90 protein-coding genes (1 of these 90 running past the window's edge) are annotated in these 115,343 nt (G+C 35.2%); 51 read left to right on the forward strand and 39 right to left on the reverse strand.

Annotation, left to right across the window (positions count from 1 at the left end):
• Positions 1 to 61: 61 nt before the first annotated feature.
• From ACEN2H_RS05760 to ACEN2H_RS05795, 8 genes are all read right to left on the reverse strand, one after another.
• Positions 62 to 736 carry a DMT family transporter gene (locus ACEN2H_RS05760; RefSeq protein ID WP_441731285.1) on the reverse strand — a complete coding sequence of 225 codons (675 nt, stop codon included), beginning with the start codon at positions 734 to 736 and terminating at the stop codon, positions 62 to 64.
• A gap of 10 nt (positions 737 to 746) precedes the next feature.
• Positions 747 to 1,328 carry a GDP-mannose pyrophosphatase NudK gene (gene nudK / locus ACEN2H_RS05765; protein ID WP_441731287.1) on the reverse strand — a complete coding sequence of 194 codons (582 nt, stop codon included), beginning with the start codon at positions 1,326 to 1,328 and terminating at the stop codon, positions 747 to 749.
• A gap of 31 nt (positions 1,329 to 1,359) precedes the next feature.
• Positions 1,360 to 2,388 (reverse strand): cellulase family glycosylhydrolase, encoded by a 1,029-nt coding sequence (locus ACEN2H_RS05770; protein WP_441731289.1) that lies wholly within the window; start codon positions 2,386 to 2,388, stop codon positions 1,360 to 1,362.
• A gap of 93 nt (positions 2,389 to 2,481) precedes the next feature.
• Positions 2,482 to 3,753: an adenylosuccinate synthase gene (locus ACEN2H_RS05775; protein ID WP_441731291.1), complete on the reverse strand. Its 1,272-nt coding sequence runs from the start codon at positions 3,751 to 3,753 to the stop codon at positions 2,482 to 2,484.
• A 67-nt stretch (positions 3,754 to 3,820) separates the two neighbouring features.
• Positions 3,821 to 4,294: a Fur family transcriptional regulator gene (locus ACEN2H_RS05780; protein ID WP_441731293.1), complete on the reverse strand. Its 474-nt coding sequence runs from the start codon at positions 4,292 to 4,294 to the stop codon at positions 3,821 to 3,823.
• A gap of 125 nt (positions 4,295 to 4,419) precedes the next feature.
• The gene (locus ACEN2H_RS05785; RefSeq protein WP_441731296.1) at positions 4,420 to 6,639 is read right to left on the reverse strand and encodes a RelA/SpoT family protein; all 2,220 of its coding nucleotides are present in this window, start codon (positions 6,637 to 6,639) and stop codon (positions 4,420 to 4,422) included.
• Positions 6,640 to 6,747: 108 nt separating this feature from the next.
• The gene (locus tag ACEN2H_RS05790) at positions 6,748 to 8,301 is read right to left on the reverse strand and encodes a serine hydrolase (RefSeq protein WP_441731297.1); all 1,554 of its coding nucleotides are present in this window, start codon (positions 8,299 to 8,301) and stop codon (positions 6,748 to 6,750) included.
• Positions 8,302 to 8,424: 123 nt separating this feature from the next.
• Positions 8,425 to 9,210 carry a TrmH family RNA methyltransferase gene (locus ACEN2H_RS05795; protein WP_441731299.1) on the reverse strand — a complete coding sequence of 262 codons (786 nt, stop codon included), beginning with the start codon at positions 9,208 to 9,210 and terminating at the stop codon, positions 8,425 to 8,427.
• Positions 9,211 to 9,421: 211 nt separating this feature from the next.
• Between ACEN2H_RS05795 and ACEN2H_RS05800 the strand changes: the two genes are divergently transcribed.
• Genes ACEN2H_RS05800 through ACEN2H_RS05815 form a run of 4 tightly spaced genes read left to right on the forward strand, consistent with a single transcriptional unit; the run spans position 9,422 to position 13,400 of the window.
• Complete coding sequence (locus ACEN2H_RS05800) at positions 9,422 to 10,024, forward strand: trimeric intracellular cation channel family protein (protein ID WP_441731302.1); 603 nt, start codon at positions 9,422 to 9,424, stop codon at positions 10,022 to 10,024.
• 34 nt (positions 10,025 to 10,058) lie between these two features.
• A complete protein-coding gene (locus ACEN2H_RS05805; protein ID WP_441731304.1) occupies positions 10,059 to 11,009 on the forward strand; it encodes a FemAB family protein in 951 nt (316 codons plus the stop codon).
• Positions 11,006 to 12,124, forward strand: a complete 1,119-nt coding sequence (locus ACEN2H_RS05810; protein WP_441731307.1) for a DegT/DnrJ/EryC1/StrS family aminotransferase — start codon at positions 11,006 to 11,008, stop codon at positions 12,122 to 12,124. Before ACEN2H_RS05805 ends, ACEN2H_RS05810 begins: the two co-directional genes overlap by 4 nt.
• Before the next feature lie 10 nt (positions 12,125 to 12,134).
• A complete protein-coding gene (locus ACEN2H_RS05815) occupies positions 12,135 to 13,400 on the forward strand; it encodes an O-antigen translocase (RefSeq protein ID WP_441731309.1) in 1,266 nt (421 codons plus the stop codon).
• Here ACEN2H_RS05815 and ACEN2H_RS05820 read toward each other — a convergent pair.
• Complete coding sequence (locus ACEN2H_RS05820; protein ID WP_441731311.1) at positions 13,397 to 14,533, reverse strand: glycosyltransferase; 1,137 nt, start codon at positions 14,531 to 14,533, stop codon at positions 13,397 to 13,399. The two genes, ACEN2H_RS05815 and ACEN2H_RS05820, sit on opposite strands and share 4 nt — an antisense overlap.
• Positions 14,534 to 14,574: 41 nt before the next feature.
• Between ACEN2H_RS05820 and ACEN2H_RS05825 the strand changes: the two genes are divergently transcribed.
• Both ACEN2H_RS05825 and ACEN2H_RS05830 read left to right on the forward strand, forming a co-directional pair.
• Positions 14,575 to 15,657 (forward strand): glycosyltransferase, encoded by a 1,083-nt coding sequence (locus ACEN2H_RS05825; RefSeq protein ID WP_441731313.1) that lies wholly within the window; start codon positions 14,575 to 14,577, stop codon positions 15,655 to 15,657.
• A 4-nt stretch (positions 15,658 to 15,661) separates the two neighbouring features.
• Positions 15,662 to 16,069 carry a sugar 3,4-ketoisomerase gene (locus ACEN2H_RS05830; protein ID WP_441731315.1) on the forward strand — a complete coding sequence of 136 codons (408 nt, stop codon included), beginning with the start codon at positions 15,662 to 15,664 and terminating at the stop codon, positions 16,067 to 16,069.
• On the opposite strand, the gene ACEN2H_RS05835 is transcribed toward ACEN2H_RS05830, so the two are convergent.
• Entirely contained in the window at positions 16,052 to 16,978 is a 927-nt protein-coding gene (locus ACEN2H_RS05835) for a glycosyltransferase family 2 protein (RefSeq protein WP_441731317.1), read from the reverse strand. The genes ACEN2H_RS05830 and ACEN2H_RS05835 overlap by 18 nt on opposite strands.
• 50 nt (positions 16,979 to 17,028) lie before the next feature.
• On the opposite strand from ACEN2H_RS05835, the gene ACEN2H_RS05840 reads away from it, so the two are divergent.
• On the forward strand, positions 17,029 to 18,174 hold the full coding sequence (locus tag ACEN2H_RS05840; RefSeq protein ID WP_441731318.1) for a hypothetical protein: 1,146 nt from the start codon (positions 17,029 to 17,031) through the stop codon (positions 18,172 to 18,174).
• Positions 18,152 to 18,964 carry a 2OG-Fe(II) oxygenase gene (locus tag ACEN2H_RS05845; RefSeq protein WP_441731320.1) on the forward strand — a complete coding sequence of 271 codons (813 nt, stop codon included), beginning with the start codon at positions 18,152 to 18,154 and terminating at the stop codon, positions 18,962 to 18,964. Before ACEN2H_RS05840 ends, ACEN2H_RS05845 begins: the two co-directional genes overlap by 23 nt.
• A gap of 6 nt (positions 18,965 to 18,970) precedes the next feature.
• Here ACEN2H_RS05845 and ACEN2H_RS05850 read toward each other — a convergent pair whose 3' ends face one another.
• The gene (locus ACEN2H_RS05850) at positions 18,971 to 19,654 is read right to left on the reverse strand and encodes a cell division ATP-binding protein FtsE (RefSeq protein ID WP_441731322.1); all 684 of its coding nucleotides are present in this window, start codon (positions 19,652 to 19,654) and stop codon (positions 18,971 to 18,973) included.
• A gap of 167 nt (positions 19,655 to 19,821) precedes the next feature.
• Here ACEN2H_RS05850 and ACEN2H_RS05855 point away from each other — a divergent pair, with 167 nt between their 5' ends.
• From ACEN2H_RS05855 to ACEN2H_RS05865, 3 genes are all read left to right on the forward strand, one after another.
• Complete coding sequence (locus ACEN2H_RS05855; protein WP_441731324.1) at positions 19,822 to 22,836, forward strand: tetratricopeptide repeat protein; 3,015 nt, start codon at positions 19,822 to 19,824, stop codon at positions 22,834 to 22,836.
• A 68-nt stretch (positions 22,837 to 22,904) separates the two neighbouring features.
• Entirely contained in the window at positions 22,905 to 23,768 is an 864-nt protein-coding gene (locus tag ACEN2H_RS05860; protein WP_441731326.1) for a PhzF family phenazine biosynthesis protein, read from the forward strand.
• A gap of 120 nt (positions 23,769 to 23,888) precedes the next feature.
• Positions 23,889 to 25,649 (forward strand): TonB-dependent receptor, encoded by a 1,761-nt coding sequence (locus tag ACEN2H_RS05865; RefSeq protein WP_441731328.1) that lies wholly within the window; start codon positions 23,889 to 23,891, stop codon positions 25,647 to 25,649.
• 103 nt (positions 25,650 to 25,752) lie between these two features.
• Here ACEN2H_RS05865 and ACEN2H_RS05870 read toward each other — a convergent pair whose 3' ends face one another.
• Positions 25,753 to 26,295, reverse strand: coding sequence for a DUF2911 domain-containing protein (locus ACEN2H_RS05870; protein ID WP_441731330.1), 543 nt, complete (start codon positions 26,293 to 26,295; stop codon positions 25,753 to 25,755).
• A 220-nt stretch (positions 26,296 to 26,515) separates the two neighbouring features.
• On the opposite strand from ACEN2H_RS05870, the gene ACEN2H_RS05875 reads away from it, so the two are divergent.
• From ACEN2H_RS05875 to ACEN2H_RS05920, 10 genes are all read left to right on the forward strand, one after another.
• The gene (locus ACEN2H_RS05875; protein ID WP_441731332.1) at positions 26,516 to 26,965 is read left to right on the forward strand and encodes a hypothetical protein; all 450 of its coding nucleotides are present in this window, start codon (positions 26,516 to 26,518) and stop codon (positions 26,963 to 26,965) included.
• A 384-nt stretch (positions 26,966 to 27,349) separates the two neighbouring features.
• On the forward strand, positions 27,350 to 27,586 hold the full coding sequence (locus ACEN2H_RS05880; protein ID WP_441731334.1) for a CHASE3 domain-containing protein: 237 nt from the start codon (positions 27,350 to 27,352) through the stop codon (positions 27,584 to 27,586).
• 6 nt (positions 27,587 to 27,592) lie between these two features.
• Positions 27,593 to 29,863: a PAS domain S-box protein gene (locus ACEN2H_RS05885; RefSeq protein ID WP_441731336.1), complete on the forward strand. Its 2,271-nt coding sequence runs from the start codon at positions 27,593 to 27,595 to the stop codon at positions 29,861 to 29,863.
• A gap of 18 nt (positions 29,864 to 29,881) precedes the next feature.
• Positions 29,882 to 30,283 (forward strand): response regulator, encoded by a 402-nt coding sequence (locus ACEN2H_RS05890; RefSeq protein WP_441731338.1) that lies wholly within the window; start codon positions 29,882 to 29,884, stop codon positions 30,281 to 30,283.
• Between the two features lie 175 nt (positions 30,284 to 30,458).
• Complete coding sequence (gene asnB / locus ACEN2H_RS05895; RefSeq protein WP_441731340.1) at positions 30,459 to 32,135, forward strand: asparagine synthase B; 1,677 nt, start codon at positions 30,459 to 30,461, stop codon at positions 32,133 to 32,135.
• Positions 32,136 to 32,319: 184 nt separating this feature from the next.
• Positions 32,320 to 33,945, forward strand: coding sequence for an amidohydrolase (locus ACEN2H_RS05900; protein ID WP_441731342.1), 1,626 nt, complete (start codon positions 32,320 to 32,322; stop codon positions 33,943 to 33,945).
• A 532-nt stretch (positions 33,946 to 34,477) separates the two neighbouring features.
• A complete protein-coding gene (gene gyrB / locus ACEN2H_RS05905) occupies positions 34,478 to 36,421 on the forward strand; it encodes a DNA topoisomerase (ATP-hydrolyzing) subunit B (protein ID WP_441731344.1) in 1,944 nt (647 codons plus the stop codon).
• Between the two features lie 51 nt (positions 36,422 to 36,472).
• Positions 36,473 to 37,408 (forward strand): malate dehydrogenase, encoded by a 936-nt coding sequence (mdh, locus tag ACEN2H_RS05910; RefSeq protein WP_441731346.1) that lies wholly within the window; start codon positions 36,473 to 36,475, stop codon positions 37,406 to 37,408.
• A 221-nt stretch (positions 37,409 to 37,629) separates the two neighbouring features.
• Complete coding sequence (gene secDF / locus ACEN2H_RS05915) at positions 37,630 to 40,599, forward strand: protein translocase subunit SecDF (RefSeq protein WP_441731348.1); 2,970 nt, start codon at positions 37,630 to 37,632, stop codon at positions 40,597 to 40,599.
• A 697-nt stretch (positions 40,600 to 41,296) separates the two neighbouring features.
• Positions 41,297 to 43,546 (forward strand): T9SS type B sorting domain-containing protein, encoded by a 2,250-nt coding sequence (locus tag ACEN2H_RS05920; protein ID WP_441731350.1) that lies wholly within the window; start codon positions 41,297 to 41,299, stop codon positions 43,544 to 43,546.
• A 54-nt stretch (positions 43,547 to 43,600) separates the two neighbouring features.
• Here ACEN2H_RS05920 and lgt read toward each other — a convergent pair whose 3' ends face one another.
• The 5 genes from lgt to ACEN2H_RS05945 all read right to left on the reverse strand — a co-directional run bounded on the left by lgt (position 43,601) and on the right by ACEN2H_RS05945 (position 48,723).
• A complete protein-coding gene (lgt, locus tag ACEN2H_RS05925) occupies positions 43,601 to 44,554 on the reverse strand; it encodes a prolipoprotein diacylglyceryl transferase (RefSeq protein ID WP_441731352.1) in 954 nt (317 codons plus the stop codon).
• 119 nt (positions 44,555 to 44,673) lie between these two features.
• A complete protein-coding gene (gene yidD, locus ACEN2H_RS05930; protein ID WP_441731354.1) occupies positions 44,674 to 44,916 on the reverse strand; it encodes a membrane protein insertion efficiency factor YidD in 243 nt (80 codons plus the stop codon).
• An 84-nt stretch (positions 44,917 to 45,000) separates the two neighbouring features.
• The gene (gene cysS / locus ACEN2H_RS05935) at positions 45,001 to 46,479 is read right to left on the reverse strand and encodes a cysteine--tRNA ligase (RefSeq protein WP_441731356.1); all 1,479 of its coding nucleotides are present in this window, start codon (positions 46,477 to 46,479) and stop codon (positions 45,001 to 45,003) included.
• Positions 46,480 to 46,602: 123 nt separating this feature from the next.
• The gene (folE, locus tag ACEN2H_RS05940) at positions 46,603 to 47,274 is read right to left on the reverse strand and encodes a GTP cyclohydrolase I FolE (protein ID WP_441731358.1); all 672 of its coding nucleotides are present in this window, start codon (positions 47,272 to 47,274) and stop codon (positions 46,603 to 46,605) included.
• A 255-nt stretch (positions 47,275 to 47,529) separates the two neighbouring features.
• A complete protein-coding gene (locus ACEN2H_RS05945; RefSeq protein ID WP_441731360.1) occupies positions 47,530 to 48,723 on the reverse strand; it encodes a pyridoxal phosphate-dependent aminotransferase in 1,194 nt (397 codons plus the stop codon).
• Between the two features lie 128 nt (positions 48,724 to 48,851).
• On the opposite strand from ACEN2H_RS05945, the gene ACEN2H_RS05950 reads away from it, so the two are divergent.
• A complete protein-coding gene (locus ACEN2H_RS05950) occupies positions 48,852 to 50,180 on the forward strand; it encodes an aspartyl protease family protein (RefSeq protein ID WP_441731362.1) in 1,329 nt (442 codons plus the stop codon).
• A 49-nt stretch (positions 50,181 to 50,229) separates the two neighbouring features.
• Here the strand turns inward: ACEN2H_RS05950 and ACEN2H_RS05955 are convergent, their stop codons facing one another.
• The gene (locus ACEN2H_RS05955) at positions 50,230 to 50,619 is read right to left on the reverse strand and encodes a DUF1573 domain-containing protein (RefSeq protein ID WP_441731364.1); all 390 of its coding nucleotides are present in this window, start codon (positions 50,617 to 50,619) and stop codon (positions 50,230 to 50,232) included.
• A 219-nt stretch (positions 50,620 to 50,838) separates the two neighbouring features.
• Between ACEN2H_RS05955 and ACEN2H_RS05960 the strand changes: the two genes are divergently transcribed.
• On the forward strand, positions 50,839 to 53,472 hold the full coding sequence (locus ACEN2H_RS05960; protein ID WP_441731366.1) for a valine--tRNA ligase: 2,634 nt from the start codon (positions 50,839 to 50,841) through the stop codon (positions 53,470 to 53,472).
• Positions 53,473 to 53,596: 124 nt separating this feature from the next.
• Here the strand turns inward: ACEN2H_RS05960 and ACEN2H_RS05965 are convergent, their stop codons facing one another.
• From ACEN2H_RS05965 to ACEN2H_RS05980, 4 genes are all read right to left on the reverse strand, one after another.
• The gene (locus tag ACEN2H_RS05965; RefSeq protein WP_441731368.1) at positions 53,597 to 54,091 is read right to left on the reverse strand and encodes a DUF6265 family protein; all 495 of its coding nucleotides are present in this window, start codon (positions 54,089 to 54,091) and stop codon (positions 53,597 to 53,599) included.
• A gap of 257 nt (positions 54,092 to 54,348) precedes the next feature.
• On the reverse strand, positions 54,349 to 56,661 hold the full coding sequence (locus tag ACEN2H_RS05970) for a DNA topoisomerase 3 (protein ID WP_441731370.1): 2,313 nt from the start codon (positions 56,659 to 56,661) through the stop codon (positions 54,349 to 54,351).
• A gap of 378 nt (positions 56,662 to 57,039) precedes the next feature.
• A complete protein-coding gene (locus ACEN2H_RS05975; protein ID WP_441731372.1) occupies positions 57,040 to 58,455 on the reverse strand; it encodes a carbon starvation CstA family protein in 1,416 nt (471 codons plus the stop codon).
• Positions 58,456 to 59,252: 797 nt separating this feature from the next.
• Positions 59,253 to 59,837 (reverse strand): fasciclin domain-containing protein, encoded by a 585-nt coding sequence (locus ACEN2H_RS05980; RefSeq protein WP_441731374.1) that lies wholly within the window; start codon positions 59,835 to 59,837, stop codon positions 59,253 to 59,255.
• Positions 59,838 to 60,547: 710 nt separating this feature from the next.
• On the opposite strand from ACEN2H_RS05980, the gene prfA reads away from it, so the two are divergent.
• The 3 genes from prfA (at position 60,548) to ACEN2H_RS05995 (ending at position 63,682) form a co-directional block, all read left to right on the forward strand.
• Positions 60,548 to 61,624, forward strand: coding sequence for a peptide chain release factor 1 (prfA, locus tag ACEN2H_RS05985; protein ID WP_441731376.1), 1,077 nt, complete (start codon positions 60,548 to 60,550; stop codon positions 61,622 to 61,624).
• Between the two features lie 212 nt (positions 61,625 to 61,836).
• Positions 61,837 to 62,664: an orotidine-5'-phosphate decarboxylase gene (pyrF, locus tag ACEN2H_RS05990; RefSeq protein ID WP_441731377.1), complete on the forward strand. Its 828-nt coding sequence runs from the start codon at positions 61,837 to 61,839 to the stop codon at positions 62,662 to 62,664.
• A 217-nt stretch (positions 62,665 to 62,881) separates the two neighbouring features.
• Positions 62,882 to 63,682, forward strand: coding sequence for an ABC transporter substrate-binding protein (locus tag ACEN2H_RS05995; protein ID WP_441731379.1), 801 nt, complete (start codon positions 62,882 to 62,884; stop codon positions 63,680 to 63,682).
• Here ACEN2H_RS05995 and ACEN2H_RS06000 read toward each other — a convergent pair.
• Entirely contained in the window at positions 63,677 to 63,823 is a 147-nt protein-coding gene (locus tag ACEN2H_RS06000; protein ID WP_441731381.1) for a hypothetical protein, read from the reverse strand. The two genes, ACEN2H_RS05995 and ACEN2H_RS06000, sit on opposite strands and share 6 nt — an antisense overlap.
• 104 nt (positions 63,824 to 63,927) lie before the next feature.
• On the opposite strand from ACEN2H_RS06000, the gene ACEN2H_RS06005 reads away from it, so the two are divergent.
• The gene (locus ACEN2H_RS06005; RefSeq protein WP_441731383.1) at positions 63,928 to 64,713 is read left to right on the forward strand and encodes an alpha/beta fold hydrolase; all 786 of its coding nucleotides are present in this window, start codon (positions 63,928 to 63,930) and stop codon (positions 64,711 to 64,713) included.
• Positions 64,714 to 65,031: 318 nt separating this feature from the next.
• Here ACEN2H_RS06005 and purU read toward each other — a convergent pair whose 3' ends face one another.
• A complete protein-coding gene (gene purU / locus ACEN2H_RS06010) occupies positions 65,032 to 65,886 on the reverse strand; it encodes a formyltetrahydrofolate deformylase (protein ID WP_441731384.1) in 855 nt (284 codons plus the stop codon).
• A 283-nt stretch (positions 65,887 to 66,169) separates the two neighbouring features.
• The gene (locus ACEN2H_RS06015; protein ID WP_441731386.1) at positions 66,170 to 66,880 is read right to left on the reverse strand and encodes a DUF4197 domain-containing protein; all 711 of its coding nucleotides are present in this window, start codon (positions 66,878 to 66,880) and stop codon (positions 66,170 to 66,172) included.
• 289 nt (positions 66,881 to 67,169) lie between these two features.
• Between ACEN2H_RS06015 and ACEN2H_RS06020 the strand changes: the two genes are divergently transcribed.
• Positions 67,170 to 70,610, forward strand: coding sequence for a methylmalonyl-CoA mutase family protein (locus tag ACEN2H_RS06020; protein ID WP_441731388.1), 3,441 nt, complete (start codon positions 67,170 to 67,172; stop codon positions 70,608 to 70,610).
• 691 nt (positions 70,611 to 71,301) lie between these two features.
• The gene (locus tag ACEN2H_RS06025; RefSeq protein WP_441731390.1) at positions 71,302 to 75,819 is read left to right on the forward strand and encodes a T9SS type A sorting domain-containing protein; all 4,518 of its coding nucleotides are present in this window, start codon (positions 71,302 to 71,304) and stop codon (positions 75,817 to 75,819) included.
• Positions 75,820 to 75,890: 71 nt separating this feature from the next.
• Here ACEN2H_RS06025 and ACEN2H_RS06030 read toward each other — a convergent pair whose 3' ends face one another.
• A complete protein-coding gene (locus ACEN2H_RS06030) occupies positions 75,891 to 76,436 on the reverse strand; it encodes a type 1 glutamine amidotransferase domain-containing protein (RefSeq protein ID WP_441731392.1) in 546 nt (181 codons plus the stop codon).
• A 134-nt stretch (positions 76,437 to 76,570) separates the two neighbouring features.
• The gene (locus tag ACEN2H_RS06035; RefSeq protein WP_441731394.1) at positions 76,571 to 77,131 is read right to left on the reverse strand and encodes a DUF1543 domain-containing protein; all 561 of its coding nucleotides are present in this window, start codon (positions 77,129 to 77,131) and stop codon (positions 76,571 to 76,573) included.
• A 98-nt stretch (positions 77,132 to 77,229) separates the two neighbouring features.
• Here ACEN2H_RS06035 and ACEN2H_RS06040 point away from each other — a divergent pair, with 98 nt between their 5' ends.
• Positions 77,230 to 77,727, forward strand: coding sequence for a hypothetical protein (locus ACEN2H_RS06040; protein ID WP_441731396.1), 498 nt, complete (start codon positions 77,230 to 77,232; stop codon positions 77,725 to 77,727).
• A gap of 150 nt (positions 77,728 to 77,877) precedes the next feature.
• Positions 77,878 to 78,393 carry a hypothetical protein gene (locus ACEN2H_RS06045; RefSeq protein ID WP_441731398.1) on the forward strand — a complete coding sequence of 172 codons (516 nt, stop codon included), beginning with the start codon at positions 77,878 to 77,880 and terminating at the stop codon, positions 78,391 to 78,393.
• A gap of 79 nt (positions 78,394 to 78,472) precedes the next feature.
• Here the strand turns inward: ACEN2H_RS06045 and ACEN2H_RS06050 are convergent, their stop codons facing one another.
• Together ACEN2H_RS06050 and ACEN2H_RS06055 are read right to left on the reverse strand one after the other, a co-directional pair.
• Complete coding sequence (locus ACEN2H_RS06050; protein ID WP_441731399.1) at positions 78,473 to 79,432, reverse strand: TerC family protein; 960 nt, start codon at positions 79,430 to 79,432, stop codon at positions 78,473 to 78,475.
• Between the two features lie 144 nt (positions 79,433 to 79,576).
• A complete protein-coding gene (locus ACEN2H_RS06055; RefSeq protein ID WP_441731401.1) occupies positions 79,577 to 80,590 on the reverse strand; it encodes a glutamine synthetase beta-grasp domain-containing protein in 1,014 nt (337 codons plus the stop codon).
• Between the two features lie 232 nt (positions 80,591 to 80,822).
• Between ACEN2H_RS06055 and ACEN2H_RS06060 the strand changes: the two genes are divergently transcribed.
• The 12 genes from ACEN2H_RS06060 to ACEN2H_RS06115 all read left to right on the forward strand — a co-directional run bounded on the left by ACEN2H_RS06060 (position 80,823) and on the right by ACEN2H_RS06115 (position 92,960).
• Entirely contained in the window at positions 80,823 to 83,012 is a 2,190-nt protein-coding gene (locus ACEN2H_RS06060) for a glutamine synthetase III family protein (protein ID WP_441731403.1), read from the forward strand.
• 800 nt (positions 83,013 to 83,812) lie between these two features.
• Positions 83,813 to 84,625 carry a hypothetical protein gene (locus ACEN2H_RS06065; protein WP_441731405.1) on the forward strand — a complete coding sequence of 271 codons (813 nt, stop codon included), beginning with the start codon at positions 83,813 to 83,815 and terminating at the stop codon, positions 84,623 to 84,625.
• A 128-nt stretch (positions 84,626 to 84,753) separates the two neighbouring features.
• On the forward strand, positions 84,754 to 85,737 hold the full coding sequence (locus tag ACEN2H_RS06070; protein ID WP_441731407.1) for a hypothetical protein: 984 nt from the start codon (positions 84,754 to 84,756) through the stop codon (positions 85,735 to 85,737).
• Between the two features lie 72 nt (positions 85,738 to 85,809).
• Positions 85,810 to 86,334, forward strand: a complete 525-nt coding sequence (locus ACEN2H_RS06075; RefSeq protein ID WP_441731409.1) for a hypothetical protein — start codon at positions 85,810 to 85,812, stop codon at positions 86,332 to 86,334.
• Between the two features lie 109 nt (positions 86,335 to 86,443).
• A complete protein-coding gene (csgH, locus tag ACEN2H_RS06080) occupies positions 86,444 to 86,773 on the forward strand; it encodes a curli-like amyloid fiber formation chaperone CsgH (RefSeq protein ID WP_441731411.1) in 330 nt (109 codons plus the stop codon).
• Positions 86,770 to 87,069, forward strand: a complete 300-nt coding sequence (locus tag ACEN2H_RS06085; protein ID WP_441731413.1) for a CsgE family curli-type amyloid fiber assembly protein — start codon at positions 86,770 to 86,772, stop codon at positions 87,067 to 87,069. Before csgH ends, ACEN2H_RS06085 begins: the two co-directional genes overlap by 4 nt.
• 16 nt (positions 87,070 to 87,085) lie before the next feature.
• Entirely contained in the window at positions 87,086 to 87,490 is a 405-nt protein-coding gene (locus ACEN2H_RS06090; RefSeq protein ID WP_441731415.1) for a curli production assembly/transport component CsgF, read from the forward strand.
• 1 nt (position 87,491) lies between these two features.
• Positions 87,492 to 88,865, forward strand: coding sequence for a CsgG/HfaB family protein (locus ACEN2H_RS06095; protein WP_441731417.1), 1,374 nt, complete (start codon positions 87,492 to 87,494; stop codon positions 88,863 to 88,865).
• A 62-nt stretch (positions 88,866 to 88,927) separates the two neighbouring features.
• Positions 88,928 to 90,421 (forward strand): carboxypeptidase regulatory-like domain-containing protein, encoded by a 1,494-nt coding sequence (locus tag ACEN2H_RS06100; RefSeq protein WP_441731419.1) that lies wholly within the window; start codon positions 88,928 to 88,930, stop codon positions 90,419 to 90,421.
• 187 nt (positions 90,422 to 90,608) lie between these two features.
• Complete coding sequence (locus tag ACEN2H_RS06105; protein WP_441731421.1) at positions 90,609 to 91,787, forward strand: AIR synthase related protein; 1,179 nt, start codon at positions 90,609 to 90,611, stop codon at positions 91,785 to 91,787.
• Between the two features lie 107 nt (positions 91,788 to 91,894).
• The gene (locus ACEN2H_RS06110; RefSeq protein ID WP_441731423.1) at positions 91,895 to 92,254 is read left to right on the forward strand and encodes a hypothetical protein; all 360 of its coding nucleotides are present in this window, start codon (positions 91,895 to 91,897) and stop codon (positions 92,252 to 92,254) included.
• Positions 92,255 to 92,378: 124 nt separating this feature from the next.
• Positions 92,379 to 92,960 (forward strand): GNAT family N-acetyltransferase, encoded by a 582-nt coding sequence (locus tag ACEN2H_RS06115; protein WP_441731425.1) that lies wholly within the window; start codon positions 92,379 to 92,381, stop codon positions 92,958 to 92,960.
• A gap of 9 nt (positions 92,961 to 92,969) precedes the next feature.
• Here ACEN2H_RS06115 and ACEN2H_RS06120 read toward each other — a convergent pair whose 3' ends face one another.
• Together ACEN2H_RS06120 and ACEN2H_RS06125 are read right to left on the reverse strand one after the other, a co-directional pair.
• Positions 92,970 to 95,153, reverse strand: a complete 2,184-nt coding sequence (locus ACEN2H_RS06120; protein WP_441731427.1) for a PAS domain S-box protein — start codon at positions 95,151 to 95,153, stop codon at positions 92,970 to 92,972.
• A gap of 219 nt (positions 95,154 to 95,372) precedes the next feature.
• A complete protein-coding gene (locus tag ACEN2H_RS06125) occupies positions 95,373 to 97,271 on the reverse strand; it encodes a heavy metal translocating P-type ATPase (protein ID WP_441731428.1) in 1,899 nt (632 codons plus the stop codon).
• A 332-nt stretch (positions 97,272 to 97,603) separates the two neighbouring features.
• On the opposite strand from ACEN2H_RS06125, the gene ACEN2H_RS06130 reads away from it, so the two are divergent.
• The gene (locus tag ACEN2H_RS06130) at positions 97,604 to 98,044 is read left to right on the forward strand and encodes a hypothetical protein (RefSeq protein ID WP_441731430.1); all 441 of its coding nucleotides are present in this window, start codon (positions 97,604 to 97,606) and stop codon (positions 98,042 to 98,044) included.
• 121 nt (positions 98,045 to 98,165) lie between these two features.
• Here the strand turns inward: ACEN2H_RS06130 and ACEN2H_RS06135 are convergent, their stop codons facing one another.
• The 6 genes from ACEN2H_RS06135 to ACEN2H_RS06160 form a co-directional block, all read right to left on the reverse strand.
• Entirely contained in the window at positions 98,166 to 99,347 is a 1,182-nt protein-coding gene (locus ACEN2H_RS06135) for a peptidylprolyl isomerase (protein ID WP_441731432.1), read from the reverse strand.
• Positions 99,348 to 99,374: 27 nt separating this feature from the next.
• A complete protein-coding gene (locus ACEN2H_RS06140; protein WP_441731434.1) occupies positions 99,375 to 100,499 on the reverse strand; it encodes a peptidylprolyl isomerase in 1,125 nt (374 codons plus the stop codon).
• Between the two features lie 20 nt (positions 100,500 to 100,519).
• A complete protein-coding gene (gldI, locus tag ACEN2H_RS06145) occupies positions 100,520 to 101,209 on the reverse strand; it encodes a gliding motility-associated peptidyl-prolyl isomerase GldI (RefSeq protein ID WP_441731436.1) in 690 nt (229 codons plus the stop codon).
• A gap of 6 nt (positions 101,210 to 101,215) precedes the next feature.
• Positions 101,216 to 102,223, reverse strand: a complete 1,008-nt coding sequence (locus ACEN2H_RS06150) for a DHH family phosphoesterase (protein WP_441731438.1) — start codon at positions 102,221 to 102,223, stop codon at positions 101,216 to 101,218.
• Positions 102,224 to 102,290: 67 nt separating this feature from the next.
• On the reverse strand, positions 102,291 to 103,544 hold the full coding sequence (locus tag ACEN2H_RS06155; protein ID WP_441731440.1) for a chloride channel protein: 1,254 nt from the start codon (positions 103,542 to 103,544) through the stop codon (positions 102,291 to 102,293).
• Between the two features lie 44 nt (positions 103,545 to 103,588).
• Positions 103,589 to 103,999 (reverse strand): RidA family protein, encoded by a 411-nt coding sequence (locus tag ACEN2H_RS06160; protein ID WP_441731442.1) that lies wholly within the window; start codon positions 103,997 to 103,999, stop codon positions 103,589 to 103,591.
• A 188-nt stretch (positions 104,000 to 104,187) separates the two neighbouring features.
• Here ACEN2H_RS06160 and ACEN2H_RS06165 point away from each other — a divergent pair, with 188 nt between their 5' ends.
• Positions 104,188 to 104,868, forward strand: coding sequence for a hypothetical protein (locus ACEN2H_RS06165; RefSeq protein ID WP_441731443.1), 681 nt, complete (start codon positions 104,188 to 104,190; stop codon positions 104,866 to 104,868).
• Between the two features lie 28 nt (positions 104,869 to 104,896).
• On the opposite strand, the gene ACEN2H_RS06170 is transcribed toward ACEN2H_RS06165, so the two are convergent.
• Positions 104,897 to 105,421 carry a hypothetical protein gene (locus tag ACEN2H_RS06170; protein WP_441731445.1) on the reverse strand — a complete coding sequence of 175 codons (525 nt, stop codon included), beginning with the start codon at positions 105,419 to 105,421 and terminating at the stop codon, positions 104,897 to 104,899.
• Positions 105,422 to 105,620: 199 nt separating this feature from the next.
• On the opposite strand from ACEN2H_RS06170, the gene guaA reads away from it, so the two are divergent.
• From guaA to yidC, 5 genes are all read left to right on the forward strand, one after another.
• Positions 105,621 to 107,150, forward strand: coding sequence for a glutamine-hydrolyzing GMP synthase (gene guaA, locus ACEN2H_RS06175; protein ID WP_441731447.1), 1,530 nt, complete (start codon positions 105,621 to 105,623; stop codon positions 107,148 to 107,150).
• A 170-nt stretch (positions 107,151 to 107,320) separates the two neighbouring features.
• Positions 107,321 to 109,216 (forward strand): LysM peptidoglycan-binding domain-containing protein, encoded by a 1,896-nt coding sequence (locus ACEN2H_RS06180; protein WP_441731449.1) that lies wholly within the window; start codon positions 107,321 to 107,323, stop codon positions 109,214 to 109,216.
• Positions 109,217 to 109,487: 271 nt separating this feature from the next.
• A complete protein-coding gene (locus ACEN2H_RS06185; protein ID WP_007138003.1) occupies positions 109,488 to 109,721 on the forward strand; it encodes a DUF3820 family protein in 234 nt (77 codons plus the stop codon).
• Positions 109,722 to 109,872: 151 nt separating this feature from the next.
• Positions 109,873 to 111,486, forward strand: a complete 1,614-nt coding sequence (locus tag ACEN2H_RS06190; RefSeq protein ID WP_441731451.1) for a CTP synthase — start codon at positions 109,873 to 109,875, stop codon at positions 111,484 to 111,486.
• A gap of 120 nt (positions 111,487 to 111,606) precedes the next feature.
• Complete coding sequence (yidC, locus tag ACEN2H_RS06195; RefSeq protein WP_441731453.1) at positions 111,607 to 113,505, forward strand: membrane protein insertase YidC; 1,899 nt, start codon at positions 111,607 to 111,609, stop codon at positions 113,503 to 113,505.
• A 65-nt stretch (positions 113,506 to 113,570) separates the two neighbouring features.
• On the opposite strand, the gene ACEN2H_RS06200 is transcribed toward yidC, so the two are convergent.
• Positions 113,571 to 114,512: a fasciclin domain-containing protein gene (locus ACEN2H_RS06200; RefSeq protein WP_441731455.1), complete on the reverse strand. Its 942-nt coding sequence runs from the start codon at positions 114,510 to 114,512 to the stop codon at positions 113,571 to 113,573.
• A 439-nt stretch (positions 114,513 to 114,951) separates the two neighbouring features.
• Between ACEN2H_RS06200 and ACEN2H_RS06205 the strand changes: the two genes are divergently transcribed.
• Positions 114,952 to 115,343, forward strand: the 5' portion of a protein-coding gene (locus tag ACEN2H_RS06205; protein ID WP_441731457.1) for a toxin-antitoxin system YwqK family antitoxin. The gene runs 325 nt beyond the window's last position; the window shows 392 of its 717 coding nt (coding positions 1-392); it begins with the start codon at positions 114,952 to 114,954; its stop codon lies off the right edge, out of view.

The following is a 115,343-nucleotide window of genomic DNA, read 5'->3' on the forward strand; positions in this document are numbered from 1 at the left end:
AAAGCAAAGATATTTACTTATTTTGTATGTTTGTAAAACTTAAAATGTTAAAGTCCGATTATTAGGGGGTTAGACCATAAATGGTGGTGGAGTCAAATGTAACTTGATTATAATATAAATGTTCCCAAATATAAAAAGGTAGTAGTAGAATAGTTCCTATAATAAAGATGGTAAATAAAAACACCTTTGATGGAATTTCTTTTGGTTTTAGTCGGACCAAAATGGTATAGCAAGCAAAAAAAAAGCAGGCTAAAAGCATTAATAAATCTCCAATAGTAAAATTTATTTCGAGCAAGGATTGTATAGAACCTTTAGTAATTAGTACCAGAACACCAGTTATAATGGTGGCGATCCCTACCATTTTGATAGCAGAAACTTTTTCTTTAAATACAATCCGAGATATAGCAACAATAAATATGGGGATTGAAATCGCTATCAAAGATAAATTGACCGCTGAAGTTGTTTTACCAGCAAAGTAAATTAAGGTGTTAAAGATGGTGACTCCTAAAATTGCCGTTATTATCAAATACCCTTTGTTTTGGAGTAAAATCGTTTTGTTTTTTAGAGTACTTCGCAAGGCAAAAGCTGCGAGAGCTGTGGAAGCAATGGTCCATCTCCAGAATGCCAAACCAACTGGAGGGATATGGCCTTTTATTCCGCTAGCAATTACCATATTCACGGACCACAGCAAGGTAGCGGTCAATGCAAAAAGAACTCCTTTTGTTTGATTATTCATGTGATTTTTATCAAACAAGATTATTTATTTTGGCATATTGCAAAAGTATAATCGTTTTAGCATCTTTTATTTCTCCAGACGCAATCATCGCATAAGCTTGGTCATAAGACATTTCCATGACATCAATGTTTTCCTCTTCATGTGCTACTCCGCCGCCTTCATTTACTTTCAACGATTCGTCATATTCTCCAACAAAAAGATGTAGAATTTCAGTTACGGCACCAGGAGACATATAGCTTTCCATAACTTTATGAACTTTAGTTAGACGATATCCAGTTTCTTCTTCTGTTTCTCTGATGATGCATTGTTTGGGATTGTCTTGGTCTAGCATGCCCGCACAAACTTCAATCATCATTCCTGATTTGTTTCCGTTCAGGTAGGTTGGTAAACGAAACTGGCGTGTTAGTATGACTGTTTTTTGTTTTGTATTGTAAAGTAGTATCGCAGATCCATTTCCTCTGTCATAAACTTCTCTTTTTTGGGTAATCCAAGAATTGTCATTTTTTTGATAGTCGAAAGTTACTTTGTTTAGTACGTACCAATTGTCAGATAGTAAATCGGTTTTTTTGATTTTTATTTCGGGGTTTTGCATTCGTTTTATTTGGAATTATTAAAAGGTAAATTTAAGGATTTCTGGGCATTGAACTGAGATTTTTAAAGCTAGTTCCCCACAAATTATTGTTATTGTCGTTTGGTAGACCAGAACTAGTAAGTAATGCGTCTGGATCATTCTCGTCTTTTTTCCACACCCATGCGCAAACCGAAAGTCCGCGGGTAGAAAGTAGGTCCAGAAACGGTTTGGGATTCATCAGAACACTTGCATTAAGTGGCGCAGTTTCTCCAAAAATAAGGGGTAATTTTTTGTTTTGTAATTGAGAGAGTCGATTATCAATGGAACTCGGACTGTCCAATAGCCATTTTTCATACGCATGAATGTCAAATAAAATATTAGATTTATTCTTTAAGAATTCAGTTCCTTTATTTAATAATACACTTTCGTCTTGACCTTGCTCAGCGCAAGGAATTAAGATAATATTGGTATTTGCTGTACTTCGAATTATTGTAGTCAGTTCATTCATGTCGTCCATCCAGATGCTGTCCGTATAGCCATCGGCTCTATCGTATCTATAAGGTTCATTCCAAACTTCTATCCAAACGTCAGCTTGATTTTTGAATTGAATGGCCCATTGTGCTAACTTTAGTTTATAATCACTCCACCAGAATGATTGTGTGGGGTTTTTTCCTGTAAATTCAGTCGCATTGTTTCCGTCCCAACCAAAGGCGCAAAGTATTGTGACACGGTTGTGCATCCGGTTGTCATCGACGATACTTTGCAAGGAATATAAATAAGAACCGTTTGAGGACTGAATTGGACCTCCAGTAATTGGAGTTTCTTTGGCATTGCCCACGAATTCTCTTGTGATGTCCAAGTTCCAACTTTTCATATCTTCACTTCCAACACTAAAAACATGAAAGGCATTTGCTCCAATAAGTTGTATGGGCTGATTGTTATGTGTAATTACAGAACCTGAAATTTCATATTCTAGTACGTTCTCGTTCGCCACTGTTAAATCGTCTTTTTTACAGGAAAATAAAAACACTAAGAACAGAAAGGGAAGTAGTAAATGAATATTTTTTTTAGGATGAATCATTAAATTATAGTTTTACAAATTTAAATTCTGAATTGTAAAAATACATTTTTTTATAAAAAAAAAACGTCCCGAGATATCGGGACGTTAATTACTTTATTTAAGTATCGTTTGCTTTCTGTCGGGTCCTACAGAAACTATTTTTATAGGAACTTCAACTTCTTGTTCTATATATTCGATATACTCTTTTAGTTCGATCGGCAATTCCTCGTATGTTGTCATACCGGTTAAATCTGCTTTCCAACCTTTAAATTCTTTATAAACTGGAGTTACATTCTCTGGTTCAATGTTGTAAGGGAAATGAGCAATCTTTTCTCCTTTATAATTGTAGTCAGTACATACTTTCAACGTTTCAAATCCAGAAAGAACATCGCCCTTCATCATCATTAATTGCGTTACTCCGTTTACTTGAATAGCATATTTTAATGCTACTAAGTCTAACCATCCACAACGTCTTTGTCTTCCTGTTACCGAGCCAAATTCATTTCCTACGCGTGCCATTGTGGTACCGTCTTCATCAAAAAGTTCAGTAGGGAATGGTCCGCTACCTACACGAGTTACATATGCTTTGAAGATTCCGTATACTTCTTTTATTTTATTAGGAGCAATTCCTAACCCTGTGCAAGCACCTGCAGCAGTTGTATTTGATGAAGTTACAAATGGATACGTTCCAAAATCAACATCAAGTAATGAACCTTGCGCTCCCTCACATAAAATTGATTTATCGGCTTTTTGAGCTTGGTGTAAGTATTCTTCACTATCAATAAAATCTAATTTTTTTAATTCTTCGATAGATTCAAAAAATTCTTTTTCAAGTTCTTCTAAGTTGTATTGAATGTTTACATCATAAAAAGCAATCATCGATTCATGTTTGTCAGCAAGTGCTCTATATCTTTCTTTGAAATCTTCTAGTTCTATATCTCCTACACGAATCCCGTTTCTACCGGTTTTGTCCATGTAAGTTGGTCCAATACCTTTAAGGGTAGAACCAATTTTTGCCTTACCTTTTGATGCTTCAGAAGCAGCATCTAATAAACGGTGTGTTGGTAAAATTAAATGCGCTTTCCTTGAAATGATTAATTTGCTTTTAATATCTAAATTAAATTTAGCAAGACCTTCAATTTCTTTTTGGAACACTACAGGGTCTATAACTACCCCGTTTCCGATTACGTTTACAGCTGTTTTGTGAAAAATTCCTGAAGGAATGGTTCTAAGTACATGTTTTATTCCATCAAATTCTAAAGTGTGTCCAGCGTTTGGTCCCCCTTGAAAACGAGCAATAATATCATAATTTGAAGTAAGAACATCAACGATCTTTCCTTTTCCTTCATCTCCCCATTGTAATCCTAGTAATAAATCTACGGCCATTCTATTTATTGTTTGTAGTTAATTTTTTTTTTTTGATGAACAGCTTGAAAGCTGTTTCTATTATTTCCTAAATATCAGAATCTGATTGCGGAACCTTTTTTACCCCATAAAAGTATAAGGCATGATTGGTTATTTCAATATCAAAGATTTCTTCAATTGTACTTTTGATTGTTTGTATTCTTGGATCGCAAAATTCGATTACTTCGCCAGTATCGGTCATGATAATATGATCGTGTTGTTTGTCGAAATAGCACTTTTCGTAATGCGCCTGATTTTGACCAAACTGATGTTTACGGACCAAAGCACAGTCTAGTAACAGTTCTATAGTATTGTATAATGTAGCCCTACTGACGCGGTAGTTTTTGTTTTTCATTTTGATATAGAGATTTTCTATGTCAAAATGTTCTTCGCTTTCATAAATTTCCTGAAGGATAGAGTAACGTTCAGGAGTTTTCCTATGCCCTTTTTTTTCAAGATACATTGTAAAAACATTTTTTACAATTTCTTGGTTTTTGTTGTTATCTGTGGAAATGAGTGTCATATTTGGCAAATATAATGAATTTTTTCAGCCTCTTGACTCCCTAAGAGGGAATAAAGGCGGATTAAATACTTTTATGATTAAATAATTTTTTTTAACATCTACTATGGACCTTTGACAGTCAATGACTAATTTTTATAAATTCTTGTCACCTTATCAACTCCATCAATTTTTTTGATATTATCTATCAATTTTTTCAAGATAGTGATGTTCTTGACAATTACTATAACTTGACCCTTAAAGAGTCCGGCTTCGCCGTTTAATGATATACTCTGTATATTAACATGCATATTATTCGATATAACCTTAGTCAGCTGATTTGTAAGTCCTAAAGTGTCCATTCCCGTGATATTAAGAATCGCTTTAAACTCTTGTTGAGACGAATCAATCCATTTTGCTTGCATAATGCGATACGCGTAATTGGATTGCATGGCGATAGCATTCGGGCAATCTTTTTTATGAACCTTAATTCCTTCGTTGATAGTTACAAATCCAAAAACAGGATCTCCGGGAATAGGATTGCAACAAGCAGACAGTTTATAATCTAATTTATCTTGTTCTTTTCCAAAAACGAGCATGTCGTAATTGCTATTCAATACTTGTTTGTGGATGTCCACATCTGCTGTTTGTCCGGTCCGTTTGATTTTGCTTTTAAAGAAATTCATTAAAATATTACTTCTCTGTGCAGCAAAATCTTTAAGTTGTTGATTTTCAATTGAACCCACGCCAACTCTGTAAAACAAATCCAAACTGGTTTTTAATTTAAAAAAGTTAACCAAGTCATTAATAACAGATTCGTTTATAGTGACTTTAAGATGTTTAAGTTTACGAGTTAACAGCTCTTTCCCATCTTCGGCAATTTTTTTGGTATTTTCGTTCAGTACATTCCTGATTTTATTTTTTGCTCGGGAGGTCGTAACATAATCAAGCCAGTTGATAGTTGGCTTTTGATTCGCAGAGGTAATGATTTCGACCTGGTCACCATTTTTTAGCTCGTAATTAAGTGGTACCAACTTTCCGTTTACTCTGGTCCCCCTTGTTTTAATGCCTATTTCAGAATGGATACTAAATGCAAAATCGAGTGAGGTTGCTCCCTTTGGTAAAGACTTGATGTCGCCTTTAGGAGTAAAAACATAGATTTCTTTGGAGTATAGATTCATTTTGAAATCTTCGACAAAGTCGACTGCGCTGGTTTCTGAATTTTCTAGGGCTTCTTTTAGTAAATTCAACCAATTGTCTAGGCTACCTTCTTCAGAGTTTCCATTTTTGTATTTATAATGCGCTGCATAGCCTTTCTCTGCAATTTCATCCATACGTTCGCTTCGCACCTGAACTTCGACCCATCGTCCCTTTGGTCCCATAACAGTTATATGTAGGGCTTCATAACCAGTAGACTTTGGTGATGAAATCCAATCACGCAAACGACTGGGGCTCGGCCTGTAGTGATCAGTTACTATAGAGTATATTTTCCATGCCAGAAATTTTTCTTCATGCGGGGTGGACTTGTAAACAATTCGTAGGGCAAACTTATCGTAAACTTCATCAAAGCTTACGTTTTGTGCTTCCATTTTCCTCCGAATCGAATAGATGGACTTTGGGCGTCCTTTTATAACATAGTCTATTGCTTCATTATCTAATGAAGTTTTAAGGATATCCGAAATATCCTTAATATACCCATCTTGCTGTTCTTTGGTTTCTTTTATTTTACTTACAATTTCATTGTAAACTGCAGGTTCAGTGTATTTTAAACCTAAGTCTTCCAACTTTGACTTAATATTGTATAAACCCAAACGATGTGCTAAAGGAGCATAAATATAGAGTGTTTCTGAAGCAATTTTAACTTGTTTATAGTCGTCCATTGACTCCATAGTTTGCATGTTATGCAATCTATCTGCAATTTTTATAAGTATTACGCGTACATCATCATTAAGTGTCAATAGCATTTTGCGAAAATTCTCGGCTTGCATAGACACATTCATGTCCTTTTGGACAAGTGCTATTTTAGTTAGGCCCTCGACAAGTTGCGCTACTTTTGGATTAAATATTCGCTCTATATCTTTTACGGTAGTGGGAGTGTCTTCAACCACATCATGTAATAATGCTGCGGCAATAGATGTTGCTCCCAATCCAATTTCGGAAGCGACAATTTTCGCCACGGCAATTGGATGGAAAATATAGGCCTCGCCCGATTTTCTTCGCTGGTCTTTATGGGCTTCTACAGAAACATCAAAAGCTTTACGTATCAGTTTTTTTTCTTCTGGAGATAAGGTTTGGTAACTAATTCGAAGTAATTCTTTGTATTCCTGAGCAATCGCTTTATTTTCTTTTTCTATATCAATTTCTGTCATAGCGGCATGGTTCATTTTCTAAAAATAACTATAAGTTTACATATATGCAATAGATAAATCAATACTCAAAATTAAAATATTAAATTCAATTTTTAAGCTGTTTTAGTGCTAATTAGTGTCTGTTTTTGTAAAATCCAAATCCTGAAAATCGTAACTAAAATCGGTTAAATCAGAAATAGGGTTCATTTTTAATGAGGTCGCTTTTCCAAGTTCATTAAATTTAAAAAAAAGATGAGCATCTGCATGCAGATAAGCATTATCCCATTTTACAACATAGTTGCCTTCTTTGTAGTAAAAAACTTCTCCTTTAAGCTGTGAAGAGCGATCAGATTCAAAGAAAATTTTTCCTTTTTTCTCTTTGATTGTAATATCTCCAAACCAACTGTCTGTATAAGTTCCTGCAATAGTTTTGTAGTCAGGCGTAACTTTGTTCTTCATGTTTTTTGCAACTGCAGCCCAAACTTCATCGGTGACTTTATCAGCGGAATCTTCATTCGCTTTTATACGGTTGCTGTAAAGAGCTACATAATCTTCCGATTTTATGCCAAGATAACTGTCTTTTATGGTATTGGTGATTGCGTTAAATGCAGCGCCAGATTGTTGATTGGTCAATACTATAATCCCCAATTTCAATTCAGGAAAATAGGTAGTTTGTGTTACAATACCCTCTAGTCCGCCAGTATGTGTTACTTCTTTGTATCCTTTTACATCGCTCAAAAACCATCCTAATCCATAAGCTCTAAAATGAGAATTATATGGGGCTGTTGTCTTAATAGGTATGATAGTTTGCGGTGTCCACATTTCAGCATGTTCCTTTTCAGAGAATAATTGTTTGTTATCAGGTCCATATTGTCCATTATTCATTTGCATAATAGCCCATTTGCTCAAATCGTTTACGCTAGAGTAAATTCCGGCTGCAGCATCAAAAAGTTGGTTTTGGTAGCGTTTTATTACTTTTAATTTTCCGTCAATAGGCACATGGGGAGCTATTATATTGGTGGTGTCCTTTAATCGAACAAATGAAGCCACGCTATTATTCATTTCTAATGGTTTCATGATGCGCTCTTCGACAAAGTCGCACCAGCTTTCCCCGCTAACCACATGTATTACTTCTCCGGCAACTATATATAATAAATTATCATAATCATATTTTGTTCTGAAGGCAGAAACAGGCTTCAAGTACTGTAAATTGTGAATGATATCTTGTACGTCAAAATTACTTCCGTCAGGCCAGATCATTAAGTCTCCCGCGCCCAGACCAAGACCACTTCTATGAGTCAATAAATCCCGTATCGTAAATTCTTGGGTTACATAATCATTATACATTTTAAAATCAGGAAGGTATTTGATGACTTTGTCATCCCATTTTATTTTTCCTTCATCAACTAGCATAGCTAGAGCTGCACTAGTGAACGCTTTGCTATTTGAAGCAATACCAAAAAGGGTATTTGCATCTACCTTTTCTTTTGTCTCAATCGATTTTACACCATAACCTTCTGCCAAAATAACTTTCCCGTCTTTCACAATTGCGACCGCGATTCCGGGCACATTAAAAGTTTCAATGGTACGACTAACCAATTCACCGACTTGGACTGAACTTATTTGCGCAAAAGAAATAGTGGTTGCAATTAATGCAAATATTAGAAATAATTTATTTTTCATAATTTTAATTTAAGAAATTTATTTTTTTTCAGGATGCTACTCCTTCCACCTTCGCAAATTCAGATAACGAAAATCATTGATAAGTGGTTTAGGTCAACATTATTTTAATCATTAATCTACGATCTAAAAGCCACGTTGTCTTTTGGCTTCAAATATTAATATAGCCGCAGCAACAGAAACGTTCATGCTGTCAATTTCTCCTTGCATCGGAATGATTATATTTTGGGTAGCGGCTTCACGCCATTCTTGCGTTAAACCAGTTGCCTCTGTTCCCACAACCAAAGCAGTTGGAGCCGTGTAGTCCTGAGTATGGTATGATGTCGAATTTTGTAAAGTAGCGCAATAAAAGTTGATTTTTCGTTCTTTCAAAAAAGTAATGATTTCGTCAGTTGTCCCAGTCGCAATTTGGTTGGTAAACAGACAACCCACACTAGAGCGTACAATGTTAGGGTTATATAAATCACTTTTGGGATTTGCTATGATAACGGCATCCAGATTTGCAGCATCAGCAGTTCGCAATAAAGCTCCTATATTCCCGGGTTTTTCTGGCGCTTCAGCCACTAAAATTAGTGGGTTATCGGACAAAACTAAATCAGATAACTGTAGTGATTTTGTTTTGGCTACAGCCAAGACACCTTCGGTCGTATCGCGATACGCCAGTTTTTGAAATACATCTTTGTTGATTTCTATGAGGTCAGCAGTTTTTGCGATTTTTTTTGCTTCAGTTTCAGAACAAATCTCTGGATAAAATAAGACCGTTTCCAACTCATAACCACCTTTTATTGCGATTTCAATTTCTCTTTTGCCCTCAATTATGAAAGTACCCGTTTGCTTGCGGTTTTTTGCCTTTTCTTGTAATAATACCAATGATTTTATGAATGGATTTTGAACTGAAGTGATTTGTTTCAAGATATTCTAAAATTTAATTATTATTTTAAACAAAGATACGTAGAGAACATGCAGTTTTAGGAGTTTAGAATAGAATATTTATGAATCTAGAATGAGATTGCACAGATAAGTTTATCAGAAGACTTTTACACAACTATTTTTCTTTAATTTTGGCGCAATTGTCATTTTAGGACAATAAAACTCAGGATCTCAATTTAAACCAAAAAAACGCATGTTTCATTTATTAGATATCATTGGAACAATTGCTTTTGCCATGTCAGGGGCATTGACCGCTATGAGCAAAAAAATGGATGGTTTTGGCATATTTATAATTGCTTTCGTGACTGCCGTTGGAGGTGGAACCTTGCGCGATGTCATGATTGGGACAACGCCCGTGGGATGGATGCTTGATCTCGAGTATGTTTATGCAATCTGTATTGCTAGTTTTTTAGCAGTGTTATTCAGAAAAAAATTCGATAAATTACGAACTTCACTCTTGCTGTTTGATACAATTGGATTGGGAGTTTTTACTTTAGTCGGTCTTGAAAAAGGTATTAATGTTGGTTTACATCCCTTAGTATGTATCGCGTTGGGAACGATGACAGCCTGTTTTGGAGGAGTAATCCGAGATATGTTATGTGCCGAAATTCCCGTTATATTTAGAAAGGAAATATATGCAACCATTTGCATAGTTGGAGGTGTCGTATTTTTTATCTTAAAAAAATTCAATCTTGAAGATAGTTTTTTATACATAACAACCTCGTTAGTAATTATATTCTTTCGTTTGATGGCTGTTAAGTTTAAATGGTATTTACCTACTTTCGAAAACAAATAAAAAAGCTTAATTTCACGAGGTCTAAAACTAAAGAGTGAAAAATTATTCCGTTCGACAATATCAGGAAAGTGATTATACTAAGTGGAATACCTTTATTGGTCAAGCCAAAAATGCTACGTTTCTGTTCCATCGTGATTTTATGGATTATCATAAAGATCGATTTGAGGATTATTCCTTGATTATTTTGGATGAAGACAAATGGGTTGGTGTTCTGCCGGCAAATAAAGTTGGGAGTGAAGTTTTTTCGCATCAGGGGCTGACATACGGGGGATTAGTTTATTCCTTTAAAACAAAGGGAGAAAAAGTAGAGCAACTTTTAGATTGTCTTTTATCTTTTTTCAATGATAGTGGTATACAGTTTTTTTATGTAAAGCAAATGCCCGCCTTTTATACTTCAGGAGGCAATGCTGAAATAGATTTTTTCTTACTTAAAAAAGGAGCTTTTCTGGAAAGAAAAGAAATGAATTTAGCTGTAAATTTAACGGTGCCGCTGACAATATCAAAAAGTAAATTAATGCATTTTAGAAAAACGGAACGGTTCCATTTACAACTTTTAGAAGAAACGGACTTAGACTCTTTTTGGGAGTTGGTCTTAGAGCCGAGATTATTGGAAAAATATAACGGAAAACCAGTTCATACGCTCAAAGAAATAGCAAAGTTAAGTAGAATGTTTCCGCAAAATATTAAGCAATTTTCAGTTTATTATGAAGGTATGATAGTTGCTGGAGTGACATTATTTGAAACTGAAACCGTTGTGAAATCACAATACGGAGCCACCACTAAAAAAGGAGAGGAGCTGCGAGCATTGGATTTTGCATTTATTACCTTAATAGAAAAGTATGAGAGAGAAGGGAAGATGTTTTTTGATATGGGTATTGTTAATGATGACAATGAAAAAGGATATCATGCCGGTCTTTTGAAACAGAAAGAAGAACTAGGGTGCACTATTTACTCTCAGGATTTTTATAAAATGAGTATAACATGATACAATTTCTTGATTTAAAAAAGATTAATGCACCATATGAGTCCACTTTTCAAGAGCAATTGAAAACAGTTTTAGATAGTGGTTGGTATATTCTTGGGAATGAAGTCAAGGAATTTGAAACTCGTTTTGCTAGTTATTGTGGGACAGAGTATTGCATAGGAACGGGAAACGGTTTTGATGCCTTAGTTTTGATTTTTAAAGCCTACATCGCGCTAGGAAAATTGAAAAAAGGTGATGAAGTTATTGTTCCTGCGAACACTTACATTGCCACGATACTGGCTGTTTTACAAGCTGATTTAGTTCCTGTTTTGGTCGAACCAAAGTTAAAAACCTACAACATTGACCCCCTTTTGATTTCAGAAAAAATCACAGTAAAAACCAAAGCGATATTGGCTGTTCATTTGTATGGACAAGTGGCTGAAATGGATGCCATTAATACAATTGCTATGGCGAATAATTTACTGGTAATTGAAGATGCGGCGCAGGCGCACGGAGCAGAAATAGACTTTGAAATGCATAATTCAGATAAGATAAAAGCAGGGAACTTATCACATGCTGCCGCTTTTAGTTTTTACCCAGGAAAAAATTTAGGTGCTCTGGGAGATGGAGGAGCAGTTGTTACGAATGATGAAGAACTCAGTAAGATGATTCAGTCTATGCGGAATTATGGGTCGGAGGTTAAATACCATAATGATTATAAGGGAATTAATTCAAGACTGGATGAGTTGCAAGCTTCTTTTTTGAATCTTAAAATAAGTAATTTGGATGCGGATAATGAGTTGAGAAGAACAATTGCCAGCAGGTACTTGGCTGAAATAAACAATGAGAAAATAGTCTTACCGCATTGGGATTTATCTGATAATCATGTCTTTCATTTGTTTGTTATTCGAACAAAAAACAGAACGGAATTACAACAATATTTGATTCAGAAAGGAATACAAACTTTAATTCATTATCCTATTCCGCCTCATAAACAAAAGGCCTTGTCTGAATGGAACAATTTGTCTTTTCCAATTACTGAAAAAATTCATGCTGAGGTTTTAAGTTTGCCTATGAGTCCTGTTTTGACTGCGGATGAAGTAGATTTTATCATTACAGTTTTAAATAAATATTGATTTGGAAATTTTGAAAAAAATATACAAATCACAATTGTTTAAAATCAGCTCTTTAAACAGTTTGAGTATTATCCTAAAAATCGGAATAGGTTTAGTGACTTCTAAATTACTAGCCGTTTTTGTCGGGCCTAGTGGAATGGCATTGGTTGGGAATCTGAGAAACTTTATGTCCTCGTTAGAAACGGTATCAACCTTGGGATTTCAAAACGGAATCGTGAAATATGTGGCCGAAATCCAAAAAGACAAACTGCAGCTGCAGAAATTTATTTTTACGGTTTTTATAAGTTTGTTGATTGTCGCTTTACTTTTAAGCGGGATGTTGTATTTTTTTGCTGTTTTTTGGAACCAAAAAATATTTGGACATGATTTTGAATATAATTTTATTTTCAAAGCACTTTCTCTGGCTTTGCCTTGGTATACAGTTTCCATTTTTCTTGTTTCCGTGCTCAATGGCTTAGGGTGTTTTAAAAAAGTAATTTGGATCAATAGTATCGGGAATACTATAGGATTGCTTGTTTCAATTGCTTTGATTTCGGAGTATAGAACCTTTGGGGCTTTGTTGTCAATCGTTATCTCACCGGCTTTATTGTTCTTTGTCGCATGCTATTTTGTCAACAGGGAAATACCCGTTTTTAAAATAATAAAGAGCACCTCTTTTGATTTTAGTTTTATCAGAAAACTGTCGTCTTATTCGCTGATGGCATTGGTTTCATCCGTTCTAGGGCCATTAGTTTTTTTAATGGTGCGGAATAATATCATTCAAACGCTCGACATCAATCAGGCTGGTTTTTGGGAAACGATGACTAGAATTTCCGCTTATTATATGTTGTTTGTAAGTACTATTTTGACGGTTTATTTTTTGCCAAAACTTTCTGTTTCGAAGGATAATCAAGAAACAAAAACTATTTTCTGGAGTTATTATAAAGGAATTTTACCTGTTTTTGTTTTTGGCGTAACAATAATTTATTTTGCCCGATTTTTCATAATCAAATTACTGTTTACCAAATCGTTTTTGCAAGTTGAAACTCTGTTTTTTTGGCAGTTACTAGGCGATGTTTTAAAAGTCGCTTCTCTTATTTTGGGATATCAGTTTTTTGCAAAAAGACTTACCGTAGCTTTTATTATATCAGAATTAGCGTCGCTTGCACTGTTCTATTTCTTAAGTGATTATTTAATGGGACTATACGGGATTCAGGGGATAGTTATGGCTCAAGCTTTTGATAATTTTGTTTATTTACTTATTTTAGCCATCTACTTCAGAAAAAGTTTGTTTTAGCATCGGTTCCAGATTTCTATGTATTTAGTGGCTATTTTGACATAATCGTGCTCTCGTTCTATAAATGCTCTGGCACGCATTCCCATGGCTATTATTTCGTGGGGGTTTTCAATCAGATGGGATAATTCATTCACTAAATAGTCAACATCTGGCAACGCATTCACGGCCACTCGTTCCAATAAATTATACTCTTCATAAAATGCTTTTTCCGCGCCTGTAAATACAACTTTTCCTTTGGCCATGGCTTCAAGTGCATTGTAACCTTGGTCGTTTGCGTAGGCTTGATCGAGTAAAATATGCGCCTTATTATAGGAGTTGATATAAACTGCGTATGGAACATTCCTACTTGTAATTATTTCTACTTTGGCCCCATATTTTTTTTCGATGTGACCTAATGCTTTTTCAAAATAATCGTTTCCCTTTTTGTAGTAATTGGCTTCGTTAATTCCATGAAAAATAACAATCTTGTCCGAAATTGGCATAGGGTGAAATTCAATTTTGGACTTATTTATTGGATTTGGAATCAGTCCCAGATATTTGGGATTTTTAAGTAACGGGATATGGTAATCCAAATCAGTAGCAATAATTCCCTTTATATTTGAATAAATAAAATGATGTAGTTTTTTAAATGATTTCTTTTTGTATTTCAAGATGTTCTCAAAGCTTGTGGAACTGATGCGTCCTGCTAAATAGGCTTGCATGACGGATTTGAAAGCGGGATTGTCAAAACAGTACTTCACATTCAAAAAATCATACCCTGAAGATAACAGGAATACTTTTTCGTTATTTTTAAACAGAAATTGAAGTATCTTTTTTTCGTAATAATATTGGCAGTAAAAACTATTTTCATTAATGATTTGAACTACATCAAAGTCGGTAAAATGAGCCTTGTTTTTCTTAAATTGGCGATAAGTAAAATAAGAGCTGAAGTCAAAGCCAAAAAGCGAATAAACTACTACTTTCAGTTTTTTTAAAAAACCGTTATCCCATTTTTTTTCAATGGGGAAGTCAATTGGATAATTTTTAAAACCATCCTGATGGCCTACAATGTAAACTTCATGGCCCAATTCCTGTAAGCCCTCTTTGAGCGAGTTATGTAAACGGCTGAATTCGCCAACAAGTAAAACTTTCATTTTTGTGTATATTTGGTAAATATATTTACTTTTAAACAAGAATGATAAAAAACAGATACAAAGTAGCGATAATTTCGACCTCTTTAGGACGTGGTGGAGCCGAAAGGTTTGCTTCGATGTTGAGTTTTATTCTTGAAAATTGTGGTGCTGAAATTCATAATGTAATTGTTAACGACATTGTGGACTATGATTATGCCGGGGCATTGCTCAATTTGGGAAACGATAGTTTAAGCTCTTATTCGCTTCGCAAAAAAATTAAGAAAGGGTTTTTATTATACCGCTATTTAAAGGAAAAGGAAATAGATTTAATCATTGATAACAGACCTCGGAATAATTTTACACGAGAATTATTGACGCATTTGATCTATGGAAATAGACGATTGTGGTTTGTGGTTCATAGTTCTAAATTGAATAATTATTTTCCGAAATTTACCTTTTGGTCTAAGTTCCTATATTGCAAAGCGGATAAAATAATTTGTGTTTCCAAGGCTATTGAGACGGAATTAAAGCGAAAATTTGAGTTCGTAAATACGTTAACAATTTATAATCCATTTGATTTTTCGAAAATTGAAATGAAAAACGAAGAGGTCTTTGATGATAAATATATATTGTATTTTGGTCGGTTTGATGAAAAAGTGAAGAACTTTAGTTTATTGCTGGAAGCATTTTATATTTCTAAAATTTTCCTACAAGGCTACAAATTATACCTGATGGGTGACGGACCTGATTTAAGTTTTATTCAACATAAGATTAAAGAATTTCAATTGGATTCTTTTGTTGTGCTATTGCCTTTCAACAGTAATCCATTTCCTTGTATTCAGCAATCGAAGTTTACGATATTAACGAGTCGCTATGAGGGGTTTCCTTTATCCATCGTCGAGTCACTAGCTTTGGGAATACCAGTAGTTGCTGTCGACTGTAATTCAGGACCTAGAGAAATAATTAAAAACGAGTATAATGGTTTGTTGGTGGAGAATAACAGTCCAAAAAGTTTGGCATTTGCGATGAATCGGTTCGTTAGTGATACTCATTTGTATAATTTATGTAAGGATAATGCTAGCAAAAGTGTAGCGCATTTAGCGTTAGAAATTATTTCAAAACAATGGGAAACCATTTTATTCTAAGAAGATGATAAATAATAAAGAAGTTCGGTTAATTGAAATACCAAAAATTCATGATAGAAGGGGTAATCTTTCTGTAATAGAAGGAGGAACGATACCTTTTGTGTCTAAAAGAGTGTATTATTTATATGATGTGCCCAGCGGAAGCACAAGGGGAGGGCATGCGCATAAAGAGCAAAAAGAGTTTTTGATTGCCTTAAGTGGAAGCTTTGATGTGATTGTGAAAAATGGGGATTTCGAAGAAATAATCACGCTTAATAAACCTAATTACGGACTGTTAATCGAAAAAGAGATCTGGAGGGAACTGGAGAATTTTTCTTCTGGATCTGTTTGTTTAGTGCTGGCTTCGGATGAGTTTGATGAAACAGATTATATCCGTGATTATTCTGACTTTAAGTCACTTAAAGACCGATGAGCCAAAGCCAGATTCGGCTAAAACAGTTTTAAATTGGATTAATTGCTTCAGCACAGTAGCGGGGAGCAAAAGCAGCGTCCTTTTTTTAATGCCTAAATTTTTTAAATCAATGTCTTCGTAAAAGTTGTCAAAAGCTTTTTTGTTTCCCGAAAGTTTATGTTTTATGGCCAGTGAAAAGCGGTTCAAGTCCAGGAATTTTTTCAAAAGTGGATTTGTTTTCTCTAATTCTTTAAATTTGTTAAAATCCACTTTTGTGTTTAGATAGTTTTTGTTTTTCGAAAGGCTGTTTTCATCATAAACATATCTTGCCAATATTTTCCATGAAAATAAGACAGGGTAAACCAGTCCAATTCGAATCCAAAGGTCAGTGTCTTGTCCACTTTTTATTTCAACGTCAAAATTGCCTATTTGCTCAAAAACATTTTTGTTAAAAACGGCGCAAGAAGTACAGATGACAGTTTCCTTGGAACTAGCTGAAAAATAATTTACGATTTCAGAATCGTTTGTTTTGGAAATTGAATACTGGGCAGGGAACACTTTATTCGCAGTCGCAATTTCTATAGCCGCCGAGAACACTTTTTGTTCTGGGTGTTTTTTAATGTTCTCAAACATTTCTTGCAAAAAACCCGGGTACCAATAGTCATCTGCATCTATGAAGCTAATGTGATCAGCTTGTGCTTTTTCTATTCCATAATTCCTCGCTGTTGAAGCACCTTCGTTCTTTTTTAAAAAATATTGAATTTTTGTGTCATTAAATTCGTGTACTTTTTTTGCGCTACTATCTGTTGAACCATCATCTATGATTAGGATTTCATAGTCCGTAAAAGATTGAGACAACACGCTATTTAAGGTGTTCTCGATATAGTTTTCCTTGTTATATAATGGAATGACTACAGAGAAAAAAGGCATAAGTATCTTTTGTTTTTCAAATATAGCTAAAATGCATTATTTTTGTTAACATGGATTTAAATAAAAGTATTCAAATCATCAGTTTTGACAACCCTTTTCCGCCAAAATACGGTGGCATAATCGATGTCTTTTACAAAGCAAAGGCATTACATGATTTAGGTTACAAAGTGTACTTGCATTGTTTCGTTTCAGAAATTGCAGCTTGTTCCCCTGAGTTAAAATTAATTACTGAAAAAGTCTTTTTTTACCCTTCATCCAAAAATAAATGGTTCTTTTTTTCTAAAATTCCTTATTCTGTAATCTCGAGAACAAACAAAGATTTATTGACCAATATAGAAAGAATTGATGCTCCAATTTTGTTTGAAGGATTGAAAACGACCTATTTGGTGCACTCTGGAAAACTAGTTAATCATTTCAAAATTTTGAGAATGCATAATGTTGAACAGGATTATTTTAAAGGCATCTCTAACAGCGAGAAATCGCTTGTTAGAAAAATACTTTATTATTTTGAAAGTTGGAAATTCAAATACTACGAGAGTGTTTTAAGCAAGTTTGACAAAGTTTTGACTATTTCTCATTCTGAAGAGGAATATGTAAAATACAAATTCAATAATTCCATCTATGTACCTGTTTTTCATGGAAATGATTTTGTGAGTCATATAGAAGGAAAAGGAGATTTCGTTCTCTACCATGGAGATTTGAATACGTCGGATAATAGGAAAGTAGTCGAATTTTTAGTTTCGGTTTTTAAAGAATTACCGGATTATAAATTAAGAATTGCTTCTGGTACGGGAGAAAAATTCGTGAATAATCTAATTAAAAAACAGAAGAATATGTTTTTTGATACATTAGAAGATTTTGATGACTTAAAACTTTTACTAAGTCAAGCACATATTAATGTAACTTGGTCGTTTCAAAAGTCTGGCACTAAATTAAAGATTATAAATTCATTGTTCAACAGTCGTTTTTCTGTAATAAATGACAATATTATAGATGATGTTTTAATTGCTGATTTATGTTGTAAAGTGGGTAGTAAAGAAGAATTAATTAATGCTATTCACGACTTGGAGAGGAAACCCTTTACAGATTCGTACAGAAGGGCTGAGGTGTTAGAGTCGAAGTTGAATGATAAAACGAATGTTAAACTAATTGATGAAATAATTACCAGAAATAATGAAAAGAGCGGTACTGTCTGATTTAATTTATCATAAAATTGATTCCCAAAAAAAGAGAGTTGTAAAACAGTTTTCTGATTCAAGTGATGCTATTGGGTATTTTTTTATTGATGAACTGTTGCCATTAGAAATGGTTTCAAAAATACATGCTGTTTTTCCAAAACCAGAAGAAATGGTTTTGAAAAAAAGCATTCGGCAGGATAAATATGTCGCAGCTCAAATGAATTTGTATAATCCCATATTGGAAGAGATTATTTATGCTTTTCAAGACAATAAAATTGTCGAATTGATAGGTGAAATTTGCCAAATAAAAGAGCCGATAGCGGATGAATATCTTTATGCCGGTGGTCTATCAATGATGGGGCATAAACAGTTCTTGAATCCACATTTGGATAATTCACACGATAAAGACCGAGACCGTTGGCGTGTTTTGAATTTGTTGTACTATGTCACTCCAGATTGGAATGAGGAATATGGAGGTAATCTCGAACTGTGGCCGGATGGTTTAAAAAAAGATCAAATTACAGTGCATAGTAAATTCAATAGATTGGTAGTCATGGTAACCCATAATAAATCCTTACACTCCGTCTCGCCCATATTGCATAATGGATTTAGGTGCTGTATTTCAAATTATTATTTTTCGAAAAAACCAGTTTTTGCCGAAGATGAGTTCCGTGTCACTTCTTTTCGAGGAAGACCCGAAAACAAATTTACAGATGCGATTTTGAAAATGGATACTTTCTTACGAATGAATTTGAGAAAGATCTTTAAAAAAGGAATTAAAGAGAATCCTCACGTTTATAAAAAATAAAATAAATTAGACTGTTCTCTGAACGACTTCAAAGATTTTAGTATCTTCGCATTTCAATGTTTTTGAAGGAAATTTCATCAATAAAGCATAATCGTGTGTTGCCATTATTATCGTTTTTCCATTAGCATTGATAGTTCTCAAAACTTCAAGAACTTCGGCACTGGTTTGTGGATCTAGATTTCCGGTTGGCTCATCTGCAAGTATCAGTTCGGGGTCATTTAGTAGAGCCCTGGCGATAGCGACACGTTGCTGTTCACCACCTGAGATTTGATGTGGCATTTTATTTGAATATTCTTTCATGCCCACTTTATCCAAAACTTCGTCAATTTTATGATTCATTTGGTCCTTGTCAACCCAGCCAGTTGCTTTTAGTACAAATAACATATTATCTTTTATGGTACGATCCGGAAGTAATTTAAAATCTTGAAATACAATACCAATTTTTCTTCTTAGGAAAGGAATGTCTGACTCTTTTAAAGTGACTAAATTAAAATCCACAATTTCTCCCTCGCCTTCTGTTAAAGGCAAATCAGCATAAAGTGTTTTCATTAAGCTGCTTTTCCCTGATCCAGTTTTGCCGATGATGTATAAAAACTCACCATGATTTACTTCCAAATTAATGTTTGATAAGATGACTTTATCTTCTTGATAAATGCTTGCGTTTTTTAAAGACAGTACAGCTTGTGACATAATTGCGGTTTGTTTATTTTGTAAAAGTAATTATCAATTGTCAATTTCCAATTATCAATTAGGACTTTTTTTATTTTTTGTTTAAACATTTGTTTATAATAAAACCGAATTGTAAACCGTTATAACCGTTAGTTATGATACATTTGAATATTAAAAAAAAAATCAAAATGCGTATACTTTCCTGGCTCTTTTTTTTGTTTATTTTTGTTAGCTCTTTTTCGGTTTCAGCTCAAAAATCAACAATATATACTCATGATTTAGCGGATTTTAATAAAGCACTTTCGTTGTTTAACGATATGCAGTATGCGTCTGCCAAAATTATCTTTGAAAAAGTAAAACTGGAAACTACTGACGAAGAATTGAAGTCAGATTGTACTTATTATGATGCTAATTGCGCTATTCGTCTTAATCGAGCTAACGCTGATGTATTGATGGAGAATTTCGTTTCAGATTACCCTACGAGTGCGAAGAGCAATCAAGCATTTATACAAGTGGCTCATTATTACTTTGAACAAGGGAATTATTCGCAAGCGCTGCAGTGGTTTGAAAAAGTTGATGAAAGTCAATTGAGTACTAGCGATAAGGATAAGTTTAATTTCCAAAAAGGGTACTCTTTTTTTAGTTCCAAGAATAAAAATGAAGCTACTACTTATTTTAACAAAGTGGTAAATTCAGCGGAATATGGTTCGCAAGCCAAGTATTATTTAGGCTTTATAGCATATGAAGGAGATGATTACAAGGAGGCGACAAAATATTTTGATGAAGTTTCTGGAGAAGAAAAATACAAGGAGAAACTGTCGTACTATCAGGCTGATATGAATTTTAAGCTTGGTAATTTTCAAAAAGCAATCGAGTTAGGCCAAAAAGCAATGGACAATTCAAATGCTATTGAAAAGGCGGAATTAAGTAAAATTATTGGCGAAAGCTATTTTAATTTAAAGCAATATGACAAAGCGGTTCCTTATTTAGCTGCTTACAAAGGGAAAAAAGGAAAGTGGAATAACACTGATTTTTACCAATTAGGATACGCATATTACAAACAAAATAATTTTGAAAGTGCTATTTCGCAGTTCAACAAAATCATAAACGGAAAAGATTTCGTTGCTCAAAATGCCTATTATCATTTAGGAGAAAGCTATTTGAAATTAGACCAGAAACAGCAAGCTTTAAATGCGTTCAAGAACGCTTCCGAAATGGCGTTTGACGAATCAATACAAGAAGATGCAGCTTTAAATTATGCGAAATTAAGTTATGAAATTGGAAATTCATACCAAAGTGTTCCCGCAGTTTTATTAGGTTTTATAAAAGAATATCCTAGTAATTCCAGCCGTTCCGTAATTGAAAAATTATTAATTGACTCTTATATATCTTCTAAAAACTATAAGGAGGCATTGGCTCTATTGGATAAAAATAAAAGCCCAGAAAACAAACTAGCGTACCAAAAAGTCACGTTTTATAGAGGATTGGAGTTATATGCTGATAGAAACTATCAAGGGGCGGCGGCTATGTTCAGGAAATCCATCGATGGGCAGATAGATGCTAGTTTCACTGCAAGAGCTACATTTTGGAAAGGAGAAACAGAATATGTTTTGGATGATTTTAAAAATGCTTTACTCAGTTATAAGCAATTTGCGGGATTAACTGTTGGTCGTACTACTCCGGAATTTAAAAACATCAATTATAATATAGCCTATGCTTATTTCAAATTGAAGGAATATGATCAAGCTGGAGATTATTTTGAAAAGCAGATCGAAACTGTAAAAAACGATAAAGTAAGATTAAATGATAGTAATCTAAGATTAGGAGATTGCCGCTTTGTGACTTCAAAGTATTGGCCAGCCATGGAAGCCTATAATAAAGTAATCGAATCTAAGGGCGTTGATGCTGATTATGCTTATTATCAAAAGGCCATGTGTTATGGTTTTATAGCTAAAAATGATAAGAAGATTGAAGAGTTAAATTTATTTTTACAATTGTATCCAAAATCAAGTTATCATGACGATGCGATGTATGAATTGGCTAACACCTATGTAGCCAATAAACAACAGGATATTGCTTTGAAAACTTTTGATCGATTGATCGGTGAATATAAAAATGGTTCATACACGGCAAAATCAATTTTAAGACAAGGTTTGATATATTACAACTCAGATAGAAGTACTGAGGCTTTAAACAAATTTAAAAAAGTAGCAGCTGATTTTCCTAAAACTCCAGAAGCTCTGGAAGCCGTCTCAACAGCAAGGTTGATATATGTTGACGGAGGTAGAGTAAATGAATATGCGACTTGGGTAAGAACTCTAGATTTTGTTACAGTTACAGATGTAGAGCTGGATAATGATTCCTACGAATCAGCAGTAAAACAATTCGAACAAAACAATAGCAAGCAGGCCATCTCGGGATTCAACGCTTATATATCCAGTTTCCCAACAGGAATCCATTCATTGCAGGCTAACTTTTATTTGGCGCAAGCCTACTATTCTGAAGGACAAAAAGACAAGTCCATTATGAATTACCAATATGTTATTGACCAACCAAGAAGCGAGTTCACTGAACAATCTCTGGCGAGGTTGTCCCAAGTGTTATTGGATAACAACGAAAAAGAGGAAGCGATTCCGGTACTAATTCGTTTAGAGAATGAAGCTGATTTTCCCCAAAATAAAGTGTTTGCACAGTCTAATTTGATGAAATGTTATTACGACAAAAAAGACTATTCTAATTCGGTTATCTATGCAGAAAAAGTTTTGAATAATACCAAAACGGATGATAATGTAAAAAGTGATGCTCAAATTATCATTGCTCGTTCCGCAATTCAAACTGGGGACGAAGCGAAAGCTAGATCGGGCTATGCTAAACTTCTTGTAATTGCTAAGGGTGAATTAGCTGCCGAAGCATTGTATTATGACGCTTATTTTAAAAATAAAGATGAAAAATTTGAATCTTCAAATGTGTCGGTTCAAAAACTCGCTAAAAACTATTCTAGTTACCGCTATTTTGGAGCGAAGGGACTGATTCTTATGGCAAAAAATTTCTATGGACTTCAAGATAGTTTTCAAGCGACTTATATTTTAGATAATGTCATTCAAAACTTCACTGATTTTCCAGATATCGTTCTAGAAGCGCAAACAGAATTGGACGCGATTAAGATGGAAGAATCCAAAACAAATTCATCGATTACAAAGTAAAGAAGTCAAAGAACAAGAAAAACAGGTTTCATATTATTAATATAATTGGCGCCTAAAAATATACGTTAATGAATATACCTTTTTACATTGTTGATGTTTTTGCAGAGGAAAAATATGCAGGTAATCAATTGGCTGTTTTCTTAGGAGCGGATATCATGAGTGATGGTGAAATGCAAAAAATTGCTCGTGAAATTAATTTTGCAGAAAGCACTTTTGTTACTAAGCTCGACACAGAAAATGCCGTTGCAGAAATTAGAATTTTTACTCCAGAGCATGAAATGAAGTTTGCTGGGCATCCAATCATAGGGACATCATGGGTTTTGATGAATAAAGTATTTAAAAATCAACCTACAGAGATTACTTTATCGGTTCCTATTGGGGAAATTTCTATTCATCAAAAGGGAGATTTAATTTGGCTACAGGCAGCTCAGCCAGAGTTCTTAGATGCTTTTTTAGTTGAGGATTTTGTGTCGTTTAGCAATTTAAAAAGCGCTGATTTTGATGAAAATTTCCCCATTCAAGAAGTTAGTACTGGAAGTGCTTTCGTAATTATCCCGATCAGCAATAAAAGAGCGATAGAGAATTTAGTGCTCGATCTGGTTAAAATGAATGAATGGCTGCATGGGCATTGTAAAACGAGTCATAGAGCGTTGTATTTTTATTATTTAGAAGATAAAGTACTCATTAGTAGGATGTTTTGTGTAGAAAACAATCAGCTTATAGAAGATGCAGCGACAGGAAGCGCTAGTACTTGTTTGCAAGCTTTTCTTTTAAAGTATTACTCTGCAGAAATTCAGATTATTAATCATCAGGGTGATTTTATTAATAGATCGTCTCAAATTTATTTTGATGGAAAACTAACCAACAATCACTTTGATATAAAGATTGGTGGGAAAACGCAATTCATCGCAAAAGGTGAATGGGAAGTTTAAATAACAAGACAAAGAATAAATAAGAAGTAAAAAGATCAAGAAAAAAAATAGGGGAAGGATAGGGATTAGACAATTTTGAAAAGTCTTGCTGCTTTCTTCTTTAAAAAAAATAGATAAAATATGAAATTCAATTTCCAAAATAAAACTGCAATTGTACTGATGTTAGTAGCCTTCCAGTTTTCATTTGCTCAAAAAAAGGAAGATAACATTGGTTCTGAGGTGGTTAATGTAGTTAAGCCTTATACGCCGACACTATCTGACGCGTTCAAGGTACAGGAAACGCCTACTCTTGACGACGAAGGAAATGCCAAAAAAGAAACAATTAATTATTCTATTTTTTCTTTTCCAGTTGCTTCCACTTTCACGCCTTCTAAAGGAAAAGCAGAGGGAGTAGATAAGACGAAACAAGCCCATTTATATGATAATTATGCGACCTTGGGATTCGGAAACTATAGAACTTTAAACGCCGAGTTGTTCGTAAATCAAGATTTGGGTAATAACGATTATGTGGGGGGAATGTTTCGGCACCTTTCTTCGCTAGGAGGAATAAAAGGTGTTGAACTGGATGATCGCTTTTATGATACATCTATAGATTTAACGTACGGAGCAAACACGAACGCTATGTCTTGGAACCTTGATTTAGGTTATAAAAACCAGATTTATAATTGGTACGGTTTGCCATCAGAGTTTGGGAACAGCTTATCTACAACCGACCGCGCTTTTTTAGTGGAAGGGATAAATGCCCAACATTTGTATAATACCTACTCCATTGGAGGTAAAATTGACTTTAATGAGGGACTGCTTAACGATGCTAACCTTAAGTTTAGTCACTTTACGGATAGTTTTGGTTCGGCTGAAAACAGGTTTTATATAAAGCCTTCTTTGCAATTTGACGTCATGGATGAATCTATTAAAACTAATATAATCGTAGATTACGTGGGTGGGTCTTTTGAAAAAAATTACGCAAATACAAATACAGAACCATTAAAATATGGTTTTACTAATTTTGGAATCTCACCTACTTTTGTGATGCAAGAGGACGATTGGACTTTGAATATTGGTGCTGCAGTTTTTTATAGTTTAGAGAACGAAAACAGCAACAATAAATTTTTCATTTATCCGCAAGTTAATGCCAGCTACAAAGTGGTCGGGGATTTAATGATTTTTTATGCTGGTGCCGAAGGGAATTTAGAACAAAACTCTTATCTAGATTTTGCCAATGAAAACGCGTTTTTATCACCAACTTTAAATATTGCTCCTACTGACAAACAATATGATGTTTTTGCCGGTTTGAAAGGGAAATTGATAAATAACGTGAGTTATAATATTCGCGGGTCTTACATTAATGAAAGAAATAAAGCTTTGTTTACAAGTAATGATTACAATGAGAGCGCGGCGAATGAAGATTACGCTTTTGGGAATTCGATGCAGGTTGTTTACGATGACATGAGAACATTGAGTTTCTCGGGAGATTTAAAAGCTAATTTTTCGGATAATGTGACTTTTGGAGTAAGTGGAACATTTAATAGCTACACGAATGATTTTCAGCAGGAAGCTTGGAATTTGCCAGAAATAAAATTGAATTCGAATATTGATTTTAATATCACACCAAAATGGTTTGCCGGTGCTACTGTCTTTTATGTAGGAGAACGCAAGGATACACAAGGAAATATGGATATTGTTAATATAGTTGCCCCGAGTCCGATAATTTTGAGCAGTTACTTTGATGTAAATGCACATGTGGGGTATAAACACAATGATCGTTTGACCGGTTTTATAAGAGCCAACAACATTACGAACCAAGCCTATGAAAAATGGTTAAACTATCAGGTTCAGGGTTTCCAGATTGTTGCGGGAGCAAATTATAAATTTGATTTTTAATTTATTTCAATTAATTAATATGTTTCAGGTTTGGCTTAGAAATACCACTTAAAAAAAATGGCCTCCATGTTTTGGAAGCCATTTTTTTATGTTCATAAAAGAGTTACTCAGTAAAAGGAACAGCCAATCTCATCTTGTCCCAGCCCATATTTAGCACAATACCGTTGTCAGCTTTGGTGAAAACCATCGAAAAGGCTTCTAGTGATTCGGTTGCTTCAGTTACGGGAACGCTTAGCCTGGCGACATCATTTTCTTGTTTGTAAAAATAGGCTCCCCAAACATTAAGGTCTTTGTTGATAATTACCGTGTATGAATCTTTTTCAGGAATGGTATATAAAGTATAAGTACCTGCCTTAATTTTTGTTTGTCCTAAATTCATATCGGTATATAAAGTAATTTCGGTCGCTTCATTTGCTCCAGTTCTCCATACTTTTCCAACTGGAGCTAGCTCATCAATATTACGACCTTTTAGCATAGGTCTGCTGTAAGTTACTTTTGCAATTTTAGCGGCATCTTTATAATCAGTTGGGAAAGAAGCCATATCCATTGCGCTTTTATCAAGGTCAGGGAATTTTTGGGCATGCAGATTAGCGGATAAAAGAATCGTAAAGGTTAATGCAATTGTTGTAATAATAGATTTTTTCATAGTCTGTTTTAAAATGTTAGAAGGTTAAAATTATTAATTATGTCTGTATAAAGCTAAAAAAATCGTGTTAAAATTGGTTGTAGACTCTAAACAGGGCCTAAATAAAATAAGAGTCTCCAAAATAATAGCATAACTTTGGGCTCATTTATGAGTGGTGAGACAGTTCTAATTTTATTGTTAGCTTATCATTTAACCGTGATTTATATTTAAAAACAAAAACATGACTTTCAAGCAAAAGATATATCAATATTACTTACAACTCGTTCAAGACAAAATTGATGTTTTCAGGGACATGATAGGAGCTCTTACTGAAGATTCAAAAAATGACGCCAAAGGTTCCGCAGGAGATAAACATGAAACGGCTTTGTCGATGATGCATATCGAACAAGAGAAACTCAATACTAAATTGAGAGAGGTGGTAAATCAAAAAGTAATTTTGGACAAAATTGACCCTAGCAAAATAGCTCAAACAATTATCGTGGGGAGCCTGGTAAAAGCTAACGGAATCTATTTGTACATGAGTTTGGCCCTGCCAAAAATCAATATTGAGGGAGTTAATGTTATCGCTTTGTCACCGCAGTCGCCCCTTGGAAATAAGCTAATGGGAAATGTAGTAGGATTTACATTTGAGATTAACGGGACGACCTATTTAGTGGAGAATATCGATTGATTTTATTGGTTCCTGTTAATTCTACAATAACTGCTGTTTTATTCTATTTGATTTGCTGACTTTTTCTTGCTGTAATTACTTCTTTTAATTTTTGCAAACAGAGTTGTTTGTCTCAAACCTTCAAATAATTTATATCAAGAATCTGTAGATATAATTCTGTTATTATTTTGATTGCGATCAGCTATATATCAGTCTTTTTGATTGGTTTAAATAGCTATTATGACCTAACTTTTTTTATAATCGGTTGTAAGTTATAAGTCGTATTCTTGTTTATGATATGACTATTTTTTATGTTGTTTACAACTTGTTTATTAATTTATAGTTTTTTTTTAAAATTTATAAGATTTTTTTTATCATATCTTTAAACCGCCTATTAATCCAACTATGAAATTTTCTTCTGATAATAAAATAATCCTGCTTTTCACCATCGTCATTATTGGGCTTGTTGCTTCGGTAATAATAACTGAAAACAACAAATATGAAATGCAAGAAAGCAATAAATGGGTAGAACATACGCACCAAGTATTTGATAAGTCGAGTCATATAGAATCAAGTATTCAGTACAATCTAATTGCTAATCGTGGCTATAGAATAAGTGGTTACAAGGTTTTTTTAGAGTAGACGCAAATGTCATATAATGAGGTAAAGAAGCAATTAAAAGAACTTGGCCCTTTAGTAAATGACAACAAAAAACAGGTATTGCGTGTCAAATATTTAGAAAAACTGATCGACAATCGAATCACTTTTTTATACAAAGACAATCAACGGGCAGTAGGAAAAGGATTTGATCTTAAGTACAACCTGGATTTTTTGAGGAAGAAGAAAACGTACTTAGATAAAGTAAAAGGAGTTATTGCCGCGATTCAGACAGAGGAAGCTAGTTTGCTCAAGATGCGCCAGGATGTATATTTTAAAAGTAGAGTGGCCTTTTATCGTTCGTTTTATTTAGTGTTGGGCTTTGTGCTAGCATTGATTATTTTGATGTTTTTTATTTTGAGGCGTAATCTGAAGGAGAAGAGAAAAATTAAAGATGCTTTGCTTGCAAAGAATGTTTGGTATAACCAGTTAATGAGTAGTTTGGGTTGGGGAGTTATTTCTGTAGATGTCAATGGTGTTATAACGTTTATTAACCGTGTAGCACAAGAAGTATCGCGATGTGAGGAGGGAAAAAGTTTAGGTAGAGTTATGGAAAATCTATTCGAAATTCACAATGAAGAGACTCAAGCGAAAGTAATGAAACCATTGATAGATGTAATGCGGACAAATGAAATAATTTGGCTTGGCAGTAATACTGTCATAAAACGTAAAGATGGGAGCAAAATATATATTGATGGTAGCGGAGCGCCTATTTATGATGATGATAAAACGATAATTGGTGGTGTGTTTTTCTTCAGGGATATTTCAGAAAACAGGAAAGTACAATTGTCGTTGCTGAATAGCTTAAAAGAGACTAAGGATTATAAATATGCCTTAGACGAATCAGCCATGGTTGCCATTACAGACAATAAGGGAAGTATTACGTATGTCAATGATAATTTTTGTGCCATATCTCAATATAGTCGAGCCGAATTGATGGGACAAGACCATCGGATCGTAAATTCGGGTTATCATCGTAAAGAATTTATGGAAGAAATGTGGGAGACGATTAGTAGCGGAAAAATTTGGAAAGGAGAAGTCAAAAATAGAAAGAAAGACGGTGCTTTATACTGGGTAGATACTACGATAGTTCCATTTCTGAGTGATGAAGGCAAACCCTACCAATATGTTGCTATTCGTTCAGACATTACGGAGCGAAAAAAGGTCGAAGAAGAATTTTCCATCCTTGCCAATAACATGTCACAACAGGCATGGATGTCCGATAAGGATGGTGTTTTCTGGTATAATCAGCGCTGGCTTGATTACTCTGGGACCACACTTGAAGAGGTGAAAGGGCACGGCTGGGTCAAAGTGCTTCATCCGGACCATTTGCAACGATTTTTAGTAAAAAGAAAACAAGGTATGGAGTCAGGTGAAGGATGGGAAGATGTCTGTCCCTTGCGCGGAGCTGACGGCAGTTACCGCTGGTTTCTTTCTCAGGCTGAGCCTGTTTTTGATGATCAAGGCAAAGTGACCCGCTGGTTTGGGACGAATACCGATACAACTATACTCAAAGAAGCAGAAGAAGAATTAGTAGAAAAACAACGAGAACTAGAGTTAAAGATTGAAGAATTATCTAAAAGTAATTCTGAGCTGGACCGTTTTGTTTACAGTGCTTCGCACGATTTGCGTGCTCCGCTAAAATCAATGTTGGGTTTGATAGGAATTGTAAAGAGATGCGAAGAGCCCAACAATGAGGATCAAATCACAAGGCTCGAGATGCTCAATGATAGTGTGATTAGATTAGATAATTTTATTGAAGATATATTGAATTATTCTCGTAATACCCGCATGGGAATAGTCAGCGAAGAAATTAATTTTGGACAGCTTATAGAAGAAATAAGAAACAGTCATAAGTTTATGGAAGGAGCTAATGAAATAAAGCCTTTAGTACAAATAGATCAAAAAGAAAAATTTATTTCAGACAAAAAAAGAATAATTGTGATTTTTAATAATATAATTTCCAATGCCATTAAATACAAAGATACTTCTAAAGAGGAGTCGTTTGTAAGTATTATCGTTGAATGCGATAGTGAAAAGGCAATAATCACTATTGAGGATAATGGCATAGGCATCGCTGAAGAGAAGCAGGAAAAAGTATTTGACATGTTTTATAGAGCCACTAAACTTTCCAACGGCTCTGGTCTTGGAATGTATATTGTTAAAGAGACATTAGAAAAACTAGGTGGATCAATTACTTTAGAATCTGAACTCAAATCAGGAACAAAGTTTAGTATACAAATTCCAAATCAGAACAATTAATTATTTGCAGATATGAAAATGAAAAATATTTTACTTGTTGATGATAGCGAAATGGATAATTATATTTCGGAATTTCTTGTTAAGGAAAGCAATTTGGCTGAGGAAATAAATGTATTTAATTCTCCAATTGAAGCATTAGAGTATTTAGCAGTGCTGCAAAGTAAGCAGGAAGGATTTCCTGATGCTATTTTTCTAGACATTAATATGCCTGATATGGATGGCTTCGGTTTTCTTGATGAATTTTCTAAATTTCCTGAAGAGATTATTAAGAGAACTTCTGTTTTCATGCTTACTTCTTCAAATGATGAGAATGATATTGAGAAGGCATTAAAATATTCGGTTGTGAAAAAATACTTCGTCAAACCATTATCTAAAGCTATTCTCAATGAAATAATTTTAGATAACGAGTCGTCTTCTTGAAGAACTGTTTAATTACTTACCTTACGTTTCTACGCTCATTATGCTTTCATATTTTAATTAAATAATGATAACTGATTGTATATTATAACTAATTTATATTATTCGGTTTTACTATTGTAACATAAGGCCCACTTTTGCATTATCAAATTAAACAAACCAAAAAAAATATATAGTTATGTGCGGAATAGTATGTGCCTTTGACCTAAAACAAAAAGCAGAAGCTTTAAGACCACAAGTGTTAGAAATGTCTAAAATTATCCGTCATCGTGGACCGGACTGGAGCGGAATTTTTAGTAATGAAAAGGCGATTATGTCCCACGAACGATTGGCGATTGTTGATCCGTCTTCGGGTAAACAACCATTATTCAGTGAAGATAAACAACTGATTTTAGCTGCAAACGGTGAAATTTACAACCACAGAGAATTGCGTAAACAATTTGAAGGAAAATATAACTTTCAAACTGAAAGTGACTGTGAGGTTATTTTGGCTCTCTACAAAGAAAAAGGACCTCATTTTATAGACGAAATGAACGGTATCTTTGGATTTGCCATTTATGACGTAGAAAAAGACGAGTATTTTGTTGCCCGCGACCATATGGGGATTATTCCATTATACATTGGTTGGGATCAACATGGGACCTTTTATGTAGCTTCAGAGTTGAAAGCATTAGAAGGATACTGCACGAAAATCCAATTATTTCCTCCGGGACATTATATGACGAGCAAAGACGGGGAATTTGTACAATGGTACAAAAGAGAATGGACAGAATTTGATGCCGTAAAAGACAACGAAACTAGTATTCAGGATATTAAAGTAGCCCTTGAAGCAGCTGTTCACAGACAATTGATGAGTGACGTTCCTTACGGAGTACTACTTTCTGGAGGTTTAGATTCTTCTATTACATCGGCTGTTGCCAAAAAATATGCGCAAAAACGTATTGAGTCAGGTGATACAGTCGATGCTTGGTATCCGCAGTTGCATTCTTTTTCAGTAGGATTGGAAGGTTCTCCTGATTTGGCTGCAGCCCAAAAAGTGGCGGATCACATCGGTACCATTCACCATGAAATTAAGTTCACTATTCAAGAAGGTTTAGATGCAGTTAAAGATGTGATTTATAACCTGGAGACTTATGATGTAACTACCATTAGAGCATCGACTCCAATGTGGTTAATGGCGAGAGTTATTAAGTCAATGGGAATTAAAATGGTATTATCAGGTGAAGGAGCAGATGAACTTTTTGGAGGATATTTGTACTTTCACAAAGCTCCAAATGCAAGAGAATTTCACGAAGAAACCGTTCGTAAATTAAGTAAATTACATATGTACGACTGTCTGCGCGCTAACAAAAGTTTAGCAGCTTGGGGTATCGAAGGACGTGTGCCATTTTTGGATAAAGAATTTATGGATGTGGCCATGAGAGTTAACCCACAAGATAAAATGATCAACAAGGAACATCCAATGGAAAAGTGGGTTGTTCGCAAAGCATTTGAAGACATGTTGCCAGAAAGCATTGCTTGGAGGCAAAAAGAACAGTTTAGCGATGGTGTTGGTTACGGTTGGATAGATAACCTGAAAGAAGTGGTGGCTGTAGAAATTTCTGACGAGCAGTTAGCCAATGCGAAATACAAGTTTCCATTGCAGACTCCAACATCTAAAGAGGAATATTATTATCGTTCTATTTTTGCAGAGCATTTTCCTAGTGATGCAGCCGCCCTATGTGTTCCACAGGAAGCAAGTGTTGCTTGTAGTACGAAAATAGCTTTAGAGTGGGATGAAGCATTCAAAAACATGAATGATCCATCAGGAAGAGCAGTAGCTAATGTCCATGCAGATTCTTATGTAAAAGGATAAAACATTTTGTTTTGTAATTAATGCAATTTAATAATATCAAGGCGCTCTCCATCTCGGAGGCGCCTTTTTTATGTTGGGAAAACAGATAATTGTAAATAATAATTAGGTATTTTCTTAAATAAGTAGGCCTAGCTTCAGTTATGTTGGTCTTCTTTTTTATATTAGCGAATCTAAACACTAAATTATGAAACGCTGCATTTTAATTTTCAGTTTACTAGCACTTACTTCCTGCTTAAAAAAGAATAAGACCACCGTTGACACTATAGTTACAAATGCTACAATTTACACTGTAGATAAAGCATTTGGTACAGCAACAGCAATGGCGCTTAATGGAGGTAAGATTATAGCTTTAGGCAGTGATGATGAAATTACAAACGCCTTTGAATCGAATAATACAATAGAGGCAGAAGGGAAGTTTATTTACCCGGGCTTAATAGATGCGCATTGTCATTTTTATGGTTTTGGATTAAGCCTTCAGGAGGTTGATTTGCGTGGTACAAAAAGTATGGAGGATGTGGTGCAGCGGATTCAAGCTTTTCAAAAAGAAAAAAAATCAAATTTTATTGTTGGAAACGGATGGGACCAGAATGATTGGAAAATAAAAGAATTTCCTTCTAAAGCAATTTTAGATAAATATTTTCCAAACATACCCGTGGTACTAAATAGAGTAGACGGTCATGCTATTGTTGTTAACAGTAAAGCATTGGCGTTAGCAGGAATAACTAAAGACACAAAGGCCGTTGGTGGTCAAATTGAAATTAAAAACGGTGAGCCAACAGGAATTTTAATAGATAACCCAATGGAATTGGTTTTTAAAATAATACCAAAACCAAGCCGAAAAACACAAATAGCAGCTTTATTGGATGCTGAGAAAGTAATGTTTGATTATGGATTGACAACAATAAATGACGCTGGCTTGGATCCGGATATCATTAATTTAATAGATAGTTTACAAAAAGCAAAAGTGATGAAGCTAAATGTTTACGCGATGATCTCTGCCAACAAAAAGAACATTGATTTGTACCTTAAAAAAGGAATTTATAAAACGGATAATTTAGATGTGCGTTCGTTTAAAATGTATGGTGATGGTGCCTTGGGTTCTCGAGGTGCCTGTCTTCATAAATCGTATTCAGATATGCCTAATCAATATGGAGCATTACTGGCTCCTATTGCAGAACTGAGGTCTGTTGCGCAGCAAATAGCAAATTCTGACTTTCAATTGAATTCACATGCTATTGGGGATTCTGCCAATACAGTTTTGTTGAAGATATATAAAGAAGCGTTGACAGGCAAGAAAGATAGAAGGTGGAAAATTGAACATGCGCAAGTTTTACGTGAGCAGGATTTTGATTATTTTAAATCGGGGATAATTCCATCGGTACAGCCTACACATGCGACTTCAGATATGTATTGGGCTGGTGAAAGATTAGGGAAAGACCGTTTGAAAAATTCTTATGCTTATAAAAAATTACTTAAAAAAGCAGGAATTATTGCTTTAGGAACTGATTTTCCTATTGAGGAAGTGAATCCGATGGCGACTTTTCATTCTGCAGTAGCTAGAAAAGACAGTAAAGGATATCCTAAAGGTGGTTTTCAAATGGAAAATGCATTAACCAGAGAAGAAACCTTAAGAGGAATGACAATTTGGGCAGCCTATTCTAATTTCGAAGAAAAAGAAAAAGGAAGTCTTGAAGTTGGTAAATGGGCTGATTTTGTAATTTACGACGAAGATATCATGAAAATAGAGGAAAGTAAAATTCTTCAAATGAAGGCTTATAACACTTATTTAAAAGGGATTAAGGTTAAGTAAAAGACTTTTGTAAAAACTGTTATTTTGCATTTTATTAAGTATTTATTTATTTTGAGGGTTTAAAGTAGACTTTTGTTTTAATTGGTTTGTTTAAGACAGAACACAAATTTGTTTTTATAATATCTGTCGCGTCATTGTATAGCTAAATTAGTAAAAAAGATCCCCCTAAATAACCTTAGGCTCTCAAAAAAAGCTCCGGTTTATCGGCTGGCATTTCGTAAAAATTGCCTTGGGTTGTGGTAGAAAAATAATGTTCGAAATAGATATAGAAATAATGATAAAACATTGATTCATTTGCGGGTAAGGCAAATGAGATTGATGTGAAATTCAATATGCAAATGATTAAAACAATAATAGTTGCGGGGTATTGGTTTCGAATAAAAAAGTGAGCTGCTTTGAGATCGTTTTTTCTCAGCTTAAGCCTTAAAAATGTTAATAACTTAATGCCTTAAAAAGGCGTTTTAATGTTTAAATTACCTAGGTTTTTATATATTTGCGTGTTAGACAAAATTACATTTTTAGAATAAATCATATGAGCGAAGAAATCAAGAAGGACAATTATTCAGCAGATAGTATTCAGGCATTAGAAGGAATGGAGCACGTAAGAATGCGTCCATCAATGTATATTGGAGATGTGGGGGTTCGAGGACTTCATCATTTAGTTTATGAAGTGGTAGATAACTCTATCGATGAGGCAATGGGAGGATATTGCGATACAATCGTAGTTGATATAAATGAAGACGGTTCCATAACAGTTGAAGATAATGGACGTGGTATTCCAGTTGGTATTCATAAAAAAGAAGGGGTTTCAGCGCTTGAAGTTGTAATGACTAAAATTGGTGCTGGAGGTAAATTTGACAAGGATTCCTATAAAGTTTCTGGAGGACTTCACGGTGTTGGGGTTTCGGTGGTAAATGCACTGTCAAATCATCTTAGAGCGACGGTTCACAGTAGTGATGGGAAAGTATACGAGCAAGAATATGAAAAGGGAAAGGCTTTATATCCAGTAAAACAAATTGGTGAAACTACAAAAAGGGGGACTATCGTTACTTTTTATCCTGATTCAAGTATTTTTACACAAACCATTGATTTTTCATATGATACTTTGTCGGCACGTATGCGTGAATTGTCATACTTAAATAAAGGGATTACAATCACTTTTACAGATAAAAGAGAGTTAGATAAAGATGGAAAATTCGTTTCTGAAATTTTTCATTCTGATGAAGGTTTAAAAGAATACATTCGTTACTTAGATGGAAATCGTGAGCCAATTATTGCGCATGTTATTTCGATGGATAATGAAAAAGGAGAGATACCTGTTGAGGTAGCCTTAATCTATAATACAAGTTATACGGAGAATATCTTTTCTTACGTGAATAATATCAATACGCATGAAGGAGGTACGCACTTACAAGGTTTTAGAACTGGTCTAACTAGATCGCTAAAGAAATATGCAGATGCTTCTGGAATGTTAGACAAATTAAAGTTTGATATTTCAGGTGATGATTTCCGTGAAGGTTTAACTGCAATTATTTCCGTAAAAGTCGCTGAGCCACAGTTTGAAGGTCAAACCAAAACTAAACTTGGAAACAGGGAAGTAGTTTCTCCGGTAAGTCAGGCAGTCAGTGAAATGATTGAGAACTATTTGGAAGAAAATCCAAATGACGCTCGTATCATTGTTCAAAAGGTTATTTTAGCTGCACAAGCACGTCACGCCGCCAAAAAAGCACGTGAAATGGTACAGCGTAAAACCGTAATGGGTGGTGGTGGATTGCCAGGGAAGTTGTCTGATTGTTCAGAGCAAGACCCGGCAAAATGTGAGGTGTATCTTGTCGAGGGAGATTCAGCGGGAGGAACGGCAAAACAAGGTCGCGACCGTAATTTTCAAGCGATTTTGCCACTGCGTGGTAAGATTTTGAATGTGGAGAAAGCGATGCACCACAAAGTTTTTGAAAACGAGGAGATTAGAAATATTTTTACTGCACTCGGAGTTACTGTTGGTACAGAAGAGGATAGTAAGGCTTTAAATATTTCTAAACTGCGTTACCATAAAGTAATCATCATGTGTGATGCCGATGTCGATGGTAGTCACATTTCAACTTTAATATTGACATTCTTCTTTAGATTCATGAGAGAACTGATTGAAGAAGGTCACGTATATATAGCCGCTCCGCCTTTATATTTAGTTAAAAAGGGTAATAAAAAAGAATATGCATGGAACGATGCCCAGAGAGATCAGTCTAATGAAAAAATGGGCGGAAGCGCATCTATTCAAAGATATAAAGGTCTAGGGGAAATGAATGCTGAACAATTATGGGAAACTACAATGGACCCTAGTTTTAGAACTTTACGACAAGTAACCATTGACAGTTTGGCAGAAGCTGATAGGGTTTTCTCTATGCTAATGGGGGACGAAGTACCTCCAAGGAGAGATTTCATTGAGAAAAATGCGGTTTATGCTAATATCGATGCCTAATAGAGCGTCTAAAATACTAATATAACTAACCCAAAAAAATACACATATATTATGAAAGTTACTATTGTAGGAGCAGGAAACGTAGGGGCCACATGTGCAGACGCAATTTCTTATCGAGGAATCGCAAGTGAGGTTGTCTTGTTAGACATTAAAGAAGGGTTTGCCGAAGGTAAGGCACTGGATATCATGCAATGTGCTACCAATACAGGGTTCAACACAAAAGTAACAGGTGTTACTAATGATTATTCAAAAACAGCAAATAGTAGTGTTGTGGTAATTACCTCCGGAATTCCAAGAAAACCGGGAATGACTCGGGAAGAATTAATTGGAATCAATGCTGGAATTGTAAAAACTGTTGTTGAAAGCGTGTTGGTTCATTCTCCAAATGCTATTATCGTAGTAGTTTCAAACCCAATGGATACAATGACTTATTTAGCATTAAAATCTACTGGATTACCAAAAAACAGAATAATAGGAATGGGTGGGGCACTTGACAGTTCTCGTTTTAGAACGTACTTGTCCATGACTTTAGATAAACCAGCAAATGATATTTCTGCCATGGTAATAGGTGGGCATGGTGATACCACTATGATTCCTTTAACCCGACTAGCATCTTATAATGGTATTCCAGTATCGCAATTTCTATCAGAAGATGCTTTGGAAAAAGTAGCAGCTGATACGATGGTAGGAGGAGCTACTCTAACAGGGCTTTTAGGAACTTCAGCTTGGTACGCACCAGGAGCTTCAGTTGCTTATTTGGTGGATAGTATTTTGAATGACCAAAGGAAAATGATTGCCTGTTCTGTCTTGGTTGAAGGAGAATATGAGCAAAATGATATATGTATCGGTGTGCCTTGCATTATAGGTAAGAATGGAGTAGAAGAAATTGTTGAGATTGAGTTAAATGAAAAAGAAAAAGCATCGTTTGCTAAGAGTGCTGATGCAGTTAGACAAATGAACGACGCCCTGAAATCAATTTTAGCTTAATTAAAATCTTATGTATTAACGAAGACTGCTCTTTTGCAGTCTTTTTTTTGATATTAATCAATAAATAAATTGGTTAATGTTAACGTTAATTATATATTTGCTCGGTTAAAAAAAAATAATATAGTCGCTAGTTTGTGTTTTTTAGATATAAATCATTGACAAGTAATGTATTATAAGGTTGGTAAAATGAATAAATATAAAATAATTAATTTTTAGTAATAATGCAGAATAAAGGACTTATTAAATTTTTCGCAATAATATTTGCATTGGTGAGTATTTACCAACTTTCTTTCACTTTTGCGTCAAGCAAGATAACAAACGACGCCAAATCTTTTGCTGACGGGAACCCCGAAAAAGAAGCGAGATATTTGGATTCTATTGGTAAAGAGACAGTATTTAACTTAGGATTTGCCGATTTTACTTTCGATGAGGTAAAAGAAAAGCAGATTAATAAAGGTCTTGACTTGGAAGGTGGTATCAATGTGATTTTGCAAATTTCAGTTAAAGACATCTTGAAAGGATTATCTAATAATTCTAAGAATCCGGTTTTCAATAAATCGTTAGCGGATGCTACTGCAAACTTGCAAGGAAACCAGAATTATATTGATGCTTTCTTCGAGGCTTTTGAAGCTAATTCTAAAGGAACCGTTAAATTGGCATCGCCAGATATTTTTGCAAACAGAAGTTTACAAGGTGAAGGTGGAGTTGACTATCAAATGACGGACGCTCAAGTTCAGAAAGTTATCAAAAGAAAAGTTGATGAGTCAGTAGAAAGTGCGTTTGGTGTTTTGAGAAAACGTATTGATAAATTTGGTGTAACGCAGCCTAATATTCAAAAGCTAGGAGAGTCAGGACAAATTCTTGTTGAACTTCCGGGTGCTAAAGATGTAGACAGAATAAAAAAATTATTACAAAGTACTGCTCAATTAGAGTTTTGGGAAACGTATAAAATTGATGAGATGGGTGGCTTTTTAGTAGCTGCAAATGAGTCATTGAAAAAAACAGAAATTAATACGGTAGAAGCTAAGCCAATAGTAAAAGACTCTTTGAGTGCTTTATTAACGGACGGAAAGGACTCTACTGCATCTAAAAAAGGTAATAACCCTTTATTTGACAAAATTATTGCTCAAGGTGGTGGGCCGGTTCTAGGACTTTTCTCACCCAAAGATACTGCTATAGTAAATGGATATCTTAAAAGATCAGATATCAGAGTCTTGTTACCAGCAGAGCAGCGTTATGCTAAATTTGTTTGGGGTAAACTAACTACAATAGAAGATGCTAAATCAAAAGAAATTGAGGCAGTAGAATTATATGCTTTAAAAGGAAATAGAGACGACGTCCCTGCAATGGGTGGCGGAGTCGTTACTGATGCTAAAGATTCATTTGATCAAATGGGTAAGCCTGCTGTTTCTATGCAAATGGATGGACAAGGCGCAAAAGCTTGGGAAGAATTAACAGGAAGAGCTTATATTCAAAAAAGTAATATTGCTATCGTTCTTGATAACATCGTTTATTCTGCTCCCGGAGTTTCAACAGGGCCTATTTCAGGAGGAAGATCGGAAATTTCAGGATCTTTTGACGTAACAGAAACTAAAGATTTAGCTAACGTTTTAAGAGCGGGTAAACTTCCTGCTTCTGCTGATATAATCCAATCTGAAGTGGTAGGACCATCCTTAGGTCAAGAAGCAATTGACAACGGTACAACTTCAGCAATTGTTGGATTGCTTTTAGTTTCGCTTTGGATGATGGTTTATTACGGAAAAGCAGGTTGGTACGCTAATATTGCTTTAGCAATCAACTTATTGTTCTTATTTGGTGTTTTAGCAAGTTTAGGCGCTGTTCTTACATTGCCTGGTATTGCCGGTATTGTACTGACGATGGGTACTGCGGTCGATGCCAATATTATTATATATGAAAGAGCAAAGGAAGAATTGCGTGAAGGTAAGACACTAGAAGAGGCTGTAAAAGCTTCTTATAGTTGGACTGGTGCTATGCGTTCAATCGTAGATGCAAACGTTACACACATACTTACCGGTGCTGTATTGTTTATTTTTGGTTCTGGACCTATAAAAGGTTTTGCTACTACCTTATTAATTGGTATCATAACCTCTTTATTTACCTCTATTTTTATAGCTAGAATTTTTATTGACTGGAGTCTGAAGAAAAATAGTAATTTGTCTTTTGTTACAGGATTCTCTAAAAATTTCTTTACAAACTTTCATTTTGATTTCTTAGGTATCAAGAAATGGACTTATTTATTCTCTGCGGTTGTAGTTATTGTTAGCATTGTATCATTAGCAACTAATAAACTGGATCAAGGTGTTGATTTTGTCGGAGGAAGAACTTTTCAGGTTCGTTTTGAGAAAGCAGTTGAAGCCGAAGTAGTGAAAGCAGAATTGGTTAAAGTATTTGGTAGTGCAGAAGCTAAAATATTTGGAAATGATAATCAGTTAAAGATTACTACAAAATATAAAGTTGAAGAACATGGAATCGAAGCTGACCAAGAAGTAAACAAGTTAATGTTCGAGAGTTTGAAAAATCATTTCGAAGCTGGACTTACGTACAAACAGTTTGTAAATGCTTACGAAGGTAAACAATATGGTATTTTACAAGCCTCAAAAGTGGGACCAACAGTTGCCGAAGACATCAAAACCAATGCTTACTGGGCTGTCCTTGGAGCTATGGCGATTGTGTTTTTATACTTAATGATCAGTTTTAGAAAATGGCAATATAGTTTAGGTGCCATTGCAGCGGTAGCGCACGATGTTATATTTGTTCTAGGAATTTATTCTTTATGCTACAAGTTTATGCCTTTCGGTATGGAGATCGATCAGCATTTTATAGCAGCAATTCTGACCGTTATTGGTTATTCGATGAATGATACTGTGATTGTATTTGATAGAGTTCGTGAATTCTTAGATGGTAAAACAAAAGGAACATTTTCTGAAATCGTTAATAAATCTATTAATTCAACAATGTCCAGAACAATCAATACTTCAGCGACGATGATTCTTGTATTGTTAATCATGTTTATTTTTGGAGGAGAATCGATTAGAGGATTTATATTTGCTATGTTGATAGGTATTGTTGTAGGAACCTACTCTTCATTATTTATTGCTACACCAGTATTGGTGGATACAATTTCTAGAGAAGATAAAAAGCTAATCGAAAAACAACATCAAGAAAGCTAGTCAGTAATCAGTATTTAAAAAAAAAAAGATCCAACGGAAGTTGGGTCTTTTTTTTGCTTTAATTTTATGTTAATCAATTTCAAACGAATCAATTTTAATAGGGGTATTTGCGGCAATTTTCTGTTTTCTTAATTAGCGGTATTATTGTACATGGTTTTCTCTCATAATTTATTCTAGTGTTTGTTAATGTGGTAGGTATTTTATTAAGGGCTGTCGCTTTATTAGAAAAATTGAGTTGTTTTGTATTGAAAGTAGTGGCTATGTCTTTATTAATACTGAGACGTTCGATTTTTAAGGTTTTTGGTTTTGTAAAACTGCTTGCCTTTCTGATTAAGTTAAAAAATTTAATCGATATTTGAGTTTAGTCACAATTTAATTATACAGTTATTGAGTTAATGTAGAGGGATAATTATGGTTTCAATTGGTCAATTTTAGAAATCTGATATAATAGAGTATTTTGGTCAAACCGTGTTCCTGAGACGATGAAGGTTTTGCTGTGAATAATATTAAGATTCATTAAATTGCTGAATATGAACGAATAAATTTGTTAATAATATTACGGTTTTTAATAATTTTTTACTAAAATGTAATAGAATAAGTTGTTTTTTAGTTTTATTAAACTACGTAATTTTATATATTTACTTGTTATTACTTTAATTAGCATTCTATTCTTGATCAAACTTAATAATTACCGATAATGAAAAAGAGGATCAGATCATTAGCTTATATGTCTTTAATTGCCCTTTTATGCCATATTGCAATGTTCTCACACACTAATTGTGGTAGTCCAAATCTAGCGGGTAGGAGTCTTTTAGTGAAGAACGATACTTCTTATCTAAAAGCGAGTAGCATGAAGAATCTTACTAAAAGGAGTGAAGTCGTTGCTCTTCCAGTTCCTACAGTTACTTCGCCATTGTATTTATGTCAAAATACTGCTGCAGTTCCCTTAAGTGCTAACGCTTCCGCAGGTGCTTCTTTAATTTGGTACGGAACGGATCAGTTTGGTGGAGTAGCAAGCTCAACAGCACCTATTCCTTCAACAACTACAGTTGGTCAGATAAAGTATTATGTCAGTCAAGATGACGGCACAGGCGAAAGTCTTAGATCTGAAATTGTTGTTAATGTGGTTGCTGATAACGGAGCTGTTATTCTTAATTTCAGATGTGATCCCACTCAAGCTACAACTAGTACTTCTGCTTATTTTGATTGGTCTAATAATCCGCTTATTTCTAATTCTTATAATTTTTCTTATTCTATTGATGGAGGGCCTACTGTTACGAGTAGCACAGGCGTTTCGCATCAAGAAGTTTTTGGTGTTTCGCCTGGTCAATCTGCTACACTAATATTATCATCAGCCACGCATCCTTGTGTGCCTCCTCAAACATTGACGTGCTCTGTTCCTTGCGGAACTTCCACAATAACGCCAAGTTTTTCAGCGATCGCCCCAATTTGTTCGGGTTCAATTACTCCAATATTGGGTCCAATATCTCCAAATAGTATATCTGGAACTTGGTCACCGGCAATAGTAAGTAATACAGTAAGTGGTAATTATGTTTTTACTCCAGATTCTGTTTTGTTTCCTTGTGCTACTACTCAAACATTAACCGTCACGGTCATTCCATTGGTCACTCCAGCTTTTGCTACGATACCAGCGTCGGTTTGTCAAAATGATACGGCGCCAGTTTTACCGTCTAGCTCTTCGAATATAACACCAATATTAGGAACTTGGAGTCCAACAACAGTGAACACATCAGTTTTGGGATCTGCTAATTATGTTTTTACACCTAACTCAGGACAGTGTGTATCAAGTCCAACTACAACGGTAACTATAACTATTATTCCAGATGCAATACCAAGTTTTGCCGCTGTGCCAGCTATTTGTTCTGGAGCTCCTTTATCAGCTTTACCAACAACATCTACCAATGGTATTACAGGTATCTGGTCTCCTGCTTTAAACAATACCGCCACTACAACTTATAGTTTTACGCCCACTGCAGGACAATGTGCAACCACGACAACATTGACTATTACGGTTACGCCTAATGGTACGCCAACATTTACTGTGGTTCCTTCAATTTGTACTGGTACTGCTTTGTTGCCTTTACCTACAACTTCTATTAATGGCTATACAGGGGTTTGGTCACCAGCACTAGATAATACGAACACAACAACTTATACTTTTACTCCAAATGTGGGTCAATGTGCAGCAAAGGTTACATTGACAATTATAGTTAATCAATTAACGACACCTAATTTTTCTAGTATTCCAATAACTTTATGTGAAAATTCAATAGCTCCAACTTTATCTTTAAGATCCTCGAATGCACCATCGATTACCGGAACTTGGAGTCCTACAATGGTCAACACCTCAGTTGTAGGTACATCAGATTATATTTTTACTCCAGACAGCGGACAATGTGCAGAGTCCTTAACAATCTCCATTAGTGTCAATCCGTCAAATACCTTAGTTGATTTTTCTTGGACTATTACTGAAGCTTTTTCCGAAAATCAAGTGATTACGGTTGCGGCAACAGGAGCTGGAGATTATTTATATAGACTTGACGACGGTCCTTTTCAAGAAAGTCCAATTTTTGAGTATGTATCTCCAGGCAATCATTCAGTGACTGTGGTTGATGTAACGGGCTGTAGTACCCCCATAACCAGAAATAATATTTTAGTTATTGGATTTTCTAAATTTTTCACTCCTAATAATGATGGATACAATGACTTCTGGAATATCTTTACTTTAATTGATAGGCCAGGTTCTAAAATTCAAATATTTGATCGCTATGGTAAGCTTTTAAAGGAAATTTCTCCAAATGGAACTGGGTGGAATGGAACTTATAATGGACAAGCTTTACCCGCAACTGATTATTGGTTTGTGGTTGATTACCCTGAAGATGGAACAATTAAAAAATTCAGATCACACTTTTCATTAAAGAGATAAACAAAATGCTCCCGCTAATGCGAGAGCTTTTTTGTGTTATAGTAAGTTTTGGATTTATATTTTGACTGGCTTTTCGGCTGTAAAAATAAAATAAAGACCAATTAATATAAAAGGAATACTTAACCACTGTCCAGTAGATAGAAGACCAAGTGCACTTTCAAAGCCACCTTGACTTTCTTTAACTGATTCTACAACAATACGTACTGAGAACAATAACACCAGAAAAAGTCCAAACAGTAATCCTGATTTTTGTCTTGCTTCGGTTTTCCAATACAAGAAAAATAAAATTGCGAAGACAAAAATATAACAAAACGCTTCATATAATTGAGCAGGATGTCGCGCTGGTACTTGTGCTAATAAGTTGGAAAACTGAGGGTTGTTTACAATAGCTTGATAAGCCTCGTTCGGGTTCGGTATTTGAGTGGCGTTTACAGCATCATTTGGGCTAAAATAATCACGAACGAATTTTATTCCGAAAACCGAGCTTGTTTCTTTTCCTACTATTTCAGAATTAAAAAAATTACCTAATCGTACGAAGATTGCTCCACTTGCAACGGCTATAACCACGCGATCTAAAATCCATAGTAATGGTCTTTTTAGTATTTTGTTGCTATAATAATACATCGCTATTATTATGGAGATGGCTGCTCCATGACTTGCTAGTCCTTGAAAGCCAGTAAATTCCCAACCGGATAGAAATCCAAATAAAGTACCATTGATATTTTCTCTAATAGGTAAAAATATTTCTAACAAGTGATTACGGAAATATTCCCAGTCATAAAAAAGAACATGTCCCAAACGGGCACCAAGCAATGTAGCAAGTACAGTCCAGATGAATAAAGAGTCTAGTTTTTCGATAGATTCGTTTTCGCGTTCATATATGTTTTTCATTATATACCAACCCAATCCAAAAGCAACTACAAACATAAGGCTGTAGAATCGAATTATAAAAAAGCCTAAATCAATTCCTTCTGATGGGTTCCAAACTATATTTAAAGCGTGTGTCATTATTTGTTATTTGATGTAAAAATACATTTTTTGTTGCGAGTTTCAATAGTAAATTGAAGTTATGCCTTATTTCGTGGAGTAATTAAGAGTAAAAAACAACTACGATTATTTTTGTGGCATCAATGATTGCAGTTCTTTTTGGGTACTGGATCATAACCTGCTTTTCCCCAAGGATTGCAGCTTATTATCCTTTTTAGCCCTAGAAAGCCACCTTGAAATAAACCATGTGTTTTTAGGGAATCGATCATATAGCTAGAGCAAGTAGGTTCAAATCTACAAGCACCCGGCATCAAAGGAGATATGACAAGCTGGTAGAAGCGAACCAACAGTAGAAACGGGAATATGATGATTTTTGATAACATTGTCTCAGTGTTCCTGTTTTAAATATTACTATTTACTCTTTAAATCTTTAATACATCGTCAACGAAAACTTCAAAGCAGAGCGTTTAAAAGCTAAAGGTAGTGCCGTCTTTGCCGTCTTTCAATTGTATTCCAAAAGCTATTAATTGATCTCTAATTTGGTCAGAGAGTGGAAAGTTCTTGTCTGCTCTTGCTTGATTCCTCATACCAATAAGCATATTTACAACGCCTTCTAACTTGTCATTGGAGTTATTTGCTGCTTTTTCATCTTCTAGTCCTAACACATCAAACACAAAAGCATTCATTGCGAGAGAAAAGTTTTCTAAATCAGCTGCATTTAAAGTTTCCTTTCCATCATTTAGTAGGTTTACATAGCGCACGCCTTCAAATAACTGTGCTATTAAAATTGGAGAGTTAAAGTCATCATTCATAGCGTCGTAGCAAGACTGTTTCCAGCTAGCTATGTCAATTGTACTTTTGGAAGCTACAGATAAATGTTTAATGACATCGATTGCTTCCATTAACCTTTTATAGCCTTTTTCGGCAGCAACGATTGCATCGTCCGAAAAATCAAGAATACTTCTGTAATGCGCTTGCAGCATGAAAAACCGTGCTACTGAAGCCGGAAATGCTTTGCTTAATATCGTGTTTTCGCCGGTTAAGATTTCTCTTGGTAAAATGCTATTTCCAGTAGATTTCGCCATTTTTTTACCGTTTAATGTCAACATGTTGGCATGCATCCAATAATTGACAGGCGTTTGTCCGGTGCAGGCTTCGTTCTGTGCAATTTCACATTCGTGATGTGGAAATTTTAAATCCATTCCACCTCCGTGAATATCAAAATGATTGCCCAAGTATTTTGTGCTCATCGCAGTACATTCTAAATGCCATCCGGGGAAACCTTCGCTCCAAGGAGAAGGCCAACGCATAATATGTTGGGGCTCTGCTTTTTTCCAAAGAGCAAAATCTTGTGGGTTTCTTTTGTCAGATTGTCCATCGAGATCACGGGTATTGGCAAGCATATCTTCTATATTTCGACCGCTTAACCTGCCATAATGGTTAGTTTTGTTAAATTTAACTACATCAAAGTAGATAGAGCCATTTGCTTCATAACCTATTCCACTGTCAATTATTTTTTTTATTATTTCAATTTGCTCAATAATATGTCCTGTAGCCGTAGGTTCAATACTTGGAGGTAAAAAATTAAAAGATTTCAGTATTTCGTGAAAATCAACCGTGTACCTTTGTACAACTTCCATAGGTTCAAGCTGTTCTAAACGTGCTTTTTTGGCAATTTTGTCCTCACCGTCATCTGCATCGTCCACAATATGTCCCACATCAGTTATATTCCTTACATAACGCACTTTATATTCTAGGTGCAGTAGATATCTAAAAATAACATCAAAAGACATAAATGTTCTAACATTTCCAAGGTGTACATTGCTGTAAACGGTAGGTCCGCACACATACATACCAATATTACCTTCAAGTATAGGTTTAAATGTTTCTTTTTCTCCTGAAAGAGAGTTGTATATTTTTAGTGTCTGAGTATTATATAGAGGCATTTATTTTTTTTTAGGAGCTAGTTCCTGCTTTGCGCTTCAATCTTTTTGTTTTTAAATAAAAAAACAAAAAGGATTTTCACTTCAATCAGGGCTATGAGATTGTATTTTAACAAAATAAGCTTTCTAGAATTTTGTTTCTAATTTGATGTAATCTATAAACTCTCTACGGGCTTGAGGATCTTTAAATTTCCCACCAAATTCAGAGGTTACAGTACTGCTTTCGATATCACTAATTCCCCTTGAATTTACACAAAGGTGCTTAGCATCGATCACACAGGCAACATCGTCAGTTCCTAATGCTCTTTGTAATTCTTGAACAATTTGCATGGTCAGTCGCTCTTGGACCTGTGGTCTTTTAGCGTAGTATTCTACAATACGATTCATTTTTGAAAGTCCAATTACTCTACCGTTAGAAATATATCCAACGTGCGCTCGGCCTATAATAGGTAAAAGATGGTGTTCGCAAGTAGAGTAGACGATGATGTTTTTTTCAACTAACATTTCACCGTACTTATAATTATTATCAAATGTAGAAGCTTTTGGTTTTTTTGCAGGATTTAACCCTCCAAAAATTTCTTTTACAAACATTTTGGCAACTCGATTTGGTGTGCCTTTTAAGCTGTCATCTGTCAAATCCATTCCTAGTGTCAATAGGATGCTTTCAACATCTTTTTTTATTTTTTCAATTTTTTCGTCGTCGCTAATTGCAAAAGCATCATCTCTTACAGGGTTTGTTGCGCATGAACTAATATGATTTTCTCCTATTTCGTCATGAATTTCTTCATCTTGTTTCATTAAAAGCTACTATTATATGTGTGTGTATTTTTAGTCGGTAAAGATAATTAATAAAAACTAAATAGTTTCGATAGCTTTTAATATTTAATCAAGACCTTTTTTATTTGGCCGTCAAAGGAAACCGTTTTGATTTAATTAAAAAAAGGCAATAACATTATTGGTTATTGCCTTTTCTATTATTGTCGTTTAACAAATAACTGTCAGTTGCGTCTGCATTTATTGACATTTTATATTTGTTCTTTATGACTGGCTAAATTATTTAGAATTATAAGTTGTAATTGCCGCTTTAAGAATATGCACCGCTTTAACTAAGTCTTCTTTCTTTAAGACATAAGCTATTCGAACTTGGTTCATTCCTACTCCGGGAGTAGAATAAAAGCCTGCTGCAGGCGCTACCATCACTGTTTCTCCGTCAAGATCGTAGCTTTCTAGTAACCATCTTGCAAAGTCATCTGCGTTTTCTATTGGAAGTTCTGCTATACAGTAAAAAGCTCCTTTTGGAGTAGCTACCTTTACACCGTCAATCTTGTTTAATTCAGTTATCAGGGTGTCTCTTCGTTCTCTATATTCTGATATTACGTCATCAAAGTAACTTTGAGGAGTGTCTAGAGCTGCTTCACTAGCCACTTGGGCAAAAGTTGGTGGACTCAATCGAGCTTGAGCAAATTTCATAGCCGTAGACATTAACTCTTTGTTTTTTGAAACAATACAGCCAATTCTTGCGCCGCACATACTGTATCTTTTTGATACGGAGTCAATCATGATTGCATTTTCTTCTAGTCCAGGGATATTCATCACTGAATAATGGATGTCTCCATCATAGGTGAACTCTCTGTATACCTCATCTGCGATTAAAAATAAATCATGTTTCTTAACTAATTCAGCCAGTTGCATAATCTCCTCTTTTGAATACAGATAACCCGTTGGGTTTCCTGGGTTACAAATAAGGATTGCTTTGGTCTTTGGCGTAATTAATTTCTCAAAATCAGCTATGGGCGGTAGTGCAAACCCAGTGTCAATAGATGAGATGACAGGAACAACCGTAACTCCAGACGCAGTGGAAAAACCATTATAATTTGCATAAAAAGGTTCAGGAATAATAATCTCATCTCCGTGATCCATTGTGCTTCCCATTGCAAAAAGCAATGCTTCAGATCCACCAGTACTAATGATTATATCTTCAACATCAATAGGTAGACCTTGGCTTTTATAGAATTGAGATAATTTTGTTCTGTAACTTTCAAAACCAGCTGAATGGCTGTACTCCAATACTTCAATATTGAAATTTTTTACAGCATTCATAGCCACTTCGGGTGTTTTTATATCTGGTTGACCAATGTTCAGATGGTACACTTTATTTCCTTTTTTCTTAGCTATTTCAGAGTACGGGACTAATTTACGTATTGGAGATTCAGGCATTTTTTGCCCCTTGTTCGATATTTTTGGCATGATAGTATTATTGTTGAATTGCAAATTTGCGATTTTTTTTTCGTATTTAATGCTGCTAACGTCCCTATTTATTGTTAAATGTGTATTTTTCTTTGATATTTTGAGTAAATTTATGCAAACAATGTGCTATGAATAAAATCGCTATATTTTTTGTTCTACTCATGTATAGCTTCTCCATTTCTGCTCAAGATGGATTTCAATTTAAAAATGGTGGTAATAAAGTGAGTATCCCTTTTCAATTTATTAATAATTTGGTGTTCATTCCTTTAAATGTTAATGGAGTAGAGCTTACCTTTTTATTAGACTCAGGAGTACAGGAGGCTATTTTGTTCAGTTTAGAGGATAAAGAGGAAGTCAGTCTTAAAAACATAGAGAAAGTTAGCCTGCGGGGCCTTGGAAGCGAAGAGGCTGTTGAAGGTTTGAAATCTGAAGGAAACTTGATTGAGGTTGAAGGAATGAGATCTTGGAGTCATTTGTTGTATATTATTTTAGACCAGAATTTTAATATGTCATCCCATGTCGGAATTCCTGTAAACGGAATTATAGGGTATTCTTTTTTTAAAAATAATTTAGTAGAAATAAACTACGATAAAAAGCGGGTGTTTTTTTATAAAGAGAATAATAGAAACAGAAGGAGGATAGAAAGAAAATATCATAAAGTGGCAATTTCTATAGAAAAAGGGAAACCTTATATTAATAGCATGCTGGTTATAGATTCTGTTAAAATTCCTGCAAAACTACTAGTCGACGTTGGAAACAGTGATGCGATATGGCTTTTTGATAACAGCACTAAAAACATAAGTATTCCCAAAAAAAACTTCGAAGACTATCTTGGCAGAGGTTTTAGTGGTGACGTGATGGGAAAAAGGGCTCGGATCTCTGAATTCGAAATTTCAGATTTTGTATTTAAAAATCCCATTGCTGCCTTTCCGGATTCTACTTCTTTGAGACATGTCAGTATGGTTTCTGATCGGTTGGGTTCAGTGGGGGGTGAGATTTTAAAAAGGTTTTCTATTGTTTTCGACTATACAAACGAGAGTCTGTTTTTACGGAGAAACAAAAGCTTTTCTGATCCTTTCCTTTACAACAAAAGTGGAATCGAAATAATGCACTCGGGGATGCAATGGGTACAGGAGACAGTTGCTCTTCAGACTGTTCCTATAGTGGTAGATAATATGCCCGCAAGTGCTGATAAACCACCTTCCGATTTTAAGTATAAATTTGAATTAAAACCTATTTATGAAATAGCTAATATTCGAAAAAATTCACCTGGAAAAAACAGCGGTTTACAAAAAGGAGATATAATAAAAACGGTTAATGGTATGAAAGCCTATGAATTTTCATTACAAAAATTAAATGAGCTTTTACGTTCAAATGATGAAAAATGGATCACTATGGAAATTGAAAGGAATAGTCAAGTTCTTAAATTCAGATTTCAACTCAGAGACATACTATGATAAAAAAAGCTCGGTGAGAATTATGTAAAGCAGCTTCTTAATTTTTAAATTAATTGGCAACTACTTCGCCTTTAATTTTCAAAGGGACTCTTCCGCCATCATAATTAACCGCATTAGACTCTACAGTAATCGTTTTTCTGATAGGACCTAGAACCAAATTGTATTTAACTTCAATTTTAGATGTTTGACCAGGTAAAATAGAATCTTTGGATTTAGACATAATTGTGACGTTGCTGGTAGACTGAATAGCGAATATAACTAAAGTGGCGTCACCAGTATTCTTAAATTCAAATACACGGATACCAGTATCATTCCCTTTTTTTATGGTTCCATAATCTATAGTGTTGTTTTCAGTTTTGAATTCTATTTTGGCCCCGTGTTGAGCAAATCCAATACTGCTGAACAATGCAACTATGATTAATGTTACTATTTTTTTCATCAGAATATTTTTATATTTATTAAAGTAAAGTTACTTTCTTTTAATTAAAGCACAAATTTTTATTTCTCTTTTTATAGTGTGCTTAATTATTTACTTTTGTTCCGTACTTAAATTACAAAAATTAGACCAAAGTTCAAAAGGGTTATTTGTTAATTTGGAGATACATAAAACTGATATAAGAAACAATCGAATTAAAAGATTAATTGAATCCACTATAACATGACAATTCCTGCACAATTTGACGCGAAGAACATTGAAAATAAATGGTATGAGTACTGGATGGAAAATAATTATTTCCATTCTGAACCAGACCATAGAACACCATATACTATTGTAATTCCTCCCCCTAATGTTACAGGAGTCTTGCATATGGGGCATATGCTGAACAATACGATTCAAGATGTTTTGATCAGGAGAGCACGTCTAAAGGGGTTCAATGCGTGCTGGGTTCCTGGTACAGACCACGCATCTATTGCTACAGAAGCTAAAGTTGTTGCAAAACTAAAGTCGGAAGGAATCAATAAAAATGATTTGTCTCGCGAAGAGTTTCTTTCCCATGCGTGGGATTGGACGGATAAATATGGCGGTGTAATCCTTGAACAACTTAAGAAATTGGGCGCTTCTTGCGACTGGGAACGGACTAAGTTTACTATGGATCCAGACATGTCCGCTTCTGTAATTCGTTCTTTCGTAGATTTATATAATAAAGGTTTGATTTATCGTGGGTACCGAATGGTAAACTGGGATCCCGAGGCTAAAACTACTTTATCTGACGAAGAAGTAATTTTCGAAGAAAGACAAGGGAAATTATATTACATTCAATATAAAATCGAAGGAACTGAAGATTTCTTGACAATTGCAACGACGCGTCCTGAAACTATTTTTGGAGATTCGGCTATTTGTATTAATCCGAATGACGAACGTTTTGCTCATTTGAAAGGAAAAAAAGCGATAGTGCCTATTTGCGGAAGAGTGATTCCAATTGTTGAAGATGAATATGTTGATATTGAATTCGGTACCGGATGTTTAAAGGTGACTCCTGCGCATGACATGAATGACAAAGCTCTTGGAGAAAAGCATAATCTTGAAATTATTGATATCTTCAACGAAGATGCAACGATGAATAGTTTTGGTTTGCATTACCAAGGAAAGGATCGTTTTGTGGTTCGCGAAGAAATTGCAAAAGAATTAGAGACAATTGGCGCTTTGGCAAAAACAGAAATACATCTGAATAAAGTAGGAACTTCTGAAAGAACAAAGGCAGTTATTGAACCAAGATTATCAGATCAGTGGTTCTTAAAAATGGAGGATTTAGTAAAACCAGCAATTCAATCCGTATTGGTTGATGGCGAAATTAAATTACATCCTAAACGTTTTGAAAACACATACGCACATTGGTTAAACAATATTCGCGACTGGAATATTTCCCGTCAATTGTGGTGGGGACAGCAAATCCCTGCTTATTTCTACGGTGACGGTAAAGAAGATTTCGTGGTTGCTGAATCTATCGAAGAAGCTTTAGTCTTGGCTCAAGCCAAAACTGTAAACCCTTCACTTCTCACTGCTGACTTAAGACAAGATGTTGATGCTTTAGATACTTGGTTTTCTTCTTGGCTTTGGCCAATGTCTGTTTTTGGCGGAATAATGGATCCGGAAAGTGAAGATTTTAAATATTATTATCCTACGAATGATTTAGTAACGGGTCCAGATATTTTGTTTTTCTGGGTAGCGAGAATGATTATTGCAGGATATGAATATACAGGTAAAAAACCTTTTACAAATGTGTATCTGACTGGTTTAGTTCGTGACAAACAAAGACGTAAAATGTCTAAATCATTAGGTAATTCGCCAGATCCTTTAGATTTGATCGAGAAATTTGGTGCCGATGGAGTTCGTGTAGGATTGCTATTAAGTGCTTCTGCAGGTAACGACATTATGTTTGATGAAGAGTTATGTAACCAAGGAAAAGGATTTACAAACAAAATATGGAATGCCTTCAAATTGATTAAAGGATGGGAAGTTTCGGATACGATTCCACAACCGGAATCTTCTAAAGTGGCGATTGAATGGTATGAGGCGAAATTGCAACAAACCTTATTGGAAATCGAAGATAATTTCGAGAAATATAGAATTTCAGAAGCTTTGATGGGCACCTACAAATTAGTTTGGGATGACTTCTGTTCTTGGTTTCTAGAGATGATAAAACCGGCATACCAGCAGCCGATTGATAGTGTAACTTTTGCGAAAGCGATAGAAATGCTGGAAAATAACCTGAAAGTATTGCATCCTTTTATGCCTTTTTTGACAGAGGAAATTTGGCAAATATTGGCGCCAAGAACTAAAGAAGAAGCCTTAATCGTTTCTACTTGGCCAGAGTTAACAACATTTAATAGCACTTTAATTACCGATTTCGAAAGCACTATGGAAGTAATTTCTGGAATTCGTACAATCCGTAAAGACAAGAATATTCCTTTTAAAGACGCCATCGAATTAAAAGTAATTAATAACGAAAAAACGTCTACTTATTTTGATTCAGTGGTAACCAAATTGGCCAACCTGACTTCGTTAGAATATGTTTCTGAGAAAGTAGATGGTGCCTTGTCTTACCGTGTGAATTCTAATGAATATTTTATCCCAATTGCTGGGAATATAAATGTAGAAGAAGAAGTTGCAAAACTGACAACGGAGCTGAATTATACCAAAGGATTTTTAAAATCAGTACAGTCTAAATTAGCAAACGAAAAATTTGTTGCTGGAGCACCAGAGAAAGTGTTAGCAAACGAAAGGCAAAAAGAGGCTGATGCCTTGGCTAAGATCGCTACCATCGTTCAGAGCTTGGCCGGATTGAAATAGAAATCTGGTTCTTTTTTAAAATTTAAAAATCTCATTTTGAACTGCCGCCAAAGGATCTTATCTTTTGGATGCAGTTCAACTTGATTTTAGTAAGGCTGTCTTTGTTGAAAATGAAGAAAAGGGTTTACTTTATTCTTTTCATGAGGTATTTTTCGGAACTTGGCTTTCCAGATTGTAAACCTGAAATTTCAGTTACTAAACTATCTTTTGAGAGGTGATTGTAAATAATTTTTTTTGGATAATCATGTTTTTGATTTTCAAAAACCAATGATTTTGCAGTTGTTTCGGTAAGAGCAAAAGAAATTGATTCGTTGTTGTTCTGGCCCTTTATGTTAGTGAGGTAGCTTAAATCTTCTTCTTTTTGTTGAAGAGTTATTGTTTCAAAATGCAAGGTGTCTGTACCTTTTATGAAGTAAGATTCGCCCTGATAAGTACTGTCATTCATCTTTTTCCATTTTTCGGTGAGAATACCATCTGTTGATTTAAACTCCCATGTACCTATGAGCCAATGAGCTGTTCTGATTTTATCTTTTTCATTCTTATCAGAATCATCGGCATCTGCATTTTTGCAAGAGACAAGTATTGTTATCAGAAGCAGAAACGTAATTTTTTTATACATGCTATTTTGAAATTGGGTTGTTCTATTATTCCGTACAAAATTAGTGAAAAATTGAGTAGTTTTCATTCTTAACCTTGAAAAGTCTAAATCGGCTAGGGTTGTGATTGTGTTCAGCCATATTACTTTCGACAGGACACTGAAATTATTCGTTATGAGCATAGTTGGCTGTATATAAAACAATATCGTTGACAGTGACTTTTATTTAGATTGGTTGTTTCTTAAAAAAAAAGCTGTAGATAGAAAATTAAAAATAATCCCTAAAAGCTTTCTTTCAAAATGGCATGAACCATTTCTTTGGTGGGTTTTTTGTCTTTTAGTTTAGCGCGAACCAGATCAAAAGGTACTTTGAAATCACAGCCTGATTTATAGCTGCTGCAACCGTAAGCGGTATTTCCTTTCATAACTGTCCCTTTTTGACATTTCGGGCAGGTCAATGCATTCGATATTTCTTTATTTTCGGTTGATGGAGAAGCTGTTTTCTTAGCTTCTAATTTAAGCTTGAATTTTTCGTCAAAGCGAAGCAAGCCCTCCACACTCCCTTTATCTGTTTTAAAGTCTTTTAGATTGACCGTAGAGCCTTTTTGAAGTAATCGCAGGTATTGGTTCTCCGATATTTTTTTCTCCGCAAAAGTAAAGGGGAGTACAAAATCGCAACCTGCTCTATAATCGGCACATCCATAAGCCGATTTCCCTTTTAGAAGCGTGGCTTTTTTGCATTTAGGGCAGATTTCAGCCGTAATTCCTGAGGTTTTCTTTTTCTTAATTGGAGCAAGTTGTTTCTCAGCGGTTCCAGAATGTGAAATATTGGCTCGTTTGGTTTCGCTTCGAACTTCATACACTAAAGCATCTACCATAAGTTTCATATTATTAATAAAGGCGGCGGCAGTAAATGTCCCTTTTTCTATATCTTTCAACTGCTTTTCCCAGGACCCTGTAAGCTCTGCTGATTTTACCATGTCATTTTGGATGGTGTCAATCAATTGAATACCCGTAGGTGTCGGCAAAACTTGTTTTTTGTTTCTTAGGATGTATTGGCGTTTAAAAAGAGTTTCAATAATATTGGCTCGCGTTGATGGACGTCCAATACCGTTTTCTTTCATCAATTCGCGTAAATCTTCATCATCCACCTGTTTGCCCGCGGTTTCCATGGCCCGCAGTAAGGTGGCTTCCGTAAACTGATTGGGAGGCTTCGTTTCTTTTTCTAAAAACGACGGTTCATGTGGTCCTCTTTCGCCTTTCACAAAGCTTGGCAATATGTCAGCTTCCTTTTCCTTTTCTTTTGCGTTTGGGTTCTCAAAAACGATACGCCATCCTTTTTTTAGGATTTCTTTTCCGGTAGTTTTGAAGGCTACATCGGCTGCTTTCCCCATTACTGTAGTATTGGCTACCAGGCAATCTTCATAAAACACTGCGATAAAGCGCTTTACAATAATATCATATACTTGTTGCTGATTGTATTGTAAATTGCTTTGAATCCCAGTTGGAATTATGGCGTGGTGATCGGTTACCTTTTTATCGTTGAAAACTTTGCTCGATTTTTTAATCTTTTTCCCTAAAAGAGGTTCTGTCAAAGGAGCATAATTGGTTAATTTTTCCAGAATGCCATGTACTTTTGGGTAGACATCGTTTGGTAAAAAAGTCGTGTCGACCCTAGGGTAGGTCACTACTTTTTGTTCGTACAGGGTTTGTACAATTTTAAGCGTTTCATCCGCCGAAAACCCAAACTTGGTATTGCAATACACCTGTAAGCCCGTTAAATCAAATAGCTTGGGAGCAAACTCATTGCCATTTTTTCTTTCTATAGAAATAATTTCAAAATCACTTTCCTTGACTTTATTAGCCAAAAGTTCACCGTCTTGCTTTTTCAAAAAGCGTCCTTCCTCGTAGCTGAAAAGCGTCTCTCGATATAAGGTTTGCAACTCCCAATAGGGCTGCGGTTTAAAATTTTCAATTTCTTTAAATCGATCCACCACCATGGCTAGGGTTGGGGTTTGCACGCGACCAATAGACAAGACTTGTTTGTATCCGCCATGTTTTACTGTGTACAAGCGAGTTGCATTCATACCGAGCAACCAGTCGCCAATGGCTCTGGAAAAACCTGCGTAGTATAAATTATCGTAGTTGGCGGACGGTTTTAAGTTATCAAAACCTTCCTTTATGGCTTCGGTGGTCAAGGATGAAATCCATAACCGTTTTACCTCACCTTTATAATTGGCTTCATTCATGACCCAGCGCTGGATGAGCTCTCCTTCTTGTCCCGCATCCCCGCAGTTGATGACCAATTCGGCCTGATCAAATAAACTTTTTATGATTTTAAACTGTTTTTGGATACCCGCATTCTCCACGACTTTGGTTTCAAATTTTTCAGGAAGCATGGGCAGGTTATTCAAATCCCAGCTTTTCCAATACGATTTGTAATCGTTAGGTTCTTTTAAGGTACATAAATGCCCAAAAGTATAGGTAACTGCATAACCGTTGCCTTCGTAATACCCATCGCGTTTGGTATTAGCTCCCAAAACGGATGCGATTTCTCGGGCTACACTTGGTTTCTCTGCAATACAGACTTTCATTTTATCCTACTGATTTTGAAACCGCAAATTAGGAATTTAGAAGTTGGTATTAAAAAGAAATCTTCAGGAGTTATGAACGAACCTAAGTTATTTGGCTATGGCCGATAATTAGTGGTATGCCGCTGAAAAAGGAATTAAGACAAAGTTCGTCGTACTCTTTATTTACTTGTAGCTCGCAGTCAGCGGTTATAAAACTAAATAATGTTTCTGACTATCGCAACGATCGAGCTAAGGCGATGCCACAAGCTAAGCCTCTCGTTTCTTACGAACAGGTGTTTTTAGACATGGCTACTTCCATTTAATATAAAAGCTACAACTTTTAAAGGTTGTAGCTTTTTGTATTTCAGTTTGTTTGCGAACCATTTTCTAAATTAAATACTATTCAATGATTTCTTTTCGATTTTTCATCACTATAAAAAAGAATACTGTCAAGGCAATAGTCATTGCGAGTCCGATCAAATTTGCAGTCATCACCTCTAAACCAAATCCAATTGTAGGATCGTAAAAAAGATAAGAACAAACCACAGACGTAATAAAGAAAGCCGGTGCCAAAGCAATTATATAATGTGTTTTCTTTTGGTATAAATAAACCGCTCCAATCCACAAAGCTATAGCAGCAGTGATTTGATTAGCCCAAGAAAAATATCTCCATAATAATCCGAAATCCATATTTGTTAGAATATATGAAATAACAAATAAAGGAATTGCAACCATAAAACGATTTTTTAATTGTTTTTGGTCTATTTTTAAATAATCAGCGATGATCATTCTTGCAGCTCTAAAAGAGGTGTCTCCAGAAGTAATAGGCAATACAATTACACCTAAAACAGCAATAGTACCACCAACAGTTCCTAAGAATACAAGAGCTATTTTATTAACTACGGCAGCAGGACCTCCATTTGCCAAAAGGACAGTAAGATCCTCGCCATTCATCAAACTCATAGCTGCAGCTGCCCATATCATAGCTATAACTGCTTCTAGAATCATCATTCCGTAGAATATTTTTCTACCATCTTTTTCGCTATTGATGGTACGAGAAATAATTGGCGATTGAGTGGCGTGAAACCCTGATAGGGCTCCACAAGAAATAGTTAAAAATATAACTGGATAATAAGGAAGCCCTTTTGGGTGTAAGTTCTCTAAAGTTAATTCAGGTATTGGGTTTCCATACATAAACATACCGAAACAAATTCCTACTGCACTTACCAAAAGTAAAAAACCTAACACAGGGTAAATTTTTCCAATGATTTTGTCAATTGGTAAAACAGTGGCGATGATATAATAGATGAATATACAAAAGATAACTATAGTAAGGACACTGGTGTCATTTCCAATCAGCTCGTTAATCATTTTAGCAGGGGCAGAAACAAAAACAGTTCCCACTAAAAGCAATAATAAAACGGTAAAAAAGTTAACAACATGACTAAAAGATTTTCCTAGAAATTTGGAAGCCAGAGCTGGTAAATGAGCACCGCCATATCTCAAAGATATCATGCCAGTTAGGTAATCATGAACTCCACCTGCAAATATAGACCCTAAAACGATCCAGATAAAAGCAGACGGGCCATACAATGCCCCCAGAATTGGACCAAATATTGGGCCAACACCTGCAATATTCAGAATTTGAATGAAAGCATTTTTATTGCTATTCATTGGGACGAAATCAACACCGTCTGTAAGCGTATTTGCTGGTGTTGGTTTGTTCGGGTCAGAATTGAAAGTTTTGTCAACAAATTTCCCGTAAAAAAGATACCCTAAAAGCAATAAAACTATTGCTGTAATAAATGTGATCATATTTCCTGTTTTTATTATAAATAATGCAATTAAATTTTCAAATACATCGTTGTAATTACAAAGAAGTGATGAATTAATTGTATTATTCGTATTTATGGCAAGTTAGGGAAACATATCAATAAATTGGACTTTATCTTACAATTGAAGAGATAAAGACTTAAAATAATAACGGTTAGGGTTTTATAATAATAAAAAAGGTAAAAGTAAGGCGGTTTTAAGCTATAATCGGACAAAGAGTTTGCTTAGATGCAATCAAATTCGGGTGTTTTAGTCATCCATGCAACCTATTTTATGTCAATTAACAAAATAGGAGGGTGGTTTGTCGTGGTTTCCGTCAGCTCTGTTTTTTGGAAATTTCACTCTGTTTTAAACCTTTTAGTTTTAAACTCAAATATTAGTTTTTCATCATGAATTGCGGTTTGAAGATGAAGTGGAGCCAGAAATAAATTCGTGGTCGAAAAAGGAAAATCTGGGAAAATACTTCTTCCATGAAAACCTGATAAATGGACTTTCCAGGTATATTGAAATCAAAATAGCCAATAATTAATAGTTTACAGAGCTATAATGAAATCCTTCGACTTTACTTTGTGTTATATAAAAAAATACTAAAACTGTAGGAGGTCTTATAAAGGAAAATTAGTTGACAATTATTTTGTAATTACTATCTTGCTGTTAGGGAAGTGGCTTGAAAAATAGCAGCCCTTAAGGAGTTGTTGTACCTTGATCAAAAAAAATCATAAAAAAACCGTTGCACTGTTCGTTGCAACGGTTTTTTTAAATTAAGATGAATTAATACCTTATTTTGGCATAACCACTGTATCAATTGCATGAATAACTCCGTTAGAAGCCGCTACGTCAGCAAGAATTACTGTTGAAGTTCCTCCATTTGCATCGGTCAAAATCACTTTTCCGTCTGTCAAGCTTAGAACTATAGTACCACCCTGTACAGTTGTTACAGTATATTTTCCGTTGTTTTTATTTATTGCATCAATAACCGTAGCTGCATCAAATTTACCTGCTACAACATGATACGTCAATACTGCTTTCAGTTTGTCTAAATTTTCAGGTTTCAACAAAGTCTCTACAGTTCCTTCCGGAAGTTTAGCAAATGCTGCGTTATTAGGTGCGAAAACTGTAAAAGGCCCCTCACTACTTAATGTTTCAACTAATTCCGCTGCTGTTACTGCAGTAACCAATGTTGAGAAATCTGCATTTGCTGCCGCTACTCCTACAATGTTTGGTGTTTCAACTACAGCTGCAGAATCCATCGCTACTGCAGTAGAGTCAGTCATTTCTGTAGATTCTCCTTCTTTTTTTTGTCCGCAAGAGATAGTTATCATTCCTAATAATACAAATGCGCTAATTTTTTTTGCTAATGTCATAGTCAATAATTTATGTTTAAATGATTTGTTAAAACCAAAGGTACAGTATAAAAAACGACTGTCTAAGATTTTTAACAATTAATTAAACAAAGTTTTTGTTAAGATTGCAGTTGATACAGATGATTTTTTAGCTGGCACAAATATTATGAAATTTTGAGTTTTTGTTAATGGCTACATATTTTCATTATTCTCAAAATAGTTACTATTCCTGATTGTGTTGTCTTATGCTAATTTTTTATTGAGGGTAACTAGATAATTAGCAGAGAAAGAGAAATCAGATATAGATCATTTATATGTGTGCATTATTTTTCACATTATTTGCTAACGATTTCCATAGTCCAAATGTCTTATGTAATGCCGCTCAAAGGAAAGTGCGTAATTTTGTAGGGTGTCACTTTTTTTTCTTGTTTCTGGGCATTAGCTTGACTAAACTATTACTTGTGGCTATTTCCGCTTTAATCAGTTGTAGAAAACCCTAAATAGTATTATTTTAGTTAAAATATTTTAGCCTCGATATCGCCCTATTCTTGTTTCTTGCTGCTTTAGGAAAAAGAAGAGATAAAGTGTGTAGGTAGGTTATAGCTTATAAAAAAATTGCGTAGTTCTGCTAAAAAAGGACCTCCGTTTAGCTCTAAAAAACTTGAAACAGCAAATAGGAAACTTTAAACAAAAATTTCGTAATTTTGCACTCCAAATAAAGGATTAAGATTATGTTAGATAGACTTCAAATAGTAAAACAACGTTTCGATGAGATATCGGATTTGATTATCCAGCCGGATGTGATCTCTGATCAGAAGCGTTATGTGCAATTGAATCAAGAGTATAAAACTTTGAAAGCATTAGCAGAAAAACGCGATGAGTACGTGATGATCATGGCTAATATTGAAGAAGCAAACGAAATAATAGCCGACAACAGTGATGCAGATATGACCGAAATGGCCAAAATGCAACTGGAAGAAGCAAAGGAAAGATTGCCGGAACTTGAGGAAGAGATCAAATTCATGTTGATCCCGAAAGATCCTGAAGATGCTAAAAATGTGATGGTGGAGATTCGTGCCGGTACCGGTGGGGATGAAGCAAGTATTTTTGCAGGGGATTTGTTTCGTATGTATACCAAATATTGTGAAAATAGAGGTTGGAGAACTTCTGTTGTTGATATGAATGAAGGAACTTCTGGTGGTTTTAAAGAGGTGATTTTTGAAGTTAGTGGTGAAGATGTTTATGGAACCCTAAAGTTTGAAGCAGGTGTTCACCGTGTGCAGCGTGTTCCTCAAACGGAAACGCAAGGACGTGTTCACACCTCGGCAGCGACTGTTATGGTGCTTCCGGAAGCGGAGGAATTTGATGTTCAAATTGATATGAACGATGTTCGTGTCGATTTTTTCTGTTCTTCTGGACCAGGTGGGCAATCAGTAAATACTACCAAATCAGCCGTACGTTTAACGCATATTCCAACAGGTTTAGTAGCGCAATGTCAGGATCAAAAATCACAACATAAGAATAAAGACAAAGCTTTTGGTGTATTGCGTTCTCGTTTATACGAACAAGAATTAGCCAAAAAACAAGCTGAAGATGCTACTAAACGTACATCTCAAGTAAGTTCTGGTGACCGTTCTAATAAAATACGTACTTACAATTATGCTCAAGGTCGTGTGACAGATCACAGAGTTGGTTTGACGCTTTACGATCTAGGAAATATCATGAATGGTGATATTCAGAAAATTGTTGATGAACTAGCATTAGTGAACAACATGGAGAAACTGAAAGAAGCGAGTGAGGTTTATTAAGTTAGAAGAATAAAGAGAATAGAATATAGAGCAAAGAAAATAGATGCGAGAGTAAAGAAAATACAATAAAGAAAAAGATACCATACTAAATTATTTAGCATGGTATTTTTTTTAGCAATTAAGATTTACGGCATTAGATATTGGCTACAAAAAAATAAAAATTGGTGATCTTTGCGAATAACTTTGCGAACTTTGCGGTTAAACACACAACAATGACTACACAAAAACTAATTGAGCAAATCAAAATCAAGAAATCATTTTTGGTCGTAGGCCTGGATGTTGATTTGGATAAAATACCAGGACATTTATTGGAACTCGAAGACCCAATTTTCGAATTCAACAAAGCAATCATTGATGCCACACACGATTTGTGCGTTGCCTATAAACCGAATATAGCTTTTTTTGAAGCATACGGAATCAGAGGATGGATGGCTTTGCAAAAAACGATCAATTATATCAACGATAATTATCCTGATATCTTTACTATTGCAGATGCTAAGCGTGGTGATATTGGGAATACTTCCTCGATGTATGCCAAGGCTTTTTTTGAAGACTTAAACTTTGATAGTGTGACCGTGGCTCCTTATATGGGGAAAGATTCGGTTGAACCTTTCTTAGCCTTCGAAAACAAACATACTATTATGTTGGCTTTAACGTCAAATGAAGGTGCTTTTGATTTCCAAACTTTACTAGTCGATGGAAAAGAATTGTACAAACAAGTGCTAGAAACTTCTAAGACTTGGAAAAACAGCGAAAATTTGATGTATGTGGTTGGCGCTACGAAAGCCGAATATTTCACTGAAATCCGTAAAATCGTTACGGATAGTTTCTTATTAGTTCCGGGAGTTGGAGCGCAAGGAGGAAGTCTTGCGGAAGTTTGCAAGTACGGTATGAATGACAACATAGGGTTACTGATCAATTCTTCAAGAGGAATCATTTATGCGTCTAAAGGAACTGATTTTGCCGAAAAGGCAAGGGAAGAAGCGTTGAAAATGCAGCAAGAAATGTTAACAATTGTTAGTTTGAAGTTTCAGGTTTAAAGTTTTCGATTGTACGTTAAAATTTTAAACGCGAATTATAATTAAAAATGGTTTGTGTCTTTGCGTTTAAACTTTAACCGTTTTGAATTTGAAACAAATATTTAGTGTCCTTTGTAAATAACTTTGCGAACTTAGTGGTTAAACTTTAAACAAAAACGCAGCGTTATTTGCAGTCAAACTTTAAACTTTTTCAATAAATAATTCAAACCTTTTAATTTTGAAACAAAAAACCTTAATAGACCAACTCGGAACTGCTCATACTTTTGAAACTTCACCTAAACGAATCATTTCGCTGGTTCCTTCTCAAACAGAATTGCTATTTGATTTAGGTCAAGAAGCAAAAATAATAGGGATAACCAAATTCTGTGTGCATCCTTATCATTTTAAATCGACCAAAAAACTGGTCGGAGGAACTAAAAAAGTCCATTACGAAAAGATCCGCTTGCTCGAACCGGACCTTATCATTTGCAACAAAGAAGAAAATACTAAGGAAATCGTTGAGAAACTAAGCGAAATATGCCCAGTTTGGGTGACCAATATCATTACGATTGAAGATAACTTCCAAATGATATCTGACTTTGGTCAGCTTTTAAACTGCAGAACTGAAGCCCAAAAATGGAACAATAAATTAGCTTTTGCCTTGAGCGATTTTAAAAATTTCATCAAAGAAGTTCCTGTGAAAACGGTTGCCTATTTTATTTGGAAAAATCCTTATATGGTCGCAGGTTCAGATAACTTCATCAATGAATTATTGAAGCTCAACCATTTTAAAAATATTTATGATAACGAAGGTCGGTATCCCGCGGTGCAAATCGAAAAAATACAGCAAGAAGGAAATCCTGATTTGATTCTTCTTTCCTCAGAACCATTTCCTTTTAAGAAAGAAGATGGCTACGAAATCAGTAATTTTACGGATAAAGCACAAACTGTAATAGTAGATGGAGAAATGTTTTCGTGGTATGGAAGCCGATTACTAAAGGCATTTGATTATTTTAAAATGCTGCATAAAAAACTATGATTGGCACTCTTCGAGAATTAATTCTTCTTCTGGGGTTTTTATTGCGGAGTCAGTGTCAACTTTGAAGGCTGTTTCTGCTAATTTTTTATATTCTTGTATGAGTTTTTCAATTTCATTTTTCTCATTCAGTAAACCAATCATAATTTATAAACTTTCTACAAATTTACGATTTGCAATTATAAAATGGATATTATAATTTGTTAAGATTGTAATTTAAAATTTAAGTGCTATTTTTGCAAATAAAAGTGATTAATTATACTATATACGAAAATTCGAATGCCGACCAATGGGTGACTTTTGTCCATGGCGCTGGAGGTAGTTCATCTATCTGGTTTAAACAAATCAGGGATTTTCAAAAACAGTATAATATACTGTTGTTAGATTTACGGGGGCATGGTGAATCTAAAACCACCTTAAAAACAGCCTTTAAACAAAAATATACTTTTTCGGCTTTAGCCACCGATATTCACGAAGTTTTGGATTTTCTTAAAATTGAAAAATCTCATTTTGTAGGTATTTCGATGGGAACAATCCTAATCCGTCAATTGGCTGAGATGTATCCAGATCGAGTGCAAAGCATGATTCTTGGGGGTGCTATCCTAAAAATGAATTTTCGCTCTCAGATATTGATGCGTTTGGGCAACCTGTTCAAATACGTATTGCCTTATTTGATTTTATACAAGCTCTTTGCCTTTGTTATCATGCCTAAAAAAAGTCACAGACAATCGCGTTTGCTTTTTATAAACGAGGCTAAAAAATTATATCAAAAAGAATTCATTAAATGGTTTAAGCTCACTGCTGAGATTAACCCTGTTCTTAAATGGTTTCGTCAGGTAGAATTGAACATACCTACACTATACGTTATGGGAGAAGAAGATTATATGTTCTTGCCATCAGTTAGAAATGTGGTTGCGAATCACTATAAATCTTCTAAACTAGTTGTAATTCAAAACTGTGGACATGTTGTAAATGTGGAACAGCCAAATGTCTTTAATGCTGCAGTTCTTTCTTTTATAATGACAGCACAATAAAAAATGCCGGCATCCTAAAATGCCGGCAGTTCTTTAACTAACCAAAACCAAATAATAAATAACCAGTTTATTACTCTGCAAAGATCATCTTTTTCTTCGCTTGTATCTGTTAAGGGTTTGTTATTTGTTTGTTGTACAAAAGTTAAGATTTTTAATTTTAATGCTTCGGCACGGTGTTTTAGGCATTGTAATTCAGCTGTTTAAAGTAAAATAATTTGGTTTAATGCCCTACTTTTTATAAAGTATAGTCCAATTATTGTCCGTTTTTAATTAGAATTAAATTGTTTTATTACTACCCAATTAGAGTCTGTTTTTCTATTAATAAAACACAACTGTTTTATTTGAGTAAACCATCAGTTTTCTGTCCGCATGCAGTTTTATGGCTCTTGCCAAAACAAGTCGTTCTAGATCCCTTCCTTTCATAATAAAATCTTCTACAGAATTTATATGGGAAACTCGGGCAATATCTTGCTCGATAATTGGTCCTTCGTCTAATTCTGCTGTAACGTAATGACTTGTAGCACCTATAATTTTCACTCCTCTTTTGAAGGCAGAATGATAGGGTTTTGCTCCAGGAAATGCGGGTAAAAAGGAGTGGTGAATATTGATAATTTTATTTTGATAGAGAGAAATAAGTTGCGGTGTTATTATTTGCATATAACGCGCCAATACGATAAAGTTGATTTCGTGTTTCTTCAACAATTCGATTTGTTGCTGTTCTCCTTCGGTTTTGTTGTCTTTGGTGAACGGTACATGGTAAAACGGAATGTTAAACTGGTCGGCGATAGGTTTTAAGTCTGAATGATTGCTGATGATTAAAGGGATTTCCACATTCAATTCACCGGCCCTATATCGTCCCAAGATGTCATATAAGCAATGATTGTATTTCGAAACAAACAAAGCCATTTTTGGTTTTACTTCTTTGTTGTATAAATCCCATGACATGTTGAAATCGTGCGCGATGCTTTGCTGAAAATCAGATTTGATAGATTCTAAACTAATTAAAGGATTCGTCAGTTCGCTTTCTAGTCGCATAAAAAACACATTTTGTTCTACATCGACATGCTGGTCTAAGTAGGTAATGTTTCCTTCTACTTTTACTATAAAATTAGTCACGGCAGCGATTATGCCTTTATGGTCCTTGCAATGAATAAGGAGAGTGATTTTCTGCATAGTACTGGTTTTTTCGAATTGCGGAAGCGCATCGTATTAAATTTGCTATTTGTAATTTAAGGTTTATAATAGAATTCAAAACTAAAACTATTTTTCAAAAACAAAGAAAAAAAGCATGTTTTATATTTCGTGCAAGCGTATTTTTTTGTGTAATCCCTCAAGGGATTAATTGGGCACATGGAGTAGACAAATAAAAAAATCACCTCATTAGCAATTTTAAAGTCAAATTACTAATGAGGTGATTTTTAAATACGCCATTATAAAACAAGAAGTGCTACCGGAATTACAATTTCTTGTCCTGCAAGGCAAAAACGCTCTTAAGCAAACCAGAAGTTCTGGAGCTGAGGTCTGTTCTAATATTTTTTTCTTCGACCGCTATCATTTTAAAAACGCCATTCATTGCCTGATTAGTCACATAATCAGTTAAATCTGGGTTTACTTTACTGACAAAGGGAATACTATTGTATTTGGTGATAATATTTGTCCAGACTTTGTCGGCCCCTACTTTATCGAATGAATTTTTAATCACGGGATTAAACTTTCCGTACAAGGCAGTCGAAGTGCTGTTTTGCAAATAAGTGGTGGCTGAACTCTCATTTCCCATCAGGATACCACTTGCGTCGGCAAAGCTCATGTTTCTTACTGCATCGACAAATATGGGAGTTGCTTCTTTTACGGCATCTTCGGCAGCGCGGTTCAATACCATAAGGCCTTCATCGGCCAATGAGCTAAGGCCAATTTTTCTCAGTCGGGAGTCTACTTTTCTCAACTCTTCAGGCAGTAAAATTTTTACGGCTTCATTCTTATAAAAGCCGTCTGTCGCGGTCAATTTAGTTACCTGTTTAGAAATTCCGTTATTCAGCGCTTCTTTTAGGCCTCCCGAAATGTCGACCTTTCCTAAGCCGTTGGTTTGTGGCAATTGATTCACAAGCTGCTGCATACCAGCGCAACCAAAAAAAGAAAATACTGCTGTTAAAATTAAAATTTTTTTCATAGTGATCGTTATATATAATTGTTTTGCCTTTTACCGAACGTCTCGATTTAATAAAATCATTTAGTCCAAAAATAGCGCCATTTATTTTCAGGAGCATATATTTTATTACATTTATCCAGACTAGTCCCGCTGTCCGCTTTATCAATCCCGTTAAAAAACGGGATGGGATGCCACTCCCATCGGGGCTAACTAAGATTACTTTTGCTTTTTTATCAACATCTGCGAGGAACGGCGGGCAATCATTAAAAAAATTTGTAAATTGCAGCAGTAAAATTATCATATCCTCAAAATGAAACCACAAACACCTTATATCCCTAAGAATAAAGTAAGAATTGTTACTGCAGCTGCTCTTTTTGACGGTCATGATGCAGCCATAAACATCATGAGAAGAATTATCCAATCGACAGGTGTTGAGGTAATCCATCTGGGCCACGACAGAAGCGTTGATGAAGTCGTTAACACAGCTATTCAGGAGGATGCTAATGCAATTGCTCTGACTTCTTATCAAGGAGGTCATAATGAGTATTTCAAATACATGTATGATCTGCTTAACGAAAAAGGAGCAGGTCACATCAAGATTTTTGGTGGTGGAGGTGGGGTGATTTTGCCTACGGAAATCGCTGAATTACAAGATTACGGAATCACACGAATATATGCACCAGATGACGGTCGTTCGATGGGGTTGCAAGGGATGATAAATGACTTGGTGGAACGTTCTGATTTTCCTACGGGAAATAAATTGGGGGATGAAGTCAGTCAATTGGAATCTAAAAACCCAACAGCCATTGCAAGAATTATTTCTGCAGCTGAGAATTATCCTGAAATTGCAAAACCTGCCATGGACGCCATCCATAAAATGAACGAGAACTGCAAAACGCCGGTTCTTGGAATTACAGGAACTGGAGGCTCGGGTAAATCTTCGTTAGTGGATGAATTAGTTCGTCGTTTTCTAGTTGATTTTCCAGAGAAGACCATTGGTTTAATCTCTGTAGATCCATCCAAACGTAAAACTGGAGGAGCTCTTTTAGGAGACAGAATTCGTATGAATGCCATTAACAACCCTAGAGTGTATATGCGCTCATTGGCAACCCGTCAATCTAATTTGGCTTTGTCAAAATATGTCGCTGATGCCATCCAGGTTATCAAGGCAGCAAAATACGATATTATTATCCTTGAAACTTCAGGGATAGGTCAGTCAGATACTGAAATCATGGATCATTCTGATGTTTCATTATATGTAATGACACCTGAATTTGGTGCGGCAACTCAATTGGAGAAAATCGACATGCTTGATTTTGCCGATTTAGTAGCGCTGAATAAATTTGACAAACGAGGGGCTTTAGATGCTATTCGGGATGTAAAAAAACAATACCAACGCAACCATAATTTATGGGACGCGAATACGGATGAAATGCCTATTTTTGGAACCATTGCCTCACAGTTTAATGATCCAGGGATGAATACGCTTTACAAAGCGATCATGGATAAAATCGTCGAAAAAACAGATTCTGATTTAAAATCTACTTTTGAAGTGACGCGTGAAATGAGCGAGAAAATTTTCGTTATTCCACCACATAGGACACGTTATTTATCTGAAATTGCAGAAAGCAACAGAAAGTACGATGAGACCGTCGTGAGCCAACAAAAAGTGGCTCAGAAACTATATGGTATTTTCAAAACAATTGAATCTGTATCAGGTAATGTTCCCACTATCAATAAGGCTGGGATTGATGATAGCTCCGTGTATCCAAGCGCTATTAAAGAACAGGACGAAAACAATATTTTTCTAAACCTATTGCTAAATCAATTCGATAAAGTAAAAATGGATTTGGATCCTTATAATTGGGAAGTAATTCTGACTTGGGACGAAAAAGTAAACAAATACAAAAACCCAATTTATTCCTTCAAGGTAAGAGATAGGGTAATTGAAATAAATACGCATTCAGAATCATTATCTCATTCTCAGATACCAAAAATTGCGCTACCTAAGTATGAAGCTTGGGGTGATATTTTGCGCTGGTGTCTGCAGGAAAATGTGCCTGGAGAATTTCCATATACATCCGGTTTGTATCCTTTCAAAAGGGTAGGAGAAGATCCTTCCCGAATGTTTGCCGGAGAAGGAGGGCCAGAAAGAACAAACAAGCGTTTTCATTACGTAAGTGCAGATGTACCCGCTAAACGTTTGTCTACCGCTTTTGATAGTGTGACTTTGTATGGCAATGATCCAGATCTTCGTCCAGATATCTATGGAAAAATTGGGAATGCTGGTGTGTCAATTTGTTGTTTGGATGATGCTAAAAAACTGTATTCTGGTTTCGACTTGGTTCATGCTCTGACTTCGGTGAGTATGACTATTAATGGTCCAGCACCGATGTTACTTGGATTTTTTATGAATGCGGCGATCGATCAGCAATGTGAGCATTATATTAAGGAAAATAATTTAGAGAAAGAAGTTGAGACTAAAATCAAAGCAATATATAAACACAAAGGAGTCGATCGTCCAGCTTATAATGGAGATTTACCGATAGGTAATAATGGATTAGGATTGATACTTCTCGGAGTAACAGGAGATAAGGTGTTGCCTTTGGATGTTTACAATGCAATAAAAGTAAGAACGCTTTCCCAAGTTCGTGGAACCGTGCAGGCCGATATTTTAAAAGAAGATCAGGCGCAAAACACCTGCATTTTCTCTACTGAATTCGCTTTGCGATTAATGGGAGATGTACAGGAATATTTTATCACTAATAAAGTAAGAAACTTTTATTCGGTCTCAATTTCAGGATATCATATCGCTGAAGCGGGAGCCAATCCAATTACGCAATTGGCATTTACACTTTCTAATGGTTTCACTTATGTGGAGTATTATTTAAGCCGCGGAATGGACATCAATGATTTTGGACCTAATTTATCCTTCTTCTTCTCGAATGGGGTAGATCCAGAATATGCAGTAATCGGTCGTGTGGCGCGTAAAATTTGGGCTAAAGCGATGAAAACTAAATACGGAGCTAACGAAAGAGCGCAAATGTTGAAATACCATATTCAAACTTCAGGACGTTCTTTGCACGCTCAAGAGATTGATTTTAATGACATTCGTACTACCTTACAAGCTTTGTATGCCATAAATGACAACTGTAACTCTTTGCATACCAATGCATATGATGAGGCAATTACAACACCAACTGAGGAATCGGTGCGTCGCGCGATGGCTATTCAGCTGATTATCAATAAAGAGATGGGCTTGTCTAAAAATGAAAATCCAATTCAAGGTTCTTTCATAATCGAAGAATTAACAGATTTAGTAGAAGAGGCTGTTTTATTAGAATTTGACAGAATAACCGAAAGAGGAGGAGTACTTGGTGCTATGGAAACCATGTACCAACGTTCTAAAATTCAGGAAGAAAGTTTGTATTACGAGACCTTGAAACATTCAGGTGAATTACCAATTATTGGAGTAAATACCTTCTTGAGCTCAAAAGGTTCACCAACCGTAATCCCTGCTGAGGTGATTCGTGCAACGGAGGAAGAGAAAAAATTCCAGATTAAAACTTTAGAAAACCTTCAGAAGGCTAATGCTACAGAAGTACAACAGCAACTGGAGGCCATTCAGGACGCAGCCATTAAAAACGAAAACTTGTTTGATCACTTGATGACAGCCACCAAGGTATGTACCCTGGGACAGATCACTTCGGCTCTTTTTGAAGTGGGTGGTCAGTACAGAAGAAATATGTAGTACCATAGCCGCTTTTTGTCTTGCAAAGAGGAAGTTAGTCACGTTTCTTCCTGCGTAGCGAGATTAATTTATAGTTTAAAAGATCCTTCAGTGATGAAGGGTCTTTTTTTTGCGGTTTATTCTAGATTCGATGATCTTAACATCGACAGCTCAATTTTTTATGGAGTTTTATAACCTGAACGAAACTCAACTAGAGAAGTAGAAACTTATTTTGCAGATCCTTTTGACCAAAGACAAAGCAAAGACTTTTATCTCAAAAAAGGCATAACCGTTATTTTGCCAACTAAATATGTTTGATGATCAAAATGATGTAATACAAACATTAATAAATTATAAATCAATAAGTTAACAAGACAATGGTTGCTAATTATTTGTTTGTGTAAAGGCTTTCTTAGCTAGGTCAGTTTCTTAACGATAAAAACGGAATCTCATCTATTTGAGCTGTGATTTTTTCTTATTTTTTTGATTAATAGCTAACTTTATTAAAGTCAAAAACCATTGGAGAGCGATGTTATTCTACAGGTTTTTTTGGTCAGTGGAAGGATTTAAGTATCATTAGCTACGATGCGGATTCTTTTCGATGATGGAGTACTTCACAGCGGTTTTGTGAAGATGGATTTATTATTGGTTTGCATACCCGAATCTTAAATTACCTACTTAATATAACTTATGGTGTAAAAATATTATTATTATGGAGGAAAGTACTATTACTAAGCTTTTGGAAGTCTTGGCTCACAATATAAGGTGGTGCCTATTTTCAAAAAAAACTGTTTCTAAATTAAATTTATTAAAATTTGAGGTTAGAACGATTTTGCCATTTATTTTTATGGCAATTATGACGGTGGGCTACACGGTAGATGCACAAAATATTCAAGGAATCGCACCCGTAGAAACTCCTAAACTAGGTTTTGGGGTTGATGGTAATGCTTGGGCTCATGAACCGATAAGTAATATCTATTTAAATGTGGGAGACTGGTTTGATTACCTTTACAATACTGATGCTAGTCATCTTGAAAATCATGGTTTGTTTACAACGGATGGAAATCTGCTTTACAAGCCACTCACTCAGCCCGGCCCACCTGCCCCTGCTGTTATCCAGCCGGTGCCAGTGACCTATTTCTTAAAAGATCCCTATACTAGTGATCCAACCATCTTCACTAAGTCTAATAAAATAAATGACAACCCTAAAACCTATACTTGGGGTTCGGGTTCTTCTCCTAATAAAAATGAAATCCAAAATGCGGCTGCTCATTTTAGTTATGGGGATTCTACTATACGCAGTGGTGATGGTACCGGGCCTTATGGTAGTCCTGATGATTTATGGTGTCTTTTTGCAGCTGATAGGCAGGTAATTAATGGGAGTAGTTATATTGATTTCGAGTTTCTGCAAGCTCCATTAAAATTGACAGGTGATGTTCAGTATGGCTCCGTAGATCCTCTCACTAATATTAGGCCAATTATCGGCGGCAGTGGCGGATTTAGTAGTGGTTTTACTCCTGGAGAACTCGATGCTACTGGTGGTCGTACACCAGGTGATATTTTGGTCACCATCGAATTCACTCAAGGAGGTGGCGAAGCTAATGTTGTGATTAGAAGTTGGTCAGAAATAACCCCTGGGGCAGGGATGTATCAGTATGTAATTGTGTCAAACAGTGCTGATGGTATTCTAGGTAATATTTTTTGTACCAATAATGACGTACAAACTAATGTTCCTTTTGACGTATATGGAAGTGGTTCTAGTGGTATTTATGAACCTAATCAATGGGCTGAGGGAGCTGTTAATATTACCCAAGTTTTCAAATATTATCAAAAGCCATGCTTTGTATTGAGTACTTTGTTCATTAGAACACGGTCTTCAGGAAGTTCAGATCAATCTGAGTTAAAAGATTTTCCTGGCGCTCCTATTCAATTGAATTTGAATTTTATACCTGATGCTCCAGCTACCACTTCAGCCACAGTATGTGGTCCTAGTGGCGTTGTTAATCTATCAGCAAGTGGTTGTCCAGGTGGCACTTTGAAATGGTACACTACTGAAACAGGCGATGTAAAAGTAAATGAAGGACTTACATATTCCCCAACTATTTCTTTAACTACTAGTTATTGGGTAAGTTGCACGAATGCTAAAGGTTGCGAGGGTCCGAGAGCCGAAGTTACGGGAACGTTGAATACAATTACCCCTGGTTCGATATCTGGAGATCAAACACTTTGTTCGCCATTTGATCCATCAGCCTTTACAAGTACTACGCTTGGTTCAGGAGGTGGAGTTATTACTTACCAATGGGAAAGTAGTACTACAAGTGCTGTAGCAGGATTCAGTAATATAGGTGGCGCAACTTCTGCTGCTTATGATGCTCCAGCTGTTGCTGTAACCACATGGTTCCGCAGAACAGCTATCAGCACATTAAACACAGTGCCTTGTTCTGATTACAGTAACGTTTTGGTTGTCACACCAAATGCAGTAGCTCCAGGAGCAATTGCAGGAAACCAAACATTATGTACTCCAGCTGACCCAGCAGCCTTTACAAGCACAACAGCTGGTTCTGGCGATGGTGTAATTACATACCAATGGCAAATCAGTACAACAAGTTGTGATACAGGATTTAGTAATATAGGCGATGCAACTTCGGCTACTTATGATGCGCCTACAGTTACTGGAGCTACCTATTTCCGTAGAGTAGTTACATCAACGCTCAATGGTGTTCCATGTACGGCAAATAGTAATTGTTTGACAATAACACCAGAGGAGATTCATCCTGGAGAGATTGCAGGCAGTCAAACGCTTTGTGCTCCATTTGATCCTGTAGCTTTTACAAGCGTAATTCCTGGTTCAAATAATGGAGTAATTACGTATCAATGGCAAAGCAGTACTACTAGTGCTGTAGCAGGATTCAGTAATATTGTCGGCGCAACTTCTGCTACATATGATTCTCCAGCTGTTGCTGTGACCACATGGTTCCGTAGAACAGCTACAAGTACACTAAATACAGTACCTTGTTCTGACTACAGTAACGTTTTGGTGGTAACACCAAATGCAATAGTTCCCGGAACAATATCTGGAGATCAAACACTTTGTTCACCATTTAATCCATCAGCCTTTACAAGTACTACGCTTGGTTCAGGAGGCGGAGTAATTACGTACCAATGGCAAAGCAGTACTACTAGTGCTGTTGCAGGATTCAGTAATATAGGCGGCGCAACTTCTGCTACATATGATGCACCAGCTGTTGCTGTAACCACATGGTTCCGCAGAACAGCTATCAGCACATTAAACACAGTGCCTTGTTCTGATTACAGTAACGTTTTGGTTGTCACACCAAATGCAGTAGCTCCAGGAGCAATTGCAGGAAACCAAACATTATGTACTCCAGCTGATCCAGCAGCCTTTACAAGCACAACAGCTGGTTCTGGCGATGGTGTAATTACATACCAATGGCAAATCAGTACAACAAGTTGTGATACAGGATTTAGTAATATAGGCGATGCAACTTCTGCTACTTATGATGCGCCTACAGTTACTGGAGCTACCTATTTCCGTAGAGTAGTTACATCAACGCTCAATGGTGTTCCATGTACGGCAAATAGTAATTGTTTGACAATAACACCAGAGGAGATACATCCTGGAGAGATTGCAGGCAGTCAAACGCTTTGTGCTCCATTTGATCCTGTAGCTTTTACAAGCGTAATTCCTGGTTCAAATAATGGAGTAATTACGTATCAATGGCAAAGCAGTACTACAAGTGCTGTCGCAGGATTCAGTAATATAGGCGGTGCAACTTCTGCTACATATGATTCTCCAGCGGTTGCTGTAACTACATGGTTCCGCAGAACAGCTACAAGCACACTAAACACAGTGCCCTGTTCTGATTACAGTAATGTTTTGGTAATAACACCTAATAACGTTAGTTCTGGTTCCATAACTGGAGACCAAAAAGTATGTATAGGTGACGATCCTGCAGCATTTATAAGCACAACAGCTGGAACAGGAAGCGGTGCCATTACGTACCAATGGCAAAGTAACACCACAGGATGTGGTAGCGCTTTTACTGATATTGTAGGGGCTACATCAGCTACTTATGATCCAGGTGTGGCATCAGTTACTACTTATTATCTTCGCGTGACCAAAAGCACAGTTAATGATGTAATTTGTTCTGCAAATAGTAATTGTTTGACTGTAACTGCTGAAATTTGTTCGAAGGCTATTTGTACCTATACTCAAGGCTATTACGGTAATCTTGGAGGTAAATCATGTGCTCCTTACTTGGGAGGTAACTTTGGTCCATACACGACCTTAGAACTTATCGAAAGAGCTTTAAGTTCTTATAACGGAGGTTTAATGACAATTGGTTCGCTAGGAAATACTGTGGTAATTAATAATACATCTGCAGATAGAATGGCTATTATAAACGTTTTACCAGGTGGCGGAAGTAGTTATGTGTTATCTAATGAAAACTCCATAAGTTCTCTTCCTTATTTGTCTAAAAATGGTAGAATCAACAATACTTTATTAGCTCAAACTATCACTTTAGGTCTTAACATAGGTATCAATGCTTCGCTTAGTGATTTTGTATTACAAAGTGGAATTTTGGTGACAGCAGACCCAGAAGGTGGATGTGGATCTGAGACTGCAAAAACACGTATCTGTAATTATACTGATGGAATCTTAACAAGCGTAACTAATGACTATCACTATTATTCTATAGATGCTAGTGTTATTAATGCTATTGATGGAGATAAAACGGTTCAAGGATTATTTAAATTAGCAAATAAAGCTTTAGGTGGAGGAGACACAAATGGTGTTTCACTTTCTAATATTGCTTCAGTAGTTGATAAAATTAATAATGCCTTTGATGGTTGTAAAATATTTATGGGTTATGACGTTGCGAGATGTCTAACTGACGAACCAGGTTCTACATCTGTATCTACAACTAGTAAAACAGTAGATATTGAACTTGCCGGTTTTACCGCTAGTCCAGTTCCTTTTAAAGATCAACTGACTGTTAAATATGATTTTGATTATCAGTCTGATGTGAAAATTGAAGTTTTCAATTCACAGGGAAACAGAGTTCTTTCAAAAGCAGATACAAATAGTTACTTGGGCAAGGAAGTGAGACTTAACCTTGATGTAAACAGAGGCCAAGAACAGGTATATGTTATCAAACTGACCACTAATCAAGGAAGCAGTACTAGAAAAATAATGTCTTCCAGATAAAATAATTCATTAATTTACATAAAAAAAATGCGGAAAATATTTTCCGCATTTTTTTTATTTATATGTAAAAATTAAACTACTTGCTGGTGTTTCCCTTCTTTAATTTCTTCTACTAATTTTTTATTGAAAGCTGGTAAGTCATTAGGATTTCTACTTGTAACTAATCCTTTGTCTACAACAACTTCTTGGTCATGCCAATCGGCTCCGGCATTTATTAAATCAATTTTTATGGAAGGATAAGAAGTCATTGTGCGACCTTTAACTAGTCCAGCGCTAATTAAAATTTGTGGACCGTGGCAAATTGCTGCTACAGGCTTCCCCGCTTTAAAAAAATCTTTTATAAAAGCCAAAGCATTTTCATCTGTTCGTAATATATCTGGATTGATAACGCCCCCAGGTAAAACTAGAGCATCATAATCAGCAGCTTTAACATTCTTTAATTCTTGATCAACTTTATAATCTTTCCCCCATTCAGTAGAAGCCCAGGATCTTATGCTTTCGCTTTCTGGACTTACGATTTCGGCTTTCCAACCTTGTTTTTCTAAATATTCTTTAGGTGAGCTTAATTCAACTTCTTCAAATCCATTTGTTGCTAAAATAGCTATTCTCTTTTGCATAATTTTGTAATTTTGATTTATGTTACTTTCATAAAATTACAAATTATAGTAGGGGACAATTCATAAATGTGTATTAAAATAAACATAATTTTTTTCAAGATGCTTTGATAGAAGCTGTCCTTTAATGGAATAATTTACTTAATTCCGGATATTTTTAAATACCCAATATGCAACACGTCTTCTAGCAGATTCTCCTCCGATTTGCTGATTTTTAAGGTGTAAAGCTCTTTCAACTGGCTATTTAATATGTCGGTTACCTTATAGAGGTTATCCACATCGATTCCGTATTTGTCGTCGATATGGGAGGCGCCGGTTCCCTTGAAACCGCAATGCTTGAAGAAGCTGCTCTTTTTGGCTTTTTTGGATGCCAATCCCATACTTTGGGCAACAGTCAGGATTTTATAATGGTACTCTTCAAACTCATTTTCCTTGTAACCGCCCAAGTTGATGAAAAATAAATGGTCTAAACTGTCATTTTCAAACGCTTCTTTGGCTGTAATTTCTATTAAAAAATTATCAACCACGGTAACTTCGCGCCAGGCATCGATGTGGATTCGTCCTTTGGCTTCAGGCCAAAAAGCTTTCATTTTCGGGATCATTTCTTTCAAGGAAGAACCAATTCCAAAAAAAATATCATGTTGCTCGGTAAGGCGGCCAGCAGGTGTACAGCCTAACATGAACATATATAATTTCATTTTATTTTCCATCTTTCAAAGCTACATTATTTTCCCAAAAGAAACTTTGGCACAGTTAATGAATATCTGAAAACAAAGAAACAAACAATATTAAAATCATGAAAAAAATAAATACAACTTTAGCCATAGCTGTACTGTTTGTTTTGCAAAGCTGCACTACATCAGGTTATTTCGAAACTGCCCCTATTACAAGAAATGAAGTTTTTGAAGTAACAACTTCGTTTAATGCTAGTAATAATTACGGCAGGTTGATAAGCTTTAATCAGCCAATTTATTCATCAGACGTAGTTTTAGTCTATCGATTAGCGGGTTCGAATTTTCAAGGGGATGTATGGGAATTATTGCCTGAAACCTATTACTTTAGTAATGGAGCACTGGATTTTGGTTATAAATTCGATTATAGTAATAAAGATGTAGACGTATATATGATAGGTAGTGATCTGCAATCCGTGACTGCTGAATATAGATACAACCAGGTTTTGCGAATTGTAATAGTGCCGGCTAGTTATGCTAAAACAATAAATAAAAACAGTTATTCTGATGTGATTACTGCTTTGAATATTAAAGACAGCCAGGTTCAGAAGATTAATTTTTAATATGAAATATTAAAAAAAGAGAGCCGAAAGGGTTTCTTTTTTTGTAACTTTATAATTACGAGATTAACTGCAGAACAACCATTTATAAAATTAATTTTGCTGCAATCGATGGGTATTAAAATTAATAACAAACTTTAAAAAAAAATAGATATGAGAAGGATTAGTACATTTTTAGCAATTATTGGGATGATTGTAATTTCAAGTTGTGAAGGACCACAAGGTCCTCCAGGATTTGATGGCTTTGACGGGCAGGATGGATTGATAGCGGAAGTGTTCGAGGTTACGACTTCATTTAATTCAGCTAACAATTTTAGCAAATTAGTAGGTTTAAATCCAACTATTTACTCCTCGGATGTGGTATTGGTCTATAGATTAGTTAATGTTTTTCAAGGAAAAGATGTATGGAAATTATTGCCTGAAACCCATTACTTTGATGATGGAACAAGGGACTTTGGATACGAGTTCGATTTTACAATTAGTGATGTTAATATTTATATGGTTGGCAATAATTTAGGAACGGTTGCAGATCAATTTAGATTAAATCAGGTTCTTCGCATTGTAATAGTTCCAGGGAGCTTTTCTGCTTCCATAAATAAAAATAATTATGCTGATGTAGTTACAGCTTTGAACATAAAAGAAAGCCAGGTTCAGAAGGTTAACTTTTAAGAAAGTAAAAATGAAATAAAAAAAAGGAACCTTTTATCGGTTCCTTTTTTTATGCTGTAAATGTAATGAGAGTTCTTTGTTAACTATCTTTCGTAGTATCTTCCAGTTTACTCATTCGTAGTGAAACTACTATTCCTACTAAAAGTGATAGTGCAATAAAAGCTAGCGATGCCCATTCTGGAATTTCTACAATTTCATGAAGCAACATTTTGAGTCCTACGAAACTTAATATAGCGATTAGGCTAAATTCTAAATAGCTGAATTTTTGTAACATATTTGCCAAGAAAAAATACATGGAGCGCAAGCCTAATATGGCAAAAATATTAGAACTAAAAACTAGAAACGGATCGCTAGTTATGGCTAAAATGGCTGGTACGCTGTCAATAGCAAAAACGACATCCATGACCTCAATTACTACTAATGCAACAAAAAGTGGGGTTGCTGCAGTAATGTGACGCCTTTTTACGAAGAAATGTTCCTGGTCGATATGATTTGAGATTGGCATTATCTTTTTAAGACTTTTAAAAACAAACGATTTCTTAGGTTCGAATTTTTCATCTTCATTGGTAAACAACATTTTCATTGCCGTGAAAATCAGGAAGAAACCAAAAACATACGTAGTCCAGAAAAACTTGTTGATCAGCATAACGCCAAAAAAGATCATCAAGCCCCTGAATATGATCGCCCCAAGTATGCCCCAAAACAAAACCCGATGTTGGTATTTTTGCGGTATTTTGAACGCCGAAAAAATAATAGCGATAACAAATATATTATCTACACTTAGGGATAATTCTATTAAATATCCAGTAATGAATTTGATCGATGCCGCAAGCGGTTTCAAGTCGTCCGGATTCGCGATATAGTTATTGTCATAAATCCAATAAATCACGCCAGAAAACAAAAAAGAGAGTGTTACCCAAATAGAGGTCCACTTCGAGGCTTCTTTTGTGCTAATGATGTGAGGTGTTTTATTGAAAACACCCAGATCCAGAGTAAGAAATATTAAAATGACAATAAAGAATGAAATCCAGACAACCATAAATCAGTTTATTAAAAGTTGTACAAAGATACTTTTTGATTTATAAATGCACTAAATTTTAGCAGTAAGTTGAAAGTAAACTTAATGTATAAAAAAAGTGCCATCGTTGTCAATGGCACTTTTTAATTCATTCTGAAAGATTTTCTACAAGGCAGATTTAACTGTAGTAATAATTCTCGCTGCAATTTTGTAAGGGTCTCCGTTTGAAGCTGGTCGTCTATCTTCTAACCAACCTTTCCATCCTTTTTGAACGGTAATCAATGGGATTCTTATTGAAGCACCTCTATCAGAAATTCCGAAAGAGAAATCATTTATGGAAGCTGTTTCATGTTTACCAGTCAAACGTTGGTCGTTATAAGCTCCGTAAACAGCAATGTGTTCTGCAGTTACTGGTCTGAATGCTTCACATATTTTTTCGTAAGTCTCTTGTGAACCACAAGTTCGCAATACTTCATTAGAGAAGTTCGCATGCATCCCAGAACCATTCCAATCTGTATCTCCAAGCGGTTTTGGATGATATTCAATATAGTAGCCATATTTTTCAGTTAAACGATCAAGTAAGTATCTAGCAATCCAAATTTCGTCTCCTGCTATTTTTGCGCCTTTTGCAAACAATTGAAATTCCCATTGTCCACATGCCACTTCTTGATTGATACCTTCGAAATTTAAACCTGCAGCAATACATAGATCTGCATGCTCTTCGACTAAATCTCTACCATGGGTATTCTTTCCTCCAACTGAGCAGTAATACATTCCTTGTGGAGCTGGATAACCTCCAATTGGAAATCCTAATGGTAATAATGTTTTAGTATCCATTATGAAATACTCTTGTTCAAATCCAAACCAAAAATCACCATCGTCATCAATAGTTGATCTACCATTTGAAGGGTGAGGTGTTCCGTCCGCATTCATAACTTCAGTCATAACTAGAAAACCATTAAGACGAGTAGGGTCTGGGTAAATAGCAACGGGCACTAGTAAACAATCAGAAGAACCTCCTTCGGCTTGTCTTGTAGATGAGCCGTCAAACGACCAATTTCCCAATTCTTCTAATGTTCCTTGAAAGTTTTCATGTTCTTCTACTTTGGTTTTACTCCTAAGGTTTTGTGTTGGTTCGTATCCATCTAACCAGATGTACTCTAATTTTATTTTTGTCATAATGATGTAATTTAATTTTTTGTTGCTGTAATTTTATGCAAATATAAAAATGTTTTTAAATGCGGTAAAAATACGGGGGGGCTTTTGTCTTGATTAACGTTATTTTTATGAAAACCCTATCTTTTATAGGGTTGAATTTTTAAATTATCAAATTACAGGCTTATTTTTAAGCTTTATTCATCCATAAATCTGGGTTTTTTATTTACTATTCATTATATTTGTAAAAAAAATCATGTCAACAATTCGTTTCCAAGCTTTGAGAGAAGCATCAACCAGAAAGCCAGTTAAATTTGAAGAAGCTGGTAAAAAGTCAGTTCTTTTCGGATCAAATGTGTTTAATGATAAAGCAATGAAGCAATATTTGACTTCAGATGCTTTTAAAGGAGTACAAGGGGCGGTTCAGCATGGAACTAAAATAGATAGAAAATTAGCGGATTATATCGCAATGGGTATGAAAGAATGGGCTCTGTCTAAAGGAGTAACCCATTATACGCACTGGTTTCAACCTCTAACTGGATCGACTGCTGAAAAACATGATGCTTTCTTTGAAACATCTTATGATGGTAGCGACCCTGTTGAAAAATTTGGTGGTGCACAATTGATTCAACAAGAACCAGATGCATCTAGTTTTCCAAATGGAGGAATCAGAAATACATTTGAAGCTAGAGGATACACTGCATGGGATCCTACTTCTCCAGCATTTATACTAGGAACCACTTTGTGTATTCCTACGGTTTTTATCTCTTATACTGGAGAAGCCTTAGATTATAAGACACCTTTATTGAGAGCTTTACAAGTAATGGATGATGCTGCTACGGAAGTGTGTAAATATTTTGACAAAAACGTAAAGAAAGTAACTGCAACCCTAGGTTGGGAGCAAGAATATTTCTTGATTGATAGAGCATTGGCTAATTCTCGTCCAGATCTTATGATGACTGGAAGAACTTTGTTAGGTCATACTTCGGCAAAAGGACAACAATTAGACGACCATTATTTTGGTTCTATTCCTACTCGTGCTTTAGTTTATATGAGAGATTTGGAACAAGAATGTATGTTACTGGGAATACCAGTAAAAACACGTCATAATGAAGTAGCACCTAATCAATTTGAATTTGCACCTATTTTTGAAGAGACAAACTTAGCAGTAGATCACAACTGTCTGTTGATGGATGTGATGGAAAAAGTGGCTGAACGTCATGACTTAAAAGTATTGTTCCATGAAAAACCTTTCAAAGGAGTAAACGGTTCAGGAAAGCATAATAACTGGTCATTAGCAACAGATACAGGGGTTAATTTATTGAGTCCAAGTAAGACGCCAATGAGTAACTTGCAATTCTTAACTTTCTTTATCAATACCATAAAAGCGGTACATGATCATGAATCGTTGTTAAGAGGTGCTATTGCAACTGCAGGAAATGACCATAGATTAGGGGCAAATGAAGCACCACCAGCAATTATCTCCGTGTTTATTGGCGAGCAATTGACAAAAGTTTTGGCTGAATTAGAAGGCGTTACCCCAGGGAAATTGTCTCCAGAAGAAAAAACAGATCTAAAATTAAACGTAGTAGGTAAAATTCCAGACGTTCTTTTGGACAATACGGATAGAAACAGAACATCACCTTTTGCTTTTACAGGTAATAAATTTGAGTTTAGAGCTGTAGGTTCTAATTCAAACTGTTCTAACTCAATGACTACTTTGAATGCTATAGTTGCTAAGCAATTAAGAGATTTCAAAGTTGAAGTTGATGCTCTGATTGAAACTAAAGAAATGAAGAAAGATGACGCCATCTTTAATGTGTTAAGAGAATATATCAAGCACTCTAAGAAAATTCTTTTTGAAGGAGATGGTTACAGTGAAGCATGGGAAAAAGAAGCCGAAAAAAGAGGTTTAAGTAATTTCAAAACAACTCCTGAAGCATTAAAAGCAAGAGCTTCTAAAGAGGCTTTAGATTTGTTTTCTGAGTTGGGAATCATGAACCACATTGAGGTGGAAGCGCGTTACGAAATTGAATTAGAAGAGTACACTAAGAAAATTCAAATTGAAGGTAGAGTTTTAGGTGATATTTCAACAAACCACGTTATTCCTACTGCTATTCGTTACCAAAATACTTTGATCGAAAACGTAAAAGGATTGAAAGATATCTTTGGTTCTGATTTTGAAACTATCGCAAAAGAGCAAATCATTTTAATAAAAGATATTTCAAGACATATCGAAGGAATCAATTCTAAAGTGCTTGAGATGACAAATGAGAGAAAGAAAGCTAATGTTTTGACTGACGGTCAAGCAATGGCTGAAGCGTATTGTAATAACGTAAAACCTTATTTTGAAATCATTCGTGAGCATTGTGATAAACTAGAGCTTTTGGTTGATAATGAACTTTGGACATTGACTAAATACAGAGAATTGTTATTTACTAAATAATAACTAATCTATTTTTAATAAAAAATGCCTATTTGTTTCAGATAGGCATTTTTTATTGGTGCTAACTTAAGGCCGTTTAAAGTGACTTATAGCTATTTTTTATACTTGTATAAGAGAATCATTTTAGACCTGCTAAAGAAATTTAATTACGAAATGGAAGTTGGTTGGATTTAATTTGGACAACGAAATAAAAAAATAAATTGCTTAAAAGAGTTTCATAAAAGAGTAAACGGAATCTTTTTAGTTGTTTTTCAGAGACAATTTTATTCTAAAAGATCAAAATTTAAGTGCTAAAATGGTAAAATTAGCATTTGACACTCCATTTTATTTTTTGAGGATTGTTTTTAAAAAGTAGCGCTTTTAAAAACAAAATACAACCGTAGTATATTTCTGTAAAGCATAGCTGTGTATGGCTTTTTGGCGAGTAAAAATAGTTTTATTGTAATTAAAATCCTGTTTATTAGTGTTTTTAAAATACAAAATTTCTTATAATAAAATTAACTAAATGCCTTATTAGATAGGGCTTAAGGGCTGTTTTTGATTTAAAAATAAGTATATTCTTACTAATATTTTCTGGTCGTGCGTTTAAACAGAATAACGAGCACCTTGTCGAAAAGTTCATTTAAATACTAAAATAATTTAGGTCGTTCTTTAAAGTTGTGCTTTATTTGTAACAGAAAGAAACGGAATAAGTGTAAGACTTTATTTATTTTTTGCCCTTAAAAATTGTGTTTTCCCCAAATCATATTTTTTAAAACCTTCATAATAAAATGTAATATAACCAATTAAATATATTTATTATGAAGAAAGTTTTTTTAAGCGTCTCCGCGATGCTATTAGTAGGTTCAGTAGCTATGGCTCAAAACAACGACAGTAAAGTTAGTCAAACAGGTGACAACAACAGAGGTAATGTTCAACAAACTGGTAACAGTAATGACGCCGATGTTACACAAATTCAAGATGGTAATGCGTCTGATGTTTATCAGGTAGGAAACTGGAATGATGCTACAGTAGGACAAGATGGTATGGATAATGAAGCTTTGATTAGACAAGGTAGTCATGCAAATGATGCAACTCAAACTCAAACAGGGAATGACAATCTTGCTAAAATCTGGCAAAATGACGCTCAAAGTTCAGGACATGATGAAGCGGTTCAAACTCAAACGGGTGATAACAACATTGCACTTGCTGATCAAGGAACAACAGGAAATAGACTTCCAGAAAATCCTCCTTTTACTGATGCTCAAGAAGCAGCTGCGGATCTAGTAACTGTTCCATTTGCTTCTCATAGATCTAATGAAGCTTACCAAACACAAGATGGGGATTATAACTATGCTTATGCTAGCCAAGGTGGTGAAGACAATGTTTCTACACAAACTCAAAATTCTATTGGGGTAGCAATGGATGATACAATGATAAATGAATCATCTCATTACCAATATGGTGACGATAATGTTGCAACTTCTACTCAAACAGGTTCTGATTTAGGAACAGCTACTCTTCAAATTGGTACAAATAACACTGATACTGTAATACAGTCTGGTAATGGTCATAGAAATGTTTCTTATTCAAATGGAATGGGTAACAATATAACTGTGGGTCAATACAACTAATTAGTAGTTTATTTCTAAAAAGTTGGGATGGTTGTATTGTTCAGCTATCCCAATTTTTTTTAAGCCAAAGTGTAGTCCAAGAACACTTTTCAGTATGTAAAACTTACTAAAGATATAAATCACTTATCATGAAAAAAATAATTTTCAGCATTTTAGCCCTGCTTTCGATAAGTGTGGTGGCGTTTGCTCAGAACAATGACAGTAATGTGAGCCAGACCGGAAATTCTAACGGTGCATATGTGGATCAAATGGGAGGTACTCAGGTAGCTCAAATTACTCAAATAAATAATGGAAATTCAGCAACTGTAGATCAGGGAATTAATCCTTCAAACAGTCGCTTTTCTTTTGGTAATCTTGCCGAAGTATCTCAAAACGGAATGGATAATACCGCTTATATTTCACAAAACAACTGGAATAACGAGGCTTATCAAACTCAAACTGGGAATAATAATAGTGCTACTATCTGGCAGGATGAAATGGGATCTTCTAGTGTGGGTGATGTGAGTAGAAGAGGAAAAGGAGGAGATGATCACAAAAAACCAAAAGGAGGACCTAAAAAAGACAATGATCATAGCGAGGATGAGGATGAAGATGAAGATCACAGTGGAGTTGAAATTCCTAATTCTGGAGGAGTTTTTGGAGGCGATTTGGCGGTGCAAGAGCAAACAGGAGATGATAACCAAGCAACTGTTGATCAAGGAACAACAGAGAATGAAAAACCTTCCTCTTCTACTTTTACGAGAGAACAAATAAATGCTGTCGATGGCTTAAACGTTCCTTATTTGGATCATGGTAATAACGAAGCCCGTCAAATACAAGATGGAAATTGGGGATATGCTTATGCCAGCCAAGGAGGTACCGATAATTATTCTCGACAAACTCAAATTGGAGCCAACGGTATTTCAGAAGGGAATCGAAATGGATCGTATCACTATCAATATGGTCAAGGAAATTTAGCAATATCTTATCAAGATGGGATGAATTTAACCGAAAGCACCTTGCAAATTGGTTCAAACAATACAGCCAATATTCAGCAATATGGTTCTGGTCATGTTAGTGTTGCTTATTCTAATGGTGATGGTAATACCATTATGGTTAGTCAGCAAAATTAAGAAGTTAATCTAATCAATAAATTAGGATAGGAGATTTAATTTACTATCCTGATTTTTTTAAATCACGAAAACATGAAACTATTTTGTTTAAACATCTTTTTTTGCCTGTTTTTTTCTACTGTAGTTTTTTCACAGGAAGAAGAAGAAAATGCAGGTTTTAATCAGTATAGCTCTTCTGTTTTTAATTCTAAGAAAAACACCTTGCATTTTATTTCAAGTTTGAAAGAAGAGCAGACGAAAGGAACTGTTTCTGGTTCAAATTTCAGTTTGGTTATAATTGACCAAGTGGGCCAAAATAATTATGTCAATACTAATTTAAAAGCACCCTATATCAATCTTAAGGTGACTCAAACGGATGATAACAATGAATTTATATTAGACAAACAAGCTAGTAGTATTACCCAAGAAGTTTACCAAAATGGTAGAAATAACAGCATCAGAGATTTTTCGTTAAGGATGAATGAGGAGGTTAATACCGAATACATTCAGCAAGGCGACAATCAAAAGATTGAGATTATTGGAAGTAATTCACTTTCTAAAAGCATGAAAGTAATTCAATCTGGCAATGGGGCATCTGTTATTATTGTCAATCAATAAAATTAATATGAAACTTTTTTATTACCTCTTTACTTTTATTCTTTTTTTTTTTCAAATCAGTTTTTCTTATGCCCAGTTGAGTAATACTGTAGTAAAAGCAAAGATTCAAATGGAAGAAATAGAAGGGAATATAAGAATAACAGGAACTGCTGAGAATTTATCGGAGATCATTCAGAGTTTGACCTATAAACTATCAGTTATAAAACAGCATTCAAATAATAACTCTACTAATGCTCAGGAAGGAATTTTTACTTTGGATCCCGGCGAAATTAAAAATTTATCCAGCACTCAGATTAATATTTCTAAAGACGATGAGATTATCGTTTTACTACTTTTTTATGATGAAAATAAAAAATTAATTGGAAAGGATAGAGTGGTCCTTGGCAATGAAAAAAAAAGGAAGAAAACAGGAGCCTCCCCGTTGACGGATTTGTATTGACAGGTATTATTTCTGATGATACTAAAACCAAGGTAGGAAAGGATTTTTACGATTACTATTACTACGAATACAATCAAAAAAATATTGATTCAGCGAAGATTGTTTCTATAATCGAGGAATTGAGTTTTGGTCGAAACACTAAAATTAGTATTAGTATTGAAAACGTAGTCATCTACGAATTTTTGACGCGGCCAGACGAAGCATTTCTAACCGCTGTGGCTAAAGAATCTGTCAATGCGACGTCAGTATATTTTAGAAATTTAGAAAAACAAAGTAAATATTTCACTCAATATTAATTTTACTATAAATGCTATGAAGTTTTTAATTATTTCAATTCTCCTTTTTGTTTCTACTTCATTGAGCGCCCAGGACTTGGTTTATAAGCCTCGTAATCCAGCATTTGGTGGTGATACTTTCAATTATCAGTGGCTTTTAAGCTCAGCGGAGTCGCAAAATAAATTAAAGGAGAATGCTAGTAATATCAGTACTGCAAAAACAGAATTAGAACGATTCACTGAAAACTTAAACACCCAATTACTGAGTCAAGTATCCCGCTCCTTGTTTACGCAACAATTTGGAACCGGAGGAATTTCAGAGGGTAGCTATAGTTTTGGTAGTTTATCTGTAGAAGTTTATCCTTCAGAAGGAGGCTTAATAGTTGACATTCTGGATACTAATACCGGTGAGCAAACCCAAGTAATCATCCCAAAACAATAACATGAGAATCCAATTTTATTTGATTATACCCTTCCTTTTTTTATTTTTTGGATGTGGAGCCTATTACAATCAACCCACAGGGGTAGAAAATGCCATTATTGGAGAAACTACTCCAGCAACTTCACTCTTGAGAGCACTCCCAAAACCTAAAACTCCAATTGTGGTTGGGATTTATAAATTTAGAGATCAAACAGGTCAATACAAGGCTGCCGAGAATGGAAGTACCTTTAGCACGGCTGTTACCCAGGGCGCAACTTCTATCTTAATTAAGGCATTGGAAGATTCCAATTGGTTTGTTCCAATTGAGCGTGAAAATATAGGGAACTTACTCCAGGAACGGAATTTGATTCGTTCCACCAGACAGGAATACACCAAAAATGCCAATCCAAATGAACCACAACTTACGCCTTTGCTATATGCTGGAATCTTGCTCGAAGGCGGTATTGTTTCGTATGACTCCAATATTATAACGGGTGGTTTTGGTGCGCGCTATTTTGGCGCTGGAGGTTCAGTCAAATACAGACAAGATCGGGTGACTATTTATCTTAGAATGATATCTACATCAAATGGAAAAATTCTAAAATCAGTTTATATTTCCAAAACTATATTATCACAAGCGGTGGATCAAAGTTTGTTTAGATATGTAAATTTCAAGAGACTATTAGAAGTTGAAACAGGTTATACTACAAATGAACCGGTACAAATGGCCGTGACAGAGGCTATTGAAAAAGCGGTTTCTTCACTTGTTTTGGAAGGAATTAAAGATAAAATTTGGGAAGCAGATATTCCTAAAGAAGAAGTAGTTTCGTTATTGGCCAAATTCGAAGCCGAAAAAGCAGAAGCCGATGTAAAAGGAATCTATGATCGAACTTTAATCGCCAGAAGGTCTCGGTTTGCTATGGAATTTACAGGAGGTCTTACATTGATGGATGGGGATTATGCCAATCCATTATTGCGACCTATGGGTCGCGGAGCGTTAAAATACTTTTTTACTCTAGGATTTAATTTGAGTGCTTCTACTAATGTGATTAATCTTGCGAATAAAGAGCGTTTGGATGCGGGTTATATTACTTACGATCTTAACGCAGAATTTATTTTATTACCAAAAGATAAATTAAGCCCCTTTGTTTTTGGTGGAATTGGGTATGGGATGAATAAGAATTTCGAAAACTTACATTTCAAATTTCAATATGGTGCAGGTCTGGAATACATGGTTTCTAAGAAAGTTGGAATTAAATTATATGCAGAGCACAACCTTAATTTTAGCGATAATATTGATTATATCAAACGAGGAGTGCGAGATGATTATTATTATCGATTTGGTTTCGGATTAACCTATTACTTTTCTAATAAAAAAAGCAATGTGTTTAAATAAATAGAGGTTAAAACCAATCTATTCTAACAAATATAGCAGCAATAAATCTTAATTCAATTATAATGAAAAATATATGTATCCAATTTAGTTTCTTTCTTTTAATAATGCTTTCTTCTTGCAGTGAGGAGAAAATTACTGGAGAAGACTTTGGTGTAATTGAAGGTAAAGTGGTTAGTGCTGTTACTTTTGAGCCTATGGAAAATGTAAAAGTATTTTCCAACCCAAATTCTAGTATTGTTTTTACAGATGTGGAGGGTAAGTTTACGATTCCTAGCGTAAAAGTAGGTCAGTATTCTGTTGAAGCTCAAAAAGAAAATTATATTACAAAATTTGAGTCGGCAACGGTCAATGTTAATGGAACTACTACTATTGTTTTTGAACTCAAGCTTTCCACAACAAATAATAAACCTCCTTTGAGCCCGGTTTTAGTTGCACCAACTGATAATGCTTTGAATCAAAATTTAGATCAAAATTTGAGTTGGACCGGATCTGATCCTGAGGATGATATTTTGACTTATGAAATTACGCTAAGAAATGATACGAATAGTGACGTTGTTGTTTATTCTAATATAGCGGAATCTAACTTTAGTTTGTCGGAGCTTAAATATAGCACCAAATATTATTGGCAGGTTTCCGCCTCTGATGGAGTGAGTCCTGCTGTCTTAAGTGTAGTATATTCCTTTACAACAACTTCGTTTCCGAATGATCGTTATTTATTTGTGAAAAAGGCAAATGATAATAATGTGATTTACTCAGGGAATGACGCTGGAGAGCAATTGCAACTGACTAATTCAAATACGAATAGTTGGAGGCCCCGAAAAAATACCCAAGCTAACAAAATTGCTTTTATTAGAGCAAGTGGATCTCAGAATCATATTTACACGATGAATCCAGATGGCTCTGGAATATTTAAAGTTACAAATGCAGTTCCTATTGCCGGCTTTAATTCAGAGTTTATTAATTTCTCTTGGAGTGCTGACGGCAGTCAGATCATATATCCTTTTTTTGATAAATTATACAGGATAAACAGTAATGGAACGGGTTTGACAGAAATTTTTAAAACACCAGATGGTAAATTTATTTCAGAATGTGATTGGAGTTTTGATAATACTAAAATAGCATTGAAAGTGAACGATGCTAGTGGCTATAAAGCAGAAATTTATGTAATAAATACTTCAGGAGTAATAACAAATCGGGTTGTTTCGGGAATAAAAGGGGCGCTGGGAGGATTGAATTTTTCAGTGACGGGCCAGAAGATAATATTCACTGACGATAAATCAGGATTTGAGGACCCTAGTTATAGACAGCTAGATACACGTGTGTACGAACATGATTTTCTTACAGGTCTGACTTTGGAAATTGGATTAGAAAAACCGGCAGGAAGTTTAGATTTGGATGTGCGCTATTCTCCAAGTGAGGCAGCACTAATTTTAACAAATACATCTAATGATGGGTTGTCAGTAAAAAACATTGTAGTATTTAAACCGTCTAATAGCGGAGAAGATGCAAGTCGCGTAATTATTTTTCCTAATGCCAGTATGCCAGATTGGGAATAAAAAAAGAAGGATTGTAATTTATAGATGCCTATTCATTTTGGATAGGCATTTTTTTGGTGCTAATTTTTTTTGTAGGGCTGGTTTTTCATAAAACACTTCCTAAATCACAATAGGCAAAACCGAAAAAAAATATTTATCTTTGCCCCACAACCAAGTTGCCTAAAAACAACATACACAACTACATTAAATGAGTTCAGATACTAGTAAACGGTATGCACTACGCGGAGTTTCAGCAGGCAAAGAAGACGTGCATAACGCCATAAAAAATATTGATAAAGGATTGTTTCCTCAAGCTTTTTGTAAAATTGTCCCAGATTACCTAACCCAAGACGAGGACTATTGCCTAATCATGCATGCAGACGGAGCAGGAACTAAATCTTCTTTGGCTTACATGTATTGGAAAGAAACAGGCGATATATCGGTATGGAAAGGGATAGCACAAGATGCTTTGATCATGAACATCGACGATTTATTGTGTGTAGGTGCTACTGATAATATTTTGCTTTCCTCCACAATAGGAAGAAATAAAAATTTGATTACAGCCGAGGTTTTGTCAGCTATAATCAACGGAACTGAAGAACTGATAAAAGAACTAGATTCCTTTGGTGTAACTATTCATTCAACTGGCGGGGAAACTGCTGATGTAGGAGATATTGTGCGCACCATTATTGTAGATTCTACCGTAACGGCTCGTATGAAACGTTCTAAAGTGATTGACAATGCCAACATTAACGCAGGAGATGTAATCGTAGGATTGGCTTCATTCGGCCAGTCAACTTATGAGAAAAGCTATAATGGAGGAATGGGAAGCAACGGACTGACATCAGCACGTCACGACGTTTTTGAAAAATATTTGGCAACCAAATACCCTGAGAGTTATGATGCTGCCGTTCCTGAAGACTTGATTTATTCAGGTCAGGTAAAATTGACTGATGCCGTAGAAAACTCCCCAATCGATGCTGGACAATTAGTGCTTTCGCCAACGCGAACCTATGCTCCTATTATAAAGAAAATTTTAGACAAATACAGTTCTGATGCTATACACGGAATGGTGCATTGCAGCGGAGGAGCGCAAACTAAGATTCTGCATTTTGTCGAAAATCTACATATCATAAAAGACAACTTATTTCCCGTACCACCACTTTTTCAATTGATACAAGAACAATCTAAAACAGATTGGAAAGAAATGTACCAAGTTTTCAATTGTGGTCACCGAATGGAAATTTATGTTCCCGAAGCTGTTGCAGATGATATTATTGCGATTTCAAAATCATTTGAAGTCGATGCACAAATTGTAGGTAGAGTGGAAGCAGCCGATAGCAAGAAATTGACTATCAGTAGTGAATACGGCGTTTTTGAATATTAATATAACTTTTTGTAGAAGAAGCTAATCTCACTCTCCGCTCTATCTTTATGTTCTTAAAGAAAGAACACAAAGGATGCCGCTGCTATCGGGGCTAAAAAATAAAAATCATGTACGAATTAGTATTTTGGAAATATCTAGAAGGAATTTATTTAAATCATCATGAGGTTTATGAAACGATTTTAGAAGAACCTGAAGTAATTGAAGGTTTAGAGGAACTCCCTGTTCAAGTAATCTTGAATAGAGTTTCCTCTGTATTCTCAAAATGGGAAAAAGTAGACGACTCCAGTTGGAAAAACAATACCGGAGTAGGTGCTTTTCATATAAGAACGACTTCGCATAGTATCAAAATTGATTGCTACGGTACCGAGGGAAAAACGATGGACAAATTAGTAAATATAATGGAAGAATTCAAGTGTCCACTATATGATCCACAAATTCCAGAACGTTACGACGAGATGAGCGAATAGGTTTTTATTTACGCAATAAAATAAAAGTAAGCATTAAGTTTATTAAGTATTTTTACTTGATTTCTTAATGCTTTTATAATTAATAAGAGTCAGGTTTATACTTTATCGATTTAAATAACCGAATATGAATTTCAATTTCTGCCAAAATCTAATCCTTGAAGACGAGCATGTTTTGCTTAGGCCATTGCAAGAAACAGATGTGGCCCATTTATTAGAGATTTCGCTAAATGAACCCGAAACTTGGGAGTATTCTTTATTGCAAGCTGATGGAAAGGAAAACTTAATTAACTATATTCAATTGGCCATTAAAGCCAGAGAAAGTAAAACAGAATTCCCCTTTATTGTCTTTGATAAAAAAACTAGAAAATATGCAGGAAGTACTCGTTTCTATGGAATTAATCATGATTTTAAAACGTTACAATTAGGGTTTACCTGGTATGGGAAACAGTTTCGAGGAACAGGTTTAAATAAGCACTGCAAGTTTTTGTTGTTACAATTTGCTTTTGAAGAATTAGGAATGGAGCGTATAGAATTCAGGGCTGACAACAAAAATGCTCGAAGTATTGCTGCCATGAAAAGTATAGGATGTAAGGAAGAAGGTGTTTTGAGAAATCATATGCCTAATTGTAATAGTGATATACGAAGGGATACAATTATTTTAAGTATTCTTAACTCAGAATGGTTTGATAACGTTAAAACGAATTAAATAAAAACTCTATAAAGGGCTTTTGTCGGTTTTTGTAGAAGCATCTTCTTGTTTTTCATCGTCCATCTTAAAACCAATCAATTTTCGATACTTCGATTCTGTTTCTTTTAATTCTTCTTCTAGTTTTTTATAAAGGCTGATGTCCTTAATTGTTACTACTGCTGCAACAACTTGGTTATCTTGATTTAGCAAGGGTCTTCCGCTGATTAGCACCCGTTTTTTTAAGTGTTTCTCAGGATCCCAAAGTATGACATCAATATCATTTGTTACTTCGCCATTTAAAGCCCGTTCCATAGGTAAATTTTGGGAAGGAAATATTGTTTTTTCATCTGGAAAATAGAGTTCAAAATGATCTGTTAAGGTCGTAGATATTTTATCGTCTTCATAAATCCCTATAATTTCGTTAGCCCTATAATTGGCTAGCACTATTTCCCTGTCAGAATTAGCAACGATAACAGCTTCGCCAATATTCTCGACAATTAGCCGCAACTTTTCCTCGTTTTCGTAGAGGTCGTTTATTATTTTTTTCTCTTCTTCTTCTAATCTAACATTTTCAGTAATATCTCTTGCTGCACAATATAAAATATCATTCTTGACATCAATATTGACATTCCAGTCCAGCCACTTGTAAGTGCCGTCTTTACAAAGAATGCGATCTTTAAAATTAACTGCGGGATTTTCTTTTGAAAGCGTAGCTATGGTTGCGGCCACCGTTTTTTTGTCATCTGGATGGACGAACTCCATGTATTTCATGATTATTATGTCTTTTTGGTTGTAACCTAGTGTTTTGGTAAATGAAGGATTGATTTGTATTAAATAGTCTCCTTTTGTAACGCTAAGTATGTCGAATGTCATTTTAAAAAACTGGTCTGCCGTTTTTAATGAAGATTCAGTTTCAACTAATTTTGAAATATCTCGTGCCGCCGCATACATTGTTCCTGTTTGAGGGTCAAAAGTATTGGTCCAATCCAGCCATTTATAAGAACCGTCCTTGCAAAGTGTACGAGCCCTATAACTTATAATAGAATTTTTCTTTTGTGATTTCTGGATGTCATCAAGAGAAGCCTTTTTGTCTTCAGGATGAGTCAATGATAGAAAAGCTCTTTTGTCTAGGTCATTCAGATCGTAACCGAGAGTTCTCGTGAAGGCTGCATTTATTTTGACAAAGTAGCCATCTTTAGCAACCACAAATATGTCATAGGAAATATTAAAAAAAGTGTCAGCAACAAGCAGGGACTGTTCAATATCTTTTTTTCCGGTAACATCATGTGCGACTGCATATAATAATCCTGTTTTAAAATCGGGCGAAGCAGACCATAAAAGCCATTTTACAGATTTGTCTTTGCAAATCCATCTGTTTTCAAATTGTATCGTTGAAACTCCTGTTTTAAGTTTATCAATTTCCTTCTGTGTAATTTCCTTGTCTTCCGGATGAACATAATTTTGAAAAGGCTGATTTAGTAACTCTTCTTCTGAATATCCCAATGTCTTGCTAAGTGAGTTATTAATTTTTATAAATTTATCGTTCGAGGCAATAACCATAATGTCTAACGACATATTGAAGAACTTGTCGGCGGCTTTTAACGAATCCTCCATTCTTTTTCTTTCAGTGATATCCGTCGAGATCCCTCCAATAGCATAGACCCTTCCATCAGAGTCATACAAAGGGAATTTAACGGCAATATAAGTGTGTGGGCCATCTTCTAGTTCTATGGTCTCTTCTGTTTTTAGTTCTCGAAGTTTCTTGACCACTTCAATGTCGGAATTTCGGTAAGTATCAGCTACTTTTTCAGATAAAAAATCATGATCTGTTTTTCCGAGTATCTCATTATTTGAGATTTTAAATAAGTCTCCAAATTGTTTGTTTATAAGTAAATATTCCCCATTTAATTTTTTAATGAAGATGGGACTTGAAGTATTGTCAGTAATGGACTGTAGTAATTGTTTGTTTTCGTAAAGTAAATCTCGTGAAATTTTATTAGCATGTAATTGGGAGCGAATGATGAAATAAACGATGATCAATAGAACGATTGAAAGAGCAAATAACGAAACTTCTATCCAGTTTAATATCGTGTCCATTGTCAGGTCTCGTTGCTTGTTAAGTCTGGCAATAAAAATCCATCCGGAAGCGATGACTACTAAAACATTGACAATAAATCCTAAAAATATTTTCTTTTCAAAAGAAATTTTCATGATAATTTACTTTTAAAACTTAATTTATAATTCCCTTCTTAATATAACTATCTAGTCACATGAAAGTTAGTAAATTAAATTCAAAAGAATATTGTTTTTCATGAAAAATCACACAATGGCAAAAACTAAATGCTATAGTAGCAATTTTTATTGGTTCTGAGTCTCTAGTCACACCCCCTGTAGATTATTAAAAAAGCGCTCAGACTTCAACTCTAGTTCCTACAATGAATTCGCATTTTCAAATGTCATCAAATTTAGACTTAGCAAAATGACAATCAAAGTAACACCCACGTCCGCAGCAATAGCGAAAACTAAGTTGCTGTAGCCCATAAAAGCAAGCGTGATGAAAACGAGCTTAACTCCAATAGCGCCAATAGTATTGAACTTTATTCTTGACAATGTTTTTTTACTGAGGCGAATGAGAAAGGGAATAAGAGAAAGCTTGTCGTTCATTAAGGCAATGTTGGCTGTTTCTATTGCCGTATCGCTTCCTGCAGCGCCCATTGCGATTCCCACAGTACTTAATGCCAATGCCGGCGCATCGTTTATTCCGTCTCCCACCATAACTACACTGTCGAATTCCTTTAATAGTTCTTTTATTTTCTCTGACTTATCTTCTGGTAGTAAACCCCCAAACACGTTTTCTATTCCCACTTGTCGTCCCGCATAATGTGCTGCTTTTTCGCTATCGCCAGTTAGCATTATTAATTTGACGTTTAGTTTCTGCAGTTCTTTTATAGCGGATACACTGTCGGGTTTTATTTCGTCCGTCAAGCCAATGATACCAGCGACAGTATCACCAAAACTGACAACTACGCTTGTTTTTCCTTCCAAGGCAAGTTGTTCTACTATTTTTTCGGTCTCGTCGTTGACCTTATGATATTCTTTAATAAATTCAAGTTTTCCCACATAGACGGTTTCGTCTTCACAAACTAAACATTTTGCGATAGCTCCTTTTCCCATAATACTTTTGAAGGCTTCCGCTTTGTGCGGTTCAAAACCTTCTTTTCTGCTGGCAGTGACAATTGCTTGGGCCAATGGATGTTCAGAAAACAATTCGGTCCCGGCAGTACAAGCTAAAAGTTCTTCCCGACTCGTTCCGTTTAATGGAAAAATATCAGAAACGATTGGATTGCCATAAGTGATGGTTCGGGTTTTGTCTAAGGCGATGGCTTTAAGATTAGCCATAGATTCTATGTATTTCCCACCTTTTATCAGAGCACCTTTTGCGGAAGCATTCCCGATGGCGGCATATATTGCAACGGGTGTGGAGATAACCAGAGCACACGGGCAGGCAATGACTAATAGGGTGATGGCTTGGTTTAACCAGATATCAAAATCTAAATGCAATATAAAAACGGGTATTGCAAAAACCAGCACTGCCAAGGAAATAATTGTTGGTGTATAAAATTTTGAAAACCGCTGAATGAATTTCTGGGTGTCGCTTTTAGCTGCGGCAGCTTCAAAGGTGAGCCGGATAATTTTTGAAAATGTGGTGTCTACAGAAAGTTTGCTGGTCTTTATTTCAATGAAACTATCTTTGTTGAGCGTACCTGCAAATAAAAAGTCTCCGGGATGTTTATCTTTCGGGATGGGCTCACCCGTAATCGCAGCTTCGTCAACAGTAGTTTGTCCTGAAATTATTTTGCCGTCAAGGGGAATCATTTCGCCTGGTTTGACCTGGATAATTGTCCCGATTGAGATTTTGTTTATTGGCACATTTTTGTTTTCTTCTTTTACAAAAGCCATTTTAGGGGCTATGCTTACCAATTTGTCTAAGGCCGATTTAGAGTTTTCAAGACCGATATCTTCCAGTCGCTCACCCAATACATATAGAACAATAACTACGGCCGCTTCAGGATATTCTCCCAAATAGAAAGCGGCAACAACGGCAATGGTCATCAATAAATTGATGCTGCTAAAGTTAAGTTTAAAAATGGCTTTTATTCCATCCTTCAAAACTCCGTGACCGATACCAATAATGAAAATGGAAAAAATAAAAGGTGCATAGGGTAGAGGTATGTTAACTCCTATTATGGAAAGAATTTCTAGGACAACTACAATCGAAATAGAGAAAAGTAAAACGAGAAATTTTTTGTCGTTGAGGGGCAGTTTCATAACCATAAATTTTGCTTTATTATTTTTGCAAACGTTCAAGCTGTGCAACTCCTTAAGCGGAAAAAGGGGCAATAAAACTAGGGAGTCTAAATTGTTTCAATTTTACTTATGCAAGAAGTTGGGTTTGGCAGCGGTGATGTCGTAATGCTAATTTAAGTTAATATTTTTGTTCTAAAGAAAAAACAGATCCTTTATCCTAAATATTGTGGAAAGATAAAAATCTGCGATTCTGATTTAAGTACATGGAATGCCATTGGTGCTGGCTATTATTTGACATTAACGTAGTGTAGTTTGTCAAAAACTTTGCGAACTTTGCAATCAAATAAAAGGATATGAAAATAAATCTAAAAATCGGAATTGACAAGCTCATTTTCGGGATGAAACAAAAAGACGTTAGCGCTATTTATGGCAAACCTGATAGGAACTATAAGGATGAGGAGGACAATATAATTTTTGCGTATAATGCCTTCAAAATTCGATTAACATTTTACAAAGAGGAAGACTTCAAATTGGGTTATATGGTGGCTTCAAGTCCTGAATTAGAATTGTTTGGGAATGAGTTAATCAATAGAAATATAGCTGAAGTCAAGAAGGAACTGACTAAAAAAGGGCTTTCTAAATTTACTCAAGAAAAGTTTGACACCTTCGAAAATTATTTTAATGAAGATAATTGGATCATTTTTCAAACAGAATTTGATGAGGTTGTTAAATTTGAAATTGGTGCAATCATCAACGAAAAAGACGAATTTGATTGGAAATTCGGAAAGAAATAAGGTGTCAAGAAGAAACATTTTTCTTCTTTTAAACTAGTTGTTCTTTCAAAATAAATTAGAAACAAAAACCCGACAGATTTTAAAATTTGTCGGGTTTATCATTTAGAATTATTGTTGATTATTATTTTGGAGTTGTAGGCTTTTCAAGCATCTCCAATTCAAAAATCAGGGTTGCATTTGGTGGTATTAGGCCACCTGCTCCTCGTTCTCCATAAGCCAAATTAGAGGGGATGAACAATAAGGCTTTGTCTCCATAGGACATCAAACTCAATCCTTCCAAAAATCCGGGAATCATACCGTCCTTTTTTCCTGCTTCAAAAGGAAATGCTTGGTATCCGTTTTGCGCCGCTCGGTTTGCGTCATACTTTCCATAGGCTTTATTGACTTCCTCATAACTGCTGTCAAACAAGCTTCCGTCTTCAAAATAACCAGCATAATGAAAATAGAAAGTGGAACCGTCAACTGGTTTAATGCCACTCCCTTTTTGGATTATTTTATAAGTTAAGCCAGAAGCTGTGGTTGTTGCGTTTGCTCTTGTTGTTTCAAAAAAAGCTTTTTTTGAAGTTACTACACCAGCATATTTTTCAGTTTCAATTCTTTTTGTTTCTTCCTCTAGGGTAGCTTGTTTTTTAGCATCATCAGCTTTATTACCATAATAGTTGGCAAACACTTTTGGAGCATCAAAATATTTAGCAGCAGCTCCTTTTCTTGAGATGCTTACTTTTGTTATTACATCACCCTGAACGATACTGTTTACTATTTGCATTCCTTCGGTCACATGTCCAAAAATAGTGTGTTTCCCGTTTAGCCAAGGGGTATCTTTGTGCGTGATAAAAAACTGACTTGAATTTGTAGCTGGACCAGAATTGGCCATTGCTAAAATACCGCCTTTGTCAAATTTTAAATCCGTGAATTCATCTCTGAACGCATATCCGGTTCCGCCCGCACCGCTTCCTTGTGGGTCTCCGGTTTGAATCATAAAGTCATTGATGACACGATGAAATTTCAAACCATCATAGAATGGTTTACCTTTTAGTTTCTCATCAGTTACAAAAGTGTTTTTTCCTTCCGCCAGCGCTATAAAATTAGCTACTGTTATGGGAGTTTTTTGGTAATCTAATTGTACGGTTATATCTCCTTTGTTTGTAGATATGGTTGCAAAAATCCCTTCAACTGCAATGGGCTTTTTAACAACGGTCTTTGTTGTTGTCGTTTGTTTTTTTGCAGCAACAGGTTTTTTGGTGCTCTGAGCCTGTGCGCCTAGCATTCCGATGCAAACTAAAAATAAAAGTTTAAGTTTCATTTTGTACGATTTTTAAATTCTAATTTTTTATTCAGGTTTTGATTCCAATAATTCCACTTCAAATATAATATTAGTGTTTGGTGGAATAACATCTCCCGCACCACCTGCACCATATGCCAAATGGGAAGGTATAAACAAGATAGCTTTATCTCCAATTGATAATTTCTCTAGTCCTTCAATAAATCCAGGAATCATGCCATCTTTACGTCCTGCTTGAAATGGGATCGGTTGATAACCATTTTGTTCCGCCCTACGAGGATCAAATTTACCAAATATTTTAGCTTCGCTTTCAAGACTAGTATCAAATATTTGACCATCTTCTAAAAAGCCTGCGTAATCAATACTTAGGGTCGTTCCTTTGGTGGGTTTTTTGCCACCAGACTTTTTAGTGATAACGTATTTAAGGCCTGTTGACGTCTTCGTTGCTTTGCTTTTTAAGGCATTAAAATATTTAACCTTGTCATCGCGAACGTCTTTGTATTTTGCATCATATTCTTTTTTACTTTGTGCGTCAATAGCTAGCTTTTCTTTTTGCTTTTCTGATTCGACTGAAAAGTAATCATAAAACGTTTTTGTGGAATTAAACTTTTTTGCCGTCTCTCCTTTTCTTATGATAGTAATCTTATTGACATAGTCATTTTGTTCGATTAGGTTTACCACATTCATTCCGTTTTCTACCACGTGCCCAAAAATAGTATGCTTTCCATCTAACCATGGTGTGGCAAGGTGGGTAATAAAAAACTGACTGCTATTTGTAGCCGGACCATTATTTGCCATGCCTAACACTCCTGCGCTATCAAAGCGTAAATCATTAATTTCATCTTTAAATTTATAGCCAGCATCTCCAGAGCCTGTACCTAAAGGATCTCCTGTTTGAATCATAAAATCTTTAATTACCCTGTGAAATTTTAATCCATCAAAAAAGGGTTTTCCTTTCAAGTTGTCATTGGTTACGAAATTGTTTTTTCCTTCTGCCAACGTAATAAAATTTGCGACCGTTATAGGTGCTTTTTTATAATCCAAGGCAAGAATAATGTCTCCCTTACTTGTTTCTATTTTAGCATACAGACCATCAGGAAGGCTGCTGTTTTCTTCGTTGCAGGAGTAAAATGTAGTAATTACTAGTAATACGAATAGGAGATTTTTTTTCATATCGATATAAATTGACTTAATTATTTAAGAGTGTCTTTTTTGTTTATGTTTGGAATTGATTTTTTTACTGGAATTACTTGCTTTGGCGTACTATCCGTTGGTACTGCTTCTAGAGGAAGTGTGACAGCAGCTGGACCTGATAGATCCTGTTTTTTATATACAGATTCCGGTTTAAAATCTCTCAGTGTCACCGTGCAAAGTAAAGGCTGGTTTACACCTATTTTCTTGTTATCGCCGTGATAGCCATATCCCATATGTGATGGAAAAAGAAAGTTTACCGTTTCATTTTTGTGCATCAGTTTGATTCCATTCCTCAGCCCGATCATGATATCTTGTTTGTCTACATAATAAGTCTGGGGTCGTAATTCGAGTTGGGTGTAAATTATATTGCCATCTATGTCTTTTATTTCATAATCAAAGAAGGCCACATCACCTTTTTTAGGAGTCAAAGTATCCAGTTCATTCATGGTTTCATAGGAATACCAATATCCTTTAGACGAAGTGAAATACTCTACTGTAGGGTTCTTTTTTATTATAGCTTCAATCTGGTCTTCTTCGCTTGCTACCAATTTTTTATTTCTTTCGACTGACTTTTTCATGAAACTTCCAGAAGTATGAGAAATCGGTCTTCTTACTTCCTGATGTTGTTTACAACTGGTAACTAATAGAAATAAAAGGGATGCAATTGCGATATATTGGCTAAATTTCATGGTCTTTTATATGGTTAATTTTGTTACTAAATCTTCAAATTTACGCACAGTTTCCTCCATTGATACTTCCGATTTTCCACCTGCGGCATTGCGATGTCCCCCTCCGTGGAAATGATCTCTCGCAAATTCATTTACATCAAATTCCCCTTGTGAACGAAATGAAATTTTGATAATTTTCTCGTCTTTATTCTCGATAAAAATCGCCGTAAAAACAATTCCTTTTATGCTTAGTCCATAGTTTACGATTCCTTCAGTATCACCTTTTATATAATCAAAGGTATTTAACTCATCTTGGGTTAGTGTGGTATAGGCTGTCTGATGCCCTGACAATACTTTTAAATTTTGAAGCGCCCTTCCAAGCAGCTGTAAGCGACTGTAGGAGCTATTCTCAAACAACAAAGTAGGTATTTTTGTGTTTTCAACGCCTAAATCAATTAATTCTGCAACAATTCGGTGTGTATTTCCTGTAGTTCCTGGAAACCTAAAGGAGCCCGAGTCTGTAAGGATACCGGTATAAATACAAGTTCCGATTGTTTTGTCGATATCTTCTTTTTTGTCAAGAAAGGAAATGAAGTTATAAAGCATTTCGCATGTAGATCCTATTGAAGTATCTGAGTAGGTATAGGCAGCGTAATCATCTGGTTTTTGGTGGTGGTCGATCATGATGAAAGGCGCCTTCATTTCGCCTAACACCTCTTCCATACCTCCGCCAACTCTGTGTAAGGCGTTAAAGTCTAAAGTGAAAATTAGATCGGCAGCTTCAAGAATTTTCACACTGTTTTCTCTGTCTTTTTCGAATATTTTTACCGTTTCAGAGCCTGGAAGCCAAGCTAGAAAATCGGGAAATTCATTTGGCGCAATAACTGTCGGCTCGTGATTGTTTTTTAATAAAAAATGATATAATCCTAAAGTTGAACCCATAGCGTCACCGTCAGGACCTCTATGTGGAATTATTGCAATTTTTTTTGGTGTTGCCAATAACAACTGTATCGCTTGAATGTCTTGTATTTTCATAGTCTGCGAAATTACATTTTTAAATGTAAAGTTTTAAATCATTTAGCAAATAACACGTTTTTTCAAATTAGAAATTATCCATTTTTCTTCTTTTTAATTTCTGATATAAATGATATTTTGCGCCTTTAACAACCTGTGAATGATAAATTCCTATTGAACCTGATGAAAAATAAGCAATAAAACAGGCAATTCCTATGTAGGCTCCACTTTGGATACCAAAAAGCTCCATTCCCATAATTGTGCAGGCGACTGGCGTATGTGTAGCACCCGAAAAAACAGCTACAAAACCCATTCCTGCCAATAATGCAATTGGGAGAGGCACAACCAAGGACAATGCACTTCCTAATGTTGCACCAATAAAAAAGAGTGGGGTTACTTCACCTCCTTTAAAACCTGCGCCCAAAATAAACCCGGTGAATACTATTTTGGCCAAAAAATCATAATACTCGCTAGGCTTCGAAAAAGATTCCACGATAATCGGAACTCCTAAACCCAAATACTTTGTGGTGCCGATGAAGTAAATCGCAACAGCAAATAGAATTCCTCCAATAAATGGACGAAAAGGAGGATATTTAATTTTCGAAAATAAAGTACCCCAATAATATGTGCTTCTGGAAAAGAGCATGGCAGATAAGCCAAATAGAACACTAATAGGGATAATCCAAAGCAGTATGTTTAGATTTAGCTTTGGAACAATTGGTATGGAATAATGGGTGTGATTTACCTTCCAAACTTCAACAGTATAATAAGCTATAAATGCTACTAAAAATGACAAAACCATACTTTTGTAGCTGACTTTGCTAAAATATAAAACCTCTAAAGCGAATAAAGCTCCCGCTAAAGGTGTGCCAAAAACGGAAGCAAATCCTGCGCTAATTCCTAAAATGATAAGTGTCTTTCTGTCTGAATCGTCCAACTTGAAAATCGCAGTGAATTGGTCTGCTATTGCTCCACCCATTTGTACTGCTGTTCCCTCTCGACCCGCTGATCCGCCAAAGAGATGCGTTATTATTGTTCCAAGAAGAACTAAAGGAGCCATTTTTAATGGGATTGTCTTTTTTGGAGTTTCATATTCCTCTAGTAATAAATTATTTCCTTTTACAACCGAAGATCCATAGCAGTGATAGCACAGTCCTATAAGCAAACCACCTATAGGCAAGAGCCAAATTATCGAGCTGTTTTGGCCTCTAAAGTTCGCTACCCATTCTAAAGTTACTAACAGGAATGCTGAAGCGGAACCTGATAAGAACCCTATCAGAGTACAAATGAAAATCCATTTGAGGGAGAGTAGTATTGTATTTTTTATTGTTTCTAAAATCATTCTGTTTTTTACAGGGAATTTCACAGTGCTATTTTGCTAAAGTATTACAATCCATCGAAATTATTGTGTTTTTCAGGAAGTACAGCTGTAAATTCTATTTCAACCAAATATTCCGGAGCTATCAATTTACTGATTTCATAAAATCCTGTCGTAGGTTTGATGTCTTTGAAAAAAGCAGAATGTGCTCTGGCAACATCTTCAAAAGTAGTAATGTCAGTGGTGAATATTCGGGTGCGGATAACATCTTTCATACTTGCATTTAAATCTTCAAGCACTTTTTCAACTCTTTCAAGAATATTGAAGGTTTGCGCATAAGCATCGTTGGCTTTTACTTTCTCAGCATCAATTATGGCTACTGTTCCTGAAATTTCAATGCTATTTCCTATCCTGACAGCGCGACAATATCCCATTTTATCTTCCCATGGGGAGCCTGTTAATATGTTTTCTCTTTTCATTTTTTAAGCTTGTTTTTTAAAGAAATTTTGATTACTTTGAATATTGGTATATTTTTTGCAATTTATGAAATTAGTAAAATAAAAAACACGGTTTTTACAAAATATTTTAATTAGAAAAACGAAATAAATTCCAAAATATCGAGTTATCAAAAAACGTCAAAGAATACTATTTTTAACATTTTTATTTGTTGAAAACGAATACAGAAATGACCAATCAATACGCAAGCATTATGAATCGAATTTTCTTTTTAATTTTAATAATAGGACTGTCTGTAAAAGCATATTCCCAGAATGAATTTAGCAATAAATTTAAAGCTATACCTCCGGTAGATCTTGGTTTTAAAGCTAAAAAAGTTAAAGCGCCAGAGGTAGAACTTCCAGCTATAGTACCTCCTGAAACTGCGATAAAACCGACTCCTGATCCTGAACCGGCTCCCATATCGATGATTTTAAAAGATAATTTTATCAATCCTGGAGACATTGTAAGAGATAGATTGAATAAGAAGGAAGACAACCCTGACCAGAATGTTTATAGGAGAAATCAAAACTTAGGTGATTACAAAACAGGTTCTGCTACTGCTAAAGTACTGTATCGCGATGCTGCCTACGTAGATGGAGATCAAATACGGGTATACTTAAATGACAAAGTGATTGAGTACCAAGTAAATTTAGATAGCAATTTTAAAGGTTTCCAAATAGAATTAGAAAAAGGGATCAATAAGATCGATTTCGAAGCATTAAATCAAGGAAGCTCTGGACCTAACACAGCTGAGTTTAAAGTGTACGATGATAAAGGGACTTTGATTTCTGCGAGTCAATGGAATCTTGGGACTGGCTTTAAAGCAACTATTATTCTTATAAAAGAGTAATTTAACAATAGAAAAAAAATCTTTTTATTTAAAAAGTATCTGCTGTGACTTGAAATCTCATGTCTGCTTTTACTGTTATATTTTCACTGACTGTTTCTTTTGTTACCGTCTTCACTCTTAAAGTGAAACTTTCAGCCTTAAGATATTTATCTAGTTTTTCTGAGCTTTGAGTTAGAGTTAACGTATTCGAAGTTGAATTAATATCGTCTAAAAAAGCCAGCTCTATTTCGTCACTGTTATTTGTAGAAATATACATATGAATGGATTTCAAAAACGAAAAATTTTTATCAGTTGGTTTCGTTATTGTCAATTTCAGCTCCTTCAGTCTTACATCCTTCACTAAGTCTGCTTTTGTGTTGTTGTTTTCAAATACGGTGCTAGAATTCGAAGCGGTTTCTGCGCTAAAGTCAATGGGTGTATTTACAGGAAATCCCGCCGGAATCGTCACTGATGTTTGATTGTTTATCGAAAAGGTCAATAAACTATCAATAACACTGCATGAAATTGCCAGAAGACCAAAAACGGCAATTGCTAAATATTTTTTTATTCTCATTTTTTTATTTTTGTATGATTAATGTTTTTATAAAAATAGCCTTTTATAAGTCTAAAGGCAATTTAAGGAAAAAAGTAATTCTCAACAAAACAGAAGCAGTCCTTTGATTAAAAAGTATTATTAGAGTAGGAAAAAAAATTAAACGATTATTTTTTTAAATTCAATTTTTCAATTCCGAATATAAAAAGTATTTTTGCGCATGCAACACAACGTACTTATTTTAGATTTCGGATCGCAATACACACAACTTATTGCTCGTAGAGTTCGCGAATTAAATATATTCTGCGAAATTTTTCCTTACAATCATTTCCCGAGTGATTTGTCTCCTTATAAAGCCGTAATTCTTGGGGGAAGCCCATTTTCTGTTCGTTCAGAAGATGCTCCGCATCCAGACTTATCACAAATTAGAGGAAAGCTTCCTATGCTTGCCGTTTGTTACGGGGCGCAATATTTAGCCCATTTTAGTGGTGGTGAAGTAGCCGCTTCAAATACAAGAGAATATGGTAGGGCAAATTTGTCCTTTTTAAAACCAAACGAGACTTTCTTTGAAGGAGTTAATCTTAACAGTCAAGTCTGGATGAGTCATAGCGACAGTATTAAATCATTACCCACAAATGGTATCAAATTGGCCAGCACGCATGATGTGGAATTTGCCGCTTATAAAATAGAAGGGGAACCTACTTATGCGATACAATACCATCCAGAAGTATTTCATTCTACGGATGGATCAAAAATGTTAGAGAATTTCTTGGTTAAAATTGCTGAAGTTCCACAAAACTTCACTCCCAACGCTTTTGTTGAGGATATGGTGGCAGAGTTAAAAGAAAAAATTCAAGACGATAAAGTGGTTCTTGGACTTTCTGGCGGAGTAGACTCTACCGTTGCGGCCGTTCTATTGCATCAAGCGATAGGCAAAAACCTGTATTGTATTTTTGTCAATAATGGTTTGCTTCGTAAGAACGAATTCGCACAAGTACTCGATCAGTATAAAGGAATGGGATTGAATGTGAAAGGTGTTGATGCTGGAGATAGATTTTTGTCAGAATTGGCAGGAGTTAGTGATCCTGAAACCAAACGTAAAATTATTGGGCGTGTTTTTATCGAAGTTTTTGATGATGAATCTCATCTTATTGAAGATGTAAAATGGTTAGCGCAAGGAACTATCTATCCTGATGTTATAGAGTCCGTTTCTGTAAAAGGACCGTCCGCAACTATAAAATCGCATCACAATGTAGGTGGTTTGCCTGATTATATGAAATTAAAAATTGTAGAGCCGCTTCGTATGCTTTTCAAAGATGAAGTACGCAGAGTAGGCGCTAGCTTAGGAATCGATGCTGAACTTTTGGGAAGACATCCTTTTCCAGGACCGGGATTGTCAATTCGTATCCTAGGGGATATTACTCCAGAGAAAGTTAGCATTCTGCAAGATGTTGACGCTGTGTTTATCGATGGACTAAAATCTTGGGGCTTGTATGATAAAGTGTGGCAAGCAGGCGCAATTCTTCTTCCCGTAAATAGTGTAGGTGTAATGGGAGACGAGCGTACTTATGAAAAAGTAGTGGCGCTCCGTGCAGTTGAATCCACAGATGGTATGACGGCGGATTGGGTTCATTTGCCTTATGACTTCTTAATGAAGGTTTCTAATGATATAATAAATAAAGTAAAAGGGGTAAATAGGGTAGTATATGACATTAGTTCAAAACCACCAGCTACTATAGAATGGGAATAAGCCGTGCTGCTTTTTCTTTTTCTTGACAAGCTTTATTCATAATGCTCTTTATATAAACGGTATCAGATTTTTGGAATAAAATTTGATGCCGTTTTGTTGTCTTTGATTTAATAATTTTTTTATATACATAAATGAGGAAGTATTTTTTTGCGATTTGTATAACTATAGTAATGTTTACTAATACTGTTTTCGCACAGGAAAAACCAATTACGCATAAAGTGGAAAAAGGAGAAACGATAATTCAAATTGCAATGAAGTATAAAGTTACTCCGTTTGATATTTATCAGTTAAATCCGGATGCGCAAAATGGTTTGAAGCCAAATGTAGTTTTGCTGATACCTAGTAAAATTTCTAGTATTCCTATCAAAACAAATGTACAGCCCGCAACACATTTGGTGACGCCAAAAGAGACTCTCTATGGTATTGAAAAGAAATATGGGGTTTCTGACGAAGATTTGAAAACAGCCAATCCATTTATTGAAAAAGAAGGATTGCAAATAGGCCAAACACTTGTTATTCCTGTAAAAGAGAAGGCAATAAATACTGATGTAACTCAAGATAAAGTGATATATCATGATGTGCTTCCAAAAGAAACTAAATATTCTATTTCCCGAAAATATGGAATTACGATTGCAGAGCTTGAAAAACGTAATCCTGAAATTGCTAACGGTTTGCCCATTGGATACAGATTAGTAATAAAGGGAAATGCTCCTAAGACGATTAAAGCTGTTACTCAAGTAGAATCTAAAAAAGAAGATGCAATTCAAAAACTAATGGAGGTGTCAACAGGTGTTACTTACATAGCTTATGAAGTTCAGCCGAAAGAAACTCTCTATAGTTTGTCAAAAACCTTCGGGATGAGTCAAGAGGGGTTTATTGCACTTAATCCAGAGCTTAACAATGGAGTTGAAATAGGCATGGTATTAAAGGTTCCTTCTCAAGCTTCCTATTCGCAAGAGGACAGAAAAGAATATACTGCTTTGTCAAAAAAAATCAGTTTCGGTAATCGTAAAAAAATGGTGCTACTTTTGCCGTTTAACATAGCTAGGCTAGAGGCGGACACTATAAACCCAACAGCAATTCGTTTGACAAAAGATAAATTTTTGAACATGACTTTAGATTTTTACGCAGGAGCACTTATGGCGATTGACTCTGCCAAAGTTTTAGGTCTTCCTATTGATGTAGAAATTTATGATTCTGAGGAAACTAAAAACAGTTCAAATGTTGCGGCGATTATAAAAGCTAATAATCTTGAAACTGCCAACGCAATAATTGGACCTTTTTATCAAAGTAATGCAGAAACTGTTGCTCAGTTATTAAAAGAACAAAATATTCCAGTTATCTCACCATTGTCGAAGGATGTCGGAAATCCGTTTAATAATTTATATCAAACGATACCCGCCACTGAAGTTATAAAAAAAGCTATGTTTGACTACATGCGAGCCCGTAACGGTAATATTATGGCGGTGGTTGATAAGAAAAAAGAATCAATTGTGCGGTATATTAAAGAATATCAAAAAGATATTCCATTTGTGACTTTCAAAGAAAATGGTAATGTATCTGCTGAAAGTTTGAAAGCGATGTTGGTCAAAGGCAGGATGAATTATGTTGTGATGGAAACGGGAAATACCTATATGATCAAAACAACAATAGAGGCGATGTTGAGCTCAATGTCGGAATATCAATTGCAGTTAGTGATTTTAGAGCCAAATGAAACCTTAGATACTGACGAAATTAAATTTCTGAACTTGACAAAATTGAAATTAATGTATCCTTCAGTCACTCGTGATAACGATTCTTCGGAAGCTTTAATTTTTGAAAAAGAATTTAGAAAAGTAAACAATATTTATCCAAGTGATTTTGCAACTCGTGGTTTTGATGTGACTTTTGATACTATGATGCGGTTGGTACAAGATAAAAATTTTGAAGAGACCGTGAATTCTGCGGCGACAAAACAAGTGGAGAATAAATTTGAATATTATAAGAAGGCTAATGGAGGTTATACTAATAAAGGGGTGTTTATCATGTATTATGATACTGATTTAACTCTAAAAGAAGCCCAGTAAATTAGTTAATATTCAGATTGGGTTTTGTCTTTTATATAAAAAAAATCACTGCAAAAGTAAGTTGCCTTTGTGAGTTACGAACATCAGATATAAAGTTGTGAGTATAGATCGTTTTTGACACAGGCCTTGATAAAAAAAGCAAAACCATTCTGGAGAGAGGTATTTTTAGGTTTCGTTTACTTAATTTTGAATATTGCAATAGAAAAGGGAATCAGTTTCAGCTAGAAGTAGAGGAACAAGCGGTAATAAGTTTCAAGTTAAAACTTAAATTTTGGATAAAAATCAACAGCAACTCATAAAGCTCGCTCATACTAAAATGCCTTTTGGCAAATACGAAGGCAAATATCTTATTGATATACCAGAATACTATGTGGTATGGTATCATAATAAAGGTTTTCCAAAAGGAGAATTAGGCGAACAGTTAAAACTTATATATGAGTTAAAATTAAACGGACTAGAAGAATTGATACGGAATATTAAAAAAAGATATCCAAAACCTCACTAATTTATTAAATTATTGAGGTTTTTATTTTTGAGATACTAAGTTGAATAATTGTCAATTTCCCGAATTATCTCATTTGTAAATTAGCATATTCTCAATTTATAATCGTATTTTCGCCGAGTTTTTACGCAACTACAATACAAACAATAATAGAATGAATCAAACGAAATATATTTTTGTTACTGGTGGTGTGACTTCTTCTTTAGGGAAAGGAATTATTGCAGCATCTTTGGCAAAATTGTTACAAGCACGGGGATATAGGGCGACTATTCAAAAATTCGACCCTTATCTAAATGTTGATCCAGGTACATTAAACCCTTATGAGCACGGAGAATGTTACGTGACTGATGATGGTGCTGAAACTGATTTGGATTTAGGCCATTACGAACGTTTCTTAAATGTTCCTACTTCTCAAGCAAACAATGTTACTACAGGAAGAATATATCTTTCGGTTATTGAAAAGGAAAGACGAGGAGAATTTCTGGGAAAAACGGTACAAGTGGTACCTCATATTACCAATGAAATCAAAGATAGAATGCAATTGCTTGGTAACTCAGGTGATTATGATGTTGTTATTACCGAAATTGGTGGAACTGTTGGAGATATTGAATCTTTACCTTATATCGAATCAGTGCGTCAACTGGTTTGGGATATGGGTGAAAAGAATGCCATTGTAATTCATTTGACTTTAGTTCCTTATTTGGCCGCTGCTGGAGAGTTGAAAACAAAACCAACTCAGCATTCTGTAAAAACCTTGATGGAAAGCGGTATTAAAGCAGATATTTTAGTTTGTAGAACAGAACATGAAATTTCGGATGAAATTCGGAATAAGCTAGCATTGTTTTGTAATGTAAAAAGAGAAGCGGTTATCCAATCTATAGATGCTGCAACTATTTATGAAGTACCTAACTTGATGTTGGAGGAAGGACTAGATGTTGTTGCACTAAAAAAATTGGATTTGCCTAAAAAAGCGGCTCCAGATTTAAAAAACTGGAATATTTTTCTACGAAGATTAAAAAACCCAAAACATACGATAAATATCGGGTTGATTGGGAAATATGTAGAAATGCAGGACTGTTATAAATCAATATTGGAAGCTTTTATTCATTCAGGTGCTTCAAATGAAACTAAAGTAAATGTGATTTCTATTCATTCGGAACATATTGATGCCACAAATATTGAAGAGAAATTACGAGGTCTTGACGGTATACTTGTAGCTCCTGGTTTTGGGGAAAGAGGAATCGAAGGGAAGATTGAAGCGGTGCGTTATGCTCGTGAAAACAAAATTCCTTTCTTTGGAATTTGTTTGGGAATGCAAATGGCTATAATTGAATATTCGAGAAATGTCTTAGGCTATGAAGATGCCAATTCAACAGAAATGAATGAGCAAACCAAGTATCCTGTTGTTAACTTGATGGAAGATCAAAAAAATGTAACTGATAAGGGAGGAACAATGCGCCTTGGAGCTTGGAAATGTGATCTTACACCAGATTCATTAGCTTTTAAAGCTTATGGACAATCTACCATTTCAGAACGTCATCGTCACCGTTATGAGTACAACAGTGAGTTTGTTGATGTGTTACAAAAGGCAGGTTTAAAAGCTACAGGAGTAAACCCAGATACGGGATTGGTTGAAATTATTGAAATAAAAGACCATCCTTTTTTCATCGGTGTGCAATACCATCCGGAATACAAAAGTACAGTGGCAAACCCACACCCGCTTTTTGTGAATTTTGTTGCAGCTGCAGTAAAAGCAAGAAAAAAATAACATACGGTAACACGTTTTTTGGTCTTGGTAGATAAAAGACTAAAAATGATAATAACTATTTCTCATTGTGGCGAGTTTTAATAAAGGAACTTAAAGCATTAAACTTTGAATTAAATTATAATGGAAGGAAAAAAATTTGACCCGAATTCGATAATTGGTTTTGTATTGATTTTTGGGATATTACTTTGGATTATGTGGCAAAATCAGCCTACTGAAGCTGATATAGCGGCTGATAAGGTGAAGAAAGAATTGGTGATTCAAGATGCCAAAACTAAAGAATCTGAAGCGAAGTTGAAAGCTCAACCTACCGTCATAACTGCGGGAGACACTTTGCAATTAGCGCAACTTCAAAAAAGTTTAGGGAATTTTGCTTATTCAGCTACGCTTCCCTCTGCAAAAGATTCTTACACAACTATCGAGAACAAATTAGTTAAGTTAGAAATTGCTAATAAAGGTGGATATATCGTAAAGGCTACTTTGAAGAATTTTGAAAGGTTCAGGGAAGGATCTGGAGAATTAGTAGAACTGATAAAAGATAACAATGCTCATTTAAATGTTCAATTGCTTACCAGTGACAACCGTACCCTAAACACTAAGGACCTTTATTTTGAACCAACTTTAACTAAAAACGGTTCAGACCAGATTTTAGTTATGCGCTTGAAAGCTGGAGCAAACGAGTATTTAGAATATAAATACGTGTTGAAAGCGGATGATTATATGCTTGATTTTGATATTCAGTCTCAAGGATTAAATAAAGTCTTGAATGTGTCTAAACCATTACAATTAGAATGGGATTTGAAGTCATATACTAATGAGAAAAGTACTAGTTATGAAAACCGTTATTCTGAGCTTTATTATGAGCATGAAGATGGTAAAAGCGACTATTTAGGTCTTGGTCATAATGAGTCGGAAACTGTTGAAAACGTATCATATATAGCTTATAAACAACATTTTTTCTCTTCAATCTTATTGACTGATACTCCTTTTAAAAATTCGGAACTATATTCAGATAATTTAGTTAATGATGAAGAGACAGATACGATTTTCACCAAACAATTTAAAGCGATTGTCCCTTTAGCGTTTAAAAATGGGGAAATCAGTGAAAAAATGAATTGGTACTATGGTCCTACCGATTACAAATTATTGAAAAGTTACGATAGAAATATAGAAGATATTGTTGCTTTAGGTTGGGGTATTTTCGGTTGGATCAATCGACATGCATTTATACCTGTATATGGTTTTTTAAGTATGTTCATACAACATGGATGGGCAATTATATTGTTTACTATATTGGTTAAATTAGTTTTGTCTCCTATTACTTATAAATCATTTTTGTCTCAAGCAAAAATGAAAGTATTAAGACCTGAAATTAATGAATTGGGAGAAAAATTTAAAAAAGACCCAATGAAGAAACAACAGGAAACAATGAAGCTGTATAATAAAGCAGGAGTGAACCCAATGGCTGGTTGTGTTCCAGGTTTATTACAAATGCCGGTCTTTTATGCTTTGTTCCAATTTTTTCCATCAGCAATAGGCTTAAGGCAGGAAGGTTTTCTTTGGGCTAATGATTTGTCTTCTTACGATTCTATTTACGAGCTACCATTCCATATTCCGTTTTACGGAAATCACATTAGTTTGTTTCCGATTTTGGCATCTATCGCGATTTTCTTTTATATGAAAATGACTACTGGTGATCAACAGATGGCACAACCACAGCAAGAAGGAATGCCAGATATGGCAAAAATGATGAAAATCATGATTTATGTTTCACCTTTAATGATGTTGTTCTTTTTTAATAGTTATGCGTCTGGGTTGAGTTTATATTATTTCGTTTCCAATACAATTACTATTGGAATCATGCTTGTGATAAAAAACTATATCGTTGACGACGAAAAGATCCACGCTCAAATTCAGGAGAACAAGAAAAAAGAGCCCAAGAAACAAGGTAAATTCCAACGTAAACTTCAAGAGGTAATGGAACAGGCCGAAGCTCAAAAGGCAAAGGATAAAAAGAAATAAACTTAAAAAGCTCCCGTGGATTGGGAGCTTTTTTATTTCAAGTAATAGAGAACTAGTTTCTTGCTTTAAAACGTTGGTAATAATACGTTATCAATAACATGAATAATACCGTTTGAACACTGAACATCAACAGCAACAATATTGGTGTTTCTCATTTGTTCGTCTGTTATAACCGTTCCTGCAATTGTAAATTTTCCAGTTTCTAAAGTAGTAATTGGAGTAGTAGGAATTCCTGTGGATAATACATTAGCACCTGCAACTACGTGATAAGTCAACACTGAAGTAACTTGAGCAGAAGTCAAACTTGCTAATGTTCCGGGGTTTTGCATTTCAAAAGTTGCAAAAGCACCGTTTGTTGGAGCAAATACTGTAAACGGAGATTTGTCAGTTCCGTTTAATGTAGGCACTAAACCTTGTTTGTCTAACAATCCAACTAAAGTGGTAAAGTTAGAATTTGCAGCTGCATGAGTAACAATAGTTGGTAAGCCAACAACTTTGTCCACAAGATGAATTACGCCATTGGAAGCCATAATATTTGGAGTTGTTACTTTTGCAACACCGTTTAGTTTTACACCATCAGCAATGTCTACATACATACTTAACGTATTGGTTGCAGATGCTGTTCCCTTTGCTAACGTTTTGATGTAGCTTGTGGTTAAGTCTGCAGCCATATACTTAGTTGCAATAACGTGATTTAGTAAAATTTGGGTTAATGCTTCTTTTGGTACATCATTTATTGTTGCGTACGGTGTCGTTGCCAGAAATGCAGTAAATGCTGCATTTGTGGGTGCAAAAACAGTATAGGTTCCGCTTGCCTGTAATGTTGTAGCCAATTCTGCTCTTTGTAAGGCTTGGACTAAGATGCTCAAGTCCGGCGTTTTTAATGCCAGTCCAGTGATGGAGTTGTCAATAGGAGTTGATGTTTCGTCATCGTTATTACATGAGATTAACAAAACTAAAAGCGACAGAATTAATGTCAAATTCTTAATTTTAAATAAGTTTTTCATAATAAAAGGTTTTATATTTTTACCTAAGTTAGAAAATAGGTCTGACAAAACGTTTATTTTTTTCAACAAAAAGATAAACAAACTAAAAGTTTGTGATTTTATTTTGACTTGTTTAATGCTGATATGCAGCATGTTAATGTTTTATCGTAGGTTTTTAGCTGCGTTACTAGTTTATCTTTGTTATTAATATTTAGACTTTAGTTAAACGTTTTAATTAGTTGATGTTAAATCCCTGTTTTTTCAGATGGTTATAGTTACTAGTTGTTATCATAACAATATAAAGTCTTAGAATTTTCTCTAAAAATGCTGTTAGAGAGAAAAAGGTTGAGCTTCTTTGTGGAGTTCAATTATTGGGCTATGCTTTTTCTAAAATATAATGTAAATTTGTGAAAATAATTAAGCATTTCAGTTTTCGGGTTTAAATCAATCTTTGATCGTAATGAAAAAAAATAAGTTTTGTTTTTTTACAGTTTTCTTCTTGATTCTTGCTAGTCAAACGCTATTGTCCCAAGTTGACTATAATAAACTAGATTCAGAAGGTAGGAAACACGGTTCTTGGAAAGGATTTTATGAAGAATCGAAAAGGCTTAGATATGAAGGTGTATTTGAGCACGGAAAAGAAATCGGCAAGTTTCAATTTTTCGATGATACTAAAGCAAAATCTATAATAGCAACTCGAGAGTTTAATAGTAAAGACAATTCGGCATATACCATCTTCTTTGACCAGACGAATAACAAAGTGAGTGAAGGTAAAGTAGTCAACAAATTATTTGAGGGCCCGTGGAAATATTACCATCAGGCTTCTCCAACGCTGATGACTACTGAAAATTA

Origin of the sequence: Flavobacterium sp. W22_SRS_FP1, from assembly GCF_052113685.1 — a bacterium.
Classification (GTDB): Bacteria; Bacteroidota; Bacteroidia; order Flavobacteriales; family Flavobacteriaceae; genus Flavobacterium.

What these genes read in the sequence shown, in the direction of transcription:
- folE (WP_441731358.1), bottom strand. Translation starts at nt 47,274, where the DNA reads ATGAAACAAGATGAAGAAATTCATGACGAAATAGGAGAAAATCATATT.
- ACEN2H_RS06150 (WP_441731438.1), bottom strand. Translation starts at nt 102,223, where the DNA reads ATGAAAATACAAGACATTCAAGCGATACAGTTGTTATTGGCAACACCA.
- ACEN2H_RS05960 (WP_441731366.1), top strand. Translation starts at nt 50,839, where the DNA reads ATGACAATTCCTGCACAATTTGACGCGAAGAACATTGAAAATAAATGG.
- ACEN2H_RS06090 (WP_441731415.1), top strand. Translation starts at nt 87,086, where the DNA reads ATGAAGTTTTTAATTATTTCAATTCTCCTTTTTGTTTCTACTTCATTG.
- ACEN2H_RS05850 (WP_441731322.1), bottom strand. Translation starts at nt 19,654, where the DNA reads ATGTCACAAGCTGTACTGTCTTTAAAAAACGCAAGCATTTATCAAGAA.
- nudK (WP_441731287.1), bottom strand. Translation starts at nt 1,328, where the DNA reads ATGCAAAACCCCGAAATAAAAATCAAAAAAACCGATTTACTATCTGAC.
- ACEN2H_RS06025 (WP_441731390.1), top strand. Translation starts at nt 71,302, where the DNA reads ATGGAGGAAAGTACTATTACTAAGCTTTTGGAAGTCTTGGCTCACAAT.
- yidD (WP_441731354.1), bottom strand. Translation starts at nt 44,916, where the DNA reads ATGTTATCAAAAATCATCATATTCCCGTTTCTACTGTTGGTTCGCTTC.
- pyrF (WP_441731377.1), top strand. Translation starts at nt 61,837, where the DNA reads ATGACTACACAAAAACTAATTGAGCAAATCAAAATCAAGAAATCATTT.
- ACEN2H_RS06200 (WP_441731455.1), bottom strand. Translation starts at nt 114,512, where the DNA reads ATGAAAAACTTATTTAAAATTAAGAATTTGACATTAATTCTGTCGCTT.
- ACEN2H_RS05975 (WP_441731372.1), bottom strand. Translation starts at nt 58,455, where the DNA reads ATGATCACATTTATTACAGCAATAGTTTTATTGCTTTTAGGGTATCTT.
- ACEN2H_RS05870 (WP_441731330.1), bottom strand. Translation starts at nt 26,295, where the DNA reads ATGAAAAAATCTATTATTACAACAATTGCATTAACCTTTACGATTCTT.
- ACEN2H_RS06120 (WP_441731427.1), bottom strand. Translation starts at nt 95,153, where the DNA reads ATGAAAATTTCTTTTGAAAAGAAAATATTTTTAGGATTTATTGTCAAT.
- lgt (WP_441731352.1), bottom strand. Translation starts at nt 44,554, where the DNA reads ATGACACACGCTTTAAATATAGTTTGGAACCCATCAGAAGGAATTGAT.
- ACEN2H_RS05810 (WP_441731307.1), top strand. Translation starts at nt 11,006, where the DNA reads ATGATACAATTTCTTGATTTAAAAAAGATTAATGCACCATATGAGTCC.
- ACEN2H_RS06130 (WP_441731430.1), top strand. Translation starts at nt 97,604, where the DNA reads ATGAAAATAAATCTAAAAATCGGAATTGACAAGCTCATTTTCGGGATG.
- ACEN2H_RS06155 (WP_441731440.1), bottom strand. Translation starts at nt 103,544, where the DNA reads ATGATTTTAGAAACAATAAAAAATACAATACTACTCTCCCTCAAATGG.
- ACEN2H_RS05845 (WP_441731320.1), top strand. Translation starts at nt 18,152, where the DNA reads ATGAAAAGAGCGGTACTGTCTGATTTAATTTATCATAAAATTGATTCC.
- ACEN2H_RS05830 (WP_441731315.1), top strand. Translation starts at nt 15,662, where the DNA reads ATGATAAATAATAAAGAAGTTCGGTTAATTGAAATACCAAAAATTCAT.
- ACEN2H_RS06105 (WP_441731421.1), top strand. Translation starts at nt 90,609, where the DNA reads ATGAGTTCAGATACTAGTAAACGGTATGCACTACGCGGAGTTTCAGCA.
- ACEN2H_RS06180 (WP_441731449.1), top strand. Translation starts at nt 107,321, where the DNA reads ATGTTTACTAATACTGTTTTCGCACAGGAAAAACCAATTACGCATAAA.
- ACEN2H_RS06050 (WP_441731399.1), bottom strand. Translation starts at nt 79,432, where the DNA reads ATGGTTGTCTGGATTTCATTCTTTATTGTCATTTTAATATTTCTTACT.
- ACEN2H_RS05785 (WP_441731296.1), bottom strand. Translation starts at nt 6,639, where the DNA reads ATGACAGAAATTGATATAGAAAAAGAAAATAAAGCGATTGCTCAGGAA.
- ACEN2H_RS05970 (WP_441731370.1), bottom strand. Translation starts at nt 56,661, where the DNA reads ATGAAAGTCTGTATTGCAGAGAAACCAAGTGTAGCCCGAGAAATCGCA.
- ACEN2H_RS05885 (WP_441731336.1), top strand. Translation starts at nt 27,593, where the DNA reads ATGTCATATAATGAGGTAAAGAAGCAATTAAAAGAACTTGGCCCTTTA.
- ACEN2H_RS06030 (WP_441731392.1), bottom strand. Translation starts at nt 76,436, where the DNA reads ATGCAAAAGAGAATAGCTATTTTAGCAACAAATGGATTTGAAGAAGTT.
- asnB (WP_441731340.1), top strand. Translation starts at nt 30,459, where the DNA reads ATGTGCGGAATAGTATGTGCCTTTGACCTAAAACAAAAAGCAGAAGCT.
- purU (WP_441731384.1), bottom strand. Translation starts at nt 65,886, where the DNA reads ATGCAGAAAATCACTCTCCTTATTCATTGCAAGGACCATAAAGGCATA.
- ACEN2H_RS05840 (WP_441731318.1), top strand. Translation starts at nt 17,029, where the DNA reads ATGGATTTAAATAAAAGTATTCAAATCATCAGTTTTGACAACCCTTTT.
- ACEN2H_RS06065 (WP_441731405.1), top strand. Translation starts at nt 83,813, where the DNA reads ATGAAGAAAGTTTTTTTAAGCGTCTCCGCGATGCTATTAGTAGGTTCA.
- ACEN2H_RS06115 (WP_441731425.1), top strand. Translation starts at nt 92,379, where the DNA reads ATGAATTTCAATTTCTGCCAAAATCTAATCCTTGAAGACGAGCATGTT.
- ACEN2H_RS06055 (WP_441731401.1), bottom strand. Translation starts at nt 80,590, where the DNA reads ATGACAAAAATAAAATTAGAGTACATCTGGTTAGATGGATACGAACCA.
- ACEN2H_RS05790 (WP_441731297.1), bottom strand. Translation starts at nt 8,301, where the DNA reads ATGAAAAATAAATTATTTCTAATATTTGCATTAATTGCAACCACTATT.
- ACEN2H_RS05875 (WP_441731332.1), top strand. Translation starts at nt 26,516, where the DNA reads ATGACTTTCAAGCAAAAGATATATCAATATTACTTACAACTCGTTCAA.
- ACEN2H_RS06020 (WP_441731388.1), top strand. Translation starts at nt 67,170, where the DNA reads ATGAAACCACAAACACCTTATATCCCTAAGAATAAAGTAAGAATTGTT.
- secDF (WP_441731348.1), top strand. Translation starts at nt 37,630, where the DNA reads ATGCAGAATAAAGGACTTATTAAATTTTTCGCAATAATATTTGCATTG.
- ACEN2H_RS05835 (WP_441731317.1), bottom strand. Translation starts at nt 16,978, where the DNA reads ATGCCTTTTTTCTCTGTAGTCATTCCATTATATAACAAGGAAAACTAT.
- gldI (WP_441731436.1), bottom strand. Translation starts at nt 101,209, where the DNA reads ATGAAATTTAGCCAATATATCGCAATTGCATCCCTTTTATTTCTATTA.
- ACEN2H_RS05950 (WP_441731362.1), top strand. Translation starts at nt 48,852, where the DNA reads ATGAATAAAATCGCTATATTTTTTGTTCTACTCATGTATAGCTTCTCC.
- ACEN2H_RS05920 (WP_441731350.1), top strand. Translation starts at nt 41,297, where the DNA reads ATGAAAAAGAGGATCAGATCATTAGCTTATATGTCTTTAATTGCCCTT.
- csgH (WP_441731411.1), top strand. Translation starts at nt 86,444, where the DNA reads ATGGAAGAAATAGAAGGGAATATAAGAATAACAGGAACTGCTGAGAAT.
- ACEN2H_RS06095 (WP_441731417.1), top strand. Translation starts at nt 87,492, where the DNA reads ATGAGAATCCAATTTTATTTGATTATACCCTTCCTTTTTTTATTTTTT.
- ACEN2H_RS06190 (WP_441731451.1), top strand. Translation starts at nt 109,873, where the DNA reads ATGAATCAAACGAAATATATTTTTGTTACTGGTGGTGTGACTTCTTCT.
- ACEN2H_RS06125 (WP_441731428.1), bottom strand. Translation starts at nt 97,271, where the DNA reads ATGAAACTGCCCCTCAACGACAAAAAATTTCTCGTTTTACTTTTCTCT.
- gyrB (WP_441731344.1), top strand. Translation starts at nt 34,478, where the DNA reads ATGAGCGAAGAAATCAAGAAGGACAATTATTCAGCAGATAGTATTCAG.
- mdh (WP_441731346.1), top strand. Translation starts at nt 36,473, where the DNA reads ATGAAAGTTACTATTGTAGGAGCAGGAAACGTAGGGGCCACATGTGCA.
- ACEN2H_RS06015 (WP_441731386.1), bottom strand. Translation starts at nt 66,880, where the DNA reads ATGAAAAAAATTTTAATTTTAACAGCAGTATTTTCTTTTTTTGGTTGC.
- ACEN2H_RS05880 (WP_441731334.1), top strand. Translation starts at nt 27,350, where the DNA reads ATGAAATTTTCTTCTGATAATAAAATAATCCTGCTTTTCACCATCGTC.
- ACEN2H_RS06110 (WP_441731423.1), top strand. Translation starts at nt 91,895, where the DNA reads ATGTACGAATTAGTATTTTGGAAATATCTAGAAGGAATTTATTTAAAT.
- ACEN2H_RS05780 (WP_441731293.1), bottom strand. Translation starts at nt 4,294, where the DNA reads ATGACACTCATTTCCACAGATAACAACAAAAACCAAGAAATTGTAAAA.
- ACEN2H_RS06070 (WP_441731407.1), top strand. Translation starts at nt 84,754, where the DNA reads ATGAAAAAAATAATTTTCAGCATTTTAGCCCTGCTTTCGATAAGTGTG.
- ACEN2H_RS06035 (WP_441731394.1), bottom strand. Translation starts at nt 77,131, where the DNA reads ATGAAATTATATATGTTCATGTTAGGCTGTACACCTGCTGGCCGCCTT.
- ACEN2H_RS05770 (WP_441731289.1), bottom strand. Translation starts at nt 2,388, where the DNA reads ATGATTCATCCTAAAAAAAATATTCATTTACTACTTCCCTTTCTGTTC.
- ACEN2H_RS05825 (WP_441731313.1), top strand. Translation starts at nt 14,575, where the DNA reads ATGATAAAAAACAGATACAAAGTAGCGATAATTTCGACCTCTTTAGGA.
- ACEN2H_RS06100 (WP_441731419.1), top strand. Translation starts at nt 88,928, where the DNA reads ATGAAAAATATATGTATCCAATTTAGTTTCTTTCTTTTAATAATGCTT.
- ACEN2H_RS05865 (WP_441731328.1), top strand. Translation starts at nt 23,889, where the DNA reads ATGAAATTCAATTTCCAAAATAAAACTGCAATTGTACTGATGTTAGTA.
- ACEN2H_RS05860 (WP_441731326.1), top strand. Translation starts at nt 22,905, where the DNA reads ATGAATATACCTTTTTACATTGTTGATGTTTTTGCAGAGGAAAAATAT.
- ACEN2H_RS05800 (WP_441731302.1), top strand. Translation starts at nt 9,422, where the DNA reads ATGTTTCATTTATTAGATATCATTGGAACAATTGCTTTTGCCATGTCA.
- ACEN2H_RS06160 (WP_441731442.1), bottom strand. Translation starts at nt 103,999, where the DNA reads ATGAAAAGAGAAAACATATTAACAGGCTCCCCATGGGAAGATAAAATG.
- ACEN2H_RS06000 (WP_441731381.1), bottom strand. Translation starts at nt 63,823, where the DNA reads ATGATTGGTTTACTGAATGAGAAAAATGAAATTGAAAAACTCATACAA.
- ACEN2H_RS05775 (WP_441731291.1), bottom strand. Translation starts at nt 3,753, where the DNA reads ATGGCCGTAGATTTATTACTAGGATTACAATGGGGAGATGAAGGAAAA.
- ACEN2H_RS05820 (WP_441731311.1), bottom strand. Translation starts at nt 14,533, where the DNA reads ATGAAAGTTTTACTTGTTGGCGAATTCAGCCGTTTACATAACTCGCTC.
- ACEN2H_RS05760 (WP_441731285.1), bottom strand. Translation starts at nt 736, where the DNA reads ATGAATAATCAAACAAAAGGAGTTCTTTTTGCATTGACCGCTACCTTG.
- ACEN2H_RS05890 (WP_441731338.1), top strand. Translation starts at nt 29,882, where the DNA reads ATGAAAAATATTTTACTTGTTGATGATAGCGAAATGGATAATTATATT.
- guaA (WP_441731447.1), top strand. Translation starts at nt 105,621, where the DNA reads ATGCAACACAACGTACTTATTTTAGATTTCGGATCGCAATACACACAA.
- ACEN2H_RS06040 (WP_441731396.1), top strand. Translation starts at nt 77,230, where the DNA reads ATGAAAAAAATAAATACAACTTTAGCCATAGCTGTACTGTTTGTTTTG.
- ACEN2H_RS05965 (WP_441731368.1), bottom strand. Translation starts at nt 54,091, where the DNA reads ATGTATAAAAAAATTACGTTTCTGCTTCTGATAACAATACTTGTCTCT.
- ACEN2H_RS05900 (WP_441731342.1), top strand. Translation starts at nt 32,320, where the DNA reads ATGAAACGCTGCATTTTAATTTTCAGTTTACTAGCACTTACTTCCTGC.
- ACEN2H_RS06060 (WP_441731403.1), top strand. Translation starts at nt 80,823, where the DNA reads ATGTCAACAATTCGTTTCCAAGCTTTGAGAGAAGCATCAACCAGAAAG.
- yidC (WP_441731453.1), top strand. Translation starts at nt 111,607, where the DNA reads ATGGAAGGAAAAAAATTTGACCCGAATTCGATAATTGGTTTTGTATTG.
- prfA (WP_441731376.1), top strand. Translation starts at nt 60,548, where the DNA reads ATGTTAGATAGACTTCAAATAGTAAAACAACGTTTCGATGAGATATCG.
- ACEN2H_RS06140 (WP_441731434.1), bottom strand. Translation starts at nt 100,499, where the DNA reads ATGAAAAAAAATCTCCTATTCGTATTACTAGTAATTACTACATTTTAC.
- ACEN2H_RS06135 (WP_441731432.1), bottom strand. Translation starts at nt 99,347, where the DNA reads ATGAAACTTAAACTTTTATTTTTAGTTTGCATCGGAATGCTAGGCGCA.
- ACEN2H_RS05855 (WP_441731324.1), top strand. Translation starts at nt 19,822, where the DNA reads ATGCGTATACTTTCCTGGCTCTTTTTTTTGTTTATTTTTGTTAGCTCT.
- ACEN2H_RS05945 (WP_441731360.1), bottom strand. Translation starts at nt 48,723, where the DNA reads ATGCCAAAAATATCGAACAAGGGGCAAAAAATGCCTGAATCTCCAATA.
- ACEN2H_RS06045 (WP_441731398.1), top strand. Translation starts at nt 77,878, where the DNA reads ATGAGAAGGATTAGTACATTTTTAGCAATTATTGGGATGATTGTAATT.
- ACEN2H_RS06075 (WP_441731409.1), top strand. Translation starts at nt 85,810, where the DNA reads ATGAAACTATTTTGTTTAAACATCTTTTTTTGCCTGTTTTTTTCTACT.
- ACEN2H_RS05955 (WP_441731364.1), bottom strand. Translation starts at nt 50,619, where the DNA reads ATGAAAAAAATAGTAACATTAATCATAGTTGCATTGTTCAGCAGTATT.
- cysS (WP_441731356.1), bottom strand. Translation starts at nt 46,479, where the DNA reads ATGCCTCTATATAATACTCAGACACTAAAAATATACAACTCTCTTTCA.
- ACEN2H_RS05980 (WP_441731374.1), bottom strand. Translation starts at nt 59,837, where the DNA reads ATGACATTAGCAAAAAAAATTAGCGCATTTGTATTATTAGGAATGATA.
- ACEN2H_RS06170 (WP_441731445.1), bottom strand. Translation starts at nt 105,421, where the DNA reads ATGAGAATAAAAAAATATTTAGCAATTGCCGTTTTTGGTCTTCTGGCA.